This window comes from Variovorax flavidus (assembly GCF_030317145.1).
GTDB lineage: Bacteria > Pseudomonadota > Gammaproteobacteria > Burkholderiales > Burkholderiaceae_C > Variovorax > Variovorax flavidus.
Window position 1 is genome coordinate 281818 of sequence record NZ_JASZYE010000003.1, and the last position, 114937, is coordinate 396754.

Annotated in this window: 98 protein-coding genes (2 of these 98 running past the window's edge); 53 read left to right on the forward strand and 45 right to left on the reverse strand. The window is 67.1% G+C overall.

What is annotated here, in order from left to right; translation table 11 throughout:
• Positions 1-958 carry the beginning of a LodA/GoxA family CTQ-dependent oxidase gene (locus QTH90_RS16605; protein WP_286665669.1) on the reverse strand. 2441 nt of this gene lie to the left of the window's left edge, so 958 of the gene's 3399 nt are visible here — the first part of the coding sequence; the start codon lies at positions 956-958; its stop codon lies off the left edge, out of view.
• Between the two features lie 217 nt (positions 959-1175).
• Here QTH90_RS16605 and QTH90_RS16610 point away from each other — a divergent pair, with 217 nt between their 5' ends.
• Entirely contained in the window at positions 1176-2327 is a 1152-nt protein-coding gene (locus tag QTH90_RS16610) for a serine hydrolase domain-containing protein (RefSeq protein ID WP_286665670.1), read from the forward strand.
• Between the two features lie 29 nt (positions 2328-2356).
• Here QTH90_RS16610 and QTH90_RS16615 read toward each other — a convergent pair whose 3' ends face one another.
• The gene (locus tag QTH90_RS16615; RefSeq protein ID WP_286665671.1) at positions 2357-2635 is read right to left on the reverse strand and encodes a GIY-YIG nuclease family protein; all 279 of its coding nucleotides are present in this window, start codon (positions 2633-2635) and stop codon (positions 2357-2359) included.
• Positions 2636-2799: 164 nt separating this feature from the next.
• Between QTH90_RS16615 and QTH90_RS16620 the strand changes: the two genes are divergently transcribed.
• Both QTH90_RS16620 and QTH90_RS16625 read left to right on the forward strand, forming a co-directional pair.
• Positions 2800-3042 (forward strand): hypothetical protein, encoded by a 243-nt coding sequence (locus QTH90_RS16620; protein WP_286665672.1) that lies wholly within the window; start codon positions 2800-2802, stop codon positions 3040-3042.
• Between the two features lie 173 nt (positions 3043-3215).
• Positions 3216-3773: a hypothetical protein gene (locus QTH90_RS16625; RefSeq protein ID WP_286665673.1), complete on the forward strand. Its 558-nt coding sequence runs from the start codon at positions 3216-3218 to the stop codon at positions 3771-3773.
• Between the two features lie 136 nt (positions 3774-3909).
• Here the strand turns inward: QTH90_RS16625 and QTH90_RS16630 are convergent, their stop codons facing one another.
• Complete coding sequence (locus QTH90_RS16630) at positions 3910-4875, reverse strand: ABC transporter substrate-binding protein (protein ID WP_286665674.1); 966 nt, start codon at positions 4873-4875, stop codon at positions 3910-3912.
• 298 nt (positions 4876-5173) lie between these two features.
• On the opposite strand from QTH90_RS16630, the gene QTH90_RS16635 reads away from it, so the two are divergent.
• Positions 5174-6229 (forward strand): ABC transporter substrate-binding protein, encoded by a 1056-nt coding sequence (locus QTH90_RS16635; RefSeq protein ID WP_286665675.1) that lies wholly within the window; start codon positions 5174-5176, stop codon positions 6227-6229.
• 65 nt (positions 6230-6294) lie between these two features.
• On the opposite strand, the gene glmS is transcribed toward QTH90_RS16635, so the two are convergent.
• Positions 6295-8175 (reverse strand): glutamine--fructose-6-phosphate transaminase (isomerizing), encoded by a 1881-nt coding sequence (gene glmS, locus QTH90_RS16640; RefSeq protein WP_286665676.1) that lies wholly within the window; start codon positions 8173-8175, stop codon positions 6295-6297.
• Between the two features lie 137 nt (positions 8176-8312).
• Here glmS and QTH90_RS16645 point away from each other — a divergent pair, with 137 nt between their 5' ends.
• Positions 8313-8786, forward strand: coding sequence for an Lrp/AsnC family transcriptional regulator (locus tag QTH90_RS16645; protein WP_286665677.1), 474 nt, complete (start codon positions 8313-8315; stop codon positions 8784-8786).
• Positions 8787-8921: 135 nt separating this feature from the next.
• On the opposite strand, the gene glmU is transcribed toward QTH90_RS16645, so the two are convergent.
• The gene (glmU, locus tag QTH90_RS16650; RefSeq protein WP_286665678.1) at positions 8922-10346 is read right to left on the reverse strand and encodes a bifunctional UDP-N-acetylglucosamine diphosphorylase/glucosamine-1-phosphate N-acetyltransferase GlmU; all 1425 of its coding nucleotides are present in this window, start codon (positions 10344-10346) and stop codon (positions 8922-8924) included.
• On the opposite strand from glmU, the gene QTH90_RS16655 reads away from it, so the two are divergent.
• Positions 10345-11229, forward strand: coding sequence for a DUF6279 family lipoprotein (locus QTH90_RS16655; RefSeq protein WP_286665679.1), 885 nt, complete (start codon positions 10345-10347; stop codon positions 11227-11229). The two genes, glmU and QTH90_RS16655, sit on opposite strands and share 2 nt — an antisense overlap.
• 97 nt (positions 11230-11326) lie before the next feature.
• Positions 11327-12259: a hypothetical protein gene (locus QTH90_RS16660; protein ID WP_286665680.1), complete on the forward strand. Its 933-nt coding sequence runs from the start codon at positions 11327-11329 to the stop codon at positions 12257-12259.
• A gap of 13 nt (positions 12260-12272) precedes the next feature.
• On the opposite strand, the gene QTH90_RS16665 is transcribed toward QTH90_RS16660, so the two are convergent.
• Both QTH90_RS16665 and QTH90_RS16670 read right to left on the reverse strand, forming a co-directional pair.
• On the reverse strand, positions 12273-13544 hold the full coding sequence (locus QTH90_RS16665; protein WP_286665681.1) for a polysaccharide biosynthesis protein: 1272 nt from the start codon (positions 13542-13544) through the stop codon (positions 12273-12275).
• Positions 13545-13652: 108 nt separating this feature from the next.
• Positions 13653-14396: a Crp/Fnr family transcriptional regulator gene (locus QTH90_RS16670; RefSeq protein ID WP_444814743.1), complete on the reverse strand. Its 744-nt coding sequence runs from the start codon at positions 14394-14396 to the stop codon at positions 13653-13655.
• Between the two features lie 119 nt (positions 14397-14515).
• Between QTH90_RS16670 and QTH90_RS16675 the strand changes: the two genes are divergently transcribed.
• Positions 14516-14908 carry a BLUF domain-containing protein gene (locus tag QTH90_RS16675; RefSeq protein WP_286665682.1) on the forward strand — a complete coding sequence of 131 codons (393 nt, stop codon included), beginning with the start codon at positions 14516-14518 and terminating at the stop codon, positions 14906-14908.
• A gap of 2 nt (positions 14909-14910) precedes the next feature.
• Here QTH90_RS16675 and QTH90_RS16680 read toward each other — a convergent pair whose 3' ends face one another.
• Entirely contained in the window at positions 14911-15240 is a 330-nt protein-coding gene (locus QTH90_RS16680) for a DUF2917 domain-containing protein (protein ID WP_286665683.1), read from the reverse strand.
• Positions 15241-15391: 151 nt separating this feature from the next.
• Here QTH90_RS16680 and QTH90_RS16685 point away from each other — a divergent pair, with 151 nt between their 5' ends.
• Positions 15392-16375, forward strand: coding sequence for a LysR substrate-binding domain-containing protein (locus QTH90_RS16685; protein ID WP_286665684.1), 984 nt, complete (start codon positions 15392-15394; stop codon positions 16373-16375).
• Between the two features lie 122 nt (positions 16376-16497).
• On the opposite strand, the gene QTH90_RS16690 is transcribed toward QTH90_RS16685, so the two are convergent.
• A complete protein-coding gene (locus QTH90_RS16690) occupies positions 16498-17115 on the reverse strand; it encodes a 5-formyltetrahydrofolate cyclo-ligase (protein WP_286665685.1) in 618 nt (205 codons plus the stop codon).
• A 9-nt stretch (positions 17116-17124) separates the two neighbouring features.
• Between QTH90_RS16690 and QTH90_RS16695 the strand changes: the two genes are divergently transcribed.
• The 8 genes from QTH90_RS16695 to otsA all read left to right on the forward strand — a co-directional run bounded on the left by QTH90_RS16695 (position 17125) and on the right by otsA (position 26735).
• Positions 17125-19146 carry a lytic transglycosylase domain-containing protein gene (locus QTH90_RS16695; RefSeq protein ID WP_286665686.1) on the forward strand — a complete coding sequence of 674 codons (2022 nt, stop codon included), beginning with the start codon at positions 17125-17127 and terminating at the stop codon, positions 19144-19146.
• 80 nt (positions 19147-19226) lie between these two features.
• Positions 19227-19802, forward strand: coding sequence for a mechanosensitive ion channel family protein (locus QTH90_RS16700; RefSeq protein ID WP_286665687.1), 576 nt, complete (start codon positions 19227-19229; stop codon positions 19800-19802).
• 141 nt (positions 19803-19943) lie between these two features.
• Positions 19944-20504 carry an MgtC/SapB family protein gene (locus tag QTH90_RS16705; RefSeq protein ID WP_286665688.1) on the forward strand — a complete coding sequence of 187 codons (561 nt, stop codon included), beginning with the start codon at positions 19944-19946 and terminating at the stop codon, positions 20502-20504.
• An 86-nt stretch (positions 20505-20590) separates the two neighbouring features.
• Entirely contained in the window at positions 20591-21274 is a 684-nt protein-coding gene (locus QTH90_RS16710; protein ID WP_286665689.1) for a glutathione S-transferase family protein, read from the forward strand.
• Positions 21275-21329: 55 nt separating this feature from the next.
• Complete coding sequence (locus QTH90_RS16715) at positions 21330-22598, forward strand: multifunctional CCA addition/repair protein (protein ID WP_286665690.1); 1269 nt, start codon at positions 21330-21332, stop codon at positions 22596-22598.
• A 62-nt stretch (positions 22599-22660) separates the two neighbouring features.
• On the forward strand, positions 22661-23425 hold the full coding sequence (otsB, locus tag QTH90_RS16720) for a trehalose-phosphatase (RefSeq protein WP_286665691.1): 765 nt from the start codon (positions 22661-22663) through the stop codon (positions 23423-23425).
• A complete protein-coding gene (locus QTH90_RS16725; RefSeq protein ID WP_286665692.1) occupies positions 23422-25347 on the forward strand; it encodes a glycoside hydrolase family 15 protein in 1926 nt (641 codons plus the stop codon). Before otsB ends, QTH90_RS16725 begins: the two co-directional genes overlap by 4 nt.
• The gene (otsA, locus tag QTH90_RS16730) at positions 25344-26735 is read left to right on the forward strand and encodes an alpha,alpha-trehalose-phosphate synthase (UDP-forming) (RefSeq protein ID WP_286665693.1); all 1392 of its coding nucleotides are present in this window, start codon (positions 25344-25346) and stop codon (positions 26733-26735) included. Before QTH90_RS16725 ends, otsA begins: the two co-directional genes overlap by 4 nt.
• Here the strand turns inward: otsA and QTH90_RS16735 are convergent.
• Together QTH90_RS16735 and QTH90_RS16740 are read right to left on the reverse strand one after the other, a co-directional pair.
• Positions 26732-27127 carry a hypothetical protein gene (locus tag QTH90_RS16735; protein WP_286665694.1) on the reverse strand — a complete coding sequence of 132 codons (396 nt, stop codon included), beginning with the start codon at positions 27125-27127 and terminating at the stop codon, positions 26732-26734. The two genes, otsA and QTH90_RS16735, sit on opposite strands and share 4 nt — an antisense overlap.
• 131 nt (positions 27128-27258) lie before the next feature.
• Positions 27259-27579, reverse strand: a complete 321-nt coding sequence (locus QTH90_RS16740; protein ID WP_286665695.1) for a hypothetical protein — start codon at positions 27577-27579, stop codon at positions 27259-27261.
• A 179-nt stretch (positions 27580-27758) separates the two neighbouring features.
• Here QTH90_RS16740 and QTH90_RS16745 point away from each other — a divergent pair, with 179 nt between their 5' ends.
• Positions 27759-29231, forward strand: a complete 1473-nt coding sequence (locus QTH90_RS16745; RefSeq protein WP_286665696.1) for an aminotransferase-like domain-containing protein — start codon at positions 27759-27761, stop codon at positions 29229-29231.
• Between the two features lie 7 nt (positions 29232-29238).
• On the opposite strand, the gene QTH90_RS16750 is transcribed toward QTH90_RS16745, so the two are convergent.
• The 10 genes from QTH90_RS16750 to QTH90_RS16795 all read right to left on the reverse strand — a co-directional run bounded on the left by QTH90_RS16750 (position 29239) and on the right by QTH90_RS16795 (position 37406).
• Positions 29239-30165: an ROK family protein gene (locus QTH90_RS16750; RefSeq protein WP_286665697.1), complete on the reverse strand. Its 927-nt coding sequence runs from the start codon at positions 30163-30165 to the stop codon at positions 29239-29241.
• A 4-nt stretch (positions 30166-30169) separates the two neighbouring features.
• Positions 30170-30364 carry a DUF2905 domain-containing protein gene (locus tag QTH90_RS16755; protein WP_028251900.1) on the reverse strand — a complete coding sequence of 65 codons (195 nt, stop codon included), beginning with the start codon at positions 30362-30364 and terminating at the stop codon, positions 30170-30172.
• Positions 30365-30373: 9 nt separating this feature from the next.
• Positions 30374-31156 carry a histidinol-phosphatase gene (hisN, locus tag QTH90_RS16760; protein WP_286665698.1) on the reverse strand — a complete coding sequence of 261 codons (783 nt, stop codon included), beginning with the start codon at positions 31154-31156 and terminating at the stop codon, positions 30374-30376.
• Positions 31157-31325: 169 nt separating this feature from the next.
• Positions 31326-31784: a hypothetical protein gene (locus tag QTH90_RS16765; protein WP_286665699.1), complete on the reverse strand. Its 459-nt coding sequence runs from the start codon at positions 31782-31784 to the stop codon at positions 31326-31328.
• A complete protein-coding gene (locus QTH90_RS16770; protein WP_286665700.1) occupies positions 31781-32197 on the reverse strand; it encodes a PAAR domain-containing protein in 417 nt (138 codons plus the stop codon). Before QTH90_RS16770 ends, QTH90_RS16765 begins: the two co-directional genes overlap by 4 nt.
• A gap of 271 nt (positions 32198-32468) precedes the next feature.
• Positions 32469-33338, reverse strand: a complete 870-nt coding sequence (locus QTH90_RS16775; protein ID WP_286665701.1) for an ABC transporter permease — start codon at positions 33336-33338, stop codon at positions 32469-32471.
• Positions 33335-34171: an ABC transporter ATP-binding protein gene (locus QTH90_RS16780; RefSeq protein WP_286666275.1), complete on the reverse strand. Its 837-nt coding sequence runs from the start codon at positions 34169-34171 to the stop codon at positions 33335-33337. Before QTH90_RS16780 ends, QTH90_RS16775 begins: the two co-directional genes overlap by 4 nt.
• Before the next feature lie 62 nt (positions 34172-34233).
• Entirely contained in the window at positions 34234-35244 is a 1011-nt protein-coding gene (locus QTH90_RS16785) for an ABC transporter substrate-binding protein (RefSeq protein WP_286665702.1), read from the reverse strand.
• Between the two features lie 33 nt (positions 35245-35277).
• Entirely contained in the window at positions 35278-36177 is a 900-nt protein-coding gene (locus tag QTH90_RS16790) for a TauD/TfdA dioxygenase family protein (protein ID WP_286665703.1), read from the reverse strand.
• Positions 36178-36308: 131 nt separating this feature from the next.
• Complete coding sequence (locus tag QTH90_RS16795; RefSeq protein WP_286665704.1) at positions 36309-37406, reverse strand: class I SAM-dependent methyltransferase; 1098 nt, start codon at positions 37404-37406, stop codon at positions 36309-36311.
• A 17-nt stretch (positions 37407-37423) separates the two neighbouring features.
• On the opposite strand from QTH90_RS16795, the gene QTH90_RS16800 reads away from it, so the two are divergent.
• The 4 genes from QTH90_RS16800 to QTH90_RS16815 are packed head-to-tail and all read left to right on the forward strand — an operon-like array spanning position 37424 to position 40169.
• Entirely contained in the window at positions 37424-38221 is a 798-nt protein-coding gene (locus QTH90_RS16800) for an SDR family oxidoreductase (RefSeq protein WP_286665705.1), read from the forward strand.
• Entirely contained in the window at positions 38218-38607 is a 390-nt protein-coding gene (locus QTH90_RS16805; RefSeq protein ID WP_286665706.1) for a dihydroneopterin aldolase, read from the forward strand. Before QTH90_RS16800 ends, QTH90_RS16805 begins: the two co-directional genes overlap by 4 nt.
• 1 nt (position 38608) lies before the next feature.
• Positions 38609-39526, forward strand: coding sequence for a tRNA 2-thiocytidine(32) synthetase TtcA (gene ttcA, locus QTH90_RS16810; protein WP_286665707.1), 918 nt, complete (start codon positions 38609-38611; stop codon positions 39524-39526).
• Between the two features lie 4 nt (positions 39527-39530).
• Positions 39531-40169: a DUF4136 domain-containing protein gene (locus QTH90_RS16815; protein ID WP_286665708.1), complete on the forward strand. Its 639-nt coding sequence runs from the start codon at positions 39531-39533 to the stop codon at positions 40167-40169.
• A 39-nt stretch (positions 40170-40208) separates the two neighbouring features.
• On the opposite strand, the gene QTH90_RS16820 is transcribed toward QTH90_RS16815, so the two are convergent.
• A complete protein-coding gene (locus tag QTH90_RS16820; protein ID WP_286665709.1) occupies positions 40209-43499 on the reverse strand; it encodes an Ig-like domain-containing protein in 3291 nt (1096 codons plus the stop codon).
• 662 nt (positions 43500-44161) lie between these two features.
• Here QTH90_RS16820 and QTH90_RS16825 point away from each other — a divergent pair.
• The 6 genes from QTH90_RS16825 to QTH90_RS16850 all read left to right on the forward strand — a co-directional run bounded on the left by QTH90_RS16825 (position 44162) and on the right by QTH90_RS16850 (position 60053).
• Positions 44162-44803, forward strand: a complete 642-nt coding sequence (locus QTH90_RS16825) for a histidine phosphatase family protein (protein WP_286665710.1) — start codon at positions 44162-44164, stop codon at positions 44801-44803.
• 407 nt (positions 44804-45210) lie between these two features.
• Positions 45211-52575 carry a polyketide synthase gene (locus tag QTH90_RS16830; RefSeq protein ID WP_286665711.1) on the forward strand — a complete coding sequence of 2455 codons (7365 nt, stop codon included), beginning with the start codon at positions 45211-45213 and terminating at the stop codon, positions 52573-52575.
• Positions 52572-57578, forward strand: coding sequence for a non-ribosomal peptide synthetase (locus QTH90_RS16835; protein ID WP_286665712.1), 5007 nt, complete (start codon positions 52572-52574; stop codon positions 57576-57578). The genes QTH90_RS16830 and QTH90_RS16835 overlap by 4 nt, the downstream gene beginning before the upstream one ends.
• 15 nt (positions 57579-57593) lie before the next feature.
• Complete coding sequence (locus tag QTH90_RS16840; RefSeq protein ID WP_286665713.1) at positions 57594-58307, forward strand: 4'-phosphopantetheinyl transferase family protein; 714 nt, start codon at positions 57594-57596, stop codon at positions 58305-58307.
• Complete coding sequence (locus tag QTH90_RS16845) at positions 58304-59110, forward strand: alpha/beta hydrolase family protein (protein ID WP_286665714.1); 807 nt, start codon at positions 58304-58306, stop codon at positions 59108-59110. The genes QTH90_RS16840 and QTH90_RS16845 overlap by 4 nt, the downstream gene beginning before the upstream one ends.
• The gene (locus tag QTH90_RS16850; RefSeq protein WP_286665715.1) at positions 59103-60053 is read left to right on the forward strand and encodes an alpha/beta fold hydrolase; all 951 of its coding nucleotides are present in this window, start codon (positions 59103-59105) and stop codon (positions 60051-60053) included. Before QTH90_RS16845 ends, QTH90_RS16850 begins: the two co-directional genes overlap by 8 nt.
• Before the next feature lie 105 nt (positions 60054-60158).
• On the opposite strand, the gene QTH90_RS16855 is transcribed toward QTH90_RS16850, so the two are convergent.
• Together QTH90_RS16855 and QTH90_RS16860 are read right to left on the reverse strand one after the other, a co-directional pair.
• Entirely contained in the window at positions 60159-63308 is a 3150-nt protein-coding gene (locus tag QTH90_RS16855) for an efflux RND transporter permease subunit (protein ID WP_286665716.1), read from the reverse strand.
• Positions 63305-64558: an efflux RND transporter periplasmic adaptor subunit gene (locus QTH90_RS16860; RefSeq protein ID WP_286665717.1), complete on the reverse strand. Its 1254-nt coding sequence runs from the start codon at positions 64556-64558 to the stop codon at positions 63305-63307. Before QTH90_RS16860 ends, QTH90_RS16855 begins: the two co-directional genes overlap by 4 nt.
• A gap of 211 nt (positions 64559-64769) precedes the next feature.
• Between QTH90_RS16860 and QTH90_RS16865 the strand changes: the two genes are divergently transcribed.
• The 7 genes from QTH90_RS16865 to mdoH all read left to right on the forward strand — a co-directional run bounded on the left by QTH90_RS16865 (position 64770) and on the right by mdoH (position 72741).
• Complete coding sequence (locus QTH90_RS16865) at positions 64770-65264, forward strand: hypothetical protein (RefSeq protein WP_286665718.1); 495 nt, start codon at positions 64770-64772, stop codon at positions 65262-65264.
• A 147-nt stretch (positions 65265-65411) separates the two neighbouring features.
• Positions 65412-66782: a tRNA (N6-isopentenyl adenosine(37)-C2)-methylthiotransferase MiaB gene (miaB, locus tag QTH90_RS16870; protein WP_286665719.1), complete on the forward strand. Its 1371-nt coding sequence runs from the start codon at positions 65412-65414 to the stop codon at positions 66780-66782.
• Positions 66782-68209 (forward strand): sensor histidine kinase, encoded by a 1428-nt coding sequence (locus QTH90_RS16875; protein WP_286665720.1) that lies wholly within the window; start codon positions 66782-66784, stop codon positions 68207-68209. Before miaB ends, QTH90_RS16875 begins: the two co-directional genes overlap by 1 nt.
• 71 nt (positions 68210-68280) lie before the next feature.
• The gene (locus QTH90_RS16880) at positions 68281-68895 is read left to right on the forward strand and encodes a hypothetical protein (protein WP_286665721.1); all 615 of its coding nucleotides are present in this window, start codon (positions 68281-68283) and stop codon (positions 68893-68895) included.
• Positions 68896-68969: 74 nt separating this feature from the next.
• Entirely contained in the window at positions 68970-70334 is a 1365-nt protein-coding gene (locus QTH90_RS16885; RefSeq protein ID WP_286666276.1) for a sigma 54-interacting transcriptional regulator, read from the forward strand.
• A 197-nt stretch (positions 70335-70531) separates the two neighbouring features.
• The gene (locus tag QTH90_RS16890) at positions 70532-70732 is read left to right on the forward strand and encodes a hypothetical protein (RefSeq protein ID WP_286665722.1); all 201 of its coding nucleotides are present in this window, start codon (positions 70532-70534) and stop codon (positions 70730-70732) included.
• Positions 70733-70740: 8 nt separating this feature from the next.
• Complete coding sequence (gene mdoH, locus QTH90_RS16895; protein ID WP_286665723.1) at positions 70741-72741, forward strand: glucans biosynthesis glucosyltransferase MdoH; 2001 nt, start codon at positions 70741-70743, stop codon at positions 72739-72741.
• Positions 72742-72884: 143 nt separating this feature from the next.
• On the opposite strand, the gene ffh is transcribed toward mdoH, so the two are convergent.
• Positions 72885-74270, reverse strand: coding sequence for a signal recognition particle protein (ffh, locus tag QTH90_RS16900; protein ID WP_286665724.1), 1386 nt, complete (start codon positions 74268-74270; stop codon positions 72885-72887).
• 156 nt (positions 74271-74426) lie between these two features.
• On the opposite strand from ffh, the gene QTH90_RS16905 reads away from it, so the two are divergent.
• The 8 genes from QTH90_RS16905 to QTH90_RS16940 all read left to right on the forward strand — a co-directional run bounded on the left by QTH90_RS16905 (position 74427) and on the right by QTH90_RS16940 (position 84710).
• Positions 74427-75236, forward strand: coding sequence for a cytochrome C assembly family protein (locus tag QTH90_RS16905; protein ID WP_286665725.1), 810 nt, complete (start codon positions 74427-74429; stop codon positions 75234-75236).
• On the forward strand, positions 75233-75469 hold the full coding sequence (locus tag QTH90_RS16910) for a PP0621 family protein (protein WP_286665726.1): 237 nt from the start codon (positions 75233-75235) through the stop codon (positions 75467-75469). Before QTH90_RS16905 ends, QTH90_RS16910 begins: the two co-directional genes overlap by 4 nt.
• Before the next feature lie 133 nt (positions 75470-75602).
• The gene (locus tag QTH90_RS16915) at positions 75603-77282 is read left to right on the forward strand and encodes a two-component system sensor histidine kinase NtrB (RefSeq protein WP_286665727.1); all 1680 of its coding nucleotides are present in this window, start codon (positions 75603-75605) and stop codon (positions 77280-77282) included.
• 4 nt (positions 77283-77286) lie between these two features.
• Complete coding sequence (locus QTH90_RS16920; protein ID WP_286665728.1) at positions 77287-78807, forward strand: sigma-54-dependent transcriptional regulator; 1521 nt, start codon at positions 77287-77289, stop codon at positions 78805-78807.
• Positions 78773-79390 (forward strand): 1,6-anhydro-N-acetylmuramyl-L-alanine amidase AmpD, encoded by a 618-nt coding sequence (gene ampD / locus QTH90_RS16925; protein WP_286665729.1) that lies wholly within the window; start codon positions 78773-78775, stop codon positions 79388-79390. Before QTH90_RS16920 ends, ampD begins: the two co-directional genes overlap by 35 nt.
• Positions 79391-79737: 347 nt before the next feature.
• Entirely contained in the window at positions 79738-82653 is a 2916-nt protein-coding gene (locus QTH90_RS16930; RefSeq protein WP_286665730.1) for a ribonucleoside-diphosphate reductase subunit alpha, read from the forward strand.
• Between the two features lie 150 nt (positions 82654-82803).
• Positions 82804-84042: a ribonucleotide-diphosphate reductase subunit beta gene (locus QTH90_RS16935; RefSeq protein WP_286665731.1), complete on the forward strand. Its 1239-nt coding sequence runs from the start codon at positions 82804-82806 to the stop codon at positions 84040-84042.
• Positions 84043-84239: 197 nt separating this feature from the next.
• Entirely contained in the window at positions 84240-84710 is a 471-nt protein-coding gene (locus tag QTH90_RS16940) for a histone H1-like DNA-binding protein (RefSeq protein ID WP_286666277.1), read from the forward strand.
• A 67-nt stretch (positions 84711-84777) separates the two neighbouring features.
• Here the strand turns inward: QTH90_RS16940 and QTH90_RS16945 are convergent, their stop codons facing one another.
• The 7 genes from QTH90_RS16945 to QTH90_RS16975 all read right to left on the reverse strand — a co-directional run bounded on the left by QTH90_RS16945 (position 84778) and on the right by QTH90_RS16975 (position 91123).
• The gene (locus QTH90_RS16945) at positions 84778-85680 is read right to left on the reverse strand and encodes a carbohydrate kinase family protein (RefSeq protein ID WP_286665732.1); all 903 of its coding nucleotides are present in this window, start codon (positions 85678-85680) and stop codon (positions 84778-84780) included.
• 52 nt (positions 85681-85732) lie between these two features.
• Positions 85733-86998 (reverse strand): zinc-ribbon and DUF3426 domain-containing protein, encoded by a 1266-nt coding sequence (locus tag QTH90_RS16950; RefSeq protein ID WP_286665733.1) that lies wholly within the window; start codon positions 86996-86998, stop codon positions 85733-85735.
• A 44-nt stretch (positions 86999-87042) separates the two neighbouring features.
• The gene (gene prmA / locus QTH90_RS16955; RefSeq protein WP_286665734.1) at positions 87043-87927 is read right to left on the reverse strand and encodes a 50S ribosomal protein L11 methyltransferase; all 885 of its coding nucleotides are present in this window, start codon (positions 87925-87927) and stop codon (positions 87043-87045) included.
• A gap of 149 nt (positions 87928-88076) precedes the next feature.
• On the reverse strand, positions 88077-89426 hold the full coding sequence (accC, locus tag QTH90_RS16960) for an acetyl-CoA carboxylase biotin carboxylase subunit (protein WP_286665735.1): 1350 nt from the start codon (positions 89424-89426) through the stop codon (positions 88077-88079).
• Between the two features lie 2 nt (positions 89427-89428).
• On the reverse strand, positions 89429-89890 hold the full coding sequence (accB, locus tag QTH90_RS16965) for an acetyl-CoA carboxylase biotin carboxyl carrier protein (RefSeq protein ID WP_286665736.1): 462 nt from the start codon (positions 89888-89890) through the stop codon (positions 89429-89431).
• Positions 89891-89999: 109 nt separating this feature from the next.
• Positions 90000-90533: a TlpA family protein disulfide reductase gene (locus QTH90_RS16970; RefSeq protein WP_286665737.1), complete on the reverse strand. Its 534-nt coding sequence runs from the start codon at positions 90531-90533 to the stop codon at positions 90000-90002.
• Positions 90530-91123, reverse strand: a complete 594-nt coding sequence (locus QTH90_RS16975; RefSeq protein ID WP_286665738.1) for a hypothetical protein — start codon at positions 91121-91123, stop codon at positions 90530-90532. The genes QTH90_RS16970 and QTH90_RS16975 overlap by 4 nt, the downstream gene beginning before the upstream one ends.
• Before the next feature lie 67 nt (positions 91124-91190).
• Here QTH90_RS16975 and mpl point away from each other — a divergent pair, with 67 nt between their 5' ends.
• Both mpl and QTH90_RS16985 read left to right on the forward strand, forming a co-directional pair.
• On the forward strand, positions 91191-92594 hold the full coding sequence (mpl, locus tag QTH90_RS16980) for a UDP-N-acetylmuramate:L-alanyl-gamma-D-glutamyl-meso-diaminopimelate ligase (RefSeq protein WP_286665739.1): 1404 nt from the start codon (positions 91191-91193) through the stop codon (positions 92592-92594).
• 5 nt (positions 92595-92599) lie between these two features.
• The gene (locus tag QTH90_RS16985; RefSeq protein ID WP_444814730.1) at positions 92600-93100 is read left to right on the forward strand and encodes a cupin domain-containing protein; all 501 of its coding nucleotides are present in this window, start codon (positions 92600-92602) and stop codon (positions 93098-93100) included.
• An 18-nt stretch (positions 93101-93118) separates the two neighbouring features.
• Here QTH90_RS16985 and QTH90_RS16990 read toward each other — a convergent pair whose 3' ends face one another.
• From QTH90_RS16990 to rodA, 3 genes are all read right to left on the reverse strand, one after another.
• The gene (locus QTH90_RS16990; protein ID WP_286665741.1) at positions 93119-94237 is read right to left on the reverse strand and encodes a 3-deoxy-7-phosphoheptulonate synthase; all 1119 of its coding nucleotides are present in this window, start codon (positions 94235-94237) and stop codon (positions 93119-93121) included.
• A 201-nt stretch (positions 94238-94438) separates the two neighbouring features.
• Positions 94439-95899, reverse strand: a complete 1461-nt coding sequence (gene tldD, locus QTH90_RS16995) for a metalloprotease TldD (RefSeq protein WP_286665742.1) — start codon at positions 95897-95899, stop codon at positions 94439-94441.
• 81 nt (positions 95900-95980) lie between these two features.
• Positions 95981-97135, reverse strand: coding sequence for a rod shape-determining protein RodA (rodA, locus tag QTH90_RS17000; RefSeq protein WP_286665743.1), 1155 nt, complete (start codon positions 97133-97135; stop codon positions 95981-95983).
• A 95-nt stretch (positions 97136-97230) separates the two neighbouring features.
• Here rodA and QTH90_RS17005 point away from each other — a divergent pair, with 95 nt between their 5' ends.
• Genes QTH90_RS17005 through ruvC form a run of 8 tightly spaced genes read left to right on the forward strand, consistent with a single transcriptional unit; the run spans position 97231 to position 104839 of the window.
• Complete coding sequence (locus tag QTH90_RS17005) at positions 97231-97821, forward strand: YqiA/YcfP family alpha/beta fold hydrolase (RefSeq protein ID WP_286665744.1); 591 nt, start codon at positions 97231-97233, stop codon at positions 97819-97821.
• A gap of 50 nt (positions 97822-97871) precedes the next feature.
• Complete coding sequence (locus tag QTH90_RS17010; protein WP_286665745.1) at positions 97872-99932, forward strand: ribonuclease catalytic domain-containing protein; 2061 nt, start codon at positions 97872-97874, stop codon at positions 99930-99932.
• Between the two features lie 19 nt (positions 99933-99951).
• Positions 99952-100809, forward strand: a complete 858-nt coding sequence (locus QTH90_RS17015; protein ID WP_286665746.1) for an energy transducer TonB — start codon at positions 99952-99954, stop codon at positions 100807-100809.
• A gap of 11 nt (positions 100810-100820) precedes the next feature.
• Positions 100821-101663 (forward strand): shikimate dehydrogenase, encoded by an 843-nt coding sequence (gene aroE / locus QTH90_RS17020; RefSeq protein ID WP_286665747.1) that lies wholly within the window; start codon positions 100821-100823, stop codon positions 101661-101663.
• On the forward strand, positions 101660-102409 hold the full coding sequence (mtgA, locus tag QTH90_RS17025) for a monofunctional biosynthetic peptidoglycan transglycosylase (protein WP_286665748.1): 750 nt from the start codon (positions 101660-101662) through the stop codon (positions 102407-102409). The genes aroE and mtgA overlap by 4 nt, the downstream gene beginning before the upstream one ends.
• A 20-nt stretch (positions 102410-102429) precedes the next feature.
• Positions 102430-103218: a lysophospholipid acyltransferase family protein gene (locus tag QTH90_RS17030; RefSeq protein ID WP_286665749.1), complete on the forward strand. Its 789-nt coding sequence runs from the start codon at positions 102430-102432 to the stop codon at positions 103216-103218.
• The gene (locus QTH90_RS17035; RefSeq protein WP_286665750.1) at positions 103219-104283 is read left to right on the forward strand and encodes a phosphatidate cytidylyltransferase; all 1065 of its coding nucleotides are present in this window, start codon (positions 103219-103221) and stop codon (positions 104281-104283) included.
• A gap of 7 nt (positions 104284-104290) precedes the next feature.
• Complete coding sequence (ruvC, locus tag QTH90_RS17040) at positions 104291-104839, forward strand: crossover junction endodeoxyribonuclease RuvC (RefSeq protein WP_286665751.1); 549 nt, start codon at positions 104291-104293, stop codon at positions 104837-104839.
• Here ruvC and QTH90_RS17045 read toward each other — a convergent pair.
• From QTH90_RS17045 to murD, 10 genes are all read right to left on the reverse strand, one after another.
• On the reverse strand, positions 104836-105012 hold the full coding sequence (locus QTH90_RS17045) for a hypothetical protein (protein WP_286665752.1): 177 nt from the start codon (positions 105010-105012) through the stop codon (positions 104836-104838). The genes ruvC and QTH90_RS17045 overlap by 4 nt on opposite strands.
• Positions 105013-105031: 19 nt before the next feature.
• Positions 105032-105955, reverse strand: coding sequence for a UDP-3-O-acyl-N-acetylglucosamine deacetylase (gene lpxC / locus QTH90_RS17050; protein WP_286665753.1), 924 nt, complete (start codon positions 105953-105955; stop codon positions 105032-105034).
• 79 nt (positions 105956-106034) lie between these two features.
• Complete coding sequence (gene ftsZ / locus QTH90_RS17055; RefSeq protein WP_286665754.1) at positions 106035-107252, reverse strand: cell division protein FtsZ; 1218 nt, start codon at positions 107250-107252, stop codon at positions 106035-106037.
• A gap of 174 nt (positions 107253-107426) precedes the next feature.
• Complete coding sequence (gene ftsA / locus QTH90_RS17060) at positions 107427-108656, reverse strand: cell division protein FtsA (protein WP_286567997.1); 1230 nt, start codon at positions 108654-108656, stop codon at positions 107427-107429.
• Between the two features lie 17 nt (positions 108657-108673).
• Complete coding sequence (locus tag QTH90_RS17065; RefSeq protein ID WP_286665755.1) at positions 108674-109456, reverse strand: cell division protein FtsQ/DivIB; 783 nt, start codon at positions 109454-109456, stop codon at positions 108674-108676.
• Positions 109453-110436: a D-alanine--D-alanine ligase gene (locus QTH90_RS17070; protein ID WP_286665756.1), complete on the reverse strand. Its 984-nt coding sequence runs from the start codon at positions 110434-110436 to the stop codon at positions 109453-109455. The genes QTH90_RS17065 and QTH90_RS17070 overlap by 4 nt, the downstream gene beginning before the upstream one ends.
• The gene (murC, locus tag QTH90_RS17075; protein ID WP_286665757.1) at positions 110433-111878 is read right to left on the reverse strand and encodes a UDP-N-acetylmuramate--L-alanine ligase; all 1446 of its coding nucleotides are present in this window, start codon (positions 111876-111878) and stop codon (positions 110433-110435) included. Before murC ends, QTH90_RS17070 begins: the two co-directional genes overlap by 4 nt.
• The gene (murG, locus tag QTH90_RS17080; RefSeq protein ID WP_286665758.1) at positions 111875-112948 is read right to left on the reverse strand and encodes an undecaprenyldiphospho-muramoylpentapeptide beta-N-acetylglucosaminyltransferase; all 1074 of its coding nucleotides are present in this window, start codon (positions 112946-112948) and stop codon (positions 111875-111877) included. The genes murC and murG overlap by 4 nt, the downstream gene beginning before the upstream one ends.
• The gene (gene ftsW, locus QTH90_RS17085; RefSeq protein ID WP_286665759.1) at positions 112945-114237 is read right to left on the reverse strand and encodes a putative lipid II flippase FtsW; all 1293 of its coding nucleotides are present in this window, start codon (positions 114235-114237) and stop codon (positions 112945-112947) included. Before ftsW ends, murG begins: the two co-directional genes overlap by 4 nt.
• Positions 114234-114937 carry the 3' end of a UDP-N-acetylmuramoyl-L-alanine--D-glutamate ligase gene (gene murD, locus QTH90_RS17090; protein WP_286665760.1) on the reverse strand. 1066 nt of this gene lie beyond the right edge of the window, so the window shows 704 of its 1770 coding nt (coding positions 1067-1770); its start codon lies off the right edge, out of view; the stop codon is at positions 114234-114236. Before murD ends, ftsW begins: the two co-directional genes overlap by 4 nt.

Genomic DNA, 114937 nt, shown 5'->3' on the forward strand with positions numbered 1-114937 from the left:
CGCCCCAGTCGTTGAGGAAGTTGCCGGCCTCCCAGCGTTCCAGGTGCGCCAGCTGGATCTGCGTCGGTCCGGGGTCGGACCCCGCCAGCGCCGGCATGTTGCCGTTGGGCCTCACGCGGCTCAGCACCGCGGTGCGTACCGCCGGGTCGAGCACCGGGTCGGCCCAGGTGTGCTTCGACGCATTGACGGGATAGACCCACCGGATGTCGCGCGCACGCTGCAGGAAGGGCTGCACGTCGCGCGTGTACGCGGTCGTCGTCGGCTCGGTCGCCAGCCCTGCCGTGGCCATGGCTTGCAGCAGGCGGTCCCACAGGGTCGTGGGGGTGTCCTGATGCGGCGCGAACTTCGGCGGCGCGGTGATGACCCAGGCGCCCGTGACGGCTGGCGTGCTGCCGTCCGCGTTCAGGGTGATCGAGGCCGATACCGGACCGTCCGCGATGTCATCGAACCATCCGACGTTGCCCCAGAAACTGACGATTGCATTGCCGCCCGGCGAGGCGGACCGGCCCGAACCGGCGAGGACCAGCAGGCGGTTCTGCGTGTCGCTGCGGATCTCGCCGAGCGCCACGGCCGTCGTCGGCTCGCCGGTGAAGCGGATCGTGCCGGTGTCGAATAGCTGCTGCTGGTTGGGGCCGTTCGTGCTGCGCGGGCCGGGGTCGATCACGAGATCGCCGGCCGGGTCGTTGCCACGTCCGGGGTAGGCGGCCTTGCGGTTGGCGAGATGCACGGTCCAGCTGATCTCGGCCTCGGCATCGGTCACCTCGTTGAAGCTGCCGTCGTCGTGATGCGCGAAGACGCGGAATCGTGCCGCTTGCCGCTTCACGCGGCACTGGGAGTCCTTGAAGCCGCCGCTCGGATCGGGCCGCTCGCCGATGCGCTCGGGCCCGATGAAGAACTCGTCGCTGTTGCCGACGCGCGCGATGCCGATCGCGGGATGAATGCGGTAGGTGGTCGCCATGGTCTCTCCCCTGCTCTGGTGTCCCGGGCGATCAAGTCCGGGAGACTCATTAGAGGCGCCGTCCACGGCGAACTGCATCCACCGAATTGGCGATGTGCGGACGATCGGGCGTGAGCGGCGTGGCCAGTGCAGCCCGCCTGTTTGGGCGCAGAATGTTCCGCCCGTTCCCGCACGAATCCGCCTGCGGGCTCACCTCCCCTGAACATCGGAGACGACCATGGCATTCAACGGTTCGGCCATCGTGGCACTACTGGACAGCGCTGTATCGAAGGGTGCCCTGCACGGCGTTGCGGCGGTGGTGGTCGACCGCAACGGACAGCTGTTCCATCATGCGGCCGGCGAAGCGGGCGAGCGCACCTTGTTCCGCAACGCTTCGATGACGAAGGCCGTGGCCACGACGGCGGCACTGCAGCTCGTCGAACAGGGACGGCTGAGCCTCGACGCCACCGTTGAATCCATCCTGCCGGAGTTCGGCGAGCTGTCCGTGCTGGACGGCTTCGACGGCGACAAGCCCATCCTCCGGCCGCCAGCCAGCAAGGCCACGGTGCGCCAGCTCATGACGCACTCAGCCGGCCTGGGGTACTTCTTCCTCAACGACAAGCTGCTCCGCTACCACGCCCTGACAGGGGAGCCCAACCCCCTGTCGGGCCTGAAGCGCAGCCTGTCGGTGCCCATGGTCAACGACCCGGGCACCGCGTGGGAGTACGGCGTCAACACCGACTGGCTCGGGCTCGTCGTCGAGAAGCTCTCGGGGCAGAGTCTTGGCAGCTACCTGCGGCAATTCATCTACGGCCCGTTGGGCATGAACGACTCGACCTTCGCACCCGGCGCCGAACAGCGCGAAAGGCTGCTGCGCGTGATGCAGCGTCAGGCCGACGGCAAGCTCGCGCCCTCGCCGCACGACTTGCCGCCCACCTCGGAGTGGGACGCCGCCGGCCACGGCTCCTACGGAACGGCGCAGGACTATGGCCGCTTCGTGCAGGCCTGGCTGAACGACGGCGCGGGCATCCTCAATCCCGCCACCGTGCAGATGGCGCTGCAAGATCACCTGAGCCCCATCCAGCTGCCGACGCTGCTGAAGTCCGCGATGCCCGAGCTGTCGAACGACGTGCCTGCGCTTCCGGTTCCGCAGTCCTGGGGCCTGGGCTTTCATCTCACGCTGGCCGACCTGCCGGGCATGCGCAGCAACGGAACCGGCGACTGGGCCGGCGTCTTCAACTCCTACTACTGGATCGACCGCACGAAAGGCATCGGCGGGATACTGATGACGCAGGTGCTGCCCTTCTTCGACATGCCGGTCGTCGAGACACTGGTCGGTTTCGAGATGGCGGTGTACGAGCAGGTGGGCGCTGCAGTACCCGCGGCTTGACTCGCGTCGTGGCGAGCGCAAGAACCTGACTATGCGACGGCGTCGAAGAACGCCAGCTTCCTGTCGCGCGGCAGTGCCTTGAGCCTGAGTTCCGCCCGCAATGCATCACCCTTGCTGGGATATTCGCGGGCCGCAAGCACCCGCACGGGAGGCCGCGCGCGGGTGAATCTGGCGCCCAGTCCGAAGACATGCTGGAAGAAGCGCTGTTCCACGTCGAGCGCGATTCCGGCGTAGTACACGCCGTCCTTGCATTCCAGGAGGTAGAGCCAATAGGGCTTCGGTGGCAGGTCGGTCAGGGCTTGGGGCACGCTTCGATTGTGCAGCGGGCACGGCGCCTGAATAGCCGCCCGCCTGCTGTATGAGCATGCAGTATTCCTTCCCGCATATCGCTTCAGGCGCCTTCCCAATTTCCACCGCACTCCTAAACTGGCCCCATAGAAATGAGAACCTATTTCGTACTAGGAGAGGCTTCATGGAACCGTTCAATGATGATGCAGCCCAGTTGAGGGCCGCGGCGACGAGAGCAGACGCATTGGCCCGCCGGGCACAGCGCGCAGCGAACGAGGCATTCAGGGTGTTCCTGAAGGACGACGGCGCTCCCGCGCCCGACCAGGCCATCGAAGCGGCGAAGACAAGCGCCCGGGCGGCCCAGGAGGCGTGGCGCAACTACGTGCAATACATCGCTCTGCACGGCGGGCATCTGCACCTTTGCTAGTTTCGCGGTCGCCCCGGCCGATGGCGGGGCAACGCGTGAATTCCGTCAGGTTCGCGCCCGTGGATGTCGCGTCGGCGCCGTGGCGCGGCTCCCGTTCCCATTAAAGTCGCCCCTTCATACAGAGGCGGAGTGGCAGCGCGGAGCTCGCATAGGGCCTGACTTTCGCGCGCAGCATGAACTTGAAGAAACTTCGGATCACAGGCCCGCACGGCGTGAAGTACAAGCTCGGCGACCCGATGCTCGTACACGATGGCACGGAACTGCTTTGCACCCTGGACCCGGTGCCGGTCAGCCCGTCGGGGTCGGAGATTCGCGTCGAGCATTTCACGCCGTCTCTCGGAGAGGTCGAGGAAGGCCGTCATCTGGGGCGGCTCGTCTTCCTGGAGATCTGCGCCTTCGTCGTCGAGCACTTTCACCAGGTGCAGGCGGTGAGCTTCGCTTTCTCGCGTCCCGTGGAGCTTCTCGCCGGCGGATCGCAACACGCGGCCGATCGGGCGGAGATCATGCATCGCATCGGAATCGACAACGTTCGGGTCGCCCCCGTGCCCTCGGCCATCCCGGGGCACTTCGTCGTCACCGGCGTCTGGATCTACAGCGAACGAAACATGGCCGCCTTGAACGAGGTCCTCGGCGAACTGCGCGAGCTGTATCGCGATCGTCCGATCGGCACCGACCCCAAGGGCGGGGTCGGGGTGCTGAAGCGCATCGCTTCGCGGTGGCGCAAGCAGTAGAAGGGTTGCACCCGATTCCGCGGCGAAGCGTCCCGTCGCTGCGTGAAGTCGAACGACTGCAACCGGCCTGAAGCCCGCGTTTTGCAGCCATGGACCGGGACGGCGCGATGCGACCCGCGATCGATACCTAGAGGCCTCAATGGATCAACTGGGCCCGTATCAGCAGCGACTTGTCAATGTTGATTCCCAAGGCCCTGGCGGTCGTCATGTTGATCGTGAGATCGAACTTCATCGGCATCTCCACCGGCAGATCGCTCGCGCGCGCGCCGCGCAAGATTCGATCCACAAAGGTGGCAACGTGATGATGAAGCACCTCCACGCTGGGGCCGTAGGCCATGAGGCATCCAACTGCTGCCATCTCTCGCCACTCACAAAGTGTCGCTAGGCGATTCCGCAAGGCAAGCGCCGCAATGGCCTCGCGATCGTCGAAAAAAGTCGGGTTGGACACGACAAAGAGTCCCGCCGCCCGGCTCGCAGCTTGCGATATCGCCGACTCGTAATCCTTGGCGCCGTGGACTTCGAATACGAGCAGCTCTTTCCCCAGTGAACGGGCGGCCACATTCGCCGCCTCGACTTGACCCGGGCCTGCCGTATGCCCGGTCTGCGTGAGGATGGCGATGGGCCTCGACCCTGGCAGCACTGCGCTCAGGAGTTCGAGCCGTTTTCCAGCGATGACATCCGAGATCATGGCGACGCCTGTAATGTTGCCTCCGGGGCGTGCCAGACTGGCGACGAATCCAGATCGCACCGGATCTACCGAGGTCATGGCCATCACTATCGGGATCGTTGACGTAGCGTTCCTGGCGGCCTGAATCGCCGGTGGACTGGCCGCCACGATGACCTCGACCTGCAGCCTCACGATGTCGGCTGCCATGATTGGCAGCAGGTCAAGGCGGCCTCTTGCCATCCTCACCACCAAGACTGTATTGACCCCCTCGACGTAGCCCAGCTTTTGCATTGCTTCTTGAAAATGCTCAAGGTCAGCGGCTGCCGAGATATAGCCGTTGCGGTGGACCTTTGGAGGCTTCTGCGCACCGCCTTGGGCATACATGGCCTCAGCCCCGCAACACAGGGCGCCGATCAACAGCGTGCGCTTCAGCATGTCCTCTCCTCTCGCACAATCGCAACCGGCGAGCGCCCCATCGCGCCTCGAGAGCGTAGCCCGAACTAAGCGCAACCACAATCTCTCCCGCCACCGAACCCTCCATCAGCGCACCTCCGAAATCGCGAAAGCCTCGCCCCCGAACCCACTCGGCGTGCGAACCAGGGGTACCGATGGCCTTTCCGCTGGCGCAGAATGGCCAATTGCAGTCCCGCACCCCTCAAGTTCGATTCCGGCGACCAAGCAATTGATCTGAATGACGTTTCGCGTACGTCGCGAACCCGTTCAAGGACAAGTGATGCCTGAAAGACGCTCGCCTGCTGATGCTGAAATAGCACAAGAGATTCCTGCGAGCAGTTCGAGGGAGGACCGCCGCCGCTGGATGCTCGCGCTGGTCGTCAGCGTCTTCGCAGCGCCGACATGTGCCGGCGCGCAGACCCGCAGCCGTAAGCCACGGATCGGGGTCCTTTCGTATCCTGGCACCCCCTCCGATGCCGACCCAGACCCCCGCTTTGCCGGATTCAGACAAGGATTGCGAGAACTGGGGTATCTGGAAGGAGAAAACATCCTGGTCGAGGTCCACGATGCCAAGGGTCAAACGGCCCAACTCGCGGGGCAGGCCGCCGGGCTGGTTCAATCGAACGTGGACCTCATAGTCGCCTTTTCTCCACAGGCGCGCCAAGCCGCGAAGAAGGTCACCAGCAGCATTCCAATCGTGACGGTGTCCGGCAACGATCCGGTCCAGGAGGGCTGGGCCCAATCCATCCCGTTTCCCAGCTTCAACATGACAGGCTTTACTGTCGTGCGCCCCGAATCCATTCGGAAGTCGTTTGAATTTCTGAAGGAAGCGTGCCCAGGGCTGATCCGGGTGGCCCAGTTCTATGAGCCAGTCGGAGTAGGGGACGCGGAAATGATGCAGCTCAATGCCGGCGCCCGGCGGCTGGGGGCGGTGCTAGGGTTGGAATTTCAAGTCCTGGAGGTCGGAGGATCGAAGGACTTCGACGCAGCGTTCAGCCTCGCGCGGCAGGGCGAGGCCCAAGCACTCTTTGCTACTTCCCTGTCTTACCGGTCGCGTCTCGCAGAGCTCGCCTTGCGCGACCGTTTGCCGTCGATCAGCGTGTTTCCACAGATGACGCAGGCGGGATTCCTGATGAGCTACGGCACCGACATCTTCGACCTTGCTCGACGCTCCGCGAGGCATGTTGACAAGATTCTCAAGGGGGCGTGGCCTGGCAATGTGCCGATCGAACAGCCTGACAGATTCAAACTGAGCATCAACCTCAAGACTGCGACGGCACTGGGCATCTCGATTCCGCGGTCGCTCCTGAGGCGCGCGGACGAGGTGATCGAATAACTGCGGGACGCGCCAACTCCATTTATGCAATCACGCCGCCCCTCCTCTCTCGCAGGCTGCGCGCCCTATTCCACCGTCACGCTCTTCGCCAGATTCCGCGGCTTGTCCACATCCGTCCCACGCGCACATGCCGTGTGATACGCCAGCAACTGCAGCGGCACGACGTGCAACAGCGGCGACAGTGCCCCGTAGTGCTCCGGCATGCGGATCACGTGGATGCCCTCGCTGCTCTCGATGTGCGTGTCGCCATCGGCCAGCACGTAGAGCACACCGCCGCGCGCGCGGACTTCCTGCAGGTTGCTCTTGAGCTTTTCGAGCAGCGAGTCGTTGGGCGCCACGGCCACCACGGGCATCTCGCTCGTGACCAGTGCGAGCGGGCCGTGCTTGAGTTCGCCGGCCGCGTAGGCCTCGGCGTGGATGTAGGTCACTTCCTTGAGCTTGAGCGCGCCTTCTAGCGCGATCGGGTAGTGCAGGCCGCGGCCGAGGAAGAGTGCGTTCTCCTTGCGCGCGAAGTCTTCCGCCCAGCTGATGATCTGCGGCTCCAGCGCGAGCACGGATTGCAGCGCCACCGGCAGGTGCCGCATCTCCTTCAGGTAGCGCGCCTCGTCGGCTTCAGGCAGGCGGCCCTTGGACTGCGCCAGCGCCAGCGTGAGCAGGAAGAGCCCCGCGAGCTGCGTCGTGAAGGCCTTGGTCGATGCCACGCCGATCTCCACGCCGGCGCGCGTGATGTAGGCCAGCTTGCACTCGCGCACCATCGCGCTGGTCGCGACGTTGCAGATGGTGAGGGTGTGCTCCATGCCTAGCGATCGGGCGTGCTTGAGCGCGGCCAGCGTGTCGGCCGTCTCGCCGGACTGGCTGATGGTCACGACCAGCGTCTTCGGGTCAGGCACGGAGTCGCGGTAACGGTATTCGCTCGCGATCTCGACCTGCGTCGGGATCTTCGCGATGCTTTCGAGCCAGTACTTGGCCGTGCAGCCGCTGTAGTAGCTGGTGCCGCAGGCCAGGATCAGCACGTTGTCGATCTCGTCGAAAACGCGCCAGGCGGCAGCGCCCGGTGCGCCGTCGGCACCGATGCCATCGAAGAGCTCGGGGACGATGCCTTCCACGCCTTCGAGCGTGTCCGCGATCGCGCGTGGCTGCTCGAAGATTTCCTTCTGCATGTAGTGGCGATACGGTCCGAGTTCGGCCGCGCCGCTGTGCGCCTGCACCGTGCGCACGGCGCGGCTGACAGGCTTGTGTGCGCGGTCGACGATCCAGTACTTGCCCGGCTGGAGGTCCACCACGTCGCCCTCTTCGAGGTAGACGATCTGGTCGGTCACGCCGGCCAGCGCCATGGCATCGCTCGCAAGAAAGTTCTCGCCCTCTTCCTTGCCGACGCCAAGGATCAGCGGCGAACCGGCACGTGCACCGACCACGCGATGCGGCTCGTCGCGGCAGATCGCGGCGATGGCGTAGGCGCCCTGAAGTTGCTTGACGCTCGCCTTCACGGCTTCGAACAGGTCACCGTCGTAGTGGCTGTCGATCAGGTGCGCGATGACCTCGGTATCGGTCTGGCTCGCGAAGACATAGCCCTTGGCCTGCAGCGCGGCGCGCAGGGATTCGTGGTTCTCGATGATGCCGTTGTGCACCAGCGCCACCCGCCCGGGCCGCGCGACTTCCGCATCCGTGCCAGGGCCGTGGCTGAAATGGGGATGCGCATTGTGCACCACGGGCGCGCCGTGCGTGGCCCAGCGCGTGTGGGCGATGCCGGTGGTGCCTTCGATGCGGTCGTCCCGCACCTGCGTCAGCAATTCGGCCACGCGCGAAGTGGTGCGGGCGCGCTGCAAGCCACCCGCGTAGACCGCCACGCCGCAGGAGTCGTAGCCCCGGTACTCGAGACGCTGCAGGCCCTGCACGAGGACGGGAACGATATTGCGACCGGAAACGGCGCCGACGATGCCACACATGGGAACTGCTCCTGCGATTGAAAGTTGAGCGATGGTAGGTCGACGTGACTGAAAGTTTTAATCAGTTTTCTGACACTTTTGATCTGATATTTCCCATTTGACAGTAAGTGAATTTATATTCCATCATTGTCTTGGTGATGAAATTTTCAGACTTGGATTCAACCGATCTGCGGCTGCTGGACGCGCTGCAAACCGACGCATCCCAAAGCAACCAGTCACTCGCGGAGCGCTTCAGCATCTCGCCGCCCACCTGCCTGCGCCGGGTGCGCCGCCTTCGCGAGGGGGGATGGATCGAAAGCGAAGTCGCGATCCTGAGCGCCGACCGCGTCGGCCCTCTGCTCACGGCCGTGGTCGAGGTCTCGCTGGACCGGCAGGACGCCTCGGCGCTCGACGCCTTCGAGCAGCGCGTCGCCCCGGACGACGCGGTGCAGCAGTGCTATCGCGTCTCGCCCGGCCCGGATTTCGTTCTCGTCGTCACGGTGCGCGACATGCCGGCCTACCAGGCGCTCGCGCAGCGCCTCTTCACCAACGACGCCAACGTGCGCAACGTGAAAGCCTTCTTCAGCATCAAGCGCGCCAAGTTCGCCCCCCGGGTGCCCCTGCCCACCTGAAACCCCCCGTCAAGCGCACTGAGCAAGGGGGGGAGCGAGTCCAGAACCACCGCGGAACCGGCTCCGCCGGGCCGCTGGTGTTGCCCCCCGGCAGGGGGTAGGCGGCTACACGCAGTGAGCAAGCCTGGGGGCGAGCTACTTCTTCGGCCGCTGCCAGTTCGCGAAGCTCGTTTGACGCGCACGCGAGATCGTCAACGCACCCGGCTCCGTGCTCTTGGTCACCGTCGACCCCCCTCCGATCGTGCCGCCGGCACCGATCGTGACCGGTGCGACCAGCACGCAATTGCTGCCCACGTGCACGTCGTCGCCGATGATCGTGCGGTGCTTGAAGGCGCCGTCGTAGTTGGCCGTGATGCTGCCCGCGCCATAGTTGACGCGCTGGCCGACCGTGGCATCGCCCAGGTACGCAAGGTGGTTCGCCTTTGCGCCCGCGGCGAGGGTCGAGTTCTTGACCTCGACGAAGTTGCCGATGTGCACCTCTGCCCCGAGCCGGGCACCGGGCCGCAGCCGTGCGAACGGCCCGACCAGCGAGCCCGCGCCCACTGTCACGCCGGCCTTCTCGCCGTCGATGTGGGTGAAGGGATGGATCACTGCCCCGGTCTCGATGCGCGCATTGGCGATCACGCAGTTGGCCCCGATGCGCACGCCGGCGCCCAGCGACACGGCGCCTTCGAAGACGCAGTTGACGTCGATCTCGACATCCGATTCGCAGGCCAGCGTGCCGCGCAGGTCGAAGCGCGCCGGGTCCGCCAGCCGGACGCCCTGCACCATCAGCGCGTCGGCCTGGCGCCGCTGGTAGGCGCGTTCGAGCGCCGCGAGCTGCGTCGGGCTGTTGACGCCAGCCACCTGCAAGGCGTCGTCGGTGCGGTGCGCGACGACCGGAACGCCGTCGACGGTGGCAAAGCCCACCACGTCGGTCAGGTAGTACTCGCCCTGCGCATTCTTGTTGTCGAGCCGGACGAGCCAGGATCTGAGGAGGCGCGTCGGCACGGCCATGACACCGCTGTAGACCTCCCGGATGGCGCGCTGGGCCTCGTTCGCGTCCTTCTCCTCGACGATGGCGAGCACTTCGCCTTCGGCCTCGTGACCCGGCGCGCGGATGATGCGGCCGTAGCCCGTCGGCTCGTCGACGCAGATGGTGAGCAGCGCCAGGCGCCGGCCCGCGCTCTCGGCCACCAGCGCGCGCAAGGTGGCGTCGCCGATCAGCGGCACGTCGCCCGACAACACCACGACCGTGCCATCGTCCGGCAGGAGCGGCGCGGCCTGCTGCATGGCGTGGCCGGTGCCGAGCTGCGGCACCTGGCGCGCGAACTGGGGCGCCACGCCCGCCACGGCGCCTTCGAGCGCGGTCTCGACATCCGTCGCGCCATGGCCCGTCACCACGACCACATTCCGCGCGCCGATGCGCCCTGCGGTATCGATCACGTGCGCGACAAGTGCACGCCCACCCAAACGATGCAACACTTTCGGCAAGCTGCTCTTCATGCGCGTGCCTTTTCCGGCCGCCATGATGACGACGTCGACGGGTCCCTGGTTGTTGTCCTGCGGAGTCTGATTCATGCCTTTTTCCCTGATTCGTTGCGCAAAGCTGGCGCGAATTATCGGTGTGCTGGTTCTCGGTGCCGCGCTGGCGGCGTGCAGCGCGGTCAAGCTCGCGTACAACAACCTGCCGGAGGTCAGCTATTGGTGGCTCGACGGCTATGTCGATTTCGACGGCACGCAGACCCCTCGGGTGCGCGACGAACTGGACCAGCTGCTGGCCTGGCATCGCCAGAACGAACTGCCGAAAATCCTGGGCCTGCTCCGGAAGGCACAGACGCTGGCGCCCGGCGACGTGACGGCCGCGCAGACCTGCGACATGGTGAACGAGATCCGCACCCGGCTGCTGGCCCTGGCGGAACGTGCGGAACAGGCCGGCGCCGAGGTCGCGGTGAGCCTGACCGAATCGCAATTGCAGCAACTCGAACGCAAGTACACGCGGATCAACGCGGACTACCGCAAGGACTGGCTGGAGCGCAGCGTCGAGAAACAGCATGAGAAGCGCTACGAGAAGTTCGTGGAGCGCAGCGAGGACTTCTACGGCCGGCTCGATGCGGAGCAGCGCGACCTGCTCAGGCAGCAGGTGGCGCGGTCCGTGTTCGATCCTCAGGAACTCGATGCGGAGCGCAAGAGGCGCCAGCGGGAGGCGCTGACGCTGCTGCGCCGCTTCAATGCCCAGAAGACGCCGCCGGCCGAGGCGCAGGCGGCGATCCATGCCTACGTGTTGCGCATCGCCGATCCGCCGCCCGGGCCATGGCGTGACCGGCAGCAGGCGTTGCAGCAGGAGGCCTGCCATGACATCGCCGAGTTCCATAACCAGACCAGCGCAGCGCAGCGCGACAAGGCGATGCGCCGCCTGCAGTCGTACGAGAACGATGTGCGCGACCTGGCCGCGTCGCAATAGCAGCGTGGTCGCCTGGAATACGCCAAATGGCACATGAAAAGTGCCGCGACAAAGTACAACATTTGTTTACACTTGGCGCGCACTCACTCGTCCATCCATGAACATCACGCTCTGCACGCTCTTCGAGGGGAACTACCATTTCGGCGTTGCGGCGCTGTCGAATTCGCTGATCGCCGCGGGCTACGAAGGCGACCTGTGGGTCGGCTACCGCGGGGTGCTGCCGGGGTGGATCGTGGACTCGCCGGCTTTCGACCGCGCCACCGGGCAGTTGCAAGTCGCGCCCACGCTGAAGCTGTGCATGGTCGAACTCGACACGCCGCTGCACTTCACCTACTACAAGCCCACCTTCATCCGCGAGATGTTCGAGAAGCATGCGCCGGCCACGGCCATGGTCGCGTACATCGACCCGGACATCGTCCTGAAGTGCGACTGGCCCGCCTTCACGGGCTGGTTCACCGAAGACGGCATTTCGCTTGCGGAAGACGTCAACTGGTGCTTCCCGGCGCGGCACCCCAAGCGCCTGCTATGGAACCGCTTCTTCGAGCCGCACGGCGCGACGCCGCGGCGCACGCTGGAGCGCTACTACAACGCCGGCTTCATTGCAGTCTCGCGCCAGCACCTGGAATTCCTGGACCTGTGGCGCCGCCTGTGCGACCTGGTGGTGGCCTACAACGCCAACTCCAGGCAACTCAAGTCGGGCGGCTCGGCGGCCCTGTTCCATTCGACGGACCAGGACGCTCTCAACTTCGCCCTCACGGTCTGCGAGGCACCGCTCAACACCGCCGGCCCGGAGGCCATGGATTTCGCGCCCGGCGGCTACTATCTTTCGCACGCCATCGGCTCGATCAAGCCCTGGCACGGCGGCCACATCCGCCTGGCCTTGCGCGGCCGCCCGCCCACTGCCGCCAGCAAGTGGTACTACCACTTCGCCAACGCGCCGATCAAGGTGTATTCGGACGGCGAACTCGCCAAGCGCCAGTTCGCGCTGAAACTGGCCGCTGCCATCGGCCGCGTCTACAAGCGCGGCTGACGCCGGGGCGGCGTCAAGCCAGCCTCCATTGCCACCAGCGCAGCGCGAGCAGCGTGTACTGGTAGCCGAAGTTGGCCACGCTGGTCGCGATCGCAAAGCCCAGGACCGAGCGCAGGTCGCTCACGCCCACGATCGCGAGATACAGGACCTGCGTCACCAGCGTCGCCAGGATGCTGTAGCTCTGGCCCGCCGTCGCGCCGCGCACCGTCATCGTCCGGAACGCGAAGCCCGAAGCGTTCTGCAGGATCGAGGACAGGAACACCATCCACACCAGCGGCTCCATGCTGCGGTACTTCTCGCCCAGCAGCAGGATCCAGTACTGCGGAAAGTACACCGAGGTCAGCAGTACCAGCGCCATCAGGAACAGATAGACGAGATGCCCCTGGAGCAGCATGGTGCGCAGCCGCTGCCCCTCCGGCGCGCGCGCGATGACGGGGAACAGCAGGATGTTCGTGACCCGGTCCACCACGATGAGCACCATGGCCAGCCGGCCGAAGGCGCCTACCTCCGCCACCATGTTCGAGGTGCCGAACATCGAGACCAGGAACACCGTGATCACGCCCTGCACCTGGTAGAAGATCGCCGGCAGCACCAGGGGCTTGGCGATCTGGATCACCTGTGCATCCACGCGCCGGGCGTCGTCGCCTTCCAGCCGCGTGTTCACGATCTCGCGCGACCTGAACTCGGTGCGATAGAGCAGCACGCTCACCAGGCTCGCGGCAGCGGTGGCCGCCACGATGCCGGCCACGGACCACGAGGTCATCGGCAGCAGCAGCACTGCGCCGACGAAGGCGATCCGCACGAAGTGCGACGAGAACCCGATGCGGTTCAGGGTGGAGATGTGGCCCAGGATCAGCAGCACCGTGCTCGCGTAGTGCTCCCGCAGGCTCAGGAGCACGATGACGATCATGAAGGCCGAGGCCAGCAGATAGCCGCCGCCGCCCCAGCCGTGCTCGCGCGAAGTGACGAACCAGTACGGCGCGACGATGGCCAATCCCACCCCCAGCAGCAGCCAGCGCTTTCGGAAGACCTGCTGGCAGGCGCCGACCACCCACGGAACCTCGTTCGTGCGCTGCCCGACCACCGGCAGGCAGCAGTGCGCCAGCCCCAGGTCGGTCACGCCGAGGATCAGCGTGATGCAGGCCACCAGGAAGGTGTAGGCGGCGTACTGGTCCTTCGGCAGAACATTGACGATGAGCAGGCCGGCGATGCCGCCGACGGCCACGCCAAAGGTTTCGACACCGCCAACCATGGCGATCTGGCGCAAACGGGCAAGAAGCTTCACGGGCGGGCGGCGTCGGTCATGTGAATGGCCGGCGGCTGCCGGGCTGGCTGGGCCGCGGGTTTTCCGGGCTGGGCCTCTACGATAAGCGATGGCGTTCGAAAAACCGCGTCAGATCACCGGCGTCGGCCGCATAGGCCGCTCGAAATAGTCGCCCAGCCGCTCCAGCGCGTGCGGCTCCATGATGCGCAGCCATCCGTTGTCGAGCTTGTGCAGCCCCAGGTGCTGGAGGCGGCGCAATGTCTTGTTGGTATGCACCAGCGACAGGCCCAGCGCGTCCGCGATGTGCTGCTGGTTGAACGGAAACTCCGCCCACCCGTCGCGCACCATGCCGACGCGCTCCGCACGCCGATAGAGGTGCATCAGCAGCATCGCCACACGCTCGCTGGCGTTGCGCCGGCCGGCGGTGACGAGGTTGTCGTCCACCATCTTCTCCTCGCGCGCCGCGAGCCAGGTGATGTCGTAGCCGAGCTTGGGGTGCGAATGGAACAGGTCCCAGAGCTTGTCGCGGTCGAAGGCGCAGAGCGTGACCCCAGTCACGGCCTCCACGCCATGGGTCTCGCCGTCGGCGAATTCGTCCTGCAAGCCGATGAAATCACCCGGCAGCAGGAAACTCAGGATCTGCCGGCGCCCGTCGCTGAGTGTCTTGTAGCGAAAGGCCCAGCCGGAATACAGCGTGAAGAGGTAGGCGCTGGCACGTTGTTCCTCGATCACGGGCCGACCGGCCTCGACGACGCGCGTGCCGCTGCGAAATGATTCGATGGTGCGCACTTCCTCCGCAGTCACTGGCAGGAAGGCGGGGTTCCTGCGCAGGCCACATTCGTCGCACGGATGCGCACAGCGCGGCGGAGAAATGGGCGCCGGATAGTCCTCGAACTTCACCTGAACACTATAGGCCACATGCCTGTGTCTTTTGACATTTCCGCCTGCATTCCGCGCTCCTACACTGCCGGCGCCCCTCGTCAGATCGTCGAATGCAACTCCAAGAAATCCTCTATTCCAGCCTGCTTGCTCCCGACCAGCCCACCACGGTGGTCGGCCAGATCGTGACCCGGGCCCGAGCCCGCAACGCGGAGACCGGAATCACGGGCCTGCTGGTGTTCGACGGCGCTCGCTTCTGCCAGCACTTCGAGGGGCCGAGCGAACAGGTGCTTGCGCTGATGCGCCGCCTCCGGGCCGATCCGCGCCATGCGGAGGTGCGCGTGCTGTACGAGGGGTCGCTGCTGCAGCGCCGTTACCAGCGCTTCGAGATGGGCTTTGCCGAGGTCGAGGAACACGACGACCTGGCGGACGTGCATGTCCTGCAGGGCGCCGAGGCGCTGCAACGCTTTCTGGCGCTGCGCCCCCGGTTCGACATCGCAGGCTGAGTTCAGGCCGCGCGGGCGACCGCGACGGCGTCCCAGGTGTAGGTCGCGCCGTTGCCGTCCCACGGTTCCATCACGATGCGCTCGCCGGCTGCAACGGCCAGCGATTCGCCCGGGGCCAGCACGAGGTCCTCGCTGCCCGAGTGCGCTGTCGCATCGCGGGTGACCCATACCCGGCCTTGCCGGATGCGCATGACGCTGGCGCTGGAAGCCCTGAGACTTATCGCGTGCCCGGCCTCCAGCTGCCATGCACCGCGGCGCACTGCCGGCGGCACGGCGGCCGGACGGGCCAGTGCAACGGATGGGAGCGAAGAAGAGGTGCAGACGGCGGACATGGTGGACTCCTGGGAGGGATTTGAAAACACGCAAATGGCGCGCTTCGGGAATGAATGATCCGCCCGCCCTCGTTGGCAGTCCAATGAAAACGCGGTAGCCTACTGATTCCGGTTTCGCATCAATCGCCAGGCCCGCCAGCCCCTCCTCGACATGCTCCATTCGCAAACCCACCTCCGTTCCCGGCCGATCTCCGCCGGCCATCTGCGTGCGTTCGAGGCGGTCGCCCGTCACCTGAACTTTCGCGCGGCCGCCGAGGAAATGGCTCTGACTCAATCCGCCGTCAGCCGGCAGATCCAGTCGCTGGAAGAAGAAGTGGGCGTGCCGCTGTTCCTGCGCCACACGCGGGCGGTCGAACTGACGAGCGCAGGAGCGCAACTGCTGCTGGCGGTGCAGCAGTCGCTGCCTCGCATCGACGGCGCGGTGCGCATGATCCGCCAGAACGCGGGGCGCAAGAGCGTGTCGCTGACGACCTTCGCCTCCTTCGCCTCGATGTGGCTGATCCCCCGGCTGGAGGCCTTCCAGCGCGACAACCCGGAGATCGACATCCGCATCGACGCCAGCGACGCGGCGCTCGACCTGGACATCGCGGACGTCGACATCGCCCTGCGCTACGGGCCGCGCGAGAACATGCCGCCCGATGCCTTGCGGCTTTTCGGCGAGACGATCACGCCGGTGGCGAGCCCCTGGCTCATCAAGAGCAACCCGCAGATCAAGGGGCCAGCCGACATCGCCCACTTCACGCTGATCGAGGCCGGCGACGCGCATCGCACGCATCTCGAATGGCTGACCTGGCGCCGCTGGTTCGAGGTCAACAACCTGTCGCGCGCCCAGCCGCGGCGCTGGCTCTATTTCAACTACGCCTACCAGATGGTCCAGGCCGCGCTCACCGGCCAGGGCGTAGTGCTCGCGCGGAGCTCGCTCATCGCGGAAAGCCTGGCCAACGGCGACCTGGTGGAGGTGCTGCCGCACTACCGCATGGATTCACCGATGGCCTACTGGCTCATCACCGGCCCGCGCAGCGCACAGCGCTCCGAGATCCAGGCCTTCAACGAATGGCTGCTGAGCCAGGCAATCACCACCCGCGAAACCATCGGCGAAGTCCCCGACCCCGACACCATCGACCAGATGGACTAAAGCCCCCCGCATCACCGCCCCCCCATTCGGGAAACACCGTGGAACCGGCTCTGCCGGGCCACCGGTGTTGCCCCCGGTAGGGGGTAGGCGGCCACACGAAGTGGGCAAGCCTGGGGGCGAGCTCAGCCCCTCGGCCAGACGACGCCGGTGTCGTTGAGGATGGCGTCCAGCGGCACGTCATGCGCCTCCGGCTCGAAGTCGTGGACGAGCCCGTTCTCGAATCCCAGCCCCACCGTGAAGGGCCGCGGCTCCAGCGCCGCCAGCGTGCGGTCATAGAAACCACCGCCATAGCCGAGCCGATAGCCGCCCGCGCTGTAGCCCAGGCAGGGCACGAACAGCAAGGTCGGCACGACCAGCTCCGTGTCCTTGGGCTTCGGAATGTCGAAGGCATCGTTCTCCATCGGGCAGCCCGGATACCAGGAATGGAAGGTCAGGGTCTTGTGCACCCGATCGACCACCGGCAGCCCGATGCGCCGGCGATGCGGTTCGTCGAGCAGTTCGCCATCCTCTTTCCAGCGATGCAGTGCCGGCAGCGGGTCGAATTCGCCCTTGATCGGCCAGTAGGCGCCGATCACCGTGTCCGGCCGTCCCACCAGCCAGATGCGCATCACGCGCTGCAACAGGTCGGAGCGCACGAGACGATCGGGCATGGCGAGGCGTTGTTCGATCAACGCCGCACGCACTTGGCCCTTGAGAAATGTGGCAGTTGCCGAGGTGTCGGCACCCTTTGACTTGTCCATAATCCCCCGATGCAGTTCGCAAGCATTTTGGCATCCGCGCGCCACCGCCCCCGCGCCTCTTTTTCCACGCTGGTTCTTTCGCTCTTTCTGGTGGGCGCAGCCGTGCTGCAGCCGGCCCGCGCGCAGAACGGCAACGACGATGTCCTGCTGCAGATGAAACAGGCCGCCCAGCGCGGCGACAAGGCACGCCTCGCGGCCCTGCTGCCGCAGGCGCGCGGCCACACGCTCGAACCCTGGGCCGCGTACTGGGAACTGAAGGCCCGGCTGCAGGAGGCGAGCCCGCAGGAGGTGCAGGACTTCCTCGCGCGCTACCCCGGCACATACCAGGAAGACCGCCTGCGCAACGACTGGCTGCTGCTCGCGGGCCAACGCCGCGACTGGGACAGCTTCATGGCGCTGCATCCGGCCTATCGCATGAACGACGATGCGCAGGTCCGCTGCTACGCGATCCTGATCGACACGCTGCGCAACGGCAGCGCCACCCAGGCGCAGGCCGACGAGGTGCGCCGCACCTGGCTCGGCCAGCGCGAACTGGACGACGGCTGCCTCACCGCCGCCGACCGCATGATCGGCGCGCGCCTGATGTCGCCCAACGACGCCTGGAAGAAGGCACGCCTGTCCATCGAGGCCAACCGCCCGCAGGCCGCCCGCGCGGCGGTGATGCTCGTCGCGCCCGACGCCATCGCGCTGTTCGACGAAATGAACGCCAACGTCGCCAAGTTCCTGACCGGCCGCGGCTTCGCCGTCGCCAAGTCGCGCCGGGAACTGGTGGTGCTCGCGCTCATCAAGATGACCGTCGCCGACCCGGAGATGGCCGCCTTCCAGCTCGACAGCAAATGGGGGACGATGCTCTCCGCCGAGGAGCGCAACTGGCTCTGGGGTGCGATCGGCCGGCAGTTCGCCACCAAGCTCTCGCCGATGGCCAACACCTACTTCGCGAACGTCACGAAGATCGGCGACCTGTCCGACGACATGCTGTCGTGGAAGGCGCGTGCCGCCCTGCGCTCCGGGGAATGGAAGCAGGTGCTGGCGTCCATCGGCGCGATGAGCGAGGTGCAGCAGCTCGATCCGACCTGGGTCTACTGGAAAGGCCGCGCACTGAATGCCGTCGGCGGCGACGACCGTCGCGCCGAAGCCCGCACGCTCTTCGAGAGCATTGCAGGCACACGCGGCTTCTATGAATTGCTCGCACTCGAAGAACTGGGCCAGCGCGCCGCCGTGCCCACCCGCCCCGACCCGCTCACGCCCGAGGAAAAGGCCGCGGCACGCAACAACCCGGCGCTCCAGCGTGCGCTCTACGCCATCTCCATCGGCCTGCGGCCCGAAGGCACGCGCGAGTGGAACTACGCGACCAACCTGCACGACAAGGGCGGCATGGGCGACCGCGAACTGCTCGCCGCCGCCGACCTCGCCTGCCAGCGCGAGGTGTGGGACCGCTGCATCAACACCAGCGAACGCACCAAGGGCGTGATCGACATCGACCAGCGTTTCCCGATGCCCTTCCGCGACACCGTGGTGCGCAAGAGCCAGGAAATCGGCCTCGACCCCGCCTACGTCTACGGCCTGATCCGCCAGGAAAGCCGCTTCATCATGGACGCGCGCTCGGGCGTCGGCGCCTCCGGCCTGATGCAGGTGATGCCCGCGACCGCGCGCTGGACCGCCAAGAAGATCGGCATGGCCGACTTCACGCCGGGCCAGATCAACGACCGCGACACCAACATCACGATCGGCACCAATTACCTGAAGCTCGCGCTCGACGACTTCGACGGCTCGATGGCGCTCGCCGCCGCGGCCTACAACGCGGGCCCGGGCCGGCCGCGCAACTGGCGCAACGGGCCGGTGATGGACGCGGCGATCTGGGCCGAGAACGTGCCCTTCACCGAGACGCGCGACTACGTCAAGAAGGTGCTCGCGAACACGACCAACTACGCAGCGCTGATCTCCGGCCGGCCGCAGTCACTCAAGGACCGTCTCGGTCGGGTCGGGCCGCGTGATGCCGCGCTGCCGGAACCCAACAAGGACCTGCCCTGATCCGCATCCTGCAGAACCTGCGCGCCCGGCTGCCCGACTGGGCCAACGAAACGCTGGACATCGCCATCCCCCTGGCGCAGGTGGCGCTGATCCTGCTGGCCGCCTGGCTGGCGTACCGCTTCGTGCGCCGGCTGATCCTGCGCGTGACCGCGGGCTACCACATGCCCGGCAACGTGGCGCAGATCACGCGCCGCACGGCCGCCTTCCTGATCTATGGCGGTGCCGTGCTGTGGGGCCTGGAACGGCTCGGCGTCTCGGGCGGCGTGCTGTGGACCGCCTTCACGAGCTTCGCCGCTGTCGGCGCAGTGGCCTTCTTCGCCGCCTGGAGCGTGCTGTCGAACATCTTCTGCGCCATGCTGATCTACACCACGCGAATGTTCTGGCCCGGCGACACGGTCGAAGTGCTGGAAAACGGCGAGAAGCCGGGCCTCAAGGGCCGCGTGCTGGACATCAACCTCGTCTACACCACGCTGGAGGAAAGCGGCAGCGCCGAGGAAGGCACGACGCTGAAGATCCCCAACAGCATGTTCTTCCAGCGCGCCGTGCGGCGCTGGCACGGCAGCTGTCCCGCGCTGCCGCGAACGCTGGACCTTGCTCACCCGTCCCACCCCGCGGAGCCGCCCCCGCAGACCAGGGATAGCGCGGAACCCGCTTAGCCGGGCCGCCGGTTTCGCCCCGACAAGGGGCAGGCCGCCACACGAAGGGGGCAAGCCTGGGGGCGAGCCAGAGCCCTTGTCCTACAGTCGCCCGCGCGGTGCACGGGCCACACTGCGGCCCTCGTCACTTCCCGCCGCAGCATGGCCGCATCAGTCTGGGCCGCGACCACCGAGGTGCTCGCCGCTGAGTTCTCCGACGTCCCCGACCTCGCGCAGGTGCTGCGCATCCTCGTGCGCCTGCTGCTGGCCGCGATCCTGGGCTTCATGCTCGGCTTCGAGCGCGAGCAGCACGGCAAGGCGGCGGGCGTGCGGACCCACATGCTGGTGGCGATCGGCTCCGCCCTGTTCGTGCTCGTGCCGCAGCAGGCCGGAATCCAGCCGGCCGACATGAGCCGGGTGATCCAGGGCCTGGTGGCGGGCGTGGGCTTCCTGTGCGCCGGCACCATCCTCAAGCAGGGCAAGGACGAGCAGAACGTGCAGGGCCTGACCACCGCGGCCGGCCTCTGGATGACCGCCGCGATCGGCATGGCCTGCGGGCTCGGACGCGAAGTGACGGCGGTGCTCAGCGCCCTGCTGGCGCTGGCGGTGCTGGCCCTCGTGCCGCGGCTGGTGGCGCTGATCGAGCGGCTGGTCGGCCCGCCCACGCCGGAAGGTTCGTCGCAGCGGGTGATCACCCGGCCGGACGACGCTCCACCGCGCTGAGCATCAATTTCGGGCCGCGATGGCATCAATCGCCCGGGCCGCCGCCGCTACGATCGAAGGCTTTGCATCACCTCCGAGAGGCCCGCATGATCAAGCTCTACATCGGCAACAAGAACTACTCGTCCTGGTCGATGCGACCCTGGGTGCTCATGAAGCAGGCCGGCATCGCGTTCGAGGAAGTGATGGTGCGCTTCGACTCCTTCGACGAGCATTCGAAGTTCAAGCACACCATCCTGGCGCTCAACCCGACGGGCACGGTGCCGGTGCTGCAGGACGGCGACATCGTCGTCTACGACACGCTCGCCATCTGCGAATACCTTGCCGAGACGCATCCCGACAAGAAGCTCTGGCCTGCCGACAAGGCCCGGCGCGCGCGGGCGCGCAGCGTCTGCGCCGAGATGCACGCGGGCTTCCGCGCGCTGCGCAGCCACTGCGGCATGAACATCGAGGCCGATCTGAGCCAGCAGGGCCGGCTGATCCTGCGCGACCAGCCCGACGTGCGCGCCGACCTCGACCGCATCGTGCAGTTGTGGGGCGGTCTGCTCGATGCCCATGGCGGGCCGATGCTCTTCGGCGAGTTCAGCACCGCCGACGCCTATTTCGCGCCCGTCTGCACGCGCATCAAGACCTTCGCGCTGCCGGTGCCCGCCGCCATCTCGGGCTACATCGAGCGCGTGCTGGCCCTGCCCGGCGTCAAGGCCTGGATCGCCGACGCACTCGTCGAGAAGGACTTCGTCCTCATGGACGAACCGTACCGGCTGGAGCACTGAGTCGGCCCCGGGCGCAGATGCTGCAGCGGCGCCACGTCGCCCTACACTGCGCCCCATGCAAACCTATCTCGTCGGCGGCGCGATCCGCGATGCGTTGCTGGGCCGGCCCGGCAGCGACCACGACTGGGTCGTGGTCGGCGCCACCCCCGAACAGATGGTCGCGCGCGGCTTCCTGCCCGTCGGGCGCGACTTCCCTGTGTTCCTGCACCCCGAGACGCGCGAGGAATACGCGCTGGCGCGAACCGAGCGCAAGAGCGCGCCGGGCTATCGCGGCTTCGTCGTCCATGCCGCGCCGGACGTCACGCTCGAACAGGACCTCGCGCGGCGCGACCTGACCATCAACGCCATCGCATTGCCCGAAGCACGGATCAACGCCTCCGACCGCCTCGACCTGGACCCGGCCGATCTGGTCGACCCCTTCCACGGCCAGCGCGACCTGCAGCAGAAGCAGCTTCGCCATGTGACCGACGCTTTCCGCGAAGACCCAGTGCGCATTCTTCGCGTCGCGCGCTTCTCCGCGCGGTTTGCCGACTTCCACGTCGCCCCCGAGACGATGGTGCTGATGCGCGGGATGGTCGAAGCCGGCGAAGTCGATGCCCTGGTGCCCGAACGCGTCTGGCAGGAACTCTCGCGCGGCCTGATGGAAGACAAGCCCTCGCGCATGTTCGAGCTGCTGCGCGAATGCGGCGCCCTCCCCGTGCTGCTGCCCGAGGTCGACCGCCTCTGGGGCGTGCCCCAGCCGGAAGCCCATCACCCCGAAGTTGACACCGGCGTGCACCTGATGATGGTGCTCGACATGGCGGCGCACCTGCATGCGCCGCTGGCTGTGCGCTTCGCCTGCCTGGTGCATGACCTCGGCAAGGGCACGACGCCGGCCGAGGTGCTGCCGCGCCACATCGGCCACGAGCAGCGCAGCGCGAAGCTGCTGCGCGCGGTGTGCGAGCGCTGGCGCGTGCCCGTCGATGTGCGCGAACTGGCCGATGTGGTGGCGCGCGAGCACGGCAACATCCACCGCAGCGGCGATCTCAATGCCACCGCGGTCATCCGCCTGCTGGAGCGCTGCGATGCCTTCCGCAAGCCGGAGCGCTTCGACGAGGCGTTGCTGGCCTGCGAATGCGATGCACGCGGACGCCTCGGCCTCGAAGACGCGCCCTATCCGCAGCGCACGCGCCTGCTGGCCGCATTGGCCGCGGCGCAGTCCGTCGCCACGGAACCCATCGCACGGGAGGCGCAACAGGCCGGCGCGACCGGCCCGAAGATCGGCGAGGCGATCGCCCGCGCGCGCACGGCCGCAGTGGACGCAGCCTTGCAACCCTCCTCCTGAAGGTGGATTGACGGCTTTGGCCGACGCGCCGCGCGGCGTGAGTCTGCTATGGTTTTCCCTCCATGCTGCAGACGCCCCCCCGACTCACGCCCGACGCGGCCCTGTTCCTCGACTTCGACGGCACGCTGGTGGCCATCGCCGAGACGCCGGAGGCCGTCCACGTCCCTGCCGCCATGGTCCCGCTGCTCAGCGACCTGCATGACCTGCTGGGCGGCGCGCTGGCGGTCGTCTCCGGCCGGCAGATCGACGTGCTCGACCGATTCCTCGCACCGCTGCGCCTGCCTGCTGCCGGCGAACACGGCGTGCAGCGCCGCGACGCCGAAGGCCAGATGCAGGAGCAGCGCGCACTCGACCTGACAGCCGTGCTCGCGGCAGCCAACGAACTCGCCCGTGTGTACGAAGGGCTGCTGGTGGAGCGCAAGCACGCCGCCATTGCCCTGCACTACCGGCTGGCGCCGCAACTCGAGGCCGTGTGCCGCGATGCCATGTCGCGCGCCATCGACGGCCAGCCGCAGTTCGAACTGCTGCACGGCAAGTTCGTGTTCGAGGTCAAGCCGGCAGGCATCAACAAGGGCGTCGCCATCGACGCCTTCCTGCGCGAAGCGCCGTTCGCGGGCCGCGTTCCCGTGTTTGCCGGCGACGACACCACCGATGAAAGCGGCTTCGCCATCGTGCAACCGCGCGGCGGCGTGGCGATCAAGGTGGGTTCCGGGCCCAGCCTGGCGCTGCACCGGCTCGATTCACCGCGCGCGGTGTTCGAATGGCTGGTGGCAGCACGGGACCTGCTCGCCACCCCGCCGGCCGCAACCCCAAGGAAACCGGAATGAGCACTGTCCAGAAAGAGGTCGACGCGCCTGAAGACCGCGCCGGCCAGTCGATCGCGGGCGCCGCAAGCGCCAGCGACCAGGCGCCCACGCATCCCGAGGCGATCACCGAGCCGTCCGCGCGCACCGGCTTCGGTCCGCCGGCCAAGGCCTCGCTCAACGTTGGCGTGATCGGCAATTGCGCCTACAGCGCGCTGGTCGACGAGCGCGGCCGCGTCGTGTGGAGCTGCCTGCCGCGCTTCGACGGCGACCCTGTCTTCAACGCGCTGCTGCACACGGGCGAGGATGCGAGCGCCTGGGCGATCGAGATCGAGGACTTCGCATCGTCGAAGCAGTGGTACGAGCCGAACACGGCCGTGCTGCGCACCCAGCTCTTCGATTCGACCGGCCAGGGCATCGAGATCACCGACCTGGCACCACGCTTCCACAGCCGCTCGCGCTACTTCCGGCCGCTCACGATGGTGCGCCGCGTGAAACCGATCAAGGGCACGCCGCGCATCCGCGTCACGCTCACACCGCGCTTCCAGTGGGGCGCCATGGCGCCGACCATCACGCGCGGCAGCAACCACATCCGCTACGTGGGGCCCGAGTTCACCCTGCGGCTGAACACCGACGCATCGGTCTCGCACATCCTCTCGCACCAGCCCTTCGTCCTCTCGCGCGAATACAACTTCGTGCTGGGTGCGGACGAGACGCTGACCGACGGCATCGCCGACACGGCAAGGCATTTCGAGCAGGAGACCATCGCCTACTGGCGCACCTGGAGCAAGCGGCTCGCCATCCCCTTCGAGTACCAGGACGCGGTGATCCGCGCCGCGATCACGCTCAAGCTCTCGCTCTACGAGGACACCGGCGCGATCGTGGCCGCGATGACCACCAGCATCCCCGAGGCGCCGGGCAGCCAGCGCAACTGGGACTACCGCTACTGCTGGCTGCGGGACGCCTTCTTCGTCGTGCGCGCGCTCAACAGCCTCTCCGAAGTCGGCACGATGGAGGACTACCTGCGCTGGCTGTCCAACGTGGTGATCGGCTCGCGCGGCGAGCACATCCAGCCCCTCTACGGCATCGGCCTGGAGGGCGACCTGCCCGAATCCTTCGTCGAAGGGCTCAGCGGCTACCGCGGGATGGGGCCGGTGCGCGTGGGCAACCAGGCGCAGGAGCACTTCCAGCATGACGTCTACGGCAACATCGTGCTCGGCGCGGCGCAGGCCTTTCACGACCATCGCCTGCTGAGCCGGGCCGGCGTGGCGGAGTTTCCGTACCTCGAAGCCGTCGGCGAGCAGGCCATCCGCGTCTATGGCACGCCGGACGCCGGCATGTGGGAGCTGCGCACGCGCGCCCGCGTGCACACCAGCTCGGCGCTGATGAGCTGGGCCGCCTGCGACCGCCTCGCGAAGATCGCCCGCGCGCTCGGCCTTGCGGAGCGTGCGGCCTACTGGCACGGGCACTCGTCGCGCATGCGGGAAGAGATCCTCGCCAAGTCCTGGTGCGAGGAGCGCCAGGCCTTCGCCGAGAGCTTCGGCGGCCACGAACTCGACGCGAGCATCCTGCTGATGGTCGAGGTCGGACTGATCGACGCACGCGACCCGCGCTTCGTCTCCACCGTCGAGGCCATGGAAAAGTCGCTCTGCGACGGCCCCTACATGCGGCGCTACGAAGCCGCCGACGACTTCGGCAAGCCCGAGACAGCCTTCAACATCTGCACCTTCTGGCGCATCGACGCGCTGGCCAAGATCGGCCGCAAGGCGGAAGCGCGGCAGATCTTCGAGACCATGCTCGCGGCGCGCAATCCGCTCGGGCTGCTGTCCGAGGACACGCATCCCGTCACCGGCGAGATGTGGGGCAACTTTCCGCAGACCTACTCGATGGTCGGGATCATCAATGCCGCGGTGAGGCTTTCGGCGCCCTGGGACTCTTGCATATGAGCCGGCTGGTGGTTGTCTCCAACCGCGTGGCCGATCCACGCAAGCCGGCAGCCGGCGGCTTGGCCGTCGCGCTCGGCGAAAGCCTCCAGCAAAGCGGCGGCCTGTGGTTCGGCTGGAGCGGCGCGATCGTCGAGGAAGGTCCCACCGGCGAGGGCGAGATGCACAAGCAGCAGGCCGGCAAGGTCACGCTCGCCACCATCGACCTGAGCCGCGAGGACCACGACAGCTACTACCTCGGCTACAGCAATGACGTGCTGTGGCCGGTGTTCCACAACCGGCTCGACCTCGCGCACTTCGACGCCGGCTTCATCGGCGGCTACCGGCGCGTCAACCAGCTCTTCGCCCGCAAGCTGATGCCGCTGCTGCAGGAAGACGACATCATCTGGGTGCACGACTACCACCTGATCCCGCTGGCCGCCGAGCTGCGCGCGATGGGGTGCCGGCAGCGCATCGGCTTCTTCCTGCACATTCCGCTGCCGCCGCAGATCATCATCGCGGCGATCCCGCAGCACGAGTGGCTGATGCGCTCGCTCTTTGCCTACGACCTGATCGGCTTCCAGGCGCAGCAGGACGTGCAGCACTTCGAGCACTACGTGCAGAACGAGGCCCACGGCGAGATCCTCGGCCAGCATCTCTACCGCGCCTACGGCCAGACGGTGCGCTGCAACGCCTTCCCGATCGGCATCGACGTCGACGAGTTCGCCGCGCTCACGCACGCGAAGGAGTCTCGCGACATGTTCGAGACCATGCGGCGCGAATACTCCAGCCGCAGACTGCTGCTGGGCATCGACCGGCTCGACTATTCCAAGGGCATCCCGCAGCGGGTCCGCTCCTTTCGCGAGCTGCTCGCCAACTACCCCGAGAACCGCCGCAGCGCGACGCTGATCCAGATCGCTTCGCCGACGCGCGAGACGGTCGACGCCTATGCCGACATCCGGCGAGAGCTCGAGTCGCTGTGCGGCGCCATCAACGGCGACTACGGTGAACTCGACTGGATGCCGGTGCGCTACATCCACCGCATGGTGGCGCGCAAACGCGTGCCGGGCCTGTGCCGCGCGGCCGCCGTCGGCCTCGTCACGCCGCTGCGCGACGGCATGAACCTGGTGGCCAAGGAATACATCGCGGCGCAGGACCCCGCGGACCCCGGGGTGCTGGTGCTGTCACGCTTCGCAGGCGCTGCCGAGCAATTGAGGGAAGCGCTGCTGGTGAACCCCTACGACACGCACGGCACGGCGGAGACGGTGCAGCAGGCGCTGCAGATGCCGCTGGATGAGCGCCGCGAGCGCCACCAGAAGCTGCTGGCGCGCATTCGCGAGCAGGATGTGCACTGGTGGCGGGAAGGCTTCCTGAATGCGCTTCGTGAAGCGGAGAGCGTGCGCGAGCGCTAGTCGAAGCGAACTTCCGCAACGGTCGGCGCGTCCGGCGACATCGTGTCGGCGTTGGCCAGCGACGTGGCCGTGCGGAACCAGTAGCGGCACACCGTGCGATTCACCATCGTGACGCACATGCGCCCGTCGTCATGGATGACCCACGTGCCGGATGCGCGCCCGAGCCCGGTGCGGCTGGCCTCGACAGTGCCGTCGGCACGAAATTCCCAGTGCGACATCGAACCGCTCGACAGGTTCTTCGACATCACCGGCTTGCCGACCAGGCCGGCTTCGATGTCGGCGCGGCTCAGATAGACCCGATCCGCCGCGGCAGCCGTACCCGGATTCAGCAGCGCGGCGACGGCAGCCACCACGGAGATGAGGTAGATCACGTGAACGACGAAGCGGGTCATGAGCGGGCTCCCTTTCGGTGTCCGGAACGCGCGGCAGCTTCGCGCGCCCCATGGCCGTCAATGTAGGCAGAGACCGCGTCGGCGACGAGTAAGCAGTTCGCGTCCGCGATGTGACGCAGTTCACACGGCCGTCAGGCCGCGTTGCCGACCAGCAGTTGCACGAGCCGGGCGACGCGGGACGGCGCCGGCGGCACGGTCGCAGCGCGGGGCAAGCCGCGCACCTGCGCCGGCGACAGGGCCGAGACTTCGATCCAGCCGCCATGCTCGGCGACATAGGCCTCGCCTTCGTCCAGCGTGGACCGGGCGGTGAACACCGTTTCGCCGAACCAGCTGGGCGGCGACACCACGCTCACGCAGCCGCGGGTGACCAGCAGGGCGGCCCCCGCGTCGACGGCCACGCGCAGGGTCTGGCCCGGTTGAAGGCATGTGATTTCGGAAAACTCGCTCGTCATCGGAACACCTCTTTGGGACGGATGGGATGACTTCATCGTAGGGAAGCGACCGCTGGAAAAACAGGCACAGCATCTGGCATTCGCAGGCATAACAGTCACGATCGACGTGCATCTGTTATGGTCGATTTCTTCAAATCTGCATCTGTTTCCGCCGCTCCGGCTGCGGGAGCATCGTCCGCATGGAATCGCCCCCGCTCTACCGGCAACTGGCCACGCACTACCTGGACGCGATCCGCGCGGGTTCGCTCAAGCCGGGCGACAAGCTGCCCTCGCTGCGCAGCCTGATGCGGCAGCACGCCATCAGCCTCTCGACGGCGCTGCAACTGTGTCGCGCACTGGAAAGCGAAGGCTGGGTGGAGGCGCGCGACCGCTCGGGCTACTTCGTGCGGCGCCCGCGCCGGCTCGCGATCGCGACCATGGACGAGCCCGCCGCCGACGTCGCGCCCGACCCGGCGCAGTACGTCGGCATCCATTCCAAGGTGTCGGACTTCGTGGCGCGCCGGCGCCAGGGCGAGGTGCAGGTCGACTTCTCGATGGCGCGCGGATCGCCCGAGCTGTACCCGGCCGAGGCCTTGCGCGCCATCATGATGCGCATGCTGCGCCAGCGCCCCGCCCTGCTGACGACGGCGGCGCCTTCCCGCGCCCTCACGCCCCTGCGCGAAGCCGCGGCACGACGCGGCCTGCGCGTGGGCATGACGCTCGCGCCCGAGGAAGTGCTGGTGACCAACGGCTGCATCGAGGCGCTGAACCTCGCGCTGCGCGCAGTGGCCCAGCCCGGCGACACGGTCGCGGTCGAGTCGCCGACCTTCTACGGCCTGCTTCAGGTGCTGGAGAGCCTTGGCATGCGCGCACTGGAAATCCCGACCAGCCCGCAGACCGGCCTGTCGGTCGAGGCGCTGGAGATGGCGATCGAGGCCTACGGCCAGATCAAGGCGGTGGTCGTCGTGCCGCACCTGCAGAACCCGCTGGGCAGCGTGATGCCCGATACGCACAAGCAGCGGCTGGTCGAGCTGTGCGAGCGGCACGCCATCGCGCTGATCGAGGACGACACCTACAGCGAGCTGCTCGATACCGATGCGCCGCCGAGGGCGGTCAAGTCATGGGATCGCACGGGCAACGTGATCCACTGCGCCTCGCTGCACAAGGTGCTGGCGCCCGGTCTGCGGCTGGGCTGGATCTCGGCCGGGCGCTGGCACGGCCGGGTCGAGATGCTCAAGTACACCCAGACCCGCAGCAACGAAGAGCTCGCACAGTGCGCGGCCGGCGAGTACATGGGCACGGGCGCCTACGACCGGCATCTGCGCCGGCTGCGCGAACGGCTGCAGGTGCAGCGCGAGCGCACGGCCGATGCGATCGCGGCGCACTTTCCGTCCGGCACGCGGCTGAACCTGCCGCCCGGTGGCCTCCAGTTGTGGGTGGAACTGCCCGAGCGGCTGTCGTCCGCCACGGTGTTCGATGCGGCCCTGCGCGAGCGGATCCTCGTGGCGCCGGGAACGCTGTTCTCCAACTCGTCGCGCTTCGACCACTACCTGCGCATCAATTGCGGCTGGCCTTACGACGATGCCATCGATGCCGGCTTGCGCAGGTTGGGCGCGATCATCGGGGAATGCGCGGCGGCACGGGCTACCGAGCCGTCACGCAAGGCGGCCTGAGCCGGCCTCAGTCCAGCAGGGCCAGGGCGCCGTAGTCGCCGACCGTGTCTCCCAGGCCGGCGGGCACCAGCACCGCGCCGCGGGTGAGCGCCATCAGCTTGCCGTCGATCTGTGCCTGGAGTCGGGGCAACAGCAAATCGCGGTTGTTCCAGAACACGCTGCCGCCGAGGCTGATGCGTTCGAGGTCCAGCGTCGCGATCAGGTTGTAGAGCATGCGGCCCATCACGCGGCACAGCGCGTCGGTCGTTGCCAGCGCCTCCGGATCGCCACGCGCCGCACCTGCAAACAGGTGGGCCGCGGGGTGGCCGAAACGCCGGGCGATCGCATTGCCCGCGGCCAGCCCCTCGACGTCTCCCACGTTGCCGCAACCGCACAGCGCGTTGGCATCGCCATCGACGACAAAGCTGTGCCCCGCGTGCCCGGCATTGCCGTTCTTGCCGCGCAGCACCCGGCCTTCGACGCACAGCCCGACGCCGACGCCGGTGCTCCAGGTGACGTAGGCGCAGTGATCGCTTCCCTGGAGCGCACCCCACCGCCGCTCGGCTTCGAGCGCGGCGACCGCGTCGTTCTCGACCCGCACATGGGCGAACCGGCGCGCAAGCGGCGCCTCCAGCAACGCAGTCATCCACTCGTTGGGCAGGCCGCGCGCAGGGCCGGCGATGCCGCCGCAGATGTTGGGGGTGGCGAGTTCCACCAGGCCGTCGCGCAGCTCGAAGGGGCCGGCGGACGAAACGCCGACGCGATCGATCGTCGCGCTGTCGATGTGCTGCTCGGCGCAGATCTCGTCGACGAGCCGCATGATCTGGACCGCCACCGCGTCGTTGTCGCCGGTCTTGGCGGTCGGCTCGCTGCGGCGGCCGATCAGCGGCGACGCACTGTCGGCGGAGAGGCTCACGGCCACCTTGGTGCCGCCGATATCGACGCAGGCTCTCATCGGGTCAGATCCATCGTGCAATCAACGCCGCGATCATGCTGAGCACGACGGTGCTCGCGATCGGCAGCTGCCACTCGCGCCCGAAGGCACGGAACTCGAAATCGCCGGGCAGGCGCCCGAAGCCGAAACGACGCAGCCAGGCGGTGAGCCCGCTCATCAGCACCAGCGCGAGGACGACGACGATCAGCCAGCGAATCATCAGTGCAGTTTAGGCCGCAAGAAGGGCCAGTGCCTGTCGGTGAAGTTCGGGCGTTGCGGCCGCAACGACACGCGCATTGGCTTCGAGGCCGAGCGGGCGGCCTTCCCAGTCGGTGACGACGCCGCCGGCGGCCTCGATCAAGCCGGTCGGGCCCAGGTAGTCGTAAGGCTGCAGGCCGGTCTCGACCACCAGGTCGATGGTGCCGCCGGCCAGCTGGGCGTAGCCGTAGCAGTCGCCACCGAAGCGGCGCATCGCGCACTGGCGGCTCAGCCGGTCGAAGGCCTGCCAGTCGTCTGCGTTGAAGATGTCCGGCGAGGTGGTGACGATGCGCGCCTCGGCGATCGTCCTGCAATCCCGCACGCGCACGGGCTGCCCGTTGCGCTGCGCGCCGATGCCGGCCTGCCCGATCCAGCGCTCGCCAAGCACCGGCATGTCGACCATGCCCAGTTCGACCCGGCCGCCGCGCACCAGCGCGATCAGCGTGCCCCACAGCGGCGAGCCGGTGATGAAGCTGCGCGTGCCGTCGATGGGGTCGAGCACCCAGATGCGCTCGGCGTCGAGGCGCTCCTGGCCATGTTCCTCGCCGAAGATGCCGTCGGCAGGGCGTTCGGCGCTGAGGATTTCGCGCATCGCCGCCTCGGCCGCGCGGTCCGCCTGCGTGACTGGGCTTTCGTCGGCCTTGGCGATGATGTCGAGCGGGGTGCGGAAGAGGCGCAGCGAGTGCGCAGCCGCAGCACCGGCCAGCGCGTGGGCGACGCGCAGGTCTTCGTCGGGCGAAAAGTGGAGGCTCATGGGGAGGGATTAGAACTCACCCCATCGAGGGCGCGGAACGACTACAACCGCGCCGCCGTCTACGAGCACGTGGCCCGGACGGGGATGATGTCGCCGCACCCCGATAGGGGCGGAGACAGCAGCGGCAACTACTGGATGCCAACGCACGAGCCATGACCCGTGAATCGGCTTATCTTTGAGGGCCCTTCAGGGGTTCAGGGCAACAGGAGTTCGTCTTCACGCATGCGGGCTGCACGACCACCGTCACTTGGTCGATGGTGGCCGTCACAAGCGGTGAGCCGGCCTTCAAGGGGAAGACAGCCCAATGGATCGGTGCGGGGTTCTCGTCGCCGGTCTTTATCAGTCGAGTCACATTGTCGATGCGCTGCCGCGCGAGGACGTTGCTCGTCGAGTTGCCTTTGACAGCGTTCGCGAAGATCCCGATTTCGCCGATGCCTTGGGTCGCGCCGCTCTTGCGCGCTTGCCACAGGGTATGCCAGGCAACCAGTTCCCGGATTTGTTCGTTCTCCAACGCCGCGCTGTTCTGGCGCAATGCGATTTCATGCTCCAGGTCGCTTGGCTTGCACGCCAGAGACGCGGTGCTGGTGGCGACGCACGCCAGTGCTGCGATTGCTTTGCGAAAGTTCATGGGTCGCTGGGCTCGGCCTCATGGGAAAAACTGACGTCTGCTGTCTTCTTAAGGGCAACGATGTTGGCGCCTGTGACCGAGCCAAAGTTGGGGATTGGCAACGTGTAGCCCAGTGCTGCGCCCATGTCATCGTAGGTGGAAGTGGTCTGGAGCACAGACACGATCTGCTGATGGTTTGGACATTGGCAGACAACGATGTCGCCTTCCAAGGCGATTTCAGCGTTGTAGAAGAATCCCCTTCGCGAGCCACCCGCTTTCGTGATCACCCCGACGCTTCCACAACTCTCGCAATATGCGCGACCACCGATCAGCGCCACTCGATGCCCATGGATGGTCGAGCTCGGGCCTGTGTACGGCAACACATGCCCGCCGTGGATCAGTCGGTCGCCCACAACCGCAATTCGTCGCATCATTCTTTCGTGCCTTTCCCTGAGAGTGACTTCGGAAGGCACTAGCCTATCGACGCTGCGAACGTACAAAGCGGATGGCGAAAAATCCAGACAAGTCTCATCGCTTCAATGAATCGTCTGGTCGTTCGCGCACTTCGCGAACGCGCCCCTCAATGGGTTAGCGGTAGCCACCCAATGGGCGCCCCCTGCCGGAGTCGGCCCCGTCTTCGAGGAAGCGAGTCGCTAGCTCGGGCGAAGCTCGGTCCAGCAAGCGCTCTATGCGATTGCAGAGACGCTAGCGTTGTTGCCCCCAGCGGCGGACGGTCAGGCGCTCCAGGGTGGCGAAGCCCAGGTTCTCGACCAGCAGGCCGATCAGCACCACCATCGCCAGGCCGGCGAACACGCGGTCGGTGTAGAGCTCGTTGCGGTTCTGGAAGATGTACCAGCCCAGTCCGCCCTGCCCCGACGAGGCGCCGAACACCAGTTCGGCCGCGATCAGCGTGCGCCAGGCAAAGGCCCAGCCGATCTTGAGCCCCGACAGGATCGAGGGCAGCGCCGCCGGCACGAGGATCTGCAGCACGTAGCGCAGCCCCGTCAGGCCGTAGTTTCGGCCGGCCATGCGCAAGGTTTCCGGCACGCCCTGGAAGCCGGCGTAGGTGTTGAGCGCCAGCGGCCACAGCACCGAATGGATCAGCACGAAGACCAGGCTGCCCCGGCCGAGCCCGAACCACAGCAGCGCCAGCGGCAGCAGCGCAATGGCCGGCAGCGGGTTGAACATCGAGGTGAGCGTGTCCAGCAGGTCGCGCCCGATGCGCGTCGACACCGCGAGCGTGGTCAACGCGAAGGCCAGCACCACGCCCGCAACGTAGCCTTGCAACAGCACGACCAGCGAGATGCGGACCTTGTCGACCAGCTCGCCGCTGGCCAGCCCCTGGCCCAGTGCGCGCACGGTGGCCGTGAAGGTAGGCAGCAGGAGATCGTTGTCCTGCCAACGCGCGGCAAGCTCCCACAGCGCCGCGAGCACGCAGAGGATCAGGCCCTTGCGCAGCCAGCCCTGCGCCCAGAGACGCGAGGCAGCCGGCAGCGGCCTCTCGACGGGCAAAGCGGTGAAGGGCTCGAGCGGCAGTTCGTACTCGGGCCGGATGGGCGGATTGGCGCTCGTCATGCAGCCACCGCCTCTTGCGCCTCTGGCGCCTCTTCGAACAGCAGGCGGTGGATGCGCTGCGCCGTCGCCTGGAAGTCGCCCGCGCCCAGGCTGTCCTGGGTGAAGCCGTGGCTGTTGATCTCGGCACGCATGCGCCCCGGATGTGGCGACAGCAGCGCCACGCGGTTGCCGACCACCAGCGCCTCTTCGATCGAGTGCGTCACGAACAACAGCGTGAAGCGCACTTCTTCCCAGAGCGCGAGCAGTTCCTCCTGCATCTTGCGGCGGGTGAGCGCGTCGAGCGCGGCAAAGGGCTCGTCCATCAGCAGCACGCGCGGCTGCATCGCCAGCGCGCGCGCAATGGCCACGCGCTGCTTCATGCCGCCGGAGAGCTGGTGCGGATGCACGTCGGCGAACTTGGCGAGGCCGACCTTGTCGAGGTAGTGCAATGCGCGCTCCTCGGCCTCCTTCCGGCCGAGCGTTCCGGATGCGCGCAGCGGAAACATCACGTTCTGGCGCACGGTCTTCCAGGGCGGCAACTGGTCGAATTCCTGGAACACCACGATGCGGTCCGGCCCCGGCTGCGTCACGCGCCGGCCATCGAGGCGGATCTCGCCTTCCACCGGAGGGATGAAGCCGGCGACGGCCTTCAGCAGCGTGGACTTGCCGCAGCCCGAAGGGCCGAGCAGCACGAAGCGGTCCGCCTCGTGCACGTCGAAGCTCACGCGGTGCGTGGCCCGCACCAGGCGTTCGGGCGTGCGGTATTCGAGACTGACGCCGTCCACCTGCAGCAAGGGATCGAGCCCGCCGTGCTGCCCGGCGGACGCCGATCGGGCGGGCGCCGGATGGCGCAGCGGCGTCTCCGCGAAAGTCCGACGCAGGGTGATGCCTGCCGAGGTCGACGACACAGCCACGCTCAGTTTCCCGACGTGTTCTGGGCGTCGTCGAAGAAGTAGTCCTTCACCGAAGCCGGCTTGTTCTTGATGGCGCCCACCCGGTGCATGAATTCGGCCAGCGCATAGGTGTTCTGCGGCGTGGTCTTGAACTGCACTTCAGGGTTCTTGATGATCTTCAGCAGCAGGTCGCGATCGATCTTCGCGTTGCCGACCTTGAGATAGATGTCCGCGGCCTTCTCCGGATTGGCGGTGACGAACTGCGCGGCCTCGTTGAGCGCATCGAGGAAGGCGCGGTAGGTCTTCGGGTTCTCGTTGCGGAATTTCTCGGTGGCGTAGAGCACCGTGGCCGAGGCCGGCCCGCCCAGCACCTGGTAGGAGTTGAGCACGATGTGCGCATTCGGGTTGCCCGCCAGTTCCTGTTCCTGGAACGGCGGATTGCCGAAGTGCGCGCTGATCTCGGTGCCGCCCTTGATGATGGCCGCCGCCGCGTCCGGATGCGGCACGGCCACGCTGATCTTGTCGAGCTTGTTGAACTCCTTGTCGCCCCAGAGCTTGGCGGAGGCCAGTTGCAGCACGCGCGACTGCACCGAGACGCCGACGGCCGGCAGGGCGATGCGGTCCTTGTCGGTGAAGTCGGCCAGCGTCTTCACGTTCGGGTTGTTGCTGACGAGGTAGTACGGGAAGTTGCCGAGCGAGGCCACGCCGCGCACGTTCTGCTTGCCGTAGGTGCGGTCCCAGAGCGTGAGCAGCGGCCCGACGCCGGCGCCCGCGATCTCGATGTTGCCGGAGAGCAGCGCGTCGTTGACCGCGGACCCGCCCGAGAGCTTGACCCACTCGACCTTGGCGTCGACGCCTGCGGCCTTGGCGTGCTTCTCGATGAGCTTCTGGTCCTGGGCGACGTTGAGCAGCAGGTAGACGATGCCGAACTGCTCGGCGATGCGGATGCGGCCCTCGGCGTGCGCCGCGATGCTGCCGAGGGTCAGGCCGATGCCAGCGATCAGGGCAGCGGTATTGCGTGTGAAGCGGTTCATGTTTTCTTGTTGCTTGTGGCGGTAGGAGCCCGATCAGAAGGGCGTGTCGCCCTCGATCGTGGTGCGGTAGAGCTTGCGGCGCAGTTCGTCGGGCGTGCCGGCTGCCAGATGCATCAGCGAGCGGTTGTCCCAGAACACCAGGTCGTGCGGCGCCCAGTGGTGGCGGTAGACGAACTCGGGCTTCACGCTGTGCGCGAACAGTTCGGCGAGCAGCGCATCGCTTTCGTCCTGCGGCAATCCGACGATGCGCGTCGTGAAATGCTCGCTGACGAACAGCGCCTTGCGGCCGGTTTCGGGATGGGTGCGCACCACCGGCTGGATGGCGGGCGCTACCTGGTCGATCTGCGCCTGCGACAGCTTGGGGCGCCAGGGGTTCTTGGAACGCAGCTCTTCATACTTGGCGAGATAGCTGTGCTCCGCTTTCAGGGGCAGGACGCGCTTCTGCAGTTCAGGGCTGAGCGCCTCCCATGCCAGGTGCTGGTCGGCGAAGAGCGTATCCCCGCCCTGGCTCGGCAGTTCCTGCGCGTGCAGCAGCGAACCGAGACTGGGCTTGGGCTTGTACGAGATGTCGGAGTGCCAGTAGACGCCGGCGTCGCCCAGGCCGATGGGCTCGCCGTTCTCCTTGATGTTCGAGACGATCAGGATCTCGGGTTGCCCCTTGAGCTGGAACTGGTGGAGCACGTGGATTTCCAGCGGGCCGAAGCGGCGGCTGAACGCGACGTGATCCGCGGGCGTGACCTGCTGGTCGCGGAACACGACCACGTGATGGTCCAGATGTGCGCGATGGATGCGCGCGAAATCGGCGTCGTTGATCGGCTTCGAGATGTCGAGGCCGACGATTTCGGCCCCTACCGGCGCGTCGAAACGGCGCACTTCGAAATGCTGCGGCGGCGCGTTGCGCGTGCCGGCGTCAGAAGAGAGAACAGCAGTCATCCAAACAATCCATCGTGGAGCCGCCCATCCGGGTGGCGGGCAGCGAGCCGGCCACTTTAGGAGCCGGCCCGTGGATTTCCAACGAATTGTTTGTTGATAGCTTATTCAGGCCCTTTCACGGCCCGACGGCCTCACAAGGTGTGCATGCGATCGCCCTCGGCGAACCCGATCGCCTCCCATGGCTCGCCCACCGCGAAGCCGATCACCTTGAACAGTTCGCCCATCTCGTGCTCGTGGATCAGCCGCGCCGCCAGCGTCCGCTCGGCGAGCGACGCCTGTTCCAGCATCGGAAGCATGCCGGCATTGAGCAGGAATCTCGCCTGGCTGCAGTAGCCCAGCACGTCGAGGCCGGCGTTCTGTCCCGCCAGGGCCACGCCGGTGAAGTTCACGTGCGCGGTGATGTCCTTCTGGCCCACATCCGCCAGCGGATCGGGGTCTGCCAGATGGCCGCGATGGCACATCACGGTGCCCATGTGGCGCTGCGGGTGGTAGTACTCCGACTCGGGGAAACCGTAGTCGATGAAGAAGGCCGCGCCCTGTTTCAGGCGATCGGCCAGGGTGGCGATGAAGGCTTCGGCCTGCGGGTGGATCTCGGTCAGGTAATCGTGCGCGCCCTGCACTTCGACAGGCGGGCGAAGCCCGGTGGGGCGGTCCTGCCATGCAAAGCCTTCGCCCTGGCGCACCACGCCGCGCTCGAACCATTCACCCTGCGTGCGCACCAGCAACTGGACCGGCATCGCGTCGAGCACCTCGTTGCCGACGACCACGCCGCGCATCGTGTCCGGCAATTCAGCCAGCCATTCGACCTTGCCGGCGTGCTTCGCCAGCGTCTGCTGCTGGCGCTCGCGCAGCGTGCCGGAGAGGTCGACGATGCGGTAGCGCGCCACGCGGTCGCCCAGCGCGTCAAGCAGCTGGAGGGCGAGCGCGCCCGAGCCGGCGCCGAATTCCCAGACTTCGTCGGTGCCCGTTTTTTCGAGCGCCTCGGCCACCTGGATCGCCAGCGTGCGGCCGAACAGCGGCGTGAGTTCGGGTGCGGTCACGAAGTCGCTGCCGGACGCCGGCATCTGCCCGAATTTGCGGCTCGTGTTGGCGTAGTAGCCCAGTCCCGGTGCGTACAGAGCCGTGGCCATGAAGCGGTCGAAAGGCAGCCAGCCACCGGCGCGCAGCAGCGCGGCATCGATAATCCGGGTCAAAGGGGTGGCGCGATCGGCGCTCTGCTCCAGGTTCATGACGGAAATTTATCAGGATGGCTGAATCAACCCCACGCCGCGGCGTGCTCGTGACAGGCGGCGGCCAGCGGCTCGGCGCCGCTGTCTGCGAGGCTTTCGCGCGCGCGGACTGGCGGGTGTGGTGCCAGTACCGCGAATCGCGGGCCCAGGCGGAGGCATTGTGCGCGCGCTTGCGCGACGCGGGCCATGACGCAACCGCCATCGAGGCTGACATCAGTGCCGAGAACGACCGGCGCGCGCTGGTCGAGCATGTCTCGGCCGACGGCCCGCTGGCGTGCATCGTCAACAACGCCTCGGCCTTCGAGCCCGATACCGGGCTGGACTTCGAGGCCGACGCGGCGATGCGCCAGATCGGGGTGAACCTGATCGCGCCGCTGTCCTTCGCGCGGCTTCTGGCCCGGAGCGGGAAGGCGGACGATGGCGTCGACCGCTCGGCCATCCACGTGCTCGATCAGAAGGTCTACAACCTGAATCCCGACTATTTCTCGTACACCGTGTCCAAGCTGGCGCTGGAACGCGCCGTCGCCCTGCAGGCCCAGTCGCTGGCGCCGGCGGTGCGCGTCTGCGGCGTGGCGCCGGGCATTCTCTATAGAAGCGGGCCGCAGTCCGAGGCCAACTTCGCGCAGGCCTCGCGCGCCAACCTGCTGCGCCGGCCCATCGATCCGGCCGACGTCGCCAGGACCTGCGTCTTCCTCGCCGGCACGCCCAGCGTGACCGGCACCACCCTTTGCGTCGACAACGGCCAGCACCTGGTGCCGCTGCCGCGCGACATCATGTTCGTTGTCGACGACCTGCTGAAAGCCTCTTCCCCATGACCACTGCCGCCCTCGACCCCCTGCTGCTCTCGTGCCGGCGCGTCTTCCTGCGCGACTACGAGGTGTGGATCAACATCGGCGTGCATGAATTCGAGAAACGCGCCGAGCAGCGCGTGATCATCAACGTCGACCTCTACGTGCCGCTCGACCTCTCGACGCCGAAGTCGGACGAACTCGACGAAGTCGTGGACTACGACTTCATCCGCCGCACCGTCGCCACGCGCCTGAGCAAGGGCCACATCCACTTGCAGGAAACGCTGTGCGACGACATCCTCACGCAGGTGCTGGCGCATCCCAAGGTGCAGGCCGCACGCGTGTCGACCGCCAAACCCGACGTGTACCCCGACTGCGACGCAGTAGGCGTCGAAGTCTTTCGGAGCAAGTGAAATGAGTGCCGTATGGATCGACGAGGCCCCCTCGTCCGCCGCCACCAACAACCTGAAGATCGAGCGCGAGACCCACAAGCTCGAGAAGCGGCTGTGCCGCGAAGTCGGCCGAGCGATCGTCGACTACAACATGATCGAGGAAGGCGACAAGGTCATGGTGTGCGTCTCGGGCGGCAAGGACAGCTATGGCCTGCTCGACATCCTGCTCAAGCTGCGAGCCCGTGCGCCGATCCACTTCGATATCGTCGCGGTCAACCTCGACCAGAAACAGCCCGGTTTTCCGGAAGACGTGCTGCCGGGCTACCTCACGGCGCTGGGCGTGCCCTTCCACATCGAGGAGCAGGACACCTATTCGATCGTCAAGCGCGTCATCCCCGAAGGCAAGACCACGTGTGGCCTGTGCAGCCGGCTGCGCCGCGGCATCCTGTACCGCGTGGCGGATGAACTCGGCGCCACCAAGGTCGCGCTGGGGCACCACCGCGACGACATGCTGCAGACCTTCTTCCTCAACATGTTCTTCGCGGCCAAGCTCAAGTCGATGCCGCCCAAGCTGGTGAGCGACGACGGCAAGCACATCGTGATCCGTCCGCTCGCCTACGTGGCCGAGAAGGACCTGATCCGCTGGGCGCAGCACCGCGAATTCCCGATCATCCCGTGCACGCTCTGCGGCAGCCAGGAGAACCTGCAGCGCAAGCAGGTCGGCGAGATGCTGCGCGAATGGGACCGCAAGTTCCCGGGCCGCATCGAGAACATGTTCAGCGCACTGCAGAACGTCGTGCCCTCCCACTTGCTGGACGGAACATCCTTCGACTTCAAGGGTCTGAAGGCGACGGGCATCGCCGACGCCGATGGAGACAAGGCCTTCGACGCGCCCGAATTCCCGACGGCGCCATCGCCGCTGCGCATCGTGCAACTGTGAGGCCATGAAACTCGCCATTGCCGCCGTCGTCCTGACCGCCAGCCTGACTGGCTGCGCGAGCCGCTGGGTGGTGGACAGCGACGTCCGGACCTTCTCGAAGATCGAGACGGTCCCGGCCGCCTCCACCTACCGCTTCGAGCGCCTGCCTTCGCAGCAGTACGAGGAGGCGACGCAGCAGCAACTGGAGGCGATGGCCGCCGCCGCGCTCGAAGGCGCGGGCCTGCGCCACGACGACGCGAATCCGAGCTACAGCGCCCTGATCGGCGCGCGCGTGACCACCGAGCTGTCGCCCTGGGCCGACCCGTGGTTCTACGGCGGTCCGTGGTGGGGACCCGGTCCCCGCTACGGCGCATGGGGCGGCGGACCTTGGGGCGGCTGGGGCGGCCGCGGCTGGTATGGGGGCGGCTGGTATGGACCGGCCTTCCCGCCGCCCTCCCCCTGGTATGCCCGCGAGGTCAGCATCGTGCTGCGCGAACTGCCTTCCAACCGCGTGGTGTACGAGACCCATGCGCGCAACGACGGCCCCTACACGGCGAGCGATGCCGTGCTGCCCGTGATGTTCCAGGCGGCGCTTCAGGGCTTCCCGAATCCGCCGCAGGGACTGCGGCGGGTCAACATCGAGATCCCCACCGCAAAGCAGTAAGGGGCACCCCGTCCCCCTGCTGCTCGCGTTCTCCTCCTGTCAGAGAAGAACGAGTGCACCCTTCTCCTCGAACAGCGGCACCGTGTGGCCGCCGAGGTTCGAATAGACGCTGCTGCCCGGCGCGGGCTCGGCCTGCACGGCCGGACCGGCGCCCGGTGCCGACGGGGCAAGTGCAGGCAGAGCGATCAGCATGTCCGCGCCATCGAACAGGACCTCCGCGTCCGGCTGAACAAGCGGGAAGGTCCACGCGACAGGACCGGCTGCGTACACCTCTATCTCGTAAGGCTGACTCGGGACCTTCCTGTCACCCAGCTCATCCAACGCCACCACAGTGAACTTGTTGGAGCCGTCGGGCAGCTCCATGTTCACCTGATACTTCCAGCGGCCGTCTGCCTCCACGGTCACGGAGCCCAGTTCGACCGTCCAGGTGGGAATGCTGCCGTCCAAGCCGATGGACGGACCCGAACCTTCCGGAATGGCGCGCGGCTCGCCCTGCATCGTCACCCGCACGATGAGGATTTCACCCGCGGTGCCTGTGCCGTGAATCTCCGGCCGTGCGTCGTCCGTATAACTGCCCGCGGCCACATTGCCGGTGCGCGACCCGACGTCATCGAACACCCCCTCGATGCGCGGCAAGACCACCGGAACCAACATGTCCACGAAGACCTCGTAGGGTGCGCTCGTCGGGCTGTGATTGCCCGCTGCGTCGATCGCCGCGGCCGTGAATTCATTCGCGCCTGCCGGCAGGGCCCGCATCCATAGCGGCCACGACACGCCGTCCGACGGGGGATGAATGTGGAGCCCCTCGGGAATCGCTCCGACCTGCAGAGACCACGTGCCGTCCGCGTCCACGGTCGCTCGACCCAGGTCGTAGCTTCCCGAGCTGTTTCTGACGGACACGACGATGGTGTCGCCCGCCGTGCCCGTCCCACGGATCAGCGGATGCGTGTCGTCCGTCTTTTCACCCGGCGCCACGCCGCCGACCACCGACCCGACGTCGTCGATCACGTCCGCGATCACCGGAGCGAGGAGCGAACTGTGCGGGACCACCTCGACGGCGTAGAACACCGAGCTGATCGCGTCTCCGGCCTCGTCGTACAGGAAGGCCGTGAAGTCGTTCACGCCCCGCTGCAGCGGCCTCAGAGGTTCGGTCGACCAGTTGCCGTTTTCATCGACCATCGCACGGCCCAGTTCCTGGGACCTGTCGATGGACGTCCCTTCCCCATTGGCGGTCAGTGCCCACCCGTAGAGGATGACCGTGTGGCCCGGCCTGCCCGTGCCATGGATCACGGGGCTGGTGTCGTCGGTCACGCCCCACGACGCCACGTTGCCGGTTACCGGTCCCGTGTCGTCTTCCACGTAGGTGATCGCGAAATTGCTGACCGCCGACATGTCGACGGTGAAGCTGAACGCCTCGGTCCGCTCGGTCGTCCTGCCGTTCCCGTCGGTCGCGATCGCCGTCAGGCGGTGCAGGCCATCGGCCAAGTCGCTTCCGGGCACGAATGTCCAGTTGCCCTGGACATCCACTGTCGTGCTGCCCAGCACCGTATCGCCGTCATACACCGTGACGATGCTGCCGGCTTTGCCGGTGCCCAGCACCTCGGGACGCCGCTCGTCCGATACGCCGTCGCGGAAGATGTTGCCCCGCATGTCGCCGGCGGAATCCACCAGTGCATTCAGCGCCAGATGCATCTCGCCTGTTTCGACCGTCAGGAAGCGCACAGGCGCTCCCGCAAGAATCTGGCCGTTGCCCGCTTCATCGGCGACCCAGAAGGTGAAGCTGTAGTGGCCATCGGCCAGCGGGGCGGACGGCGTGAAGGTCCAGTGACCCGCGGGATCGACCAACGCCCCGCCATACCATCTGCCGCTGCCCTCGATGGACCGTCCCGAACCATCGAACGCATCGATCCAGATGGACACCGTGGAGCCCGGTTCGGCCTCGCCGTCGAATGTCGGCCGGCTGTCGTCGGTGACCGGCCCATTGAGCAACGGGTCGTCTTCCAAGACGCCACGCCAATCGCCCACGTCGTCCGTGATGGTCGGACGCCCCACGACACCAGCCGGCCCCCAGGTATCGACGACGAAGTTCCAGGGCTCGGTCGTGACGCTCTGGCCGCCCGGATCGGTCAAAGTCGCCGTGATGGCGTGCTTTCCGTCGATCAGATTCGACTCCGGCGTGAAGTGCCACTTGCCGTCGGCCTCGGTCACCACGCTGCCCAGCACGACGCCACCGTCGTGAATCGTGACGAGGCTGCCCGGCTGCGCTGTGCCGAAGATGGTCGGCGCCGCATCGTTGGTGACGCCGCCTTGCTCGAGCTTTCCTTGCACCGGGCCCACGTCGTCCACCACGCCCGTGATGACGGGCGCCTGCAGGACGGGCGTGTCCACGATCACCGTGTACGGCTCGCTCGAAGCGATCTTCCGGCCCGACGCATCGAACTCGACCGCGATGAACTCATTGGCACCCGGCCTGAGGGGCATGTGCGAATCCGGCCACGGCACGCCCGGCGCGGGCGGCGATAGCCAGAGGCCATCGGGCAACTGCGCGATCGCCAGCGACCAGTTGCCATTGGCGTCCACCGTCGCCTTGCCCATTTCACGGGTGCCGATGGCGTCGCGCAGGTGAACCGCGACGGTGTGGCCGGGCGTTCCCGTTCCGTGAAGCACGGGCCGGGTGTCGTCCATCGCGCCGCCCGGTGCGACGTTGCCGACTCGCGGTCCGACGTCGTCCATCACGGCCGTGATCCGAAGCTCCGGCCTCCACGCCGGCGCAATCGCATCGACGGCCGAGGTCGGCGTGGAGAGCCCGGTGGTCTCCTGCGGGGCCGTCGGTTCGAGTCCGCTGTCGGACGAACCAAGATCGACATCGGCAGGGGCGGGTGGATGGACCTCCGGTCCGGCCGGGGTTGGCGCGGCCACCTCGGCTGTCGAGAGGCTGGAGCCCGAGGATCCGGAGCCGGAAGAACTGGCTGCCAGCCCGACGGCTGCCACGCCGCCGCCCAGCAGCGCCATCGGCACCCAGCCCACGCCGTCGTGCGTTTCATCCGCGAGCGACGAACCCGCCGCTTCGGCAGACGGCCCGGCCAGGTCGGACGGGGTGCTTGCGATTTCAGCGGCGGGAGCATCGGTCAGTGTCGCGTCCGCACTGGCCGCCACTTGGTTGTCCGCCTGAACCGCGTCTGCAAGCGGGGGCGCTTCCGTTTCCGTCGCTGCGGCGGCGGTCGCGGTGGCGGCAGCTTTGGTTCCGGCGCGTTTCGCCGCGGCGGCACGCAGGGCTTCTGCCGGGGTCATATTCCCGTTGACCGAAGTCTCGCCCAAGCCTTCGTTCAACTCCGAACCATCGTTCCCACCTTTGCGCGGCTTGCGGCCACGCGGCGCGACAGCGGCTTGAACCGCCGATGCGTCGCCCGTGCTTGGCGTGGGTGCACCTTGCTTTACCTTTGGTCCCACTGAATTCTTTGAAGCCTTGTTTTGAGACATGAAAACCTCTCCTAGTTAAGAAATACCGAATACCAGCGACAACTGGCAATAATTCTGAAATTGACGCCATGAACTACGAATGAGCCTTGTCGGATTCAGACGTCGAATTTCCGGCCAAGGGTGCATGAACTCAGCGCAAAGTCAGCGGGTGCTCGCTCGCCAACGGGCAGAGGCATGCTCTTCCTAGTCGGCAATCGCGAGCGCTCACTTGTGAAATGGGAAATGCCGCCGCGTGCCTCCTCCCATGCTTGCGCGCATGGCTGGGGTTGCGACAAGCTGCCTGACCTCTCCAACAGGCGCTGAGAATCCAATTCATTCTTTTGCGCGGTTCACGTTTTTCTAATGCGTTTCAATTTCAATAAATTGTCAAATCTCGATCAGAACCGAATGAAATTCTACAAGCCGACAATTTGGACGAAATTGAAAACAATTCTTTATTTTCAAAGGGAATTTTCTCTATTAAGACGGGAATTCACCTGAGCGGACAAGGCCGGGGTTCTAGAATCCGGCAGATGCAACTCACCCGCGTCATCGCCGTCCGCCATGGGGAAACCGCCTGGAATGTCGACAGCCGCATCCAGGGCCAGCTCGACATCTCGCTCAACGACACCGGCCTGTGGCAGGCCCGTCGCGTGGCGCAGGCCCTGCGGGACGAGCCCATCTCCGCCATCTACGCCAGCGATCTCGCCCGCGCCCGGCAGACGGCCGACGAGATCGCCCGGTCCCACGGCATGGAGGTGACGGTCGATACCGGCTTGCGCGAGCGCTCGTTCGGCCTTTTCGAGGGACGCACCTTTGCCGACATCGACGCGGCGTTGCCGGACCAGGCGCGCCTCTGGCGAACCCGCGACCCCGAATTCGCGCCCGAAGGAGGTGAGTCCTTGCTCGCTTTCCGCGAACGCGTGACGAGCACCGCAGCCAAGCTCGCGGCCCGGCATCCGGGCGAACTCGTCGTCATGGTGGCGCACGGCGGGGTGATGGACGTGCTCTACCGCGCGGCCACGAGGCAGGAACTGCAGGCGCCGCGCACCTGGCACCTGGGCAACGCGGCCATCAACCGGCTGCTCTGGACGCCCCAGGGCTTCACCCTCGTCGGCTGGGCCGACACAGCCCACCTGCAGGGCGACGACACGCTGGACGAAGCGACCGCCTGAGCGCCGGCCGGCCAGAGGCGGGCGGGCTGGTCGAGCCCGAATCGCGCTAAAACTACTGCTTTTCTCTACGTTTCCTCATCTGGATGGAGGATTTGCGTCAGTCGTTTGTACTCATTTTGTAAAAATGGGCGCAGAATCGTATCGGCGTCGACGCATTCGTCTCCATGAAAACGAAACCAAGTGCGTCGAATGTTGCAGTGCATCCAAACGACATAGGCTGGCTGACATGGCTTTCGTACGGTGGCGCGAGCGCACTGTAGAGGGCAATATGGAGTCCCGGCTGAGAAATGAGCGCTTTGTGATTACTGCTCGGCTCTGATACATCTACCCGGTCGGAAAAGGTAACGGTTGAAACAAGCAGAGGTTCTGAAGGGCATCGGCCCTTCCATTCGCGGAGTCAGCAGTCCATGGAACAACAGCCTCTTTCCCCATCATCGCCCGAGGCAACGGCGCTCTCGCTGATCGACCTGTTCGTTCGTTCGTTCGGCACTGCGTCGCAGGCTTTCCAGACGGGCAGTTCCGCACTGTCTCCAATCCTTGCCTCGAAATGGGCAGAGGAAGCGCGGGCATCCGGATGGCTCCCGGACACGCTTTTCGTCGCCGCGTGGAGCCTCCTGCAGTCGCGCTGGCTGGGCACCACGGCCGTGGAAGTGCACGAGTCCCTGGCCGACGCCGCGGCGCCCTCCGGCATGGTCTGCGTCCTGATCCGTTGCGACGCCGAGGCAGCCGCCAGCCGCTGGCTCGCGGAGGTCGACCAGGCCCGTCGCCATGCGGTCACCGTCGCGACGGCCGATGCGCAGCCTTTTGCCGTGTGGCTTCGCGAGGGCGCGGCCGCCGTCGGCGACCCGGCTCCGATGCTTCAACTGGGTGCCCCGTCGGCCGGCGCCACGCTCCACTTGACGGCCGCGGCCGCCGCCCTCGAAAGCGCAGCAGCCGAAAGCCTGCTGGCTGCACTGATAGATACGGCATCCGATCTGCTGGAGCGACCCACGGCCCGCCTGCGCGAGATCCGCACCCTGTCGGCATCCGACCGCCAACGGCAACTGGAAGTCTGGAACGTCCCGCCCAGCGAGTACGACCCCGCACTCACGGTCCATGCGATGTTCGACCGTCAGGTCGCGGCACGAGGCGACGCCATCGCGTTGATCGGCGAGGACGGCCCCCTGAGCTACCGCGAACTGGCCGACCGGGCCGAGCGCATGGCACGCAGGCTGCAGGCGCGCGGCGTCCGCGCCGGGGACACGGTGGGCGTGATGCTCGACCGGTCGAGCGCGGCGGTCGTCGTCCTGCTCGGCATCCTGAAGGCCGGCGCAGTCTACGTACCGGTGCAGCCGGACTTCCCGCCTGATCGCATCGCGTTCATGCTGTCGCATTCCGATGTCGGGCTGGTCGTGACCCAGGCCGCGCACCGGCAGCTCGTTCCCACGGGACGTGCGCTGCTGTCGATCGACGAGACCATCGACGACGAAGCCTCGCTGCCGCCTTTCGCGCCCGCGCCGGCCGGCGGCGAATCGGTGGCCTACGTGATGTACACCTCGGGCTCGACCGGCACGCCCAAGGGCATCGAGATCTGCCATCGCTCGATCCTGCGCCTCGTGGTCGGCGCGCGCTACGTCGAACTCCCGCCCGGCGAAGCCATGCTGCACGCCGCGCCGCTGGGCTTCGATGCCTCCACGCTCGAACTCTGGGGCCCGCTGCTGAACGGCGGCATCTGCGTGGTCCATGACGAACAGGTGCCGACCGGCGCCGGACTGGCGCGCACGATCGCCCAGCACTCGGTCAAGACCGCCTGGCTCACGGCCGCGCTCTTCAACGCGGTGGTCGACGACGATCCCGCCCTGCTGGCCGGCCTGCGCCAGCTGCTGACCGGCGGCGAGGCGCTGTCGGTGCCGCATGTGCGGCGCGCGATGGCCGCGCTGCCCGGGATCACGCTGATCAACGGCTACGGGCCGACCGAATGCACGACCTTCGCGGCCACGCACCGCATTCCGCGCGACCTGCCGGCCGACGCGCGCTCCGTGCCGATCGGCCTGCCCATCAACGACACCGCGCTGCGCGTGCTGAGCCCGACGATGGCGATGCTGCCCGCCGGCCTCGTCGGCGAGCTTTGCATCGGCGGACGCGGCCTGGCGCGCGGCTACCTGCAACGGCCCGACCTGAGCGCGGAGCGTTTCGTGCGCGATCCTTTCGGCGGGCCTGATGACCGCCTCTACCGCACCGGCGACCAGGCGCGCTGGCTGCCCGACGGCACCATCGAGTACATCGGCCGAATCGACGGCCAGGTCAAGATCCGCGGCCATCGCATCGAGACCGGTGAAATCGAGGCCGCGCTGCTCGCGCATCCGGGCATCAAATCCTGCGCGGTCATTGCGCGTGCCGACGCGGCCGGCCGGCTTCGGCTGGTGGCCTACCTGGTGGCGCGCAGCGCCGAGGTGCCGTGGACGGCCCTGCGCCAGCACCTCGCCGAGCGCCTTCCCGAAGCCATGCTGCCTGCGGCGCAGGTCTGGCTCGACCAGCTGCCTGTCACGGTCAACGGCAAGCTCGATCGCCGTGCGCTGCCCGAGCCCCCGAGGCAACGGCCCGAGCTCGCCCAGACCTTCGAGGAAGCGCGAAGCGACGCAGAGCGCAGGGTGTGTGCAGCCTTCGCCCGCGCCCTGGGCATCGACCAGGTCGGGCGCAACGACAACTTCTTCGACCTCGGCGGCGATTCGCTGCTGGTGCTCAAGGTGCTGAAGGATCTGCAGCGCGGCAGCGAACGCCGCCTGTCGACCAACCTGTTCTTCCGCCAGCCCACGCCCGCAGCGCTGGCCGCCGGCATGCAGGACGGCGAAACCGCCACGCCGCAGCGCGAGGCCTCTCGGCCCGCGCCGCAAGCGACGCACGACCTGGAGCCGGTGGCCCTGATCGCCATGGCCGGCCGCTTCCCGGGCGCCGCAGACGTCGAGCAGTTCTGGGACAACCTGATGGCGGGCCGCGAGTCGATCACCTTCTTCGACGATGCGACGCTGGACGCCGGCGTCAGCGCCGCCTTGCGGGCCGACCCCTCCTACGTGCGCGCGCGCGGCGTGATCGACGACATCGAACAGTTCGACGCAGCCTTCTTCGGCATCAACCCGAAGGAAGCGGAGTTGATGGACCCGCAGCACCGCGTGTTCCTGGAGATCTGCTGGGAATGCCTCGAACGCGGCGGCTACGTACCCGACCAGGCGCCCGGCCCGGTGGGCGTGTTCGCCGGCATGTACAACGCCACTTACTTCCAGCGCCACGTGACGGCGCATCCGGACCTGATCGACATGGTCGGCGAGTTCCAGGTGATGCTCGGCAACGAGAAGGACTACATCACCACCCGCGTGGCGAACAAGCTGAGCCTGACCGGCCCGGCCGTGAGCGTGCACACCGCCTGCTCGACCTCGCTGGTCGCGGTGGCGGAGGCCTTCCATGCGCTGCGCACCGGCCAGTGCCGCATGGCGCTCGCGGGCGGCGCGTCGGTCACCTGCCCGCCACGCAGCGGCTATCTCTACAACGAAGGCTCCATGCTGTCGCCCGACGGCCACACGCGCAGCTTCGATGCCAAGGCCAAGGGCACGGTGTTCAGCGATGGCGCGACGGTCGTGCTGCTCAAGCGCCTGTCCGACGCCATCGCCGACGGCGACACCATCTATGCCGTGCTGCGCGGCGCGGCGATCAACAACGACGGCGGCGCGAAGGCCAGCTTCACCGCACCGAGCGTGGATGGACAGGCCGCCGTCATCGAGGCCGCACTGGCGTCGGCGGGCGTCGAGGCGCGCAGCATCTCCTACGTCGAGACCCACGGCACGGCCACGCCGATGGGCGATCCGATCGAGGTCGAAGGCCTCACGCGCGCCTATGCAGCGCACACCGCCGATACCGGCTTCTGCACCATCGGATCGCTGAAGAGCAATGTCGGCCACATGGTCACGGCCGCCGGCGCCGCCGGCCTCATCAAGGCCGCGCTCTCGTTGCACGCCGAGGCGATCCCCGCCAGCCTGCACTACGAGTCGCCGAACCCCGCCATCGATTTCGACGCCTCGCCCTTCCGCGTCAACGACCAGTTGCGCTCCTGGCCGCGCGAGGCCACGCCGCGGCGCGCCGGTGTCAGCAGCTTCGGCGTCGGCGGCACCAATGCACACGTCGTCATCGAGGAAGCACCGCTGCGCGCGCCCTCCGATGCCGCGACCGGTCCGCACCTGCTGACCCTGTCCGCCCGGTCGCCGGCAGCGCTCGCCGCCGCGGCTACCCGGCTGGCGGATCACCTCGACGCGCATCGCGATACCGCCTTGGCCGACGTTGCCCACACGCTTCGCGTGGGCCGCAAGCAGTTCGCACATCGCGCCTGCGTCGTCGCCGACTCCCTCGACGAGGCCGTCTCGGCGCTGCGCACCGCCGACTCGGCTGCACGCGCCAGCGGCTCGGTCAATGCCTGGGTGCCGCAGCCGGTCTTCATGTTCCCCGGCCAGGGCGCGCAATACGCGGGCATGGGCCGCGCGCTCTACGCCGGCGATGCCGTCTTCCGCGCCGCCTTCGACGATTGCCTGCGGGCCTTCGACGGCGTGCTGGGCTTCGACCTCCGCGAACGCATGTTCTCGGACGATGCCTCCGCGCTCACCCCCACGTCGGTCACCCAGCCGGCCACCTTCGCGCTCGAATACGCGCTCGCGCGCCAGCTCATGGCGTTGCAAGTGAGGCCCGCCGCCATGATCGGCCACAGCGTCGGCGAATTCGCCGCCGCCGTGCTGGCCGGCGTGATGCGCATCGAAGACGCTGCGCGGCTCGTGGCGCAGCGCGGCGCGCTGATGCAGGCGCTGCCCGCCGGCACGATGCTGTCGGTGCGCCTCGCCGCCGCCGAGCTGCTGCCGCTCCTGCCCGAAGGCATCTCGCTGGCCGCCGACAACGGGCCGGCCGTCTGCGTCGCCGCCGGTCCGAGCGATGCGATCGAGAACCTGCGCGCCGCTCTGGAGGCCAAGGGCATCGTCGCCAAGACGTTGCAGACCTCGCACGCCTTCCACTCCGCCATGATGGATGCGGCCGTCGCACCCTTCGAGGCGCTGGTGCGCGAGACGGCGCTCGCGGCGCCGAGCCTGCCGATCTATTCGACGCTCACGGGCCGCCTGCTGACCAACGAAGAAGCGACGGACCCGCACTACTGGGCACGGCACCTGCGCGAAACCGTGCGCTTCTCGCCCGCCGTGCGCGAAGTGCTGGGCCAGCTCGCGCACCCGTTCTTCATCGAGATCGGTCCCCGCAACACCCTGGCGACGCTGGTGCGCCAGCACGCGACCAAGGCGGTGCCCGCACCCGCCGCATCCCTGCTGCCCGACCCGGCGCAGGGCGAGAGCGCCGCATGGCGGCTCGCCGCCGGGCGTCTCTGGGCGCAGGGCGTCGAGATCGATCTCGGCGTGCTCGACCCGCGCGAGCGCAAGCATCGCGTGCGCCTGCCCACCTATCCGTTCGAGCGCAAGCGCTTCTGGGTCGAGATGGCGACGGCTTCGGCCGCGCCGGTCGCGCCCGAGGTGCCTGTTGCGGCTCCTGCTCTTTCTTTCGTCCCTTCCGCTCCTTCCGCCCCTCTTTCCACATCGATCCCGGAGTTGACAATGACTGTCGCTGCTGTCGCCACATCCGCGCCTCCCGCGCGCCGTGCATCCCTCGTCACGCGTCTGCGCGAACTCTTCGAGAACCTGTCTGGCGTCGACATGGCCGACGTCGAAGGCGCAGCGCCTTTCGTCGAGATCGGGCTCGACTCGCTCACGCTCACGCAGGCCGCGCTGCAGGTCAAGAAGAACTTCAAGGTCAACCTCACCTTCCGGCAGCTGATGGAGAGCTATCGCAGCTTCGATGCGCTGGCCGAGTTCCTGGATGCCACGCTGCCTCCCGATCCGGTGGCTGCGGTCGCGGCGCCGGTGGCGGCACCCGTAGCGGCGGCGGTGCCGCAACAGGCAGCACCCCTGGCGATGCCCGCCATGCCGGCGATCCAGCCCGCGGCCGGCCTGGCCGCCGGCAACGGCACCCTGATGCAGCAGGTCATCGCGCAACAGATGCAATTGATGCAACAGCAACTCGCATTGCTGTCGGCGGCGCCGACGGTTCCGGTCAGCCCTGCGCTGCCGGCGCCGGTGGCGGAGCAACCCACGCCCATGGCCACCGCCGCGGCCACGGCGTCCAATCCCCCCACGCCGGCTGCTGCCGAGGAGCCCGCCGCGCCCCTGCAGAAGTACGACGTCAAGAAAGCCTTCGGCGCCATCGCCCGCATCCACACGCAGAGCAAGGAACCGACCGAACGGCAGAAGGCCCGCCTGGCCGCCTTCATGCGGCGCTACGTGGAACGCACGCACAGCAGCAAGGCCTTCACCGAGCGCAATCGCCCGCACATGGCCGACCCGCGCGTGGTCAACGGCTTCCGCCCCGCGACCAAGGAGATCACCTACCAGATCGTCATCGAGCGCTCCAAGGGCTCCAGGCTCTGGGACATCGACGGCAACGAATACGTCGATACGCTCAACGGCTTCGGCATGAACCTCTTCGGCTGGACGCCGGACTTCATCAACGACGCAGTGCGCAAGCAGCTCGACCTCGGCTACGAGATCGGCCCGCAGCATCCGCTCGCGGCCGACGTCACGCGGCTCCTGTGCGATCTCACCGGCTTCGACCGCGCGGGCCTGTGCAACACGGGCTCGGAGGCCGTGATGGCCGCGCTGCGCATCGCGCGCACCGTCACCGGCCGCAGCACGGTGGTGCTGTTCACCGGCTCCTACCACGGCACCTTCGACGAAGTGCTGGTGCGCGCGGGCCGCAATGCCAAGGGCATGTCGGCGGCGCCCGGCGTGCTGCAGGGCATGTTCGGCGACGTCCGGGTGCTCGACTACGGCACGCCGGAATCGCTGGAATTCATCCGCGCCAATGCAGACGACCTCGCGGCCGTGCTGGTCGAGCCTGTGCAGAGCCGCCGGCCCGACTTCCAGCCGCGCGAGTTCCTGCGCGAAGTGCGTGCCATCACGGAGAAGTCCGAAACCTGCCTGATCTTCGACGAGGTCATCACCGGCTTCCGCTGCGACCTGGGTGGCGCGCAGGCCGTTTTCGGCATCCGTGCCGACCTCGCGACCTACGGCAAGGTGCTCGGCGGCGGCTTCCCGGTCGGCGTGATCGCCGGCAAGCGCACCTACATGGACGCACTGGACGGCGGCCCCTGGCAGTACGGCGACGACTCCGTGCCCACCGTGGGCGTGACCTACTTCGCCGGCACCTTCGTGCGGCATCCGCTGGCGCTGGCCGCATCCAAGGCCGCCCTCGAATTCCTGAAGAAGGACAACAACAAGCTTCAGACGCAGCTCAACCTGCACACCGCGGCCATGGCCGACGAGCTGTCGGCCTTCTGCCGCGAGGTCGGCGCGCCGGTCGAGATCCGCTACTTCTCGTCGCTATGGCGCGTGAGCTGGCTGGAAGACCACCCACTGCAGGACCTGCTGTTCGCCATGATGCGCAGCCGCGGCGTGCACATCCTGGACAACTTCCCCTGCTTCATGACGACCGCGCACACGCAGCAGGACATCGCGACCATCAAGTCGGCGTTCAAGGAATCGATCGCCGAGATGCAGGAGGCCGAGCTGCTGCCGCGCCGCGCGGCGCCGAAGCCGGCCTTCGACCCGTCCCATCCGCCCGTGCCTAATGCGCGTCTCGGCCGTGACAAGGACGGCCAGCCCGCATGGTTCGTTCCCGATCCAACCGCCCAAGGCAAATTCACGAAGTTCCAAGCATGACCGCAGCCGTCCTCACCCCCTCCGACGATAGCGCCGTGGACGAGTTCGACCCGTTCGCTGTTGGTCTGATCGAGCGCATCGTCGCGACGACGGAAGCGCAGCGCGAAGTCTGGCTCGGCGACCAGCTGAGCCCCCAGGCATCGCTGGCCTACAACGAGTCGATGCGGCTTCGCCTCAAGGGCACGCTGGACACGCCCGCTCTCGGCGCGGCACTGGACCAGCTGGTCGTGCGCCACGAATCGCTGCGATCGACGATCTCGCCCGATGGCACCCAGCTGCTGATCAGCGAGGCTGCACCGGTGCAGATGGCCCGGCACGACCTGCGGCACCTCGACGCGGCTGCGCAGCAGCGCCGGCTGGAGGAAGACGGGCTTGCCGCCGTGCAGGACCCCTTCCTGCTCGAGAAGGGTCCGCTCTTCCGCGCCGCGCTCTACCAGCTCTCCCCGACCGACCATGTGCTTGTGATGACCGCGCACCACGCGATCTGCGACGGCTGGTCGTGGGGCGTCATCACCGAGGATCTCGGCGCGCTCTATGCGGAGCAGACCGGCGCGGGCCCCGCGCTCGAACCGGCCGCGCGCTATTCCGACTACGCCACGTGGGAGGCCGAGGAAGCGTCGAGCCCCGACATGCAGAAGCACGTCGACTACTGGCTCTCGCGCTATGCCGGCGGCAGCCTGCCGGTGCTGGAGTTGCCGCTCGACCGCCCGCGGCCTGCCGTGCGCACCTTCAGCTCCTACCGCATCGACCACGTGCTGGACCAGTCGCTGATCGACGGCCTGCGCAAGGTCGGCTCGGTAACGGGCACCAGCCTTTTCGCGACGATGTTCAGCGCCTTCGCCGCGACGCTCCACCGGCTGACGGCACAGGACGACCTCGTCGTCGGCATCGCCGCCGCAGGCCAGATGCCCAGCGACATGCCGGACCTCGTGGGCCATTGCGTGAACCTGCTGCCGATCCGCGTGGCGGTGGACGCGAACGCGCCTTTCGATGCGCTGGCACGCCAGTCGGGCAGTGCGCTGCTCGATGCCTTCGAACACCAGACGCTGACCTACGGCTCGCTGCTCAAGAAGCTGCCGGTGCCGCGCGACCCAAGCCGGCTGCCGCTGGTGAACGTGCTGTTCAACGTCGACCGCGATGCGGCGCCCAACGACGGCAACTTCCCGGACCTGAAGGTCGAGCAGAGCACCATCGCGCGCCGCTACGAGAACTTCGAGCTCTTCCTCAACATCACGCCGGTGGTCGGTGGCATGCAGATGGAGGCGCAATACAACGCCGACCTCTACGACGATGCCACCGTGCGCCGCTGGCTGGGCATGTACGAATGCCTGCTTCGCGCCGTGGTGAACGATCCGGCGCAAGCGGTCGGCAAGCTGCAGGTGCTGTCGGCCGACGAAGCGCGCGCCATCACCGCGCTGCAGCCAGCCCCGACGCCGCTCCAAGGCGATCCGCTGATGCACGCAGGCTTCGTGGCGCATGCGGCCTCCCAGCCCGAGCGGCCGGCCCTGCGCGACGGCGCGCGGAGCATGAGCTACCGCGAACTCGACGTGCGCTCGAACCGACTGGCGCACGCATTGCGCGCACGCGGCATGGGCCGCGGCCAGCGCGTCGGCCTGTGCCTGGACCGCGGCACCGACATGTTCGTGGCCCTGCTCGCCGTGCTCAAGAGCGGCGCCGCGTATGTGCCGCTGGACCCCGCCTTCCCGCAGGCCCGCCTCGACTACTACGCCGAGGATGCGCGCCTGGGCCTGCTGCTGACCGCGTCGTCGATCAGTGCCGCACCGGCCAACTGGTGCGCCGATGCGGCGCAGCGCGTGTTCCTGCTCGACCGCGAGACCGCCTGGCTCGACGAGCCGGCGACGCCGCTAGCGGCCGGCCCGCAGGACGCGCAGGCCGAGGACACGGCCTACGTGATCTACACCTCCGGCTCCACGGGCAAGCCCAAGGGCGTGTGCGTGCCGCACCGCGCGGTGGCGAACCTCATGCAGACCATGCAGCGCGAGCCCGGCATCACGGCGCAGGACCGCCTGGCCGCCGTGACCACCCTGTCCTTCGACATGGCCGTGCCCGAAGTGATGCTGCCGCTGGCGGCGGGCGCCGAGATCGTGATCGTGCAGCGCGAAGTCGCGATGGACGGCAACCGCCTGCGCGGGCTGCTCGAATCCGAATCCATCACCATCCTGCAGGCCACGCCCGGCATGTGGCGGCTGCTGCTCGATGCGCAATGGTCGGGTGCTCGCGGCTTCCGGGCCTGGATCGGCGCCGAGCCGGTGCCGGCGGACCTCTCGCTCGAACTGCTGGACCGCAGCTCCGAGCTGTGGAACCTCTATGGCCCCACCGAAACCACCGTGTGGTCGACGGTCTGGCGCATGGAGCGGCCGCGCATCGCGGCGCGCGGCGTCTCGATCGGCCGGCCGATGGCGAATACCGGCGTCTGGATCCTGGACGGCAACCTGCAGCCCTGCCCCATCGGCGTTCCGGGCGAGATCTGCATCAGCGGCATGGGCGTGACGCTCGGCTACCTGGATCGCCCCGACCTGACGGCGGAGCGCTTCGTGACCACCGCCATCGACGGCGTGGACACGTTGATCTACCGCAGCGGCGACCGCGGCCGCTGGCGCAACGACGGCCTGCTGGAACACATGGGCCGCTTCGACTTCCAGGTGAAGGTGCGGGGCTACCGCATCGAACTGGGCGAGATCGAGGCGCGCTGCAATGAAGCACCCGGCGTGGCCCGCAGCGTGGTCGTCACGCGCGAAGACCAGCCCGGTGACGTGCGCCTGGTGGCCTACCTCGCGAACTCCCCCGGCGCGAGCGTCGACCTCGCGGCACTGGACCGCCATCTGCGCAGCCGCCTGCCGCAATACATGGTGCCGCAGCACGTCGTCACGCTCGACGCCATCCCGCTGCTGCCCAACGGCAAGGTCGATCGCAAGGCCCTGCCCAAGCCGAGTGCGACGCGGCAGGAGACGACCGAACGCGTCTTGCCGCGCAACGAGCGCGAGCGCGTCGTGATGGAAACCATGGAGCGCGTACTCAACCTGCCCGGCCTGGGCATCCGCGACGACTTCTTCGCGCTCGGCGGCCACTCGCTGCTGGCGGCGCGCGTGTCGACGCTGCTGAGCCGCGAGTTCGGCATCACGGTGCCGCTGCGCACGCTGTTCGAGGCACCGACCGCGGAACGCCTGGCCGCGGCGATCGAAAGCCTGAGCGGCGACGACGCGCCGCGCAGCGAACCCATCCCGCACAAGGCCGGCCGCCGCAGCGCGCCGCTCACGCCCATGCAGGAGCGCATCCGCTTCGTCGAGGAAATGCACCCCGGCCGCTCGGTCTACAACGCGCCTTCCGCGCACCGGCTCGGCGGACCGCTGGACATTGCCAAGTTCAACGAGGCATTGCGCGAGATCATCCGCCGGCAGGCCGCGCTGCGCACCTCGGTCGGCGTCGACCCGCAGACCGGCGAGCCGGTGGCGCTGATCGCCGACCGCATCGACTACGAGTTGCCGCTGATCGACCTCGGCAGCCTGCCCGCGGACCAGCGCGAGAACGAACTGCTGGAGCTGATGCAGGAGCTGGCCGACCGCCCGATCGACATCCACAAGGCCCCGCTCTTCCATGCGGCGCTCTACAAGGTCGCGGAAGACGACCATGCCTTCGTCTTCGTGCCGCACCACCTGGTGTGGGACGGCTGGTCCTTCGACATCCTGCAAAGCGAGCTCTCGCAGATCTACGGCGCGCTGGTGCGCGGCGAGCCGCACGGACTGCCCGAGCCCGCCCTCACCCACGGCGACTACGCCGAGTGGTACGCCAACTGGCTGGAGCAGCCGGAGCTGGAATCCCAGTTGCAATACTGGAAGAACCGCTTCGCGAATTCGCCGACGCCCAAGGCGCCCCAGACCGACATGCCACGCCGCGCGGGCATGAGCGGCCAGGGCGGCACGCACTGGCTCACCGTCGACAAGGAACTGACCGAGCGCCTGCGCGAGGTCGGGCGCGGCCACAACGTCACGCTCAACATGCTGACGCTCGGCGTCTACATCCTGATGATGAGCAAGGTCATCGAAACGGGCTCCATCGTCATCGCGACGCCGGTGCGCGGCCGCGAGGCGCCGGAGACCGAGTCGATCATGGGCTTCTTCAACAACGTGCTGCCGCTGTCCTTCCAGGTCGACGGTTCGCTGCGTTTCGGGGAGTTCATGCGCTACGTCAAACAGGAGCTGCTGTCGGTCATGAACTACCAGCAGGTGCCCTTCGAGCGCCTGGTGGTCGAGCCCGAATTCGTCGAGCGTGCCCAGGGCGTGGGGCTCTACCAGGCCCTCTTCTCGTTCCAGGATGCGCGCGAACGGCCGCTGGATATCGGCAACCTGCATGACCGGCAGATGCACCTGCTGCAACGCGGCGCGACGGACGACCTCGGCATCTGGCTCATGGACAAGCCGAAGGGGCTGGAAGGCGCGATCACCTACAACGCCGACATCTACCGGCGCGAAACGGGTGCCGCCTTCAAGGATCGCTTCGTCGAACTGCTGCGCCTCGTCGCGCAACGGCCGGACGACACGCTGGAAGCGCTCTGGGCCTCGGGTGAATCGGAAAGCACCAAGTACCTGAAGCGCCTCGCCGCCAGCGATGCGCCGCCGGTGCAGGCCGCGCCCGTGGCGCCGGTTCAGGAAGAGAAGGGACCGCCGGCGTTGCTGCTGCCGGAGCAGGCCCGCCTGGCGCAGATCTGGGCGAGCGCGCTGAGCATCGACGTCAACGACATCCGCGCCAACGACAACTTCTTCGACCTCGGCGGTGATTCGCTGCTGGCGATGCGTGTGCTGCGGCAGGCGGAGCAGAGCCTCGGCTTCCGCGTGGAGCCGCGCCGCTACGTGTTCGAAAGCCTGGCGCAACTTGCCTCGGCCGCCGCGGGCACCGCCATCGAGGCGACCGCGCAGGCCGCGGAAGAGAGTGGATCGAAGCGCGGGCTGCTGGGCCGCGTGTTCGGCTGGAGCCGCAAGGGCTGAAGAGGGGCGGCAGCCATGTCCATCGTCCAGATTCCTTCCGTGGCGCACTGTCAGTTGTGGCGTGTGGATCTCGATGTCGTGCCGGGGCCGGAAGCGGCCGCGTGCCTGTCCAACGAGGAGTGGGAGCGGGCCCACCGCTTCGTCTTCGCGCGGGATCGCCATCGCTACGTCGCCGCCCACTCGGCGCTGCGCGCAGCGCTGTCGGCGAACACCGGTATCCCCGGCGCGTTCCTGGACTTCACGCATGGCGCCTTCGGCAAGCCCACACTGGTCGAACCGGCCGTCGTGCGCTTCAACCTGAGTCACAGCCAGTCGGTGGGAATGATCGCGATCACGATGGATGCGGAGGTCGGTGTCGACGTCGAGTTGCTGCGCCACATGCCAGACGCCGAAGCCCTGGCCGACACCTATTTCACGGACGCAGAGCGCAGCGCGCTGGAGGCGGTGCCGCCGGACGAGCGCGACCGGGCCTTCCTACGCTGCTGGACGCGCAAGGAAGCCTGCCTGAAAGCCACGGGGATGGGCCTGAGCGCCGACACCCGCAGCTTCGAGGTGGGCCTGGCGGGCGATGCGCGCGAAGTGCAGATCACCAGCGACGGGAGCCTCGTGCGCCTGGCGCTCAGTTCATTCGATGGCGGGTTGGGCGTGGTGTGCGCAGTCGCCCGCGTGGTGGCGGTCGAGGCGATCGCACCGCGCCCCATGATGCAGGAAAGCGAGTTGTACGCATGATCCCGATGCTCTTCGGCCCGGCGTCGCGCCAGTTGTTCGGGCTGTTCCATGCGCCCGAGCGCGACGGCGGCGCGGCCCTGCTGATCTGCCAGCCCTTCGGCCAGGAAGCCATCCGCGCACACCGGCTGTTCCGCGTGCTGGCCGACCGCCTCGCCCGCGCCGGCGTGGCGGTGCTGCGCTTCGACTATTACGGCACGGGCGACTCGCCCGGCGAGGACACCGACGGCGAACTCGAAGGCTGGCGCCGCGACGTCTGTTCGGCCCACGAGGAATTGCGCCGGCGCGCAGGCTCGCGCCGCATCTTCTGGCTCGGCTCGCGCCTGGGCGCCGCGATGGCGGTGCTGGCGGCCAAGAGCGGCCGCTGCGATCCGTCGCGGCTCATCCTGTGGGACCCGATCGTCGACGGCGCGCGCTACCTGGACGTGCTGCGCGCGGGCCACGTCGACGCGCTCGAACGTTCCTACTGCGTGCCCGATCCGACGTGGCGCCGCCGCCTCGCCAAGGACCCGGACGCCTTCACCGACGAGCTGTTCGGCTTCGGCGTGTCACCGGTGATGCGGCAGCAATTGCGCTCGCTCGCGCCACATTCTTTGCAGTTGACCGCCCTGCACGAAACCGTGATGCTGGCGGGCCCCGAAGATCACACGGCGCACCAGTGGGCGAAGGCGGAGGCCGCCCGACACATGCCGGTGAAGATCTCCGAATTTCATCACCCCCTGATCTGGACGTCGGACCCACACCCCAACAACGCCATGGTCCCGACCGAAGCTCTGCAACGTCTGATGGCAGAAGTTCATGAATGATTGCAAGGAAACCCCGGTCCAGTTCGGCGCCGATGACTCGCTGATCGGAATCATCACGACGCCCAGCGAAGGTTCGATGGCGCCGGTCGCCTGCCTCATGCTCAACATGGGCGCGAACCACCACATCGGGCCGCGCCGCATCAACGTGAAGCTGGCGCGCCAGCTCGCGGGCCGCGGCATCAGCAGCATCCGCCTGGATCTCTCGGGACTGGGCGACAGCGGACCCGCCAGCGGCTCGGAGCACTTCCTCACGCAGGCGGTGTACGACCTGCAGGCGGCGATGAACCTGATCGAGACCATGCTCGGCGTGCGCCGCTTCATCGTGATCGGCTTGTGCTCGGGCGCGACCAACGGCCTGTCCCTCGCGGTCGCGGATTCGCGGGTGGTCGGCTTGCTGATGTTCGACAGCTACTCGTTCCCGGGACGCCGCACCCGCCTGGAGCGCATGGTGCGCCGGGCGGTGGCCGCGCCGACCAATCCGGCATTCATCGGCAAGCTCGGGCGCTGGGTCCAGCGCAAGCTGTCGCCGAGCGCGGCGGCGGCGGCGGCACCGCACATCTTCGATCCCGATCCGCCGGAAGTCACCGCCGCAACCTTCCGCCGCTCGATGTCACAGGTGGCGGCGCGGAATCTCGCGGTGCTGCTGCTCTACACCGGCACCCTGCACGTCACCGACCGGAATCGCGACCAGCTCGGGCCTTTTGCCAACGAGCCCTTCATGCGCCAGTTCGAATACGAGTTCATCGGCGAGATCGACCACAGCCTGACGTCGATGGCCGCGCAGCAGACCTTCATGACGGTGGTGTGCGACTGGGTGCTGCGCGTGACGCATGGCGGGGCATCCGCATCGGCGTCTGCACAGCCAGCAGCGACTGCGGTCGATAGGCATTCGGCGCGGGTTCCGCTGGCGGCGCAGGCCTTCACTCGAGACGCGGTTAGGTAGCTCGCCCCCAGGCTGCGCGCACTTCGTGTCGCTTCGCCTACCCCCGGCCGGGGGCAACACCGGCGGCCCGGCGGAGCCGGTTCCGCGGTGTTCCTGGTTTTGGACTCAGGTTGCTGCGGGGGAGGGGTGCGGCAGCTTCTCTCCGGGCAGTTCCTGCATGGGGCCGCTGCCGCTGTAGCGGTCCAACGCGAGGTAGATCGCCGGGGTGATGTAGAGCGTGATCACTTGCGAGAAGATCAGGCCGCCGACCACGGCGACGCCCAGGGGCTGGCGCAGTTCGGCGCCGGCGCCCAGGCCCAGCGCCAACGGTAGAGCGCCCATCATGGCGGCCAGCGTGGTCATCAGGATCGGGCGGAAGCGCAGGCGGCAGGCCTCGCGGATGGCGTCGATCGGCTTCATGCCCTCGGTGCGCTGCGCTTCGAGGGCGAAGTCGATCATCATGATCGCGTTCTTCTTCACGATGCCGATCAGCAGCAGGATGCCGATGGTCGCGATCAGCGTGAGGTCGAAGCCGAAGATCTTGAGCGACAGCAGCGCACCCACCGCCGCCGAAGGCAGGCCGGCCAGGATGGTGAGCGGATGGATGTAGCTCTCATAGAGCACGCCCAGCAGCACGTAGATCACCAGCACCGCCAGCACGAGCAGCACCGCCTGGCTCGATTGCGAGCTCTGGAACACCGCCGCATCGCCGCCGTAGCTGGTGATGATCGACGCCGGCATCTTCAGTTCGGCCTTGAACTGGTCGATCTTGGCCGTGGCATTGCCCAGCGGCACGTCGGGCGCCAGATTGAACGACACGGTCACGGCCTGCAGCTGGCCCTGGTGGTTGACCGAGGTCGGTCCCACCGTGCGCTTGACGGTCGAGAAGGCTGAGAGCGGCACCAGTTGCCCGGCCTTGTTGCGCACGGACAGGCGCGACATGTCTTCCTCGAACTGGCGATCGTTGTCCGCGGCCGAGAGGATCACCTGGTAGGTGTTGCTCGCACCGTAGATGCTGCCGATCTGGCGGTCGCCGTAGGCGTTGTAGAGCGCGGTGCGCAGGTCACCCACCGCGACGCCGAGCACGCCGGCCTTGTCGCGATCGATGTCGAGCGTGGCCTGGAGACCGCGGTTCTGCGAGTCGCTCGTGACATCGCGGAAGGACGGGTCGGCGCGCATGCGATCCATCAGCTTGTCGGCCCACACGCCCATGGTGCCGGCGTTCACGCTCTGCAGCGTGTACTGGAAGCGCGCCTTGCTCTGCCGGCCGCCCAGGCGCAGGTTCTGCACCGGCTGCATGTAGACGGCGATGCCCGGGATCTCGCGGAAGCGCTTGCGCAGCGATTCGAGCACCTGCGGCATCGGCGGGCGTTCCTTGCGCGGCTTGAGCACCGCGAACAGCCGGCCCGAGTTCTGCGTGGCGGTGGGGCCGCCGACGCCGATGAAGGAGTTGACGTAGTCCACGTTCGGATCGGCCTGCAGCGCCTCGGCGACGCGGTCCTGCAGGGCCTTCATGGCGGGGAAGGAAATGTCTTCCGCGGCTTCGGTCGTGATCTGGATCTGCCCGATGTCTTCCTCTGGGAAGAAGCCTTTCGGGATGGTGATGAACATCCATGCCGTGAGCGCGAAGGTCGAAGCGGCGACGACCAGCATGATCGGCCGGTGGCGCAGCGTCCAGTCGAGCGTGCGCATGTAGTTGCTGTGCACCCAGCGGTAGCCGCGCTCGAAAGCCCGGCCGATGGGGGTGCCCGGCTCGGGATGCTCTTCCTCGTGGTCGACTGCGCCGTCCTCGCGCGGCGTGTGCTTGAGCAGCCGGCTCGCGAGCATCGGCACCAGGGTCAGCGAGACGATCGCCGACACCATCACCGCCAGCCCCACCACCACGGCGAATTCGTGGAACAGCAGGCCGATGACACCCGGCATGAAGAAGATCGGGATGAACACCGCGACCAGCGAGATCGAGATCGAGATGATGGTGAAGCCCACCTCGCGCGCGCCGCGCAACGCAGCCGCAAAGGGCTCCATGCCCTTCTCGACGTAGCGCATGATGTTTTCGAGCACGACGATGGCGTCGTCCACCACCAGCCCCACGGCCAGCGTGATGCCGAGCAGCGACACGTTGTCCAGGCTGTAGCCGAAGGCGTAGAGCAGCGCCACCGCGCCGATCAGCGAGATCGGGATCGTCAGCGCCGGGATCAGCGTGGCCACCAGGCGGTGCAGGAACAGGAAGATCACCAGCACCACCAGCAGGATGGTGCCCAGCAGCGTGAGCTGCACGTCGTGCACCGCCTCGCGGATCGACAGCGAGCGGTCGTTGACCATGTTGATCTCGACCGACTGCGGCAGCTGCTCCTTGAAGCGCGGCATCAGCGCCCGCACCGCATCGACCACCTGCACCGTGTTGGCGTTGGGCTGGCGCTGCACGGCCAGCTGGATCGAACTCTGGCCGTTGAAGCTGCTCGCGGTCTTGACGGACTCGAAGCTGTCCTCGATGGTCGCGACCTCGTCGAGCCGCACCGGCGCGCCATTCCGCTGACCGACGATGACCTTGGCGAAGTCCGCCGCCTTCAGCATCTGCTCGTTGGCCTGGATGGTGAGGGTCTGGCGCGGGCCGTCCAGCACGCCGACGGGCGTGTTGGCGTTGGCCTGCCGCACGGCGTTGGCGAGTTCATCGAGCGTGATGTTGCGCGCGTTGAGCAGGTCGGCATCGGCCTTCACGCGCACCGCGAAGCGCTTCTGCCCGTACACGCCCACCTGCGCCACGCCGTCGATGGTCGACAGGCTCGGCGAGATCAGGTTCTCGGCATAGTCGTTCAGCTCCGCCGGGGTCATCGAGTTCGAGACCATCGCGATGAAGAGCACCGGCGCGTCGGCCGGATTGACCTTGCGATACGAAGGCAGCTGCGTCAGCTCCTGCGGCAGTTGCCGCTGCGCGCGCAGCAGCGCGGCCTGCACGTCGACCGCGGCCGCGTCGATGTCGCGCGAGCTCACGAATTCGAGCGTGACCGAGGTCACGCCCTGCGTATTGACCGAGCTGATCGTCTGCAGGCCCGGGATGGTCGAGAACTGCTTCTCGAGCGGCAGCGCGACCGACGAGGCCATGGTGTCCGGACTGGCGCCCGGCAGCTGGGCCGAGACGTTGATGACCGGCGTGTTGTAGCTGGGCAGCGCCGCGACCGGAATCTGGAAATAGGCAAAGATGCCGATCACCACCACCGCGGCGGAGAGCAGCACCGTCATCGCAGGACGACGGATGCACAGCTCGGAGATGTTCATGTCCGCTCCCGCTCCGCGACGATGCTCGCGTTGGAGGGCGCCACCGATGCTGCGCTGCCGGGCCCGGGCGCCGCGTCTCCGGGCCGTTGCGGCTGGGTGGATGCGTCGAGGCGTACCTTGCCGCCGGGGCGCACGTTCTGCTTGCCTTCGATGACCACCTGCTCACCCGCCTCGACGCCGCGCACGACGACCTGCGTGCCGAAGGTGTAGAGCGACTCGACCTTGCGCCGCGCCGCCTTCTTGTCGGCATCGACCACGTAGACCGAGACGCCGTCGGCCAGCATCATCAGCGCGGAAGCCGGCAGCACGGTCGCATCGTTGATCGTGCGGACGGTGACGCGGGTCTCGACGAACTGGCCGGGCCACAGGCTCTGGTCGGCGTTGTCGAACACCGCCTTGGCGCGCACGGTGCCGATCAGCGGATCGACCGTGTTGTCCACGAAGTTGAGCGAACCTTTCAAGGGTTCCTTGCGCCCCGTGACGACCGCCTCGACCGGCGTGTGCGAACGCGCCGCCGCCAGCAGGTCCTGCAGCTTGCCTTCGGGCACCGGGAAGCTCACCGCGATGGGATCAAGCTGGGTGATGGTCACCAGCGACACGCTGGGCTGCACCAGCGTGCCCGGGTAGATGTTGACCGCGCCGATGCGCCCCGCGATGGGCGCGCGCAAGGTGGCGTAGCCCAGCGCGACCTGCGCCGACTGCACTGCCGCGCGATCCGCCGCGACCGCGGCGCGCTGCGCCTCGAGCTGCGACAGCGTGGCGTCGGCGGCGCTCTTGGCGATGAAGTTCTGCGCCACCAGGTCCTGGCTGCGCTTGTATTGACGCTCCAGGTCGGCCAGCATGGCCTCGTCCTTCTGCTGCTGCGCCTTCGCCTTGGCGAGATTGGCCTGGTCGGGGCGGTCGTCGAGCGTGAAGAGCAACTGGCCGGCCTTGACGAACTGGCCTTCCTTCACATGCACTTCCCGGACCGTGTTCGTGACTTGCGGCCGCAGGTCCACGCTATTGAGAGAGACAACGCTGCCATTGACCTGCACCGTGACCGGGACGTCCTGCTTCTTCGCGGCGGCCAGGGTGACCAGTGCCGGGGCGCCCGTGCCGGCGGCTCCCGTGCCGGGCTTGGCCGCGCTGGCCTCGACTGCTGAACCGCCCTGGGCGGCGCCGCGCGTCTTCGCGCCGGACCACCACCAGGCGCCCGCTGCGGCGGCGACGACCAGCACACCCGACAGGGTGAGAACGAGATTCTTCTTCATGGGGCCTTGCTATTGGATCGAAAGGGTTCGCCGGGCCTGCGCGCAGGCACTATTTTCACGGCGGCAACTATTGGAGCAGCGAGAGCGAAAAAGAGCCCCTGGCTGCCGTAAAGATAAGTAAAGCGTTCATGCACATTGGCACGTTCCGCGGCTTCGTCTGGTGGAATGCGGCCGCTAGAATCCCCGCTCCCACAGCCTCTGGATGTACCCCATGAATCGCTGCAAAATCCCCCTGAACGCTCTCATTTTAATAGCGCTGAGCGCAGTGCTGGTGCCTGCTGCCGCCCTTTTTTCGGGCAATGCCGCCGCCCAGCTCGAAGATCCTTCCGCCACGCAGAACGAAGCCGCCAACGGTGGCCGCAACTTTCCGGCCGGCACCCTGCGCGGCAAGTTCATGGTCTTGAACGCGCCGGAGATCCAGCTCGACGGCCAGGCTGAACGCCTTTCGCCCGGCGCGCGCATCCTCGGCCCCAACCGCATGCTCGTGATGCCGGCTTCCATCACCGGCCAGAACCTGCTGGTGAACTACACGCGCGACGCCGCCGGCATGGTTCGCGAAGTCTGGATCCTCACGCCCGACGAAGCGCGGGCCAAGCGCGCATCGGCCGACAAGCCGCTGCTGAACTTCTGGCCCTTCGTGGCCGACAGCGGGCCGCGCGACGACGGCAAGACGCCGTTCGACCAACTGCCCAAATACGGGCAGTAGAGCTCGCCCCCAGGCTTGCTCACTTCGTGTAGCCGCCTACCCCCTGCCGGGGGCGACACCCGGCGGCCTGGCTGAGCCAGTTCCGCGGTGTCTTGCGAACACGCCAGGCTTCCGCCGGCGATATCTGAATTTCTCGGGAGAGAACCTATGACCCCCAAAGTTTTCATCAAGACCTTCGGTTGCCAGATGAACGAGTACGACTCGGACAAGATGGCCGACGTGCTGCGCGCCGCCGAAGGCTATGAGCCGACCACCAACGTCGACGAAGCCGACCTGATCCTGTTCAACACCTGCTCCGTGCGCGAGAAGGCGCAGGAGAAGGTGTTCTCCGATCTCGGTCGCGTGAAGCACCTCAAGGCCAAGGGCGTGAAGATCGGCGTCGGCGGCTGCGTCGCAAGCCAGGAAGGCGCGGCCATCATCGCCCGCGCACCCTACGTCGACGTGGTGTTCGGTCCCCAGACCCTCCACCGGCTGCCCGATATGCTGAGCCAGCGCGACCGCGAAGGCCGGCCGCAGGTGGACATCAGCTTTCCCGAGATCGAGAAGTTCGACCACCTGCCGCCGGCGCGAGTGGAAGGCGCCACCGCCTTCGTCTCGATCATGGAAGGCTGCTCCAAGTACTGCAGCTACTGCGTGGTGCCCTACACGCGCGGCGAGGAAATCAACCGCCCGCTCGACGACGTGCTGGTCGAGGTCGCCGGACTGGCCGACCAGGGCGTGCGCGAAGTCACGCTGCTCGGCCAGAACGTGAACGCTTACCGCGGCCGCATGGGCGACACCGCCGAGATCGCCGACTTCGCGCTGCTGATCGAATACATCGCCGAGATCCCGGGCATCGAGCGCATCCGCTATACGACCAGCCACCCCAACGAATTCACGCCGCGGCTCATCGAGGCCTACGCCAAGGTCCCGCAACTCGTGAGCCACCTGCACCTGCCGGTGCAGCACGGCAGCGACCGCATCCTGATGGCGATGAAGCGCGGCTACACGGCGATGGAATACAAGAGCACGGTGCGCAAGCTGCGCGCCATCCGTCCCGGCCTGGCGCTCAGCAGCGACTTCATCGTCGGCTTCCCCGGCGAGACCGACGAGGACTTCGCCAAGATGATGAAGCTCATCGACGACCTCGAATTCGACGCGAGCTTCAGCTTCATCTTCAGCCCGCGTCCCGGCACGCCCGCCGCCGCGCTGCACGACGACACGCCGCACGCCGTCAAGCTGGCGCGCCTGCAGCGGCTGCAGGCCGTGATCGACGGCAACGTCAAGCGCTTCGGCGAAAGCCGTGTCGGCACCGTGCAGCGCGTGCTGGTCGAAGGCGCATCCCGCAAGGACGCCCGCGAGCTGATGGGCCGCACCGAGTGCAATCGCGTCGTCAACTTCGAGGGCGACACGAGGCTGGTCGGCCAGATGATCGACCTGCGGATCACGCGCTCGCTCGCCTACACCTTGCGCGGCGAGGTCGTGACGGCCGAATCGACGCACGCCGCCGGCCGGCCCGCACCGGTGCCCGTCGCCTGATGGCGAAGCTGAAATCGGCGCGCGGTTCCTTCCAGCAGCTGCTGCTGTTCGCCTTTCTCCTGATCACCGCGCTGCTGGTGGGCGTCGCGCTGCGCGCCGTCTTCCAGTACGACCTGCTGATGACCGAAAGCCGCGACGCGGCGGCGCGCGCGCTCACGCTGTCGGGTGCGGCGCAGTCGCTGGCCGAGCGCAGTGCCGCGATGGAGCGCGCGGGGCGCCAGTCGCTGGTGCTGAACGATGCGGTGCTGCGCCGCCGCTTCGACGACGCCGCGCGCGACGCCCGCCAGGTGCTCGAACGGCTGGCCGCCAATGGCCTTTCGACCGACGGGCCGGACAAATGGCGCGAGCAACTCGAAGTGATCCAGGGCCTGATGAGCGGCGCCTCGGAGACGGCGCTGGCGCGCGAAAGCTCCATGGCGATGCAGTTTCGCGATCTGGATGCGCTGAACACCAACATCGCGCAGCAGGTCCAGTTCCTGATCGAGACGCAGAACAAGGCGCTCGCGGAGCGCATCGAGACGGCGCGCACGCGGCTGATGCGGCTCGTGGTGGCCGCCAGCGCGCTGGCCGCTGCGCTGGCGCTCGCTTTCGGCGTGTGGCTGGCGCGACCGTTCAAGCGGCTGGAGCGCGCCATCGTGGGGTTGGGAGAAAACCGGCTCGACGAGCCGATCGACATCCACGGCCCGTCGGACGTCCGCCGCGTGTCGCAGCAGCTCGAATGGCTTCGGCTGCGGCTCACCGAGCTGGATGCCGACAAGGCACGTTTCCTGCGACACGTTTCGCATGAACTCAAGACACCGCTGGCCGCCCTGCGCGAAGGGGTCTCGCTGCTGGAAGACGGCGTGACCGGCGCATTGAACCCCGCGCAGCGCGAGGTCGCACAGATTCTTCAGCAGAACACCGTCTCGCTGCAGAACCAGATCGAGGCCCTGCTGCGCTTCAACGCAGCGGCCTTCGAGGCGCGCCAGCTGCACCGCGAACGCACGCCGCTGCTCCCGCTGATCGAGGACCAGATCGAGGCGCAGCGACTGCAATGGCAGGCCAACGGGCTCACCGTGCGGGCCGAGGGCGAGCCGATCTCCGTCGTGGTGGACCCGGTCAAGCTCGGCACCGCACTCGCCAACCTGCTGTCGAACGCGATCCGGTTCTCGGCGCGCGGCGGCACCATCACGATGGCGGTTTCGAGCACGGCCGAGCAGGCCTACATCGACATCAGCGATGCCGGCCCCGGCATTGCGGACGGCGATCGCGACCGCATCTTCGAACCCTTCTTCCGCGGCGAGAAGCAACCCCAGCACTCGGTGAAGGGAACGGGCATCGGACTGTCGATCGTGCAGGAGTACATTGCAGCCCATGGCGGCCGCATCACGCTGCTGCCGGAGGGGCCGGGCGCGCGATTCCGCGTCGAGCTGCCGCGCTCCGCCTGACGACCACTGCCTCAAGCGCCATCATTTTCCGACCCATGTGTTTCTCGATCTTCCGCAGGTCCGTTCTCGTCATGACGATCGTCATGCCGCTGGCGCTTGCGGGTTGCACAACGCCGCGGAAGCCGCCGGCCGAAGCCGTCGCAGTGCCCGTCATGCCGCCGCCGCCCCCACCCGTCACGCCGGTCGAGGCCGAACCGGTCGCACCGGCGACGCAGCCAGGCGGCATCTTCGCGCAACAGCCGCAGGGCCCGGTCGGCACCATGCTCGCCTATGCCGACAAGGTGCGGCAGCTCGGCCCGCCCGAACTCGCGAACGAGCTGGCACGCCTCGGTGACCTCGTCGAGACGCCCACCACGCAGATGCAGACGGCGATCGTCCTGGCCCAGACCCGCGTGCCGGCCGACCTGGTCAAGGCGCAGGGCCTGCTTCAGCGCGTGGCCACGAACCCGTCGGCGGATGCGCTGCCCTTGCAGCCGCTCGCGCGGGTGCTCGGGGCGCGCTATGCCGAGCAGCGGCGCGTCGAGGACGACCGCGACAAGCAGGCACAGCAGGTGCGCGACAGCCAGCGCCGCATCGACCAGCTGAACGAACGCATCGAGGCGTTGCGTGCCATCGAGCGCAGCTTTGCACGCCCGAACCCGGCCGCGCCCGCCCCGACGATCAACAACACCAAGCCCGCACCGTGATCACACCGGCATCGTCGTCTTCCCCGGCCAAGGATCCAGGCGCCGTCACGGCCGCCGAAGCGCGCGGCGCGCGCCTGCTGGTCGTGGACGACGACCCGGACATGCTGCGGCTGCTGTCGATGCGGCTCACCTCGGTCGGCTACCAGGTCACGGCCGTGACCTCGGCGGAATCGGCGCTGACGCAACTGGAGATCGAACATCCCCAGCTCGTGCTGAGCGATGTCCGGCTGCCGGGGCGCGACGGGCTCGCGCTGTTCGACGAGATCCGCAAGCGCCATCCGACCCTGCCCGTCATCCTCCTGACCGCGCACGGCACGATTCCCGACGCGGTCGAAGCCACGGCGCGCGGTGTCTTCACCTACCTGACCAAGCCCTACGACGGGCGTGAACTGCTCGAGAAGATCGCGCAGGCGCTGGCCCTGGGCGCGCCCGCCGCGGCGCCCGGCAAGAGCGGCGACGAAAGCTGGCGGGCGGAGATCGTCAGCCGCAGCAACCGCATGTCCGAACTGCTGGCCGAGGCCCGCATGGTCGCCAAGTCGGACGCCAGCGTGCTGCTGCGCGGGGACAGCGGCGCCGGCAAGGAACTGCTTGCCCGCGCGATCCACCGCGCCAGTGCACGGGCCGACAAGCCTTTCGTGGCCGTCAATTGCGGCGCCATTCCGGAGGCGCTGCTGGAGTCGGAACTGTTCGGCCACATGAAGGGCGCCTTCACCGATGCGGTCGCCAATCACAAGGGCCTGTTCCAGCAGGCCGACGGCGGCACGCTCTTGCTCGACGAGATCGGGGACATGCCGCCGGCGCTGCAGGTCAAGCTGCTGCGCGTGCTGCAGGAACGCGCGGTGCGGCCGCTCGGCGCCAGCCAGTCCATCGCGGTCGACGTGCGGATCATCTCCGCCACCCATCGCGACCTGGATGCGGCGATGGAGGCCGGCCAGTTCCGCGAGGACCTGTACTACCGTCTCAACGTCGTGACACTGAGCCTTCCGCCACTTTCGGCGCGTCGCGAGGACATTCCGTTGCTGGCGAACCACTTCCTCCAGCGGCTGTCGACCAAGTACGGCAAGCGGCTTTCGGGCTTCGCGCCGGAAGCGCTGAAGGCGCTGACGACCGCGTCGTGGCCGGGCAATGTGCGCCAGCTGTTCAACGTGGTCGAGCAGGTGTGCGCCCTCTCGAGTTCGCCCCTGATCCCCCTGGCGCTGGTGCAGCGCGCGCTGCGCGTGCCGAGCGTCGAGGTGCAGACCTATGCGGAGGCCAAGCAGCGTTTCGAGCGCGACTACCTGGTCGGCCTGCTCAAGCTCACCGACGGCAATGTGGCGGATGCGGCACGGTTGGCCGACCGCAACCGGACCGAGTTCTACCGCCTGTTGCAGAAGCACGAACTCACGCCGGGCCACTTCAAGGCCGACGGCGTGTCGCCGGGTCCGGAAAACGGTCGCTGACCAGCGACACCCCTAAGTCGTTGATTTCATTGGGTTTCGGTAGTCAGGCTTGACGGCTTGTCGGGATTCGGCGACAGATTCGGGGGTTTCGGGGCCGTTTCCGGCCTCCCGGCCTTTCCAGACCCCTTCAAATCGCCCTAAGTGCTTGATTTGAAATAGATTTTCCGTGCTGGCACAGGGATTGCCCCTGTAGAGGCATGACAGCACTTACCAGCCCCTCTTTCGCGATGCGTCCGCAACGCGATGGCCTGCGTCAAAAGCAGTTTTCCCTCTCGCGGCCCCGTGCCGCGGGTCACTCGCTGGCAGCACTCGAAGCCTCCAGCGGCATCGCGCCGGATTGCGTGTTCAAGCGCTTTCCGGCTATTGGCGACACGCCCTCCGCCCAGAAGCAACGTTGAGCCGCCACATGAAGCCCAATGAATTCTCGCAACTGAAGGTGCTGACGGAAGGCGATTTCTCGCACCGCAGCTTCCTTCGCGAAGAGCGTCACCCCAACTCGGTGACCGCTCCCCCCATCAACCGCGGCTCCATGACGCCCCGCCCCTGGCGCGGCTTCTGGAACAGCATCGGCACCGCTCTGCTGGTCAAGCTCGGCGCCGGCGGCGCCGCGAAGGCCTCGAAGCAAGGCGCGGCACCCGCTGTGGCCGAGCAACCATGGCAGCGCGCCGCGACGCAGCGTCGCTGTGCCTTCATGGCGCTGGCGGTGCTCAGCACCGTGATCGCCTCGACGCTGTTCGCACGCGTGCAGCCCGACTACGACAATGTCTGGCTCGAATACAGCCAGATCGCCCTGTACGGCCTGCTGTCCGGCTGGGTCGTGACCGGCTTCGTGACCGCGCTGATGGGCTTCTATGTCTCGGTGCGCGGTGACAAGCATGCGCTATCCGCCAAGCAGGTGGCCCACCACCCGATGAACCCCGAGGCGCGGACGGCGATCATCATGCCGATCTGCAACGAGGACGTGTCCACCGTGTTCGCCGGCCTGCGCGCCACCTGCGAATCGGTCGCCGCGACCGGCCATGCGCAGCAGTTCGACGTGTTTGTGCTGTCCGACAGCTACACGCCCGAGATCGCCGCCGCCGAGCGTGCCGCCTGGGAAGACCTGCGCGCCGCACTGGCCAGCAGCCCGAACCAGCCGCAGGTCGAGGTCTACTACCGCCTGCGCACCCGCCGCACGCACCGCAAGGCCGGCAACGTCGCCGACTTCTGCCGCCGCTGGGGCAAGGACTACCGCTACATGGTCGTGCTCGACGCCGACAGCGTCATGAGCGGCGACTGCCTGACCTCGATGGTCAAGCTGATGGAAGCCAACCCCACCGCCGGCATCATCCAGACCGCGACGCAGGCCATCGGCCACGTCACGCTGCACGCCCGCGCGCAGCAGTTCGCCTCGCGCATGACGGGCCGCCTGTTCACGCTCGGCATGCAGTTCTGGCAGCTCGGCGAATCGCACTACTGGGGCCACAACGCGATCATCCGCGTCCAGCCCTTCATGGACCACTGCGCGCTGGCGCCCATCAAGGGCAAGGGCGGCATGTCCGGCGGCATCATGTCGCACGACTTCGTCGAAGCCGCGCTGATGCGCCGTGCCGGTTATCACGTGTGGCTGGTGGCCGATCTGGTCGGCAGCTACGAGCAGCAACCGCCGGACCTGCTGTCCGAACTGCAGCGCGACCGCCGCTGGTGCCAGGGCAACCTGCAGAACGCCCGCCTGATGGCCGAGCCGGGTCTGCACTCGGTGCACCGCGCGATGTTCGTCACCGGCACGCTGGCCTATGTGTCCGCGCCCCTGTGGCTGGCCTTCCTGACGCTGGGCACCGCCCTGTGGCTGACGGGTTCGAGCGTTGTCGAGCACTGGCTCGCGATGCCGATGGAACTGGCTGGCCTCTGGCTGTGGACGCTCTGCCTGCTGTTCCTGCCGCGCGTGCTGGGGATCATCGCCGTGGTGATTCGCGGCGAGCAGCGTCAGTTCGGCGGCGTGGGTGGCCTGCTGAAGAGCGCCGCCCTCGAAAGCGCCCTCGCCATCGTGCAGGCGCCGGTTCGCATGCTGGCTCATTCGCTGTTCGTGGTCGTGGCGCTCACCGGCATCAAGCTGGACTGGAAGTCGCCTCCTCGTGAAGCCGCTGCGGTGCCATGGCGCATTGCCGTCGCCCAACTGGCGCCGATGACGCTGGTGATTGCCGCGCTCGCCGTGGGCATCGCACTGATCGACGCCAGCGCGCTGGCCTGGCTGATGCCGGTGGGTCTGCCGCTGCTGCTGGCGATCCCGCTGACGGTGCTGACCAGCCAGATCGCGCTCGGCAATTCGCTGCGCGACAAGGGCTTCCTGCTGATTCCGGAAGAATCGCGTTCGCCGGCCGTTCTGCGGCGTGCGTGGATGCACGCAGTGCGACTGGCTCGCGCCTAAGCCATCTCACCGCCATGAAAAAGCCCGCTTCGGCGGGCTTTTTCTTTTCCAGGAATACCGCGGAACCGGCTACGCCGGGCCGCTGGTATTGCCCCCTGAAAGGGGGTGGAGAGCGACACGAAGTGCGGGAGCCTGGGGGTAAGTCAAAACCTCGGCATGCCGCCACCACCACCCATGCCCGGCATGCCCTTCATGCCGCCCATGCGCTTCATCATCTTCATGAGGCCGCCGCCCTTCATCTTCTTCATCATCCCCTGCATCTGCTCGAACTCGTTGAGCAGGCGGTTCACTTCCTGAACCTGAACCCCGGCACCGGCCGCGATGCGGCGCTTGCGCGTGGCCTTCAGCAGTTCGGGCTTGCGGCGCTCCAGCGGGGTCATGCTGTTGATGATCCCTTCCTTGCGGCGGATGTCGCGTTCGGCGCGGGTCATGTCGGCCTCGGTGGCCTTGGCGGCCATCTGCGCGGGCAGCTTGTCCATGATGCTGGAGAGCCCGCCCATCTGCTTCATCTGCTGCAACTGGCCGAGGAAATCGTTGAGGTCGAAACCGGCACCGCTCTTGACCTTGGCCGCCAGCTTCTGCGCCGCGGCGACGTCCACGCCGGCCGTGACCTGCTCGACCAGCGCGACGATGTCGCCCATGCCCAGGATGCGGCCGGCATGGCGCTCGGCGTCGAACACTTCCAGCCCATCGATCTTCTCGCTGACACCGGCGAACTTGATCGGCACGCCCGTGACCTGACGCACCGACAGCGCCGCGCCACCGCGCGAATCGCCGTCGGTCTTGGTGAGGATGATGCCGGTCAGCGGCAGCGCTTCCTTGAAAGCCTTGGCGGTGTTGATCGCATCCTGGCCCTGCATCGCGTCGACCACGAACAGCGTCTCGATCGGATTGAGCGCAGCGTGCAGTTGCTGGATCTCGGTCATGAGCACTTCGTCGATCGCGAGCCGGCCGGCCGTGTCGACCAGCAGCACGTCGAAGAAGTGGCGCTTGGCGTGGTCGAGCGCGGCGCGCGCGATATCGAGCGGCTTCTGGTCCGGGCTGCTGGGGAACCATTCGGCGCCGGCCTGCTTGGTGACGGTCTTGAGCTGCTCGATGGCCGCGGGCCGGTACACGTCGCCCGACACGGTCAGCACCTTCTTCTTGCGCTTCTCGATCAGGTGCTTCGCTAGCTTGGCGGTCGTGGTGGTCTTGCCAGCGCCTTGCAGGCCGGCCATCAGGATCACCGCCGGTGGCTGCGCGACAAGATTGATGTCCGCCACGCCCTCTCCCATCGTCGCGGCGAGTTCCCGGTTGACGATGCCGACCAGCGCCTGTCCCGGCTTCAGCGAGCCCAGCACTTCCTGCCCCAGCGCCTTTTCCTTGACGCGCGCGACGAAGTCACGAACGACCGGCAGCGCCACGTCGGCTTCGAGCAGGGCCATGCGCACCTCGCGCAGCATGTCCTGCACGTTGCTTTCGGTGATCCGGGCCTGCCCGCTCATCGTCTTGACGAGGCGGGAGAACTTTTCTGTGAGGGCGGTGGCCATGAAGAGGTACCTTGTTGCTCCGCTGAAGCAGAGCGAAAGAAAGTCGTGAAACACCGCGGATCCGGCTCCGCCGGTCCACTGGTGTTGCCCCCGGCAGGGGGTTGGCAAAGCGACACGAGTGCGCGAAGCCTGGGGGCAAGCCATTAAACTCGACCGATGATTTTAGCGATCCCCTCCCCGCTCGGCGTGGCACTGGGCATCGCCACCGCCGCAGCCTATGGCTTCACCGCGGCGGCATCCTCCTGGCTCAGCCGCTCGTCCACACAGTCGCTGCTGGCGCTGGCGTGGCTGCTGCATGCGTTCGCGCTGGGCTGCGGGCTGGTCGGCGGCACCCCGCGCTTCGGTTTCGCGCCCGCGATTTCGGTCACTGCCTGGCTGGTGCTGACGGTCTACGCCATCGAGAGCCGGATGTATCCGCAACTGAAGGTGCGCCGTGCCCTCGCAGCGCTCGGCGCGGCGCCCGTGTTGCTCGCCGTGCTGTTTCCGGGCACGCCGCTGCATGTTTCCGCCTCGCCCTGGCTGCCGCTGCACCTGGCGCTGGGCATCGCTTCCTATGGCCTGTTCGGCGCAGCGGTGATCCACGCCTGGCTCATGACCCGCGCCGAAAAGCAGATCCGCCTGGCGGCCGAACCGCAGGGCGGCGTTCCTCTTCTCACCATGGAGCGCCTGACCTTCCGCTTCGTGGCTGCAGGCTTCGTGCTGCTGTCGGCCACGCTGCTCGCGGGACTTCTCTTCAGCGAAACCCTCTACGGCACCGCCGTGCGCGGCTGGAAGTGGGACCACAAGACCGTGTTCTCGGTGCTGGCCTGGCTGGCCTTCGCCGTCCTGCTGATCGGGCGCGCACGCTTCGGCTGGCGCGGGCGCACCGCGCGCCGCGTGCTCTACGCGGGCTCAGCCCTGCTGGTGCTGGCCTACGTGGGTTCGCGCTTCGTGCTCGAAGTCGTCCTCTCGCGCACCCCCGCATGAAATACCTTCTCGTCTTCGCCGTTCTCTTCGTGGCGATCTGGATCTGGCGCAAGAACCGTCGCGAGGAAATGCAGTCGCGCCCACCGCCGCCTGCCAAGCCGCCGGCCGTCGGCGCACCGCAAGCCATGGTGCGCTGCGCCCATTGCGGGCTCCACCTACCGGCATCCGACGCCATCACCGGTCCAGAAGGCGTGTACTGCAGCGCGGCCCACCGCCAAGCCGCGGGCAGATGACACACCCCCAGGCTTGCCCACTTCGTGTGGCCGCCAACCCCCTTGCAGGGGGCAATACCGGCAGCCCGGCCAAGCCGGTTCTGCGGTATTTCCCGAACAAACCCCACCGACTCCCGGCCTGGGGGCGACCCCAATGACCTGGGCGCGAAACGACCCGGCTACCGACTGGAGTTCGCTCGAGCACTTCAGCGGCGAGAGTACGGCGTTGCAGCGCCTGTGGCGTGGCTTCATGGCCGCGCGATGCTTTGTCGCAGCGGTGCTGCTGCTGTTGCAGGCCGTGGCCATGGTGCTCGGGCAGCCCTCGCAGCCGGCCGCCATTGCGCTGTCGGGCGGCTACCTGGTCGCGGCACTGCTGGCGGCGCGCTTTGCGCCATTCAAACCGATACGCGGTGTCGGCGGCGCGTGGCTCTCGACCATCGGGGTCGACCTCGTCACCTTCACGGCGCTGCAAATGCTGCAGGTCGGCAGCATCAACTACACGCCGCTGTTCGCACTGCCCGTCCTGATGGGGGCGGTGCTGGGCACGAGTGCGGTGGGCCTCGGCACCACAGCCGCAGCCACCTTGCTGCTGCTCGCCCATGCGACGTGGTACTGGCTGGAACAGCCCACCGACACCTCGCCCCGATTCGTCCAGGCAGCGCTGACCGGTACCGGGCTCTTCGTGGTGGCCTTGCTGGCGCACGAACTGGCGCGCCGGCTGACGCGCGAGGAAGCGGTGGCGGAGCGCAACCGCAGCGCCGCGCAAATGCATGCGCTGGTCAACGACCTCGTGATCGAGACGCTGAGCGAAGGCGTCCTGGTGATCGACGCCCAGGGCCAGGTGCATGCCGCCAATCCCGCTGCCGATGCCATCCTCGGCCAGGGGCTCGCGGAGCTCCCGCTGCCGATGGCGCTGAGCGCGCATCCCGCATGGGCTCCGCTCGCCGCGCTCGCACGCCAGACCTTCGCGCGGCGCACGCCCCAGTCGAAGGAAATCCCCGTCGCGCAGGCGCAGGGCGCAGCGCGCGAGGTCCGGGTGCGCACACGCCTCACACAGACGAGGGATCGCCACACCGAGAGCCTGTGCGTGATGTTCCTGCAGGATCTGCGCGAACTCGAAGCCCGCATCCGCACCGAGAAGCTGGCCGCCATGGGCCGCATGTCGGCAGCGGTCGCGCACGAGATCCGCAACCCGCTCGCCGCCATCACCCAGGCCAGCGCACTGCTCAGCGAAGACCTGGTCGACCCTGCGCACCGGCAGCTCACGACGATGGTCCAGCAGAACGCACAGCGGCTGTCGCGCATCGTCGACGACGTGCTCGATGTGGCGCGCGCGCGGCAACAGCGGGTACTGCCGCTCGGCGAGCAGGTCACCCTCGACCCGACCGTGCGCACGCTCGCGGAGGAGTGGGTGCAACACGCACAGCGGCAAGGCGTGCTGCTGGCGCTCGACGCGACCGGCAGCGACGTGCGCTTCGACGTCGAGCACCTGCGCCGCATCCTCGTGAACCTGCTCGACAACGCCGCGCGCTATGCCGGGGATCGCGACGGTTCGATCCAGATCACGACGCGCATCAACTCTGCCGGCCGGCCCTGCCTCCAGATCTGGAGCGACGGCGCGCCGCTCGAACCCGCGGTGCAGCGGCATCTGTTCGAGCCCTTCTTTTCTTCCGAAAGCCGATCGAGCGGCCTGGGCCTGTTCCTGTGCCGCGAGTTGTGCGAACGCCACGGCGCGACGATCGGCTACGAGCGCCGCGCGCTCTCGCCGGCGGGGCCGGAGGGCAACGAGTTCTTCGTGGCATTTGCCGCCGCCGAAAACCGACTGACACAATAGCGGCGTGAGCACCCTCAACCCGTCCGCACCGCGCCCCGCCCAGATCCTGGTCGTCGACGACGAACCCGACCTGCGCACGCTCTATGAACTCACGCTGCTCCGCGAGGGCTATCGCGTCGAAGCCGCTGGCAGTGTGTCGGAGGCGTGGCAGCACCTGGAGGCCGGCCGATTCGATGCCGTGATCACCGACATGCGCCTGCCCGACGGGCTCGGCATGGAGATCCTCCTGCGCATCCAGCAGGACCAGCGCGCCGAACGCTGCGTCGTGATGACGGCCTACGGATCGGCCGAGAACGCCGTCGAGGCGCTCAAGGCCGGCGCCTTCGACTACCTCACCAAGCCGGTCGACCTGAAGCAGTTCCGCTCGGTCGTGGCGTCCGCCGTGCAGGCGACGGCGCAGCCGGCCACGGCCAGGGCCATTCGCACGGCAGACGACGGCGGCAAGACGGCATCGGCGATCGGCGGCAGCGGCGTGGCCGCGCTCGAGCGGCTGGTGGGCGAATCCGAACCGATGCGCCTCGTCAAGGCGCGCATCGCCAAGGTGGCACGCGGCATGGCGCCGGTGCTGGTGCGCGGCGAATCCGGCACTGGCAAGGAACTGGTCGCACGCGCAGTGCATGCCTGCAGCCAGCGCAGCGACGGTCCGTTCGTCGCAGTCAATTGCGGCGCCATTCCCGAGAACCTTCTCGAGGCCGAGTTCTTCGGGGCGCGCAAGGGCTCCTACACCGGCTCCTCGCAGGATCGCGACGGCTACTTCCAGGCAGCGCGCGGCGGCACCTTGTTCCTCGACGAGATCGGCGACCTGCCGCTGGCGATGCAGTCCAAGCTGCTGCGCGCCATCCAGGAACGCAGCGTTCGCCCCATCGGGTCGACGCAGGAAGACTCGGTCGATGTCCGAATCGTGAGCGCCACGCACAAGGACCTGCACGCCGAGGTCCAGGCCAGCCGGTTCCGGCAGGATCTTTTCTACCGCCTCAACGTGATCGAGATTGCCGTGCCGGCCTTGCGCGAGCGTCGCGGCGACCTGCCGGCACTGTGCAATGCGCTGCTCGCACGCATCGCGCGCGACGCCGGCATGCCGGTGCCCACGCTGTCGGTCGATGTGCTGCAGCGCCTGTCCGAGCACCCGCTGCGCGGCAATGTCCGTGAACTGGAAAACCTGCTGCATCGCGCGGTCGCGTTGAGCGACGGCGACATGCTGCACCTCGATTTCGTCGACAGCGCGGTGATGCCTGCGGAACCCGTGCTGGCGGAGCCCGTGGTGCTCCCGGACACCGGACCGGCGACCGCGACCGCCCCCCCATTGCCCGCGCGCCAGACATCGGCGATGCCGAGCGACCTGCAGGGCTATCTCGATCAGCAGGAACGCCAGATCCTCATCCGCGCGCTGCAGGAAACCGGCTTCAACCGCACGGCGGCTGCGGCGCGACTCGGCTTGAGCCTTCGACAGATCCGCTATCGCATCGCGCGCCTGGGCATCGCGACGCCGAATGGCGACGACGGCAATGTCGGTGCCGATGAATGAGGCCGGTGCCGGGCTCTGGGAGTCCGGCTGGTACCGCTTCGCCCGTCAGCTGCGCTCCCCCAATTTCGGGCCACGGCCGGACGGCGCGCAGATCGACCTCATCGTCCTGCATTCGATCAGCCTGCCGCCCGGCCGCTACGGTGGCGACGAGGTGCAGCAGCTCTTCACGAATCGCCTCGACTGGGACGCGCATCCGTACTTCGCCACCATCCGCGGCCTGGAGGTCTCGGCGCACTTCTATATAAGACGCAACGGCGAACTGTGGCAGTTCGTGAGCTGCGACGACCGCGCGTGGCACGCCGGCGCATCGTCGTGGCGCGGCCGGGCGAACTGCAACGACGATTCCATCGGCATCGAGCTGGAAGGCCTGGAAGGCGAGCCCTTCGAAGGCGGGCAGTACGAAACCCTGGCCAGCCTGTGCCCGGCGCTCGCGCAGCGCTACGCGATCGCATTCATTGCCGGCCATGAGCACATTGCGCCGGGCCGCAAGGAAGACCCCGGCCCCGGCTTCGACTGGCCCGTTCTGCGCGAGGAACTCGGCTGGGATCCGGCGATGTTTCCTCCGGGCGTCGCAACACGCTGAAATTTTTCAATCGCGAAGCAACGGGCGATGTGTCCCGGATGCATCGCCGCGAACGATCCCTCCGGGCCACGCAAGCGCAGCAACCATGCGCTTTTCAGGCCCAAATCCCTCGGAAACCCCCGTGGATCGCGGACCCGGCTACCGTGGGGCACTGGTGATGCGGGAAAAATGTGCCTTCAGCGTTCACCAACAAAAATCACAGTCGTTGTAGATTGTCGAAAACACTATATCTAGTGGGTTGTAGACCCCATAGGCCCCAGATATAGTGTGCCCTGCCCGGCGCTTACCGCCCGGAACTATGGCCAGCACAGTACTGCCGCCCAACAAGAATTGCCAACGAGGATCGAATGCAAACAGCCCTGAACACCCCCTCCACTCCCCGCGCCGTACCCTCGACGCCGCAAAACCGCGACGTCGCCGGCTCGCCCGCCGGCAATGCGCTCGCCCACTACCAGATCATCCGCCGCAACGGCGCGGTCGTGCCCTTCGAGCCGAACAAGATCGCCATCGCGATGATGAAGGCCTTCCTCGCGGTGCACGGCACCCAGGGCGCGGCTTCCGCCAGCGTGCGCGAGACGGTCGACACCCTGACCCAGGGCGTGGTCCGCGCCATGGTCCGCTCGCGTCCGGGCGGCGGCACCTTCCACATCGAGGATGTGCAGGACCAGGTCGAACTCGGCCTGATGCGCGGCGGCCACCACGAGATCGCCCGTGCCTACGTGCTGTACCGCGAACGCCGCTCGCAAGAACGCACGAAACAGGGCGACACCGAATCGCAGGTGGCCGTCTCCACGCTCCACGTGCTGGACCGTGGCGAGCGCGTGGCGCTCGACCTGAACGAGCTCAAGGACCTGATCGAATCCGCCTGCACCGGACTGGGCAACAGCATCACCGCCGGCCCGATCGTGGCCGAGACGATGCGCAATCTCTACGACGGCGTTCCGCTCGACGAGGTCTACAAGGCCTCGATCCTCGCCGCCCGCACGCTGATCGAGAAGGACCCCGACTACACCTTCGCCACCGCACGCCTGCTGCTGCACACGATTTTCAAGGAAGTGATCGGCCGCGAAGTGCCACCGGCCGAACGGGCCCAGGCCTATGCCGACTACTTCCCGCAGTTCATCAAGAAGGGCGTCGACAACGAGTTGCTCGACGAGAAGCTGCTGCAGTTCGACCTGGCCCGCCTGGGCGCCGCGCTCAAGCCCGAGCGCGACATGCAGTTCGACTACCTCGGCCTGCAGACGCTCTACGACCGCTACTTCCTGCACGTTCGCAAGAGCCGCATCGAGCTGCCGCAAGCCTTCTTCATGCGCGTCGCGATGGGCCTCTCGCTCAACGAGATCGACCGCGAAGCCCGCGCGATCGAGTTCTATGAAGTGCTGTCCTCCTTCGACTTCATGTCGAGCACGCCCACCTTGTTCAACAGCGGCACGCTGCGCTCGCAGCTGTCGAGCTGCTACCTGACGACCGTGCCCGACGACCTCGACGGCATCTACGAGTCGATCAAGGAAAACGCACTGCTCTCCAAGTTCGCCGGCGGCCTGGGCAACGACTGGACGCGCGTGCGCGCCCTCGGCAGCCACATCAAGGGCACCAACGGCGAATCGCAAGGCGTCGTGCCTTTCCTCAAGGTGGTGAACGACACCGCCGTCGCGGTGAACCAGGGCGGCAAGCGCAAGGGCGCCGTCTGCACCTATCTGGAAAGCTGGCACCTCGACATCGAGGAGTTCCTGGAACTGCGCAAGAACACCGGCGACGACCGCCGCCGCACGCACGACATGAACACGGCGAACTGGATTCCCGACCTGTTCATGCGCCGCGTGATGGAAAACGGCAACTGGACGCTGTTCTCGCCTTCCAACGTGCCCGACCTGCACGACAAGTTCGGCGCCGACTTCGAAGCCGCCTACGTCGCCTATGAAGAAAAGGCCTCGCGCGGCGACCTCAAGCCGAGCCGCACGCTGCCGGCCACCGACCTGTGGCGCAAGATGCTCACGATGCTGTTCGAGACCGGGCATCCGTGGATCACCTTCAAGGACGCCTGCAACGTGCGCTCGCCCCAGCAGCACGCCGGCGTGGTTCACTCGTCGAACCTCTGCACCGAGATCACGCTCAACACCAGCGACACCGAAACCGCCGTCTGCAACCTCGGCTCGGTCAACCTGCTGCAGCACCTGAAGGACGGCAAGGTCGACCAGGAAAAGCTCAAGCGCACGATCTCGACCGCGATGCGCATGCTCGACAACGTGATCGACATCAACTACTACGCGGTCAAGAAGGCACGCGATTCGAACCTGCGCCATCGCCCGGTCGGCCTCGGCCTGATGGGCTTCCAGGACGCGCTGTATGAACTGCGCATCCCCTACGCCTCGCAGGAAGCCGTGCAGTTCGCCGACGAATCGATGGAAGCGATCTGCTACCACGCCTACTGGGCATCGACCGACCTGGCGCGCGAACGCGGCAAGTACTCGAGCTACAAGGGCTCGCTGTGGGACAAGGGCGTGCTGCCGCCCGACACGCTCGAACTGCTCGAGAAGGCACGCGGCGGCTACGTCGAAGTGGACCGCTCGGCCACGCTCGACTGGGACGCGCTGCGCCAGAAGATCAAGGCCGACGGCATGCGCAATTCGAACTGCGTCGCCATCGCTCCGACCGCGACCATCTCGAACATCATCGGTGTGGATGCCTCGATCGAGCCCTGCTTCGGCAACCTCTCGGTCAAGTCCAACCTCTCCGGCGAGTTCACCGTCATCAACCACTACCTGGTGCGCGACCTCAAGCGCCTGGGCCTGTGGGACGACGTGATGGTGATGGACCTGAAGCACTTCGACGGTTCGCTGCGCCCGATCGACCGCGTGCCGCAAGACGTGAAGGCGCTCTACGCCACCGCGTTCGAGATCGAGACCACGTGGCTCGTCGAGGCCGCTGCGCGTCGCCAGAAGTGGATCGACCAGGCACAGTCGCTCAACATCTACATGGCCGGCGCGTCAGGCAAGAAGCTCGACGACACCTACAAGCTCGCATGGCTGCGCGGCCTGAAGACCACCTACTACCTGCGCACGCAGAGCGCCACGCATGCCGAGAAGTCCACTGTTCAATCGGGTCGGCTCAATGCCGTGTCCTCGGGCGGCAGCGATGCATCGCAAGGCATGAGCGCACTCGAAGCCGCAGCGCGCGCAGCACAAGCGCAGATGAATGCGATCCCCGCCACCGACATCGCGTTCTGCGGCGTCGACGATCCGACGTGCGAAGCATGCCAATGATGTCGGCATGAAGTGGAGGTCGTTCGCGGCATTGCCTGACAAATTGCGATGCATGCGAACAACATAACGACAACATAATTGGAGCGCGATGTGAAGGAGCACTTTGCAACTCACATCGTTGCTCACATAATTTGAGCATTGGATTTTTCTATGTTGACCTGGGACGAAGAAGTCAAGCCCTCCTTGCCAAAGGATCTGCAACAAGGATTGCGGCACACATCGAACAGCGGCACGCAAGTCGGCCGCTCGACGGAGTTTCCGACTTCGCAAATTGCCTCCCCTCTTTCTTCCGCTTCGCCCATCGCGCGCACGCTCGATGACGGCGCAGCAGTGCGGCCCGCTCAAGCGGCAACGACCGTCGCGCCGGTGGCGCATCGCGTCAAGGCTGCCGACAAGCGCATCATCAACGGCCAGACCGACGTCAACCAGCTGGTGCCGTTCAAGTACAAGTGGGCCTGGGAAAAATACCTCGCCACCTGCGCCAACCACTGGATGCCGCAGGAAGTGAACATGACGCGCGACATCGCGCTCTGGAAAGACCCCAACGGCCTGACCGACGACGAGCGCCGCATCGTCAAGCGCAACCTCGGCTTCTTCGTGACCGCCGACTCGCTGGCCGCCAACAACATCGTGCTGGGCACCTACCGCCACATCACGGCGCCCGAATGCCGCCAGTTCCTGCTGCGCCAGGCCTTCGAGGAAGCGATCCACACGCACGCGTACCAGTACATCGTCGAATCGCTCGGCCTGGACGAGAGCGAGATCTTCAACGCCTACAACGAAGTGCCGTCGATCCGCGAGAAGGACCAGTTCCTGATCCCGTTCATCGACGCCATCAGCGACCCGAACTTCCACACCGGCACGCACGAGAACGACCAGACCCTGCTCAAGTCGCTGATCGTCTTCGCCTGCCTGATGGAGGGGCTCTTCTTCTACGTCGGCTTCACGCAGATCCTCGCGCTGGGCCGCCAGAACAAGATGACCGGCGCCGCCGAGCAGTACCAGTACATCCTGCGCGACGAGTCGATGCACTGCAATTTCGGCATCGACCTGATCAACCAGCTCAAGCTCGAGAACCCGCATCTGTGGACTGCGGAGTTCAAGGCCGAGATCAAGGCCCTCTTCATGCAGGCCGTCGAGCTCGAATACCGTTATGCCGAAGACACCATGCCACGCGGCGTGCTCGGCATGAACGCCTCCATGTTCAAGGGCTACCTGCGCTACATCGCCAACCGGCGCGCTCAGCAGATCGGCCTCGAAACGCTCTTCCCGAACGAGGAAAACCCGTTCCCCTGGATGAGCGAAATGATTGACCTGAAGAAGGAGCGCAACTTCTTCGAAACCCGCGTGATCGAGTACCAGTCGGGTGGTGCGCTCTCCTGGGATTGAATCGTTCCGACAAGAATAAAAGTGAATTCAAGAATAGTTCTCGCCGACGAAACGCGCCAAAGAGTGCGGCATCGGTGAGGGCACAGGTGTTCATGGTGCTGGGGCCTGCTCCAACGCCATGAATCGCTTCACGCTGACCAACATGCGTGGAGTGCTTCAAAAGGTTGATTTTTCAACTTGATCAAGGAGAAATAGAAATGGCAACTGCAAAGAAAGCGCCGGCTAAGAAAGCCGCTGCAAAGAAGGCCCCGGCGAAGAAGGCTCCGGCAAAGAAGGTCGCAGCCAAGAAGGCGCCGGCCAAGAAGGTCGTAGCGAAGAAGGCCCCGGCGAAGAAGGTTGCAGCCAAGAAGGTTGCCGCCAAGAAGGCCCCGGCAAAGAAGGCTCCTGCCAAGAAGGTAGCGGCCAAGAAGGCGCCGGCGAAGAAGGCTCCTGCCAAGAAGGCAGCAGCCAAGAAGGCGCCGGCGAAGAAGGCCGCCGCCAAGAAGGCTCCTGCGAAGAAGGCTGCGGCGAAGAAGCCCGCCGCCAAGAAAGCAGCGAAGAAGCCCGCTGCCAAGAAGGCTGCGAAGGCCCCCGCGAAGGCTGCCGTCGCCCCTGCCCCTGCTCCCGCAGCGCAGACCACGTTGAACCCTCAGGCAGCTTGGCCGTTCCCGACGGCCAGCAAGCCCTGAGACGCTCAGCGGCCTTGAAGGCAAAGCCCGGCACCGCAAGGTGCCGGGCTTTTTTACGCCCGTCTCGTCAGAGGCCGAGGGCCTTCAGGTCCACCTTGTAGTTCTGCGGACCGCGCTGCGCGATCTTGAGCGCGCCCAGTTGATTGCCCAGCGCGGCACAACGCGCGAGCGGCCAGCCCTGTTCCAGCCCGAACAGCAGCGCACCACGCCAAGCGTCGCCGCATCCGGTCGGTTCGACCACCGCCTCCGGCTTCACGGCCGGCACCTGCTCTCGCTCGCCGTTGATCCACACTTCGCAGCCTTCGGCCGCCAAGGTCACGACCAGGCCGCGCACGCGCTTCGAGATCTCGGCAAGGCTCCAGCCCGTACGCTGCGAGAGCATCTTTCCTTCGTAGTCGTTCACCACGACCCAGGTGGCCAGGTCGACGAAGTGCGCGAGTTCCTTGCCGTCGAACATCGGCAGGCCCTGGCCCGGATCGAACACGAACGGAATGCCGGCTGCCTTGAATTGCTCCGCGTGCTGCACCATCGCGTCGCGGCCATCCGGCGCCACGATGCCGAGCTTGATGTCTTCGCGCGCGGCAACCTGCGTGATGTGCGCCTGCTGCATCGCGCCCGGATGGAACGCGGTGATCTGGTTGTTGTCGCGGTCGTTCATGATCATCGCTTGCGCCGTGAAGGTGTCGCCCACCTGCCGCACGAACTCGGTGCTGATGCCCAGCGAACGCAGGCGCTCCAGGTAGTCGGCGCCATCGCTGCCGACCGTCGCCATCGGCAGTGCCGTGCCGCCGAGCGCATTGAGGCTGTAGGCAATGTTGCCCGCGCAGCCGCCGAAGTCGCGGCGCAGGCCGGGCACCAGGAAGGACACGTTGAGGATGTGCAACTGATCGGGAAGGATCTGGTCCGCGAACCGGCCCTCGAAAGTCATGATCGTGTCGAACGCGAGGGAACCGCAAATTACTGCTGCCATGGATGGACCTGTTGAACCGAGGGTTGGAAGAAGAGAGAAAGGCCGCCGACGCTCAGGGATAGAGCGTCTCGACACGAAAGCCCGCGACCGGCGGCATCGCTGCGGCCTCAGGCCCGGTGAGCTTGAGCGACAGCGAAGCCGCGCGTTCGGCACGCGCCGGCAAGATGGAGGGCGCGCCGAACTCGGAAGGCATCAGCACGCGCCGCACCACGGCCCGCTCCTGCGTGTCGAGCAGCGACAACTCGACGGCAGGCATGGCGAGCGGCACGTCGGCGGAATTGCGCAAGGTGAAGCTGAGGCGGAAGCCTTCGTCGCTCTTTTCGTGCGAGAAGGAGGCGCCGTCGACCTTGATGTCATTGATCTGGCGAAGCGCGGAGAGCTCGCAACCGAGCGCCCTGCACATCGACGCGATCGCCGGGCGCCATGACGGCTGGCGCGCGACGATCAGGTCGCGTTCGTGATACACGACCTGCCCAAGCAGAAGCAATGCGGCAAGGACGGCCACCGCGACCATCGAGCGCCGAACCGCGGGACGCTGCCAGAAGCCCTCCGATCCCGATGCGCCCATGAACGAAGGCGTACCGCGGACCGCCTCAGCCGCCGGGTCCGGCTCGCTGGCAGCCAGGACCACCGGCGCCACGTCGACCGAAGCGGCTTTCTGATCGCGGGCCTTGGCCTTGGCGATCTTTGCGGACTTGACGCGTGCACGGCGCAATGCCTTCTGCAACTGCGCATTGCTGACGTCGTCAGCGCTCGGCTCGCCCTCGGGGATGCTCGGAGGAGGCGCAGGCACTCGCGCCGGCAAGGACAGATCGATGTCCGGGAACGAAAGCGGCGGCGGCACGGGGGGTCGCACAGCGGTGCGACCTTCATCGTCGAGGTTCAGCAGATCCGCGTCAGGCCACGGCTCGTCGGCGACGACGCCTGCAAACGTCAGCGTGTTCGCCGCCGGTTTCGAAGGTGCGGGATCGGAAGCAGGCTCGTCTTTGGTCGCCCGCGCCGCTTCGTGTTCGTCGTCGAGAAAGTCGGCCTCTGCCGCCTCATCCGCGCGAACATCGACGTCTGACGAGGCTGTTGGCTCCGTCGCTTGCTCCCGCTCGACCGGCGGCTCGATCACCGGGCCGTCTGCCGCGGGCTTCGATGCAGGGACAGGAACAGATGGCGATGGTGCCGACCCGGGCGCCTCCCGAAGATCAAGGGTTGCATCAAACACCTGGCTGCAGCGGCCGCAGCGCACCCAGCCATCCGAGATGCGAAGCTGGTCCTTCACCACCTTGAAAGTGGTTTCGCAGGCGGGGCAGCGGGTCACCAGGCTCATGTGGCGCAGATTGTAGAAGCTGGTTGCGCGCAGCCCGACGCCCACTAGATCTTTGCAGTCATCAGGATCCAGCCGTCTTCACTGTCGCTCACCTCCAGCGAGGCGTACGGCGCGTAGGCGAGCTTCAGTTCGTCCGCCTGACGCTCGAGGATGCCCGCGAGCACCAGCGCGCCACCCGGAGCGACATAGTCGCAAAGCAGGGGCGCCAGCACCTTCAGCGGGGTCGCCAGGATGTTCGCGAGCACGACGTCGTAGCGTCCGTTCGCCGCGTCAGGCAGGCCGGCATTCAGTTGCACGCCGTTCGCCTCGGCATTGAGCCGCGTCGATTCCACGGCAGCGTCATCGATATCGACCGCATCGATCTCGCGCGCACCGAATTTCGCCGCGCCGATCGCCAGGATGCCGGAGCCACAACCGTAGTCCAGCACACGTTGGCCCATCGGACTGCCGCGCCGGGCGATCCACCGGAGGCACATGCGCGTGGTGGGATGCGTCCCGGTGCCGAACGCGAGGCCTGGATCCAAGCGGATGATCTGCCGCGCCTGCGCCGGCGGCTCATGCCATGTCGGCACGATCCAGAACTCGGGCGTGACCTCGACCGGCGCGAACTGCGACTGCGTCAATCGGACCCAGTCCTGTTCCGGCACGTCCGCCAGTCCCAGCACGCGGCAATCCGCAAAGAAGTCCTGCGCGGCCAGCAGGGATGCCGCTTCACGCGCAAGTTGCTCGGTCGAGAACAGCGCGATCACGCGCGACCGCTGCCAGCCCTCCTTCGGCGGTGGCATGCCCGGCTCGCCGAACAGCGCCTGCTCCGCATCGGTCTGCGCATCCGCATCCTCGACCGAAACGCTCAACGCATCGAGCGCGTCCAGCGCATCACTGACGGTTTCGACCAGTTCCTCAGGCGCCATCAGACGAAGTTCGAACATAGAAAACCTCTCTCAAATATCAACGCGCCTGCGGCAAGCGCAGCGAAGCCCATTCCAGAAACACCGCGAGCCGGCTCGGCCGGCTCGCTGGTGTTGCCCCCGGCGAGGGGGAGGCGTAGCGACACGAAGTGCGCGAAGCCTGGGGGAGCTCAACGCTTATGCGTCGCCAGCCACTCTTCCAGATAGTGGATGTTGGTGCCACCACCCATGAACTTGGCATCGACCATCAGCTCGCGATGCAGCGGCATGTTGGTCTGGATGCCTTCGACCACCGTCTCGTTCAGCGCCGTGCGCATGCGCGCCAGCGCCTGCTCGCGGGTGTCGCCGTGCACGATGATCTTGCCGATCATGGAGTCGTAGTTGGGCGGCACGAAGTAGTTGGTGTAGATGTGCGAATCCACGCGCACACCCGGTCCGCCCGGCGGGTGCCACATCGTGATGCGGCCCGGCGACGGCGTGAACTTGTAGGGGTCCTCGGCATTGATGCGGCACTCGATCGCGTGGCCCCGCATCTCGATCTGGCGCTGGGTGAAGGGCAGCTTCTCGCCGGCCGCCACCATGATCTGCGTCTTCACGATGTCGATGCCGGTCGTGAATTCCGTGACCGGATGCTCCACCTGCACGCGCGTGTTCATCTCGATGAAATAGAACTCGCCGTTCTCGTAGAGGAACTCGAAGGTGCCGGCGCCCCGGTAACCCAGCTTCTTGCAGGCCGCCGCGCAACGCTCGCCGATCTTCTCGATGAGCTTGCGCGGAATGCCCGGTGCCGGCGATTCCTCGATCACCTTCTGGTGGCGCCGCTGCATCGAGCAATCGCGCTCGCCCAGGTAGACGGCGTTCTTGTGCTTGTCGGCGAGGATCTGGATCTCGATGTGGCGCGGGTCCTGGAGAAATTTCTCCATGTAGACGGCCGGATTGTTGAAGGCCGCGCCCGCCTCCGCCTTCGTCATCTGGATGGCATTGACCAGTGCAGCCTCGGTATGAACCACGCGCATGCCGCGTCCGCCGCCACCACCCGCCGCCTTGATGATGACCGGATAGCCGATCGCCCGTGCAATGCGCTTGTTGGTGGCCGCATCGTCCGACAGCTCGCCTTCGGAGCCGGGCACGCAAGGCACGCCCGCTTTGATCATGGCCTGCTTGGCCGACACCTTGTCGCCCATGATGCGGATCGACTCGGGCGTGGGGCCGATGAACTGGAAGCCGCTCTGCTCCACGCGTTCGGCGAAGTTGGCGTTCTCGCTCAGGAAGCCGTAGCCCGGATGAATGGCTTCGGAGTCCGTCACCTCGGCAGCCGAAATGATCGCCGGCATGTTGAGGTAGCTCTGCGACGAAGGCGCGGGGCCGATGCACACGGCCTCCTCCGCCAGCTTGACGTATTTCGCCTCGCGGTCGGCCTCGGAATAGACCATCACGGCCTTGATGCCGAGCTCACTGCAGGCGCGCTGGATTCTTAGCGCAATCTCACCGCGATTGGCGACCAGTATCTTCTTGAACATGGTCACTCGATGATGAACAGCGGCTGTCCGTACTCGACCGCCTGGCCGTTCTCGCCGAGGATCTGGGTGATGGTGCCGGACTTGTCGGCCTCGATCTCGTTGAGGATCTTCATCGCCTCGATGATGCAGACCGTGTCGCCTTCCTTGACCTGGCTGCCGATCTCGACGAATGCCGGGGCGCCAGGGCTGGACGAGCGATAGAAAGTGCCCACCATGGGCGACTTGATGGCATGGCCGGTGGAAGCGGCTTCCGGCACGGCCACAGGGGCCCCGGCAGCCGCTGCCGGCGCCGCGGCGATGGCTGGGCCCGCGGCCGGAGTGGCCACAGCTTGAATGTACTGAACCGGTGCGGCCACGCCACCCTTGACGATGCGGACCTTGCCTTCCGTTTCAGTGATTTCCAGCTCGGAGATGTTCGATTCAGACACCAGATCGATCAGTGTCTTGAGCTTGCGTAGATCCATGGGACTCCAGCGTATGCCGGTTATTAGAATGTAACTCGCCTGAAGATCGGCTTATTTCGGCGTTTCAACGCCAACTGCGCGATTTGTGGGGCTGGATTCTAGCCGTGAACTACGCCCGTCGCCATGATTGCAGGTCGCCGGCGTCGAGCTTGCCCATTTTACGCGCCGCCACGGACCCTCCCCCGTCGATGAACAGGGTGAAGGGCAACCCGCCCGCCGTGTTCCCCAATTGCTTGACCAGTTCGGTGCCTTGCAAGCCGGCCAGGCCGATCGGATAGCTGACCGGCGTCTTGCTCAGGAATTTGCGCACGGCGCTGGGCTGATCGATGGCCAAACCGATCACTTGCCAGCCGTTGGAAGCGTTTTCGCGAAAGAAGGCGTCGATCATCGGCATCTCCTCCACGCAGGGTGGGCACCACGTCGCCCAGAAGTTGACGATCAGCGGTTTGCCGCGCAGGGCATCGAAGGCCACCTCTCCCCCTTCCGGGCGCTCGAAGCGCTGAGACCAGAAGCCCTCATCGAGGGGCTCGCCACCCCCGCGCGCAGACTGGCTTCGCCAGAAAGCGCCCCCCACCCCGGCCAGCGCCGCGACTGCCGCGACGCCACCGTAAAGCCAGCCACGACGCGTTGGCCTGAAGGTCATCCACTGTCCTTTTCTATCAGCCGCCGGAGCGCGGCCTGGTTGCCTCGCGGGACGCGGCCCTGAGTGTCGGGCTTGAGCGCCCCTCGCAGATCGTCAAGGTCATAGACAAGAAGATGCACGCCAATTTCCTCGCCCAGCGCGCGGCTGGTGGCGTGCACGCTCAGTGCCTCGACCTGCTCACCATGGAAACCGGTGACCATGCGCGGCTCGTAGTCCACGTGATGGTCGATCAACGCGATTTCCGCCGATTTCGAGTCGTCGCAGAACAGCTGGATATAGATATCCGACAGACGCGTCGCAGTGCCATGCCACACCGCGCCGCCCACGTGCGGCCGGAACTGCGCCATCCGCTCCATCCACTCCAGTGCCAGCACGCGCAGCGCGTGCAACTCCTTGGGCTGGGTGTCGGCGCAATAAAGCTGGATGTAGTCGCGGACTTCCGCCTCGACTTCATCGTTGTTCGGCAGTGCGGTGCGCACGGGCAGCCCCAGGTCGCGCAGTGCGCGGCGCTTGGCGGGCCCGTACTCCAGCCCTTCCTCGACGACGAGGCGGGCCGCAGCGGCGGCGATTTCCTGCTTGGACATGTCCATCGGTTCATTTTGCCCGCAGTACGCCGCTCGCAGAAGACCGCATCACTTGCGTCCCTAGAATCGCCGGATGCACATTCACATTCTCGGCATCTGCGGGACCTTCATGGGAGGCGTCGCGGCGCTGGCGCGCGAAGCCGGCCACCGGGTGACCGGCTGCGACGCCGGTGTCTACCCGCCGATGAGCGATCAGCTGAGAGCGCTCGGCATCGACCTGATCGAAGGCTTTGGCGTCGATCAACTGGCATTGAAGCCGGATGTTTTCGTGGTCGGCAACGTGGTTTCACGCGCCCGGCTGGCCGACGGGACGCCCAAGTTCCCGTTGATGGAAGCCATTCTGGACGCGGGCGCGAGCTATACCAGCGGCCCGCAATGGCTGGCCGAACACGTGCTGCAGGGCCGGCACGTGCTGGCTGTCGCCGGCACGCACGGCAAGACGACCACGACGTCGATGCTGGCCTGGATCCTGGAGCGCGCCGGCCTGGCGCCGGGATTCCTGGTGGGCGGCGTGCCGCTCGACTTCGGCGTTTCGGCCCGGCTGGGGAGAGGCGTGCAATCGACCTTCGTCATCGAAGCCGACGAATACGACACGGCCTTTTTCGACAAGCGCAGCAAGTTTGTCCACTACCGGCCGCGCACCGCCGTTCTGAACAACCTCGAGTTCGACCACGCCGACATCTTCGATGACCTGGCGGCGATCGAGCGGCAGTTCCATCACCTCGTGCGTACGGTGCCGGGCACGGGGCGCGTGGTCGTCAATGCCACGGAAGAAAGCCTGCAACGCGTGCTGGCCCAGGGCTGCTGGAGCGAACTCGCCCGTTTCGGCGCCGGTGGCGAGTGGCAGGCGCTGGGATCGCACGATGCCTTTGACGTGCTTCGCCAAGGCGAGCGCATGGGGCGTGTCGAATGGGCGCTTTCCGGCTTGCACAACCAGATGAATGCGCTCGCCGCGATCGCGGCGGCCGAGCATGTGGGCGTCTCGCCGGCGGCTGCGGCTGACGCGCTCGGTAGCTTCCGCAACGTGCGCCGTCGCATGGAATTGCGCGGCACGGTGAACCGCCTGCAGGGGGCCATCACCGTCTACGACGATTTCGCGCACCACCCGACCGCGATCCGCACGACGCTCGACGGGCTGCGGCAGAAGCTCGACGCCGAGGGCAAGAAAAGTGAGCGCATCCTTGCAGTCTTCGAGCCGCGCAGCAACACCATGAAGCTGGGCACCATGACGGCCCAGTTGCCCTGGAGCCTGGAGGCAGCCGATGTCTCGTTCTGCCATAGCGGCGGGCTGGACTGGGATGCTTCCGCCGCGCTTGCACCCATGGGCGCTCGCGCGCAGGTCGCAGCCAGCATCGAGGCGCTGGTCGCTCAAGTCGTCGCGGTCGCCCGGCCTGGCGACCACATCGTCTGCATGAGCAATGGCGGCTTCGGCGGTATCCACGAAAAGCTCCTTTCGGCGCTGAACGCGACAGAATGAGCCCCATGCGCGCGAAACAACTCATCGAGACCCTTCAATTGCAGCCCCATCCCGAGGGCGGCTGGTTCCGCGAGATGTTTCGCTCATCCGCGCAGGTGATGCCCGCCGACGGCCGGCCGGCTCGCGACGCGCTCACCACCATCTACTTCCTGCTGGAAGCGCACCAGCACTCGCGCTGGCACCGGGTGCAGTCGGATGAGGTGTGGATCCACCTCGAAGGCGCCCCGCTCGCGCTCTGGATCAGCGATGCGGCACTGCGCACCGCGCCGGCCCATGTGCGGCTGGGGCCAGTCGACGTGCACGGCATGCGGCCGCAGCACACGGTGGCGGCCGGCCAGTGGCAGGCCGCCCGGCCCATCGTCTCGCCGTCGGGCGACGACTACACGCTCGTCAGTTGCACTGTCGGCCCTGGCTTCGACTTCAACGACTTCTCGTTCATGAAGCCCGATGGCGACGAAGCCGCCTTGCTGCGCCATCACTGGCCCGACTTGGCGGCACTGATCTGACCAGCGCCGCGCCCCGCCTCAACCGCGGCGCTGCTTGACGGCTTGCGACAGCGTCTCCAGCACCTTCGTCGAATCGTCCCAGCCCAGGCAGGCGTCGGTGATGCTCTTGCCGTACTCGAGACCGGCGATCGGGTCCTTGCCCGCCGTGAACTTCTGGGCGCCGGCCACCAGGTGGCTTTCGACCATCAACCCGAACACGCTGCGGCTGCCGCCCGCGATCTGCCCGGCGATGTCCTTCGCCACGTCGATCTGCTTCTGGTGCTGCTTGCTGCTGTTCGCGTGGCTGCAGTCGACCATGAGGGTCGGCGGCAGCTTGGCGGCCTCGAGGTCCTTGCAGGCTGCCGCGACGCTTTCCGCGTCGTAGTTCGGCGCCTTGCCGCCGCGCAGGATCACGTGGCAGTCCTTGTTGCCGTTGGTCTGCACGATCGCGACCTGGCCGTTCTTGTGCACCGAGAGGAAGTGGTGCCCGCGCGCAGCAGCCTGGATCGCGTCGGTCGCGATGCGGATGTTGCCGTCCGTGCCATTCTTGAAGCCGATCGGCGCGGAAATCCCCGAGGCCAGTTCGCGGTGCACCTGGCTTTCGGTGGTGCGTGCGCCGATCGCGCCCCACGAGATCAGGTCGCCAATGTATTGCGGCGAGATCACGTCGAGGAACTCGCTGCCCGCCGGCAGGCCCATGCGGTTGATGTCGATCAGCAACTGGCGCGCGATGCGCAGGCCTTCGTCGATGCGGAAGCTCTCGTCGAGGTACGGGTCGTTGATCAGCCCCTTCCAGCCCACTGTCGTGCGCGGCTTCTCGAAGTACACGCGCATCACGATTTCGAGCGTGTCGGCGTACTTCTCGCGCTCGGCCTTCAGGCGCCGGGCGTAGTCGAGCGCTGCGGCCGGGTCATGGATCGAGCACGGACCCATCACCACCAGCAGCCGGTCGTCCTTGCGGGCCATGATGTTGTGGATCGCGCGGCGGGTGCCGGTGATCAGCGATTCCACCGGCGTGCCCCGGATCGGGAAGAAGCGGATCAGATGCTCGGGAGGAGGCAACACAGTGATGTCCTTGATGCGTTCGTCGTCGGTTCGGCTGGTCTTTTCGACGTTCGCATACCAGGTGTCGCTGGCCGGGGCGGCTTTCGTGCTCATGTGTCGTCCTTTTCGGGTGTCTTGATTTCGTGAGGGCAATAAAAAAACCGCCGGGCTTTTGGCACCGGCGGTTTTGGGAGGTTCTGCTGTCTGCTGCTTTTACGCGCGCGCCTCTCGTCCGCCGGAAACCGGGAACCAAAAGTAGGCAAAGTAAAAAGCGCGTGCGGCGGACATAAGTCGCGAATGTAGCACAGGAAGGGCTCAGGCAGTGCCGCCGACGGTCAAGCCGTCGATTCGCAGAGTTGGCTGGCCCACGCCGACCGGCACGCTCTGGCCTTCCTTGCCGCAGGTGCCGACGCCCGAATCGAGCGACATGTCGTTGCCGATCATCGTGACGCGCGTGAGCGCATCGGGGCCGTTGCCCACGAGCGTGGCGCCCTTCACCGGATACTGGATCTTGCCGTTCTCCACCCAATAGGCCTCGCTGGCGGAGAACACGAACTTGCCGCTCGTGATGTCGACCTGCCCGCCGCCGAAGTTGGTCGCATAGAGCCCCTTCTTGATGCTGGCGACGATTTCCTCCGGCACGCGGTCGCCGCCCAGCATGTAGGTGTTGGTCATGCGTGGCATCGGCGCGTGCGCGTAGCTTTCGCGACGGCCATTGCCCGTGGGCTTGGCCTTCATGAGCCGCGCGTTGAGCGAGTCCTGGATGTAGCCCTTGAGGATGCCGTCCTCGATCAGCACGTTGCGCTGCGTCGCATTGCCTTCGTCGTCGACGTTGAGCGAGCCGCGGCGGTCCGCGATGGTGCCGTCGTCGAGCACCGTCACGCCCTTGGCGGCGACCCGTTCGCCGATGCGGCCAGAGAACGCGCTCGAGCCCTTGCGGTTGAAGTCGCCTTCGAGCCCGTGGCCGATGGCCTCGTGCAGCAGGATGCCGGGCCAGCCCGGGCCGAGCACCACGGTCATCTCGCCGGCGGGTGCCGGACGCGAATCGAGGTTGACGAGCGCCGACTTGACGGCCTGGTCCACGTATTCGGCGATGTGCTCGTCGTCGAAATAGGCGAGCCCGAAGCGTCCGCCGCCACCGCCAGAACCGACTTCGCGACGTCCGTTCTGCTCGGCGATCACGGTCACCGACAGGCGCACCAGCGGCCGCACGTCGGCGGCCAGCGTGCCGTCGGCACGCGCGACCAGCACCACGTCGTATTCGCTCGCGAGGCCCGCCATGACTTGCGCCACGCGTGGATCGCGGGAGCGGGCGAGTTTCTCGACCTTTTCGAGAAGCTGGACCTTCGCGGTGCTGTCGAGCGTGGAAATCGGGTCGACCGCGCCGTACAGCGAACGGCTGGACGCGATCCGGCGCGTGGGCGCCTTGACCCGCGCCGTGCGCCCCGCGGCGGAAATCGTGCGAACCGTGCGCGCGGCGTCGAGCAGCGAAGCCTCCGAAATGTCGTCCGAGTAGGCGAACGCGGTCTTTTCACCGCTGACCGCGCGGACACCGACGCCCTGGTCGATGCTGAAGCTGCCGGTCTTCACGATGCCCTCTTCCAGGCTCCAGCCTTCGCTGCGCGTGTACTGGAAGTAGAGGTCGGCATCGTCCACCTTGTGCGCGGTGATCTCGGCGAGCGCACGCGAGAGGTGCGTTTCATCGAGACCGAAGGGCGTGAGCAGGAGTTGCTGCGCCGTAGCCAGGCGCTCGATGGTAGGTTCGCGGGAAATCATCGAAGCATTCTAGGGCTCGCCCCCAGGCTGCGCGCACTTCGTGTCGCTTCGCCCACCCCCTTCCGGGGGCAACACGGAACATCAGGACTGCATGAGCCGCTTGGCGCGGGATATGGACATCAGGATGCCCAGGCCGAGCCCCAGCGTCACCATGGCGGTGCCGCCATAACTGATGAACGGCAGCGGCACGCCCACCACCGGCAGGATGCCGCTCACCATGCCCATGTTCACGAAGGCATAGGTGAAGAAGATCATCGTGACCGCCCCCGCCAGCAGGCGGGAGAACAGCGTCGGCGCGTCCAGCGCGATCGCGAGGCCGCGGAAGATCAGGAAGATGAAGGCCGCGATCAGGGCCAGATTGCCGGCGAGGCCGAATTCCTCGGAATAGGCTGCGAAGATGAAATCGGTGGTCCGCTCGGGAATGAATTCCAGGTGCGTCTGCGTGCCCTGCATGAAGCCCTTGCCGCCGACGCCGCCAGAGCCGATGGCGATCATCCCCTGGATGATGTGGAACCCCTTGCCGAGCGGGTCCTTGGACGGGTCGAGCAGCGTACAGACACGTTGCTTCTGGTAGTCGTGCAGGATCCGCCAGTCGAATCCGTCCGCGCACAGCTGCGATTCGAAGCCCACGATGAGCGTCACCGCCACGATGCCGATCAGCACCGGCGGCACGATCAGCTTCCACGACAGCCCCGCGAAAAAGATCACGGACAGCCCCGTCGCCAGCACCAGCAGCGCGGTGCCGAGGTCGGGCTGCTTCATGATCAGGCCGACGGGCACGGCCAGCAGGATCGTGGCAACCACGAAGTCCAGCGCCCGCAACTGGCCTTCGCGCCGCTGGAACCACCACGACAGCATCAGCGGCATCGCGATCTTCAGGATTTCGCTGGGCTGGATCACCAGACCCACGTTGATCCAGCGCTGGGCGCCCTTCTTGGTGATGCCGAAAAGCGCCACGGCCACCAGCAGGCCCACGCCCACCGTATAGATCGGCACCGCAAAGGCCATCAGGCGCTGCGGCGGCACTTGGGCGACCACGAACATGATGAAGCCGGCCAGCAGCATGTTGCGGCCATGGTCCATGAAGCGGGTGCCGTGGTCATAGCCCGACGAATACATCGTCATCATCCCGGCGAAGGCCAGCAGCAGGACGGCAAAGGCGAGGAAACCGTCGAAACCCTGGAACACGGGCAACAGGCGTCGCGCGAGCGAGGGTTGATGGAAGACGGCTGACATAAGGGACGCGAATATTTGGGAGCGGATTATCGCGCCCCGCGCACCCGGGAGAGGCTCCAGACGCAATTTCGGCCGGAGTCCCCATAATGCGCGCCATGCCGCGAACCACCCACCTGCTCTACCTGCATGGCTTTCGCTCGTCGCCCCGCTCGACCAAGGCCTCGCTCATGGCCCAACGTGTCGCGCGCGAGCACCCCAACCTGCGATGGTGGTGCCCCCAGCTGCCGCCGTCCCCGCGGGAGGCGATCGACCTCGTGATGCGGGGCATTGCAGACTGGCCGCGCAGTTCGATGGCGGTCGTCGGCTCCTCCCTGGGCGGCTTCTATGCCACTTATGTCACCAGCACGACCCACTGCCGCGCGGTGCTGCTGAATCCGGCCGTCCACCCGGACCGAGACCTGGTCCGCCAGATCGGCGACCAGACGCTCTGGCACAACCCCGCGGAACACTTCCATTTCCGGCCGGAGTACATCGGGGAGTTGCGCAACCTCGACGTCGGCCCCCTGGCTCGACCCGACCAGGTCTTCGCGATCATCGCCAAGGGCGACGAAGTGCTCGACTGGCGTGAAATGACCGACCGCTATCCGGGAAGCCGAATCGAACTGCTCGAAGGCAGCGACCACGCGCTCTCGGATTTCGAGGAGCGCCACCTCGACGACGTGCTGGCCTTCATCGACCCGGTCTGAGGGTCTGCGAGCACCCGGACTGCGCCGCAGCGCATGGGACAATCCGCGCCATGTTTGTATTGTTCGAAGAAGCCGGCAAGTACCTCGGTGGCCGCATCCTGTCGGAGGCCGAGGCCTCGGCACAGGTCGAGCTCGAGACCGGCAAGCGCGTCAAGGTCAAGGGCGCCAACATCGTCCTGCGCTTCGAGAAGCCGGCCCCGCCAGAACTGCTGGCCGAGGCGCGTACGCTGGCCGCAACGGTCGATCTCGACCTGGCCTGGGAGTTCGCACCCGAGGGTGAATTCAGCTTCGGCGAACTGGCCGCCGAGTATTTCCAGGCCCAGCCGAGTCTCGTGCAGCAGGCCGCCGCGCTGCTGTCGCTGTTCGAGGCGCCGCACTATTTCCGTCGAGCCGGCAAGGGCCGTTTCAAGAAGGCGCCGGCCGAGATCATCCAGCAGGCACTGGCCGCCATCGAGAAGAAAAAAGCCATTCAGTCTCAGATTGCCGAATGGTCGGCGCAACTGGCCGCCGGCGAGTGCCCGGCGCCGGTGCGCGAACAGCTGTTCAAGATCCTGTTCCGGCCCGACAAGAATGCGCCGGAATACAAGGCGGTGGTCGAAGCCTCCCGTGCCACGCAGCGCGCGCCGCTCGACCTGCTGAAGCAGGCCGGCGCCATCGACTCGTCCTACCAGTTCCACTGGCGGCGCTTCCTGTTCGAGAACTTCCCGAAAGGCACCGGCTTCCCGACGCTCAGCGCGCCCGTCATCGCCGACGAACTGCCGCTGGCCGACGTGCAGGCTTTCTCCATCGACGATTCGCAGACCACTGAAATCGACGATGCGCTGTCGGTTCGGGGCCTCGGCACCGGCACGGTGGTCGTCGGCATCCACATCGCCGCACCGGGCCTGGCGCTGGTGCCGGGCAGCCCGATCGACCAGGTGGCGCGTGCGCGCATGTCGACGGTCTACATGCCGGGGCACAAGATCACGATGCTGCCCGACCACGTGGTCGAGGCCTACACCCTGCAGGAAGGTCGCGACTGTCCGGCCGTCTCCATCTACGCGACCTTCGACGAAGCTTCGCTCGCCCTGCAGGGCACCGAAACGAAACTCGAACGCGTGCCGATCGTCGCCAACCTGCGGCACGACCAGCTCGACACCGTCGTCACACAGGAATGGCTCGAAGATGCATCGGTCAACGCCGACAGCACGCCCGAAGTCGCCCAGCGCGTGCGCGAGCCCCTGTCCTTCCTGTTCCGCCTGGCGAAGCAGTTGAAGGCGCAGCGCGAAGTCGTGCGCGGCAAGCCCGAGAGCTTCAACCGCCCCGACTACAACTTCCGCCTCGTCGGCAACGACGGCGAGCCCACCGGCAACGAACAGGTGCAGATCAGCACCCGCCAGCGTGGCGCGCCGCTCGACCTGATCGTCTCCGAAGCGATGATCCTGGCCAACAGCAGCTGGGGCGGCTGGCTCGGCGAACTCGGCGTGCCCGGCCTCTACCGCAGCCAGGCCAGCCTCGCTCCGGGCATCAAGGTGCGGATGGGCACGCGCGCCCTGCCGCACGCCGGCCTCGGCGTGAAGAGCTACGCGTGGAGCACCTCGCCCCTGCGCCGCTACACCGACCTCGTGAACCAGTGGCAGATCATCGCGGCCGCCCGCCACGGCAAGACTGCAGCGCTGGCGGCGCCGTTCAAGCCGAAGGATGCGGATCTCTTCTCGATCCTCTCGGGCTTCGACGCGGCCTACAGCACCTACAACGCGCACCAGGGCGGCATGGAGCGCTTCTGGACGCTCAAGTATCTGCAGCAGCAAGGCATCACCGAACTCGACGCGTCCTTGATCAAGGACGTGCCGAACGGCGCGCTGGTGCGTGCCGACACGCTTCCGCTGGTGTTCCAGGTCACGGGAACGCAAGGCCTGCTGCGCGGTGCGCGCGTGCGCGTCAAGCTCGGCGAGATCGACGAGATCGCCCTCGATGTGCACGGCACCGTCATCGAACGCCTTGACGCGGCACCCGCCGAAGCGCCGGCGGAGGACGAGGGCGGCGAGGACGAGGAAGAAGTCGCCGGCCCGATCGCCATCGCGGTCGACCTCACCGACAGCGAGGCTGCACCGGAGAACACGCCGGCATGATCCCGAGGAAGACCACCCCATGAACCTGCGCGACCTCAGCACGCTGCAGATTGCGCTCGGCCTGTCGGTCATCGCCCATGCGGCATTGCTGACAGTGCGCTTCGTCGATCCGGAGTCCTTCAACCGCGTCTTCAAGGAGACGCCGCTGGAGGTCATCCTGGTCAACGCCAAGACCAACGAACGCCCCGACAAGGCAAAGGCAATCGCCCAGGCCTCGCTGGCCGGCGGCGGCGATCTCGACAAGGGACGCGCCACCAGCCCGCTGCCGCCGTCCACCTTCACGACCGTCGGCGACGCGATGGAAGAGCAGCAGCGCCAGGTTGAGGCGATGCAGCAGCAACAGATGCTGCTGCTGGCCCAGATCAAGCAGCAGCTCGCATCGATGCCGGTGCCCGACCCGCGCAGCCAGGGCAACCCGAGCGAATCCGCGGCGCGCGAGGAAAAACGCCGCCAGCTGGTCGACCTGCTCGCGGAGATCGAGCGCCGCGTCAACGAAGAGAACGCACGCCCGAAGAAGCGCTATATCAGCCCGGCCACGCGCGAAGCGGCCTATGCCGTCTATGTGGACGCCCTGCGCCGGAAGATCGAGGTGCGCGGCACCGAAAACTTCCCCGAGGCCGCCGGCAAGAAGATGTACGGCGAGCTGACGATGATGGTGACCGTCAACCACGACGGCTCGATCCTTGCCACCGACGTCGTCGAGAGCTCGGGCAACCGCTTGCTGGACCGCCGCGCCCAGGCGATCGTGCGCAGCGTCGGCAATTTCGGCAAGTTCACCGACGCGATGCGCCGGCAGACCGACCAGATCGTGCTGCCCTCGCGCTTCAAGTTCACCCACGACGAGACGCTCGAGACACAGCTTTCGTCCAGACAATGATCGGAGACGCCATGGACCTGTATTGCGTGATGGGCAATCCGGTCGAGCACAGCCGCTCACCGTGGATTCATGCGCGCTTCGCCGAACTGACCAGCCAGACGCTGAGCTATGGACGCCGCCTCGTGCCGATCGGCGGATTCGCCGATGCCGTGGCGGCCTTCCGTGCCGACCATTCGGGCACGGCACGCGGCTGCAACGTCACCGTGCCCTTCAAGTTCGACGCGGCGGCGCTCGCGCAGCACCTGACGCCGCGTGCCGCCCTCGCACACGCCATCAACGTGATCAGCTTCCGCGACGATGGCATCCACGGCGACAACAGCGATGGCATCGGGCTGGTGAACGACATCACGCTGCACGCGGGCGTGCCGATCGCGGGCAGCGAGTTGCTGCTGCTCGGCGCAGGCGGCGCTGCCGCGGGCGTGCTCGGCCCCTTGCTGGAGGCCGGACCGCGTCGCGTCGTGGTTGCCAACCGCACGCTCGCCAAGGCCATCGCGCTGGTTCAGCGCCATGCGGCGCTTGCACTCCAGCACCACGTCTCGCTGGAAGCGCAAGAACTTCACGCGGTGCCCGGCACCTTCGACGTGGTGGTGAACGCCACGGCGTCGAGCCTGGCCGGCGGCGAAGTACCGGTCGATGGCGGCGTGCTGAAGCCCGGCGCACTCGCGATCGACATGATGTACGGCCCCGCAGCGGCCGGCTTCATGGCGTGGGCACGCGCGCACGGCGCCGTGCCGCGCGACGGACTCGGCATGCTGGTCGAGCAGGCGGCCGAAGCCTTCGAGACCTGGCGCGGCGTCCGGCCGCCCACGGCCACGGTGCTCGCCGAGCTGCGCGCCATCGTCGACGCGAAGTGAAGCCCTTTCTTCGTTGGCTCGGCTGTCTGCTGGTCGCGGCCTTCGCGCTAGAACTCTTCTTCATCCTGCGCATCGCCGCGATGGCGGCCATCGATCCGGAATCCACGGCCTTCCAGCGCTCCGAGGCATGGCAGGTCGCTGTCCACGGACGCAGCAACGGCGAACGCGACTGGAAGCAGCAGTGGGTCCCCTATTCGCAGATTTCCGACTCGCTCAAGCGCGCCGTGATCGCGAGCGAGGACAGCGAGTTCATCTACCACCAGGGCGTCGAGTGGGAAGCCATCGAGCGCGCGCGCCAACGCAACGCCAAGGCCGAGGAGATGGCTGCCCGGCGCGCAGCACAGATGCGCGCACGGGGCAAGGAGCCCCGCGCGCCCCAACTGCGCGGCGGCTCGACCATCACGCAGCAGCTGGCCAAGAACCTGCTGCTGTCCGGCGAGCGCACCTTGCTTCGCAAAGGCCAGGAGCTGGTGCTCGCCACGGCGCTCGAAGTGATGCTGAGCAAGCAGCGCATCCTCGAGATCTATCTCAACAACGTCGAATGGGGTGAAGGCATCTTCGGCGCCGAGGCTGCCGCCCAGCACTATTTCAGGAAGCCCGCGTCGCGGCTCACCGCCGGTGAGGCCGCAAGGCTCGCCGTGATGCTGCCGAGTCCGAAGTTCTTCGAGCGCCGTCAGGGCTCCGGCTATCTGGCGAGCCGTTCCGGCACGATCGCGGCCCGCATGCCAGCCGCAGAACTGCCCTAGCTCCACCTATCATCGCCGCCATGCTTGCTAAGTTCACAGGGTGGGGATTGCTGGCCTTGATCCGGTTGCTCACCGGCGCCCAGGCGCGATGGTGGGGCTGCCCGCCCAAGGCAGAGCAGCGCATCTATTTCGCCAATCACCAAAGCCATCTCGACCTCGTCATGATCTGGGCCGCCCTCCCCGAGGAGCTGCGCAGCATCACGCGTCCGATCGCCGCGCGCGACTACTGGGCCAACACGCCCTTCAAGCGCTGGATCACGACCGAAGTCTTCAACGCGATCTACGTCGAGCGGGGCGGTGGCGCGCCGGTGGTGCCGCCTGCGCCGCCCGCACCGCCGCCGGCCGTGCGCATCGAACCGTCGTTCGACGACGTGCCGCCGCCGGACCCGGAGCCTGTCGGGCCCTGGACTTCGCAAGGAGAACTGCCGCTGGCGCAGCCGGCCGCAGAGCCCGTACCGGCCGCAACACCCGGCAGCCTAGAGGCGCTTGCCCCATTGCAGCCCCTGATCGAGGCCCTGCAAAGCGGCGATTCGATCATCATCTTTCCCGAAGGCACGCGCGGCCACACGGGCATCCCGCAGAAGTTCAAGTCGGGCCTCTTCACGCTCGCGCAGATGTTCCCCGACGCAGTGCTCGTGCCTGCGTGGATCGACAACGTCCAGCGCGTCATGCCCAAGGGCGAAGTGGTGCCGGTGCCGATCCTCTGCTCCGTCACCTTCGGCGCGCCGATCCAGCTCGAAGAAGGCGAAGAGCGCCGTCCCTTTCTCGATCGGGCTCGCGAGGCGGTCATCGCGCTGCGTGAGGTCTAGATGAACCAGTACCTCCGCAATCTTTCATCGACCCATCAGGTCGCAGCGCTGTTCTTCATCGTGTTCGGGCTGCTCTTCGTCGTGAGCACGGCAGTCTTCCTGCTGAGCCTCAGGGAGCGCCGCAACCCGGTGCATGACGAGATCTGGCAGCGCGAGCTTCGTCATTTCCGCTCGCTGCTGCGCACGACCTGGGTGATGGTGATCGTGTTCTGGGTCGGCTGGGCGCTGGGCGAGAAGGTCGCGACGCTGCTCTTCGCGTTCATCTCCTTCTTCGCGCTGCGCGAGTTCATCACCCTGTCGCCGACGCGGCGCGGCGACCATCGCAGCCTGATCCTGGCCTTCTTCTTCGTGCTGCCGATCCAGTTCTGGCTGGTCGCGACCGCGCATTTCGACCTGTTCACGGTATTCATCCCGGTCTACGTCTTCCTCGCGATTCCGGTCGTGAGCGCGCTGGCCGACGACCCGAGCCACTTCCTCGAGCGCAACGCCAAGCTGCAATGGGGGATCATGGTCTGCGTCTACGGCATGAGCCATGTGCCGGCACTGCTGTTGCTTTCGTTCCCGGGCTACCAGGGCAAGAACGCGTTCCTGATCTTCTACCTGGTGTTCGTGGTGCAGACCTGCATGCTGGTGCAGCACCTGGTGTCGCGCCGCAAGACGATGCCCGTGGAAGGCGCTCCGCCGCCCGAGCCACCCAAAGGCTGGCTGGCCCAGGCGAGATATCGGCTCTTCATGCAGCCGCCCTTCGCGCCGAACGTGAGCCGCAGCTTCAACTGGACCAGCTGGGCGCTGGGCATGGCGATCGCGAGCGTGGTCGGCGCACTCCTGTCCTTCATCACCCCTTTCAAGTACGGCCAGGCGCTCGCGATGTCGCTGATCGCCTGCGTGGCGGGCTCGATGGGCCACCTCGTCATGAAGGCCCTCAAGCGCGACCGCGGCATTCCCAACTGGGGCCGGCGCGGCGTGGGCGTGACCGGCGCCAACGGCTTGCTGGACCGGGTCGATGCGCTCTGCTTTGCCGCGCCGGTGTTCTTCCACGCAGTGCGCTGGTACTTCGACGTCTAATGCCCTGATGCGCATCCTCGGCATCGACCCCGGACTGCAGACGACCGGCTTCGGCGTGGTCGACATAGACGGCCACGCGCTGCGCTACGTCGCGAGCGGCACCATCAGCACCAAGCACCTGGCGCGCGGCGAACTCCCGGCGCGGCTCAAGGTGCTCTTCGACGGCATCGGCGAGATCGCCGAGCGCTACAAGCCCGATGCGGCGGCGGTGGAGATCGTGTTCGTCAACGTCAATCCGCAATCCACGCTGCTGCTGGGCCAGGCGCGCGGCGCCTGCATCACCGCGCTGGTCACCAGCAACCTGACGGTCGCCGAATACACGGCCCTGCAGATGAAGCAGGCCGTCGCGGGCCATGGTGGCGCCGCCAAGGCGCAGGTGCAGGAGATGGTCAAGCGGCTTCTACAGCTCCCCGGTGTGCCCGGCAGCGATGCGGCCGACGCGCTCGGCATCGCGATCACGCATGCCCACGTCGGCAGCTCGATGGCGCGGCTCGGAACGGCCACGGCGCTCACGCGGAGCACCAGCGGGATGTATCGGCAGGGGCGGACGCGCTAGAACGCCCGCTCGGCAATGAGCACCGCGAAGAAGCCGAAGGCTGCGAGCAGCGTCCACTTGAGCACGATCCAGCCGAATCGACGGTACTTGGTCTGCCCCGTCCCGGCATAGAACGCGAAGGACACCCCGGCCACGAGCAGCAGCAACAGGATGGCCCAGCGGAAGATCAGCATCGGATGGGAGGCGGGCGCGCTACCAGGCGCGCGCGACTTCGGCGAAGCCCGCCGGTGCGCGCCTCTCGTCGTCGAAGATCACGATCTCGTGGGCGTCGTCGTGCGCGAGCAGCTCGCGCAGCAGCTTGTTGTTGAGCGCATGGCCCGAGCGGAAGGCACTGTAGGCGGCCAGCAGGGGTTGCCCGATGACGTAGAGGTCGCCCATTGCGTCGAGGATCTTGTGCTTGACGAACTCGTCGTCGTAGCGCAGCCCGCCCGCATTGAGCACCTTGGTGTCGTCCATCACGATCGCATTGTCGAGACCGCCGCCCAGCGCCAGCCCCTTGGACCGCATGTATTCGACCTCCTTGGTGAAGCCGAAGGTGCGCGCGCGCGCGATGTCGCGGCTGTAGGAGCCGCTGCCGAGGTCAAACTCGACGCGCTGGCCGGTCGAGTTGACCACGCGATGGTCGAAGTCGATCTCGAAGCTGAGCTTGAAGCCGTGGTACGGATCGAGCCGCGCCCACTTGGCATCGGCGCCCTCGCCTTCGCGCACCTCGACCGGGCGGGTGACGCGGATGAAGCGACGCGGCGCGTTCTGGAGTTCGATGCCCGCGCTTTGCAGCAGGAACACGAAGGAAGAGGCGGAGCCGTCGAGGATCGGCACCTCGTCGGCCGTGATGTCGATCTGCAGGTTGTCGATGCCGAGGCCCGCGCAGGCCGACATCAGGTGCTCGACGGTCTGCACCTTGGCACCGCCCGAGGACACGGTCGAGGCGAGCCGGGTGTCGGTGACGGCTTCGGCCGTCATCGGGATCTCGACGGGCTCGGGCAGGTCCACGCGGCGGAACACGATGCCGTGGTTCACCGGCGCCGGCCGGAGCGTGAGTTCGACGCGCTGCCCGCTGTGCAGGCCGACGCCGACCGCACGGGTGATGGATTTGAGGGTTCTTTGTGGAAGCACGGGCGCGATTTTAGAAGCGCGAGGCATCCGGCGCACCGTCCGCCTCGCTATCTCCGCAATAGCCTCCACCGGGAACCCGTCAATCGGCCTGGCGGCGCAGGAAAGCCGGGATCTCGAAATCGTCCATGCCGCCCGACGACAGCGCGTCCACCTTGGCCGCGGCCATGGTGCGGTTGGTGCGCCACACGCTGGGCACGGCCATGCCGTCGTAGTTGGGCTGGCTGCTCGCGTGCCCGTGTCCGTGTCCGCTCGCGGAGCCGAGGGTCGGCACGTTGAACGGGATGTTGTCGGTGCCGGTGCGGATGACTTCGAGCGTCGGCGCCTGGCGGCGCGCGTCCTGGCGCGAGAGGCCGGTCGCGACCACGGTCACGCGCATCTCGTCGCCGAGGTTGTCGTCGTAGGCTGCGCCGTAGATCACGTGCGCGTCCGGCGAGGCGTAGGCGCGGATGGTGTTCATCGCGAGCTTGGATTCGCTCAGCTTGAGCGAGGACTTCGACGCCGTCACCAGCACCAGCACACCCTTGGCGCCCGAGAGGTCGATGCCTTCGAGCAGCGGGCAGGCCACGGCCTGCTCGGCGGCGATGCGCGCGCGGTCCGGGCCGCTGGCTGCAGCCGTGCCCATCATGGCCTTGCCGGGTTCGCCCATCACGGTGCGCACGTCTTCGAAGTCGACGTTCACGCCGCCGTACTCATTGATGATTTCCGAGATGCCGCCCACGGCGTTCTTCAGCACGTCGTTGGCATGCGCGAAGGCCTCGTCCTGGGTGACGTCCTCGCCCAGCACGTCGAGCAGCTTCTCGTTGAGCACGACGATCAGCGAGTCGACGTTGGCTTCGAGTTCGGCCAGTCCGGCGTCGGCATTGGTCATGCGGCGGCCGCCTTCCCAGTCGAAGGGCTTGGTCACCACGCCCACCGTGAGGATGCCCATTTCCTTGGCGACGCGCGCGATCACTGGCGCGGCGCCGGTGCCCGTGCCGCCGCCCATGCCGGCCGTGATGAACAGCATGTGCGCACCGGCGATCGACTCGCGGATGTCGTCGATCGCGGCTTCTGCGGCGTCACGGCCCTTCTCCGGCTTGCTGCCGGCGCCCAATCCGTTGGTGCCGAGCTGGATGGTCTTGTGCGCATTGCTGCGCGACAGGGCCTGCGCATCGGTGTTGGCGCAGACGAACTGCACGCCCTGCACCCCACGCTCCATCATGTGGGCGACCGCGTTGCCGCCGCCGCCGCCGACGCCGATCACCTTGATCTGCGTACCTTGATTGAACTCTTCGATCTCGATCATTTCGATAGCCATTTTTCTGACTCCTTGAATTTGCAGTTGCCGTTTGTTTGCGAATAAGTTGTTGTTGGAACCGAGAGCGCTCATGGGGGTGGACCAGTCCTTCGCCATCGCTCGTTGAAGTGACGGGGTGGACCGGCTCGCGCCAGCCAAAGAGGAAAAGCATTCATCGCGTCGCCTCCCTGGTCATCAGAAATTCCCCACGATGAAGTCCTTGAAGCGGCCGAACGCGGTCTTGACCGAACCGTTCTTCTGAGCGACCTTGAAGCCGCGCAGTCGGGCGTAACGTGCTTCCTCGAGCAGGCCCATGACGGTGGCTGCACGCGGCTGCGCCACCATGTCCGACAGCGCGCTCGAATACTTCGGAATCCCGCGACGCACGGGCTTCAGGAAAATGTCTTCGCCGAGCTCGACCATGCCGGGCATCACCGCGCTGCCACCGGTGAGCACGACGCCCGAAGAGAGCACCTCCTCGTAGCCCGACTCCCGGATCACCTGCTGCACGAGCGAGAAGATCTCCTCGATGCGCGGCTCGATCACGCCGGCCAGCGCCTGCTTGCTCAGCATGCGCGGGCCGCGGTCACCGAGGCCGGGCACTTCGACCTGCGTGTCCGGATCGGCCAGCAATTGCTTCGCATAGCCGTTCTCGACCTTGATGTCCTCGGCGTCCTTGGTCGGCGTGCGCAGCGCCATGGCGATGTCGCTGGTGATCAGATCGCCGGCGATCGGAATCACGGCCGTGTGGCGGATGGCGCCGTTGGTGAAAATCGCGACGTCCGTCGTGCCGGCGCCGATGTCGACCAGCACCACGCCGAGTTCGCGCTCGTCCTCGGTCAGCACCGCCTGGCTCGACGCCAGCGGATTCAGCATGAGCTGGTCGACCTCCAGCCCGCAGCGGCGCACGCACTTGATGATGTTCTCGGCCGCGCTCTGCGCGCCGGTGACGATGTGCACCTTGGCTTCCAGGCGCATGCCGCTCATCCCGATCGGCTCCTTCACGTCCTGGCCGTCGATCACGAATTCCTGCGGCTCGACCAGCAGCAGGCGCTGATCGCTGGAGATGTTGATCGCGCGCGCCGTCTCCACCACGCGGGCGACATCGGCCGGCGTGACTTCCCGGTCCTTCACCGCGACCATGCCGCTTGAATTGATGCCGCGGATGTGGCTGCCCGTGATGCCGGTGTAGACGCGGCTGATCTTGCAGTCGGCCATCAGCTCGGCCTCCTTGAGCGCCTGCTGGATGCTCTGCACCGTGGCGTCGATGTTCACCACCACGCCGCGCTTGAGCCCGTTGCTCGGGGCGATGCCGAGACCGGCCAGCTTGAGCTCGCCGTTGGACTGCACCTCGGCTACCACCGCCATCACCTTGGCGGTGCCGATGTCGAGGCCGACAACGAGGTCTTTGTACTCTTTGGACATGAATCTTCCTCTAATCGCTATTTCTTCTTGGGGTCGGCAACGACCGTGGTGACGCCGCGCAGCCGCAGCGCATAACCCTCGTTGTGCCGCAAGTCGGCACCCTCGACCGCTGCGACCGTGCGTCCGTACTGGCTCGCCACCGGGGTCACGGTCTTCAGAAAACGCTGCGTGCGGGCAGCGACCTCGTCGCCCTGCCCGCGTCCCAATTCGATGACGGCGCCCGAATCGAGCACCGCCCGCCAGCTGCCGCGGCTCGACAGGCTCAACTCTTCGATCGACAGGTCGTAGGGCTGGAACAGCGGCGCCAGCACCCTGTACATCCCCAGCACCTGCCCCGCCTGTTCGGCCGGCCCGTCGAGGCGCGGCAGGCGGTCGTCCACCTCCGCCACATTGGCCTCGAAGACTTCGCCGAAGCCGTTGATGAGCTTCGAGCCCGCTTCGTCGCCCCAGTGCGCAACCGGCACATGCTCGGTCAGCGTGGCGCGCAGCTTGTTCGGGAACTCGCGGCGCACGACCGCCTTGCGCACCCAGGGCACCGACTCGAAGGCAGTGCGTGCACGCGCTAGGTCGACCGTGAAGAAATTGCCCGCCAGCTGCGGCGCGACGTTGGCACGCAACGTGACCACGTTGTTGTGCGTGACCTCGCCGTCGACCTTGATGCCGGCGAGCGGAAAGAACGGTTGGCGCAGCACCCACCATGCGCCCGCCGCCAGCAGCGTGCACGCGAACAGCGCGAACACCAGCGTCGCGGTCACGTTCATCAGCTTGACGTCGAAGGGCACGGGGATGCTGTCGCTCACGGGCTGGCCTCTTTCGGTTCCGAGCCGGAGTCCAGCGTCGCGGTGGCGAGCACGCGCAGGCACAGCTCCTCGTAGCCGATGCCAGCGGCGCGCGCCGACATGGGCACCAGCGAGTGCGAGGTCATGCCCGGGGAGGTGTTCATCTCCAGCAGGAAAGGCTTGCGGTCGCTGGCGCGGATCATCAGGTCGGCGCGGCCCCAGCCGCGGCAGCCGAGCTGGTGGTAGGCGGCCAGCGAGATGCGGCGGATCTCATGCTCCTCGTCGGCCGGGAGACCGCTCGGGCAGTGGTACTTGACATCGTCGGTGAAGTACTTGTTCTGGTAGTCGTACGCGCCTTCGGGTGCGGCGATGCGCACCACCGGCAGCGCGACGGCGTCCAGGCCGCTGCCCAGCACCGCGCAGGTGACTTCCTCGCCCTCGATGAACTCCTCGCAGAGCACATCGGCGTCGTAGCGGACGGCCAGCGAGACGGCGTCCTGCATCTGGGAGTAGCCGACCACCTTGGTCACGCCGATGGACGAGCCCTCGCGCGGCGGCTTCACGATCAGCGGCAGGCCCAGCACGTCGGGGACGGCGTTGATGTGCTCGCGGCTTTGCTGGTCGAAGGCCAGTCGCACGTAGCGCGGCGTCGGCAGGCCGTCGGCGTGCCAGATGCGCTTGGTCATGACCTTGTCCATTGCCACGCTCGACGCCATCACGCCGGAGCCGGTGTACGGAATGCCGAGCAGTTCGAGCGCACCCTGCACCGTGCCATCTTCGCCATGGCGGCCGTGCAGCACGACGAAGCAGCGTGCGAAGCCCTCGCGCTTGAGATCGCTCAGCTCGCGCTCCGCCGGGTCGAAGGCATGCGCATCGACGCCGCGCGAGCGCAGCGCCTCGAGCACGCCCGTGCCGGACATGATGGATATCTCGCGCTCGGCCGAGCTGCCGCCAAACAGGACGGCGACCTTGCCGAAGCCCTTGGGATCCACGAGGCTCACAGCGCCCTCCCTTCGCGCGTCAGGCGCTCTGATTTCGGGGGCACCTCGCCACCCAGTTCAACCACTTTCGCGGGCACGGCGCCGATCGAGCCCGCGCCCATGCAGATCACGACATCGCCGGCGCGCGCGTTGTCCAGGATCGCCCGCGGCATTGCGGCGACCTCGTCGACGAACACGGGCTCGACCTTGCCCGCCACCCGCAGCGCGCGCGCCAGCGAGCGGCCGTCCGCCGCCACGATGGGCGCTTCGCCGGCCGCGTAGACCTCGCCCAGCAGCACTGCATCGGCCTGCCCGATGACCTTCACGAAGTCCTCGAAGCAATCCCGCGTGCGCGTGAAGCGGTGCGGCTGGAAGGCCAGCATCAGGCGCCGGCCCGGGAAAGCCCCGCGCGCGGCGGCGATGGTGGCCGCCATCTCGACCGGGTGATGGCCGTAGTCGTCGATCAGCGTGAAGCTGCCCGCGTCGTGCGACGGGACCTCGCCATAGCGCTGGAAGCGCCGGCCCACGCCCTTGAAGTCGGCGAGGCCGCGCTGCACTGCTTCGTCGGGCACGCCAAGCTCGACCGCCACCGCAATCACCGACAGCGCATTGCGCACGTTGTGCTCGCCCGGCAGGTTCAGCACGATGTCCAGGTCCGGCAGCGTCACGCCGTTGCGGCGCTGCGCGGTGAAGTGCATTTGCGAACCCACGGCGCGCACATTGACCGCACGCACCTGGGCGTCCTCGCCGAAGCCGTAGCTCGTCACGGGGCACGACACCTCCGTCACGATCTCGCGCACGGCGGGATCGTCGGTGCACAGGATCGCGACGCCGTAGAAGGGCATGCGATGCAGGAAATCGACGAAGGCCTTCTTGAGCTTCGCGAAATCGTGCCCGTAGGTCTCCATGTGGTCAGCGTCGATGTTCGTGACCACTGCCATCACAGGCAGCAGGTTCAGGAACGAGGCGTCCGACTCGTCGGCCTCGACCACGATGTAGTCGCCGCTGCCGAGCTGCGCATTGGCGCCCGCGCTGTTGAGGCGCCCGCCGATCACGAAGGTCGGATCGAGCCCGGCGGCCGCGAGCACGCTCGCGACCAGGCTCGTCGTCGTGGTCTTGCCGTGCGTGCCGGCAATCGCGATCCCCTGCTTGAGGCGCATCAGCTCCGCCAGCATCAATGCGCGCGGCACCACGGGGATGCGCTTCTCGCGCGCCGCGACCACTTCGGGGTTGTCGGACTGCACCGCGGTCGAGGTGACGACCGCGTCCGCGCCGGCGATGTTCGCCGCGTCGTGGCCCACGCAGGTCGTGATACCGAGACCGGCGAGGCGGCGCAGCGTTGCGCTGTCGGCAAGGTCCGAGCCCGAGATCTTGTAGCCGAGGTTGAGCAGCACTTCGGCAATGCCGCTCATGCCCGAGCCGCCGACGCCGACGAAATGGATGTGACGGATCGCGTGCTTCATGAGCGGCCTCCGTTGGCGAGTTCCTCGCAGGCGCGGACGACCAGGTCGACCGCTTCGGTTTTCTGCATCGTCTTGGCCTTCGAGGCCCGTTCCATGAGCGCAGGGCGCCCGGTTTTCTGTAGCAAGTCGGCCAACAATTCAGGTGTGAGTTCAGTCTGTTGAACGAGCCAGCCGCCGCCCGCGTCGACAAGGAAGCGGGCGTTGGTCGTCTGGTGATCGTCCACAGCGGAGGGGAAAGGCACGAACAGCGCTGCTGCGCCGACGGCCGCGATTTCGGTGACGGTGCTCGCGCCGGCGCGAGCGACGATCAGGTCGGCTTCGGCGTATGCGCGGGCGGTGTCTTCAATGAAAGGCGTCAGTTCGCCTTCGACGCCTGCGGCCTCGTAGTTGGCCCGGAGTTCGTCGATCTGCTTGGCGCCGCTCTGGTGCGTGACACGGGGGCGTTGTGCCGGCGCGATCAGGGCCAGCGCCTTCGGCACCACGGCATTGAGCGCCTTCGCACCGAGGCTGCCGCCCACCACGAGCAATTGCAGCGGGCCGGTGCGATTCGCAAAGCGTGTCGCCGGATCGGGCTGCGAAGTGAACGCGGCGCGCAACGGATTGCCGACCCACTGCCCTTTCTTGAGCACGTTGGGGAATGCGGTGAAGACCCGGTCGGCCACACCCGCGAGCACCTTGTTGACGAGGCCCGCCACCGAGTTCTGCTCGTGCAGCACCAGCGGCTTGCCGAGCAGCACGCTCATCATGCCGCCCGGAAAGGTGATGTAGCCCCCGAGCCCGACGACGACGTCGGGCCGCACGCGGCGCACGACGCCGATGCTCTGCCAGAAGGCGCGCAGCAGGCGCATGGGCAGCAGCGCCAGCGTGACCGGCCCCTTGCCGCGCACGCCGCCGAACTGCACCGGCTCGAAGGCGAAGCCGCGCGGCGGCACGAGCTGCTGCTCCATGCTGCCGGGCGCGCCGAGCCAGTGCACGCGCCAGCCGCGCTCGCGCAGGGCCTCGGCCACGGCGAGGCCCGGGAAGATATGCCCCCCGGTGCCGCCGGCCATGACGAGTGCGGTCCGGGTCATACGCGGCCTCCGCGCATGAGAACCCGGTTCTCGTAGTCGATGCGCAGCACCACGGCCAACGCGATCACGTTCATCAGGATGGCGGAGCCGCCGAAGCTCATCAGCGGCAGCGTCAGGCCCTTGGTCGGCAACGCGCCCAGGTTCACGCCCATGTTGATGAAAGTCTGGAAGCCGATCCAGATGCCGACGCCCTGCGCGACCAGGCCGGAGAACACGCGGTCGAGCGCGATCGCCTGGCGGCCGATGTGCATGACGCGCCGCGTGAGCCAAAGGAACAGGCCGATGGCGAGCAGCACGCCGATCAGGCCGAATTCCTCGCCGATCACGGCGAGCAGGAAGTCGGTGTGCGCTTCGGGCAGCCAGTGCAGCTTTTCGACGCTGCCGCCGAGGCCGACGCCGAAGATCTCCCCACGTCCGATGGCGATCAGCGAATGCGAGAGCTGGTAGCCCTTGCCGAGCGCGTGCTCCTCGCTCCAGGGGTCGAGGTACGCAAAGATCCGCTCGCGTCGCCATGGGCTCGTCGCCACGATGGTGCCGAAGGCAACGACCACCAGCGTGGCGATCACGAAGAACATGCGGGCGTTGACGCCGCCCAGGAAGAGGATGCCCATCGCGATGACCGCGATCACCATGAAGGCACCCATGTCGGGCTCGGCCATCACCAGCATGCCGACCACCACGACCGCGACGCCCATCGGCAGCACGGCGCGGAAGAAGCGCTCCTTGATCTCCATCTTGCGCACCATGTAGCTGGCGGCATAGAAGATCATCGCGAGCTTGGCCAGCTCGGAGGGCTGGAAGCGCATGAAGCCCAGCGGCAGCCAGCGGCGAGCGCCGTTGACGTTGATGCCGATGTGCGGAATGAGCACCGCCACCAGCAGCAGCAGCGAAGCCACGAAGAGCCAGGGTGCGATGCGCTCCCAGGTTTTCATCGGGACCTGGAAGGTCAGCAGGCCCGCCACGAAGGCGATCACAAGCGAAGCCGCGTGCCGTGTGAGGAAGAAGGTCGGGCTGTAGCCGGCGCGCGCGAAGCGCGGGTTGTCGGGCAGCGCGATGGATGCGGAATACACCATCACCAGCCCCCACGCCAGCAGCGCCACCGTGACCCAGACCAGCGCCTGGTCGAAGCCGAGCACGCGCACGGGCGCCGCCTTGGTCTGCGTCATGCCTGCGTTGCCGAGGCGCACCGGCAGGTGCATGGGCAGTGCGTCGATGCCGCTCTTGGCGCGGCTGAACCAGCCGCTGAAGCGGCCGGACTTGTTCGGGGTTGCGGCTGCAGACGCGGTCATGCGGCCTCCCCCATGTCGTCGCCGCGCGGCGCATCGACGAGCGCGTCGACGGCCTCGCAGAAGACTGCGGCGCGATGGGCGTAGTCCTTGAACATGTCGAAGCTCGCGCAGGCCGGCGACAGCAGCACGGCGTCGCCGGGATGCGCGCGGCCGGCGGCCATGGTCACGGCTTCGGGCAAGGACGCAGCGGACTGCATCGAGATGCCGGTAGACGCGAGCGCGGCCTCGATCAGCGGCGCATCGCGACCGATGAGCACGACGGCGCGGGCGTACTGGCGAACCGGCGCAGCCAACGGCGCGAAGTCCTGGCCCTTGCCCTCGCCGCCCAGGATCACGACGACCCTGCGTTCCTCGCCAAGACCGATCAGCGCCGCGACCGTCGCGCCGACGTTGGTGCCCTTGCTGTCGTCGAAGTACTCGACTTCCTCCACGATCGCCACCGGCTCGACGCGGTGCGGCTCGCCGCGGTACTCACGCAGCCCATAGAGCATCGGTGCCAGTTGGCATCCCGCCGCGGCGGCGAGCGCCAGCGCCGCCAGCGCATTGAGCGCGTTGTGCCGGCCGCGGATGCGCAAGGCATCGGCGGGCATCAGGCGCTGGAAGAAGATCTCTTCCTCTTCGACGGCCGCGCCGCGCTTGCGCTTCTGCGTCTCGTCGGCTTCCAGCGCGCGGACGAGCCAGGCCATGCCGTTGAGGCGTT

What these genes read in the sequence shown, in the direction of transcription:
- QTH90_RS16610 (WP_286665670.1), top strand. Translation starts at nt 1,176, where the DNA reads ATGGCATTCAACGGTTCGGCCATCGTGGCACTACTGGACAGCGCTGTA.
- QTH90_RS16620 (WP_286665672.1), top strand. Translation starts at nt 2,800, where the DNA reads ATGGAACCGTTCAATGATGATGCAGCCCAGTTGAGGGCCGCGGCGACG.
- QTH90_RS16625 (WP_286665673.1), top strand. Translation starts at nt 3,216, where the DNA reads ATGAACTTGAAGAAACTTCGGATCACAGGCCCGCACGGCGTGAAGTAC.
- QTH90_RS16630 (WP_286665674.1), bottom strand. Translation starts at nt 4,875, where the DNA reads ATGCTGAAGCGCACGCTGTTGATCGGCGCCCTGTGTTGCGGGGCTGAG.
- QTH90_RS16635 (WP_286665675.1), top strand. Translation starts at nt 5,174, where the DNA reads ATGCCTGAAAGACGCTCGCCTGCTGATGCTGAAATAGCACAAGAGATT.
- glmS (WP_286665676.1), bottom strand. Translation starts at nt 8,175, where the DNA reads ATGTGTGGCATCGTCGGCGCCGTTTCCGGTCGCAATATCGTTCCCGTC.
- QTH90_RS16645 (WP_286665677.1), top strand. Translation starts at nt 8,313, where the DNA reads ATGAAATTTTCAGACTTGGATTCAACCGATCTGCGGCTGCTGGACGCG.
- QTH90_RS16655 (WP_286665679.1), top strand. Translation starts at nt 10,345, where the DNA reads ATGCCTTTTTCCCTGATTCGTTGCGCAAAGCTGGCGCGAATTATCGGT.
- glmU (WP_286665678.1), bottom strand. Translation starts at nt 10,346, where the DNA reads ATGAATCAGACTCCGCAGGACAACAACCAGGGACCCGTCGACGTCGTC.
- QTH90_RS16660 (WP_286665680.1), top strand. Translation starts at nt 11,327, where the DNA reads ATGAACATCACGCTCTGCACGCTCTTCGAGGGGAACTACCATTTCGGC.
- QTH90_RS16675 (WP_286665682.1), top strand. Translation starts at nt 14,516, where the DNA reads ATGCAACTCCAAGAAATCCTCTATTCCAGCCTGCTTGCTCCCGACCAG.
- QTH90_RS16680 (WP_286665683.1), bottom strand. Translation starts at nt 15,240, where the DNA reads ATGTCCGCCGTCTGCACCTCTTCTTCGCTCCCATCCGTTGCACTGGCC.
- QTH90_RS16685 (WP_286665684.1), top strand. Translation starts at nt 15,392, where the DNA reads ATGCTCCATTCGCAAACCCACCTCCGTTCCCGGCCGATCTCCGCCGGC.
- QTH90_RS16690 (WP_286665685.1), bottom strand. Translation starts at nt 17,115, where the DNA reads ATGGACAAGTCAAAGGGTGCCGACACCTCGGCAACTGCCACATTTCTC.
- QTH90_RS16695 (WP_286665686.1), top strand. Translation starts at nt 17,125, where the DNA reads ATGCAGTTCGCAAGCATTTTGGCATCCGCGCGCCACCGCCCCCGCGCC.
- QTH90_RS16705 (WP_286665688.1), top strand. Translation starts at nt 19,944, where the DNA reads ATGGCCGCATCAGTCTGGGCCGCGACCACCGAGGTGCTCGCCGCTGAG.
- QTH90_RS16710 (WP_286665689.1), top strand. Translation starts at nt 20,591, where the DNA reads ATGATCAAGCTCTACATCGGCAACAAGAACTACTCGTCCTGGTCGATG.
- QTH90_RS16715 (WP_286665690.1), top strand. Translation starts at nt 21,330, where the DNA reads ATGCAAACCTATCTCGTCGGCGGCGCGATCCGCGATGCGTTGCTGGGC.
- otsB (WP_286665691.1), top strand. Translation starts at nt 22,661, where the DNA reads ATGCTGCAGACGCCCCCCCGACTCACGCCCGACGCGGCCCTGTTCCTC.
- QTH90_RS16725 (WP_286665692.1), top strand. Translation starts at nt 23,422, where the DNA reads ATGAGCACTGTCCAGAAAGAGGTCGACGCGCCTGAAGACCGCGCCGGC.
- otsA (WP_286665693.1), top strand. Translation starts at nt 25,344, where the DNA reads ATGAGCCGGCTGGTGGTTGTCTCCAACCGCGTGGCCGATCCACGCAAG.
- QTH90_RS16735 (WP_286665694.1), bottom strand. Translation starts at nt 27,127, where the DNA reads ATGACCCGCTTCGTCGTTCACGTGATCTACCTCATCTCCGTGGTGGCT.
- QTH90_RS16740 (WP_286665695.1), bottom strand. Translation starts at nt 27,579, where the DNA reads ATGACGAGCGAGTTTTCCGAAATCACATGCCTTCAACCGGGCCAGACC.
- QTH90_RS16745 (WP_286665696.1), top strand. Translation starts at nt 27,759, where the DNA reads ATGGAATCGCCCCCGCTCTACCGGCAACTGGCCACGCACTACCTGGAC.
- QTH90_RS16750 (WP_286665697.1), bottom strand. Translation starts at nt 30,165, where the DNA reads ATGAGAGCCTGCGTCGATATCGGCGGCACCAAGGTGGCCGTGAGCCTC.
- QTH90_RS16755 (WP_028251900.1), bottom strand. Translation starts at nt 30,364, where the DNA reads ATGATTCGCTGGCTGATCGTCGTCGTCCTCGCGCTGGTGCTGATGAGC.
- hisN (WP_286665698.1), bottom strand. Translation starts at nt 31,156, where the DNA reads ATGAGCCTCCACTTTTCGCCCGACGAAGACCTGCGCGTCGCCCACGCG.
- QTH90_RS16765 (WP_286665699.1), bottom strand. Translation starts at nt 31,784, where the DNA reads ATGAACTTTCGCAAAGCAATCGCAGCACTGGCGTGCGTCGCCACCAGC.
- QTH90_RS16770 (WP_286665700.1), bottom strand. Translation starts at nt 32,197, where the DNA reads ATGATGCGACGAATTGCGGTTGTGGGCGACCGACTGATCCACGGCGGG.
- QTH90_RS16775 (WP_286665701.1), bottom strand. Translation starts at nt 33,338, where the DNA reads ATGACGAGCGCCAATCCGCCCATCCGGCCCGAGTACGAACTGCCGCTC.
- QTH90_RS16785 (WP_286665702.1), bottom strand. Translation starts at nt 35,244, where the DNA reads ATGAACCGCTTCACACGCAATACCGCTGCCCTGATCGCTGGCATCGGC.
- QTH90_RS16790 (WP_286665703.1), bottom strand. Translation starts at nt 36,177, where the DNA reads ATGACTGCTGTTCTCTCTTCTGACGCCGGCACGCGCAACGCGCCGCCG.
- QTH90_RS16795 (WP_286665704.1), bottom strand. Translation starts at nt 37,406, where the DNA reads ATGAACCTGGAGCAGAGCGCCGATCGCGCCACCCCTTTGACCCGGATT.
- QTH90_RS16800 (WP_286665705.1), top strand. Translation starts at nt 37,424, where the DNA reads ATGGCTGAATCAACCCCACGCCGCGGCGTGCTCGTGACAGGCGGCGGC.
- QTH90_RS16805 (WP_286665706.1), top strand. Translation starts at nt 38,218, where the DNA reads ATGACCACTGCCGCCCTCGACCCCCTGCTGCTCTCGTGCCGGCGCGTC.
- ttcA (WP_286665707.1), top strand. Translation starts at nt 38,609, where the DNA reads ATGAGTGCCGTATGGATCGACGAGGCCCCCTCGTCCGCCGCCACCAAC.
- QTH90_RS16815 (WP_286665708.1), top strand. Translation starts at nt 39,531, where the DNA reads ATGAAACTCGCCATTGCCGCCGTCGTCCTGACCGCCAGCCTGACTGGC.
- QTH90_RS16825 (WP_286665710.1), top strand. Translation starts at nt 44,162, where the DNA reads ATGCAACTCACCCGCGTCATCGCCGTCCGCCATGGGGAAACCGCCTGG.
- QTH90_RS16830 (WP_286665711.1), top strand. Translation starts at nt 45,211, where the DNA reads ATGGAACAACAGCCTCTTTCCCCATCATCGCCCGAGGCAACGGCGCTC.
- QTH90_RS16835 (WP_286665712.1), top strand. Translation starts at nt 52,572, where the DNA reads ATGACCGCAGCCGTCCTCACCCCCTCCGACGATAGCGCCGTGGACGAG.
- QTH90_RS16840 (WP_286665713.1), top strand. Translation starts at nt 57,594, where the DNA reads ATGTCCATCGTCCAGATTCCTTCCGTGGCGCACTGTCAGTTGTGGCGT.
- QTH90_RS16845 (WP_286665714.1), top strand. Translation starts at nt 58,304, where the DNA reads ATGATCCCGATGCTCTTCGGCCCGGCGTCGCGCCAGTTGTTCGGGCTG.
- QTH90_RS16850 (WP_286665715.1), top strand. Translation starts at nt 59,103, where the DNA reads ATGAATGATTGCAAGGAAACCCCGGTCCAGTTCGGCGCCGATGACTCG.
- QTH90_RS16855 (WP_286665716.1), bottom strand. Translation starts at nt 63,308, where the DNA reads ATGAACATCTCCGAGCTGTGCATCCGTCGTCCTGCGATGACGGTGCTG.
- QTH90_RS16860 (WP_286665717.1), bottom strand. Translation starts at nt 64,558, where the DNA reads ATGAAGAAGAATCTCGTTCTCACCCTGTCGGGTGTGCTGGTCGTCGCC.
- QTH90_RS16865 (WP_286665718.1), top strand. Translation starts at nt 64,770, where the DNA reads ATGAATCGCTGCAAAATCCCCCTGAACGCTCTCATTTTAATAGCGCTG.
- miaB (WP_286665719.1), top strand. Translation starts at nt 65,412, where the DNA reads ATGACCCCCAAAGTTTTCATCAAGACCTTCGGTTGCCAGATGAACGAG.
- QTH90_RS16875 (WP_286665720.1), top strand. Translation starts at nt 66,782, where the DNA reads ATGGCGAAGCTGAAATCGGCGCGCGGTTCCTTCCAGCAGCTGCTGCTG.
- QTH90_RS16880 (WP_286665721.1), top strand. Translation starts at nt 68,281, where the DNA reads ATGACGATCGTCATGCCGCTGGCGCTTGCGGGTTGCACAACGCCGCGG.
- QTH90_RS16890 (WP_286665722.1), top strand. Translation starts at nt 70,532, where the DNA reads ATGACAGCACTTACCAGCCCCTCTTTCGCGATGCGTCCGCAACGCGAT.
- mdoH (WP_286665723.1), top strand. Translation starts at nt 70,741, where the DNA reads ATGAAGCCCAATGAATTCTCGCAACTGAAGGTGCTGACGGAAGGCGAT.
- ffh (WP_286665724.1), bottom strand. Translation starts at nt 74,270, where the DNA reads ATGGCCACCGCCCTCACAGAAAAGTTCTCCCGCCTCGTCAAGACGATG.
- QTH90_RS16905 (WP_286665725.1), top strand. Translation starts at nt 74,427, where the DNA reads ATGATTTTAGCGATCCCCTCCCCGCTCGGCGTGGCACTGGGCATCGCC.
- QTH90_RS16910 (WP_286665726.1), top strand. Translation starts at nt 75,233, where the DNA reads ATGAAATACCTTCTCGTCTTCGCCGTTCTCTTCGTGGCGATCTGGATC.
- QTH90_RS16915 (WP_286665727.1), top strand. Translation starts at nt 75,603, where the DNA reads ATGACCTGGGCGCGAAACGACCCGGCTACCGACTGGAGTTCGCTCGAG.
- ampD (WP_286665729.1), top strand. Translation starts at nt 78,773, where the DNA reads ATGGCGACGACGGCAATGTCGGTGCCGATGAATGAGGCCGGTGCCGGG.
- QTH90_RS16930 (WP_286665730.1), top strand. Translation starts at nt 79,738, where the DNA reads ATGCAAACAGCCCTGAACACCCCCTCCACTCCCCGCGCCGTACCCTCG.
- QTH90_RS16935 (WP_286665731.1), top strand. Translation starts at nt 82,804, where the DNA reads ATGTTGACCTGGGACGAAGAAGTCAAGCCCTCCTTGCCAAAGGATCTG.
- QTH90_RS16940 (WP_286666277.1), top strand. Translation starts at nt 84,240, where the DNA reads ATGGCAACTGCAAAGAAAGCGCCGGCTAAGAAAGCCGCTGCAAAGAAG.
- QTH90_RS16945 (WP_286665732.1), bottom strand. Translation starts at nt 85,680, where the DNA reads ATGGCAGCAGTAATTTGCGGTTCCCTCGCGTTCGACACGATCATGACT.
- QTH90_RS16950 (WP_286665733.1), bottom strand. Translation starts at nt 86,998, where the DNA reads ATGAGCCTGGTGACCCGCTGCCCCGCCTGCGAAACCACTTTCAAGGTG.
- prmA (WP_286665734.1), bottom strand. Translation starts at nt 87,927, where the DNA reads ATGTTCGAACTTCGTCTGATGGCGCCTGAGGAACTGGTCGAAACCGTC.
- accC (WP_286665735.1), bottom strand. Translation starts at nt 89,426, where the DNA reads ATGTTCAAGAAGATACTGGTCGCCAATCGCGGTGAGATTGCGCTAAGA.
- accB (WP_286665736.1), bottom strand. Translation starts at nt 89,890, where the DNA reads ATGGATCTACGCAAGCTCAAGACACTGATCGATCTGGTGTCTGAATCG.
- QTH90_RS16970 (WP_286665737.1), bottom strand. Translation starts at nt 90,533, where the DNA reads ATGACCTTCAGGCCAACGCGTCGTGGCTGGCTTTACGGTGGCGTCGCG.
- QTH90_RS16975 (WP_286665738.1), bottom strand. Translation starts at nt 91,123, where the DNA reads ATGGACATGTCCAAGCAGGAAATCGCCGCCGCTGCGGCCCGCCTCGTC.
- mpl (WP_286665739.1), top strand. Translation starts at nt 91,191, where the DNA reads ATGCACATTCACATTCTCGGCATCTGCGGGACCTTCATGGGAGGCGTC.
- QTH90_RS16985 (WP_444814730.1), top strand. Translation starts at nt 92,600, where the DNA reads ATGCGCGCGAAACAACTCATCGAGACCCTTCAATTGCAGCCCCATCCC.
- QTH90_RS16990 (WP_286665741.1), bottom strand. Translation starts at nt 94,237, where the DNA reads ATGAGCACGAAAGCCGCCCCGGCCAGCGACACCTGGTATGCGAACGTC.
- tldD (WP_286665742.1), bottom strand. Translation starts at nt 95,899, where the DNA reads ATGATTTCCCGCGAACCTACCATCGAGCGCCTGGCTACGGCGCAGCAA.
- rodA (WP_286665743.1), bottom strand. Translation starts at nt 97,135, where the DNA reads ATGTCAGCCGTCTTCCATCAACCCTCGCTCGCGCGACGCCTGTTGCCC.
- QTH90_RS17005 (WP_286665744.1), top strand. Translation starts at nt 97,231, where the DNA reads ATGCCGCGAACCACCCACCTGCTCTACCTGCATGGCTTTCGCTCGTCG.
- QTH90_RS17010 (WP_286665745.1), top strand. Translation starts at nt 97,872, where the DNA reads ATGTTTGTATTGTTCGAAGAAGCCGGCAAGTACCTCGGTGGCCGCATC.
- QTH90_RS17015 (WP_286665746.1), top strand. Translation starts at nt 99,952, where the DNA reads ATGAACCTGCGCGACCTCAGCACGCTGCAGATTGCGCTCGGCCTGTCG.
- aroE (WP_286665747.1), top strand. Translation starts at nt 100,821, where the DNA reads ATGGACCTGTATTGCGTGATGGGCAATCCGGTCGAGCACAGCCGCTCA.
- QTH90_RS17030 (WP_286665749.1), top strand. Translation starts at nt 102,430, where the DNA reads ATGCTTGCTAAGTTCACAGGGTGGGGATTGCTGGCCTTGATCCGGTTG.
- QTH90_RS17035 (WP_286665750.1), top strand. Translation starts at nt 103,219, where the DNA reads ATGAACCAGTACCTCCGCAATCTTTCATCGACCCATCAGGTCGCAGCG.
- ruvC (WP_286665751.1), top strand. Translation starts at nt 104,291, where the DNA reads ATGCGCATCCTCGGCATCGACCCCGGACTGCAGACGACCGGCTTCGGC.
- QTH90_RS17045 (WP_286665752.1), bottom strand. Translation starts at nt 105,012, where the DNA reads ATGCTGATCTTCCGCTGGGCCATCCTGTTGCTGCTGCTCGTGGCCGGG.
- ftsZ (WP_286665754.1), bottom strand. Translation starts at nt 107,252, where the DNA reads ATGGCTATCGAAATGATCGAGATCGAAGAGTTCAATCAAGGTACGCAG.
- ftsA (WP_286567997.1), bottom strand. Translation starts at nt 108,656, where the DNA reads ATGTCCAAAGAGTACAAAGACCTCGTTGTCGGCCTCGACATCGGCACC.
- murC (WP_286665757.1), bottom strand. Translation starts at nt 111,878, where the DNA reads ATGAAGCACGCGATCCGTCACATCCATTTCGTCGGCGTCGGCGGCTCG.
- murG (WP_286665758.1), bottom strand. Translation starts at nt 112,948, where the DNA reads ATGACCCGGACCGCACTCGTCATGGCCGGCGGCACCGGGGGGCATATC.
- ftsW (WP_286665759.1), bottom strand. Translation starts at nt 114,237, where the DNA reads ATGACCGCGTCTGCAGCCGCAACCCCGAACAAGTCCGGCCGCTTCAGC.